Annotated in this window: 108 protein-coding genes, 2 tRNA genes and 1 pseudogene (1 of these 111 only partly in view); 69 read left to right on the forward strand and 42 right to left on the reverse strand. The window is 57.2% G+C overall.

Annotated features, from left to right (window positions below; translation table 11 throughout):
- Nucleotides 1-74: 74 nt before the first annotated feature.
- A complete protein-coding gene (locus ACQZ51_RS02175; RefSeq protein WP_448774879.1) occupies nt 75-1,997 on the reverse strand; it encodes an O-linked N-acetylglucosamine transferase, SPINDLY family protein in 1,923 nt (640 codons plus the stop codon).
- 375 nt (nt 1,998-2,372) lie between these two features.
- On the opposite strand from ACQZ51_RS02175, the gene ACQZ51_RS02180 reads away from it, so the two are divergent.
- The 17 genes from ACQZ51_RS02180 to fliQ all read left to right on the forward strand — a co-directional run bounded on the left by ACQZ51_RS02180 (nt 2,373) and on the right by fliQ (nt 18,832).
- Nucleotides 2,373-3,251: a flagellin N-terminal helical domain-containing protein gene (locus ACQZ51_RS02180; protein WP_448774881.1), complete on the forward strand. Its 879-nt coding sequence runs from the start codon at nt 2,373-2,375 to the stop codon at nt 3,249-3,251.
- A 271-nt stretch (nt 3,252-3,522) separates the two neighbouring features.
- Complete coding sequence (locus tag ACQZ51_RS02185) at nt 3,523-4,398, forward strand: flagellin N-terminal helical domain-containing protein (RefSeq protein WP_448774883.1); 876 nt, start codon at nt 3,523-3,525, stop codon at nt 4,396-4,398.
- A gap of 319 nt (nt 4,399-4,717) precedes the next feature.
- Entirely contained in the window at nt 4,718-5,599 is an 882-nt protein-coding gene (locus ACQZ51_RS02190; RefSeq protein WP_448774885.1) for a flagellin N-terminal helical domain-containing protein, read from the forward strand.
- 257 nt (nt 5,600-5,856) lie between these two features.
- Entirely contained in the window at nt 5,857-6,855 is a 999-nt protein-coding gene (locus ACQZ51_RS02195) for a flagellin N-terminal helical domain-containing protein (RefSeq protein ID WP_448774887.1), read from the forward strand.
- A 187-nt stretch (nt 6,856-7,042) separates the two neighbouring features.
- Nucleotides 7,043-7,693: a hypothetical protein gene (locus tag ACQZ51_RS02200; RefSeq protein WP_448774889.1), complete on the forward strand. Its 651-nt coding sequence runs from the start codon at nt 7,043-7,045 to the stop codon at nt 7,691-7,693.
- Complete coding sequence (locus tag ACQZ51_RS02205) at nt 7,686-8,993, forward strand: MotB family protein (protein WP_448774891.1); 1,308 nt, start codon at nt 7,686-7,688, stop codon at nt 8,991-8,993. The genes ACQZ51_RS02200 and ACQZ51_RS02205 overlap by 8 nt, the downstream gene beginning before the upstream one ends.
- Nucleotides 8,994-9,001: 8 nt before the next feature.
- Nucleotides 9,002-10,240: a chemotaxis protein gene (locus ACQZ51_RS02210; protein ID WP_448774893.1), complete on the forward strand. Its 1,239-nt coding sequence runs from the start codon at nt 9,002-9,004 to the stop codon at nt 10,238-10,240.
- 1 nt (nt 10,241) lies between these two features.
- Nucleotides 10,242-11,702 carry a flagellar hook-length control protein FliK gene (gene fliK / locus ACQZ51_RS02215; protein WP_448774895.1) on the forward strand — a complete coding sequence of 487 codons (1,461 nt, stop codon included), beginning with the start codon at nt 10,242-10,244 and terminating at the stop codon, nt 11,700-11,702.
- Entirely contained in the window at nt 11,650-12,213 is a 564-nt protein-coding gene (locus tag ACQZ51_RS02220; RefSeq protein WP_448775731.1) for a transglycosylase SLT domain-containing protein, read from the forward strand. The genes fliK and ACQZ51_RS02220 overlap by 53 nt, the downstream gene beginning before the upstream one ends.
- 279 nt (nt 12,214-12,492) lie before the next feature.
- Complete coding sequence (gene rem / locus ACQZ51_RS02225; protein ID WP_448774897.1) at nt 12,493-13,164, forward strand: transcriptional activator Rem; 672 nt, start codon at nt 12,493-12,495, stop codon at nt 13,162-13,164.
- A gap of 289 nt (nt 13,165-13,453) precedes the next feature.
- Nucleotides 13,454-14,722 carry a flagellar hook protein FlgE gene (locus ACQZ51_RS02230; RefSeq protein WP_448774900.1) on the forward strand — a complete coding sequence of 423 codons (1,269 nt, stop codon included), beginning with the start codon at nt 13,454-13,456 and terminating at the stop codon, nt 14,720-14,722.
- 19 nt (nt 14,723-14,741) lie between these two features.
- On the forward strand, nt 14,742-16,184 hold the full coding sequence (gene flgK, locus ACQZ51_RS02235) for a flagellar hook-associated protein FlgK (RefSeq protein ID WP_448774902.1): 1,443 nt from the start codon (nt 14,742-14,744) through the stop codon (nt 16,182-16,184).
- 1 nt (nt 16,185) lies between these two features.
- Complete coding sequence (locus tag ACQZ51_RS02240) at nt 16,186-17,199, forward strand: flagellar hook-associated family protein (RefSeq protein ID WP_448774904.1); 1,014 nt, start codon at nt 16,186-16,188, stop codon at nt 17,197-17,199.
- A gap of 55 nt (nt 17,200-17,254) precedes the next feature.
- Nucleotides 17,255-17,602: a flagellar biosynthesis regulator FlaF gene (gene flaF / locus ACQZ51_RS02245; protein ID WP_042618027.1), complete on the forward strand. Its 348-nt coding sequence runs from the start codon at nt 17,255-17,257 to the stop codon at nt 17,600-17,602.
- Nucleotides 17,599-18,045 carry a flagellar biosynthesis repressor FlbT gene (flbT, locus tag ACQZ51_RS02250; RefSeq protein ID WP_042618028.1) on the forward strand — a complete coding sequence of 149 codons (447 nt, stop codon included), beginning with the start codon at nt 17,599-17,601 and terminating at the stop codon, nt 18,043-18,045. The genes flaF and flbT overlap by 4 nt, the downstream gene beginning before the upstream one ends.
- Entirely contained in the window at nt 18,039-18,461 is a 423-nt protein-coding gene (gene flgD / locus ACQZ51_RS02255) for a flagellar hook assembly protein FlgD (protein ID WP_448774906.1), read from the forward strand. The genes flbT and flgD overlap by 7 nt, the downstream gene beginning before the upstream one ends.
- Before the next feature lie 104 nt (nt 18,462-18,565).
- The gene (fliQ, locus tag ACQZ51_RS02260) at nt 18,566-18,832 is read left to right on the forward strand and encodes a flagellar biosynthesis protein FliQ (protein ID WP_042618030.1); all 267 of its coding nucleotides are present in this window, start codon (nt 18,566-18,568) and stop codon (nt 18,830-18,832) included.
- A 258-nt stretch (nt 18,833-19,090) separates the two neighbouring features.
- Here the strand turns inward: fliQ and ACQZ51_RS02265 are convergent.
- Nucleotides 19,091-19,165 (reverse strand) — tRNA-Thr (locus ACQZ51_RS02265).
- Nucleotides 19,166-19,318: 153 nt separating this feature from the next.
- On the opposite strand from ACQZ51_RS02265, the gene ACQZ51_RS02270 reads away from it, so the two are divergent.
- The 9 genes from ACQZ51_RS02270 to yacG all read left to right on the forward strand — a co-directional run bounded on the left by ACQZ51_RS02270 (nt 19,319) and on the right by yacG (nt 25,206).
- Complete coding sequence (locus ACQZ51_RS02270) at nt 19,319-19,543, forward strand: hypothetical protein (RefSeq protein ID WP_042618085.1); 225 nt, start codon at nt 19,319-19,321, stop codon at nt 19,541-19,543.
- A gap of 180 nt (nt 19,544-19,723) precedes the next feature.
- Nucleotides 19,724-21,016 carry a UDP-N-acetylglucosamine 1-carboxyvinyltransferase gene (murA, locus tag ACQZ51_RS02275; protein ID WP_192063421.1) on the forward strand — a complete coding sequence of 431 codons (1,293 nt, stop codon included), beginning with the start codon at nt 19,724-19,726 and terminating at the stop codon, nt 21,014-21,016.
- A gap of 110 nt (nt 21,017-21,126) precedes the next feature.
- Nucleotides 21,127-21,564 (forward strand): DUF2948 family protein, encoded by a 438-nt coding sequence (locus ACQZ51_RS02280; protein WP_448774908.1) that lies wholly within the window; start codon nt 21,127-21,129, stop codon nt 21,562-21,564.
- 170 nt (nt 21,565-21,734) lie between these two features.
- A complete protein-coding gene (gene hisD, locus ACQZ51_RS02285; RefSeq protein WP_448774910.1) occupies nt 21,735-23,033 on the forward strand; it encodes a histidinol dehydrogenase in 1,299 nt (432 codons plus the stop codon).
- Between the two features lie 3 nt (nt 23,034-23,036).
- On the forward strand, nt 23,037-23,510 hold the full coding sequence (locus tag ACQZ51_RS02290; protein ID WP_448774911.1) for a UPF0262 family protein: 474 nt from the start codon (nt 23,037-23,039) through the stop codon (nt 23,508-23,510).
- A 59-nt stretch (nt 23,511-23,569) separates the two neighbouring features.
- Nucleotides 23,570-23,992: an arsenate-mycothiol transferase ArsC gene (locus ACQZ51_RS02295; protein WP_192063843.1), complete on the forward strand. Its 423-nt coding sequence runs from the start codon at nt 23,570-23,572 to the stop codon at nt 23,990-23,992.
- A gap of 105 nt (nt 23,993-24,097) precedes the next feature.
- Nucleotides 24,098-24,316, forward strand: a complete 219-nt coding sequence (gene infA / locus ACQZ51_RS02300) for a translation initiation factor IF-1 (protein ID WP_027673809.1) — start codon at nt 24,098-24,100, stop codon at nt 24,314-24,316.
- A gap of 30 nt (nt 24,317-24,346) precedes the next feature.
- On the forward strand, nt 24,347-24,970 hold the full coding sequence (locus ACQZ51_RS02305; RefSeq protein ID WP_448774913.1) for a Maf-like protein: 624 nt from the start codon (nt 24,347-24,349) through the stop codon (nt 24,968-24,970).
- A 5-nt stretch (nt 24,971-24,975) separates the two neighbouring features.
- Nucleotides 24,976-25,206, forward strand: a complete 231-nt coding sequence (gene yacG / locus ACQZ51_RS02310) for a DNA gyrase inhibitor YacG (RefSeq protein ID WP_042618035.1) — start codon at nt 24,976-24,978, stop codon at nt 25,204-25,206.
- Between the two features lie 85 nt (nt 25,207-25,291).
- On the opposite strand, the gene ACQZ51_RS02315 is transcribed toward yacG, so the two are convergent.
- The gene (locus tag ACQZ51_RS02315; RefSeq protein ID WP_448774914.1) at nt 25,292-27,472 is read right to left on the reverse strand and encodes a DUF1217 domain-containing protein; all 2,181 of its coding nucleotides are present in this window, start codon (nt 27,470-27,472) and stop codon (nt 25,292-25,294) included.
- Nucleotides 27,473-27,757: 285 nt separating this feature from the next.
- Here ACQZ51_RS02315 and flhA point away from each other — a divergent pair, with 285 nt between their 5' ends.
- From flhA to ACQZ51_RS02345, 6 genes are all read left to right on the forward strand, one after another.
- Nucleotides 27,758-29,848 carry a flagellar biosynthesis protein FlhA gene (gene flhA, locus ACQZ51_RS02320; protein ID WP_448774915.1) on the forward strand — a complete coding sequence of 697 codons (2,091 nt, stop codon included), beginning with the start codon at nt 27,758-27,760 and terminating at the stop codon, nt 29,846-29,848.
- The gene (fliR, locus tag ACQZ51_RS02325) at nt 29,845-30,597 is read left to right on the forward strand and encodes a flagellar biosynthetic protein FliR (protein WP_448774916.1); all 753 of its coding nucleotides are present in this window, start codon (nt 29,845-29,847) and stop codon (nt 30,595-30,597) included. The genes flhA and fliR overlap by 4 nt, the downstream gene beginning before the upstream one ends.
- A 9-nt stretch (nt 30,598-30,606) precedes the next feature.
- Complete coding sequence (locus tag ACQZ51_RS02330; protein ID WP_448774918.1) at nt 30,607-31,014, forward strand: hypothetical protein; 408 nt, start codon at nt 30,607-30,609, stop codon at nt 31,012-31,014.
- 32 nt (nt 31,015-31,046) lie between these two features.
- Nucleotides 31,047-31,610 (forward strand): rod-binding protein, encoded by a 564-nt coding sequence (locus ACQZ51_RS02335; protein ID WP_448774919.1) that lies wholly within the window; start codon nt 31,047-31,049, stop codon nt 31,608-31,610.
- A gap of 122 nt (nt 31,611-31,732) precedes the next feature.
- Entirely contained in the window at nt 31,733-32,098 is a 366-nt protein-coding gene (locus ACQZ51_RS02340) for a hypothetical protein (RefSeq protein ID WP_448774920.1), read from the forward strand.
- A complete protein-coding gene (locus tag ACQZ51_RS02345) occupies nt 32,095-32,628 on the forward strand; it encodes a hypothetical protein (protein ID WP_448774921.1) in 534 nt (177 codons plus the stop codon). The genes ACQZ51_RS02340 and ACQZ51_RS02345 overlap by 4 nt, the downstream gene beginning before the upstream one ends.
- Nucleotides 32,629-32,833: 205 nt before the next feature.
- Here the strand turns inward: ACQZ51_RS02345 and fliP are convergent, their stop codons facing one another.
- The 10 genes from fliP to flgB form a co-directional block, all read right to left on the reverse strand.
- The gene (gene fliP, locus ACQZ51_RS02350) at nt 32,834-33,571 is read right to left on the reverse strand and encodes a flagellar type III secretion system pore protein FliP (protein ID WP_448774922.1); all 738 of its coding nucleotides are present in this window, start codon (nt 33,569-33,571) and stop codon (nt 32,834-32,836) included.
- Nucleotides 33,568-34,101, reverse strand: coding sequence for a flagellar basal body-associated FliL family protein (locus tag ACQZ51_RS02355; RefSeq protein WP_448774924.1), 534 nt, complete (start codon nt 34,099-34,101; stop codon nt 33,568-33,570). The genes fliP and ACQZ51_RS02355 overlap by 4 nt, the downstream gene beginning before the upstream one ends.
- An 81-nt stretch (nt 34,102-34,182) precedes the next feature.
- On the reverse strand, nt 34,183-34,908 hold the full coding sequence (gene flgH, locus ACQZ51_RS02360) for a flagellar basal body L-ring protein FlgH (protein ID WP_192063429.1): 726 nt from the start codon (nt 34,906-34,908) through the stop codon (nt 34,183-34,185).
- Nucleotides 34,905-35,435 (reverse strand): MotE family protein, encoded by a 531-nt coding sequence (locus ACQZ51_RS02365; RefSeq protein WP_448774926.1) that lies wholly within the window; start codon nt 35,433-35,435, stop codon nt 34,905-34,907. Before ACQZ51_RS02365 ends, flgH begins: the two co-directional genes overlap by 4 nt.
- A complete protein-coding gene (locus tag ACQZ51_RS02370; RefSeq protein WP_448775733.1) occupies nt 35,432-36,520 on the reverse strand; it encodes a flagellar basal body P-ring protein FlgI in 1,089 nt (362 codons plus the stop codon). The genes ACQZ51_RS02365 and ACQZ51_RS02370 overlap by 4 nt, the downstream gene beginning before the upstream one ends.
- 32 nt (nt 36,521-36,552) lie before the next feature.
- Nucleotides 36,553-37,041, reverse strand: a complete 489-nt coding sequence (flgA, locus tag ACQZ51_RS02375) for a flagellar basal body P-ring formation chaperone FlgA (protein ID WP_448774927.1) — start codon at nt 37,039-37,041, stop codon at nt 36,553-36,555.
- Between the two features lie 17 nt (nt 37,042-37,058).
- Nucleotides 37,059-37,847, reverse strand: coding sequence for a flagellar basal-body rod protein FlgG (gene flgG, locus ACQZ51_RS02380; protein ID WP_448774928.1), 789 nt, complete (start codon nt 37,845-37,847; stop codon nt 37,059-37,061).
- 18 nt (nt 37,848-37,865) lie between these two features.
- Complete coding sequence (locus tag ACQZ51_RS02385; RefSeq protein WP_448774929.1) at nt 37,866-38,213, reverse strand: flagellar hook-basal body complex protein FliE; 348 nt, start codon at nt 38,211-38,213, stop codon at nt 37,866-37,868.
- A gap of 2 nt (nt 38,214-38,215) precedes the next feature.
- Nucleotides 38,216-38,632 carry a flagellar basal body rod protein FlgC gene (flgC, locus tag ACQZ51_RS02390; RefSeq protein WP_448774930.1) on the reverse strand — a complete coding sequence of 139 codons (417 nt, stop codon included), beginning with the start codon at nt 38,630-38,632 and terminating at the stop codon, nt 38,216-38,218.
- A 1-nt stretch (nt 38,633) separates the two neighbouring features.
- The gene (flgB, locus tag ACQZ51_RS02395) at nt 38,634-39,023 is read right to left on the reverse strand and encodes a flagellar basal body rod protein FlgB (protein WP_448774932.1); all 390 of its coding nucleotides are present in this window, start codon (nt 39,021-39,023) and stop codon (nt 38,634-38,636) included.
- Nucleotides 39,024-39,235: 212 nt separating this feature from the next.
- On the opposite strand from flgB, the gene ACQZ51_RS02400 reads away from it, so the two are divergent.
- Both ACQZ51_RS02400 and folD read left to right on the forward strand, forming a co-directional pair.
- Entirely contained in the window at nt 39,236-41,056 is a 1,821-nt protein-coding gene (locus tag ACQZ51_RS02400; RefSeq protein WP_448774934.1) for a hypothetical protein, read from the forward strand.
- Between the two features lie 92 nt (nt 41,057-41,148).
- The gene (gene folD / locus ACQZ51_RS02405) at nt 41,149-42,048 is read left to right on the forward strand and encodes a bifunctional methylenetetrahydrofolate dehydrogenase/methenyltetrahydrofolate cyclohydrolase FolD (protein ID WP_448774936.1); all 900 of its coding nucleotides are present in this window, start codon (nt 41,149-41,151) and stop codon (nt 42,046-42,048) included.
- A gap of 7 nt (nt 42,049-42,055) precedes the next feature.
- On the opposite strand, the gene ACQZ51_RS02410 is transcribed toward folD, so the two are convergent.
- Entirely contained in the window at nt 42,056-43,078 is a 1,023-nt protein-coding gene (locus tag ACQZ51_RS02410) for a LacI family DNA-binding transcriptional regulator (RefSeq protein WP_448774938.1), read from the reverse strand.
- Between the two features lie 245 nt (nt 43,079-43,323).
- Between ACQZ51_RS02410 and ACQZ51_RS02415 the strand changes: the two genes are divergently transcribed.
- The 6 genes from ACQZ51_RS02415 (at nt 43,324) to ACQZ51_RS02440 (ending at nt 50,426) form a co-directional block, all read left to right on the forward strand.
- Entirely contained in the window at nt 43,324-44,685 is a 1,362-nt protein-coding gene (locus ACQZ51_RS02415) for an ABC transporter substrate-binding protein (RefSeq protein WP_448774940.1), read from the forward strand.
- A 117-nt stretch (nt 44,686-44,802) separates the two neighbouring features.
- Nucleotides 44,803-45,816: a carbohydrate ABC transporter permease gene (locus ACQZ51_RS02420; protein ID WP_448774942.1), complete on the forward strand. Its 1,014-nt coding sequence runs from the start codon at nt 44,803-44,805 to the stop codon at nt 45,814-45,816.
- 1 nt (nt 45,817) lies between these two features.
- Nucleotides 45,818-46,975 carry a carbohydrate ABC transporter permease gene (locus ACQZ51_RS02425; RefSeq protein WP_448774944.1) on the forward strand — a complete coding sequence of 386 codons (1,158 nt, stop codon included), beginning with the start codon at nt 45,818-45,820 and terminating at the stop codon, nt 46,973-46,975.
- Between the two features lie 5 nt (nt 46,976-46,980).
- Nucleotides 46,981-48,657, forward strand: a complete 1,677-nt coding sequence (bglA, locus tag ACQZ51_RS02430; protein ID WP_448774945.1) for a beta-galactosidase BglA — start codon at nt 46,981-46,983, stop codon at nt 48,655-48,657.
- Between the two features lie 24 nt (nt 48,658-48,681).
- Nucleotides 48,682-49,770 (forward strand): ABC transporter ATP-binding protein, encoded by a 1,089-nt coding sequence (locus ACQZ51_RS02435; protein ID WP_448774947.1) that lies wholly within the window; start codon nt 48,682-48,684, stop codon nt 49,768-49,770.
- A 299-nt stretch (nt 49,771-50,069) separates the two neighbouring features.
- Nucleotides 50,070-50,426: a hypothetical protein gene (locus ACQZ51_RS02440; RefSeq protein WP_448775735.1), complete on the forward strand. Its 357-nt coding sequence runs from the start codon at nt 50,070-50,072 to the stop codon at nt 50,424-50,426.
- Nucleotides 50,427-50,448: 22 nt separating this feature from the next.
- Here the strand turns inward: ACQZ51_RS02440 and ACQZ51_RS02445 are convergent, their stop codons facing one another.
- The 6 genes from ACQZ51_RS02445 to ACQZ51_RS02470 form a co-directional block, all read right to left on the reverse strand.
- Nucleotides 50,449-50,817: a nuclear transport factor 2 family protein gene (locus tag ACQZ51_RS02445; protein WP_448774948.1), complete on the reverse strand. Its 369-nt coding sequence runs from the start codon at nt 50,815-50,817 to the stop codon at nt 50,449-50,451.
- Nucleotides 50,818-50,819: 2 nt separating this feature from the next.
- Nucleotides 50,820-52,640 (reverse strand): phosphogluconate dehydratase, encoded by a 1,821-nt coding sequence (edd, locus tag ACQZ51_RS02450; protein WP_448774950.1) that lies wholly within the window; start codon nt 52,638-52,640, stop codon nt 50,820-50,822.
- Nucleotides 52,641-52,727: 87 nt separating this feature from the next.
- The gene (gene pgl, locus ACQZ51_RS02455) at nt 52,728-53,426 is read right to left on the reverse strand and encodes a 6-phosphogluconolactonase (RefSeq protein ID WP_448774951.1); all 699 of its coding nucleotides are present in this window, start codon (nt 53,424-53,426) and stop codon (nt 52,728-52,730) included.
- 11 nt (nt 53,427-53,437) lie between these two features.
- Complete coding sequence (gene zwf, locus ACQZ51_RS02460) at nt 53,438-54,913, reverse strand: glucose-6-phosphate dehydrogenase (protein ID WP_448774953.1); 1,476 nt, start codon at nt 54,911-54,913, stop codon at nt 53,438-53,440.
- A gap of 153 nt (nt 54,914-55,066) precedes the next feature.
- Entirely contained in the window at nt 55,067-56,353 is a 1,287-nt protein-coding gene (locus ACQZ51_RS02465; protein ID WP_448774955.1) for an NAD(P)/FAD-dependent oxidoreductase, read from the reverse strand.
- A gap of 10 nt (nt 56,354-56,363) precedes the next feature.
- Nucleotides 56,364-57,800 carry a glutamine synthetase family protein gene (locus tag ACQZ51_RS02470; RefSeq protein WP_042619070.1) on the reverse strand — a complete coding sequence of 479 codons (1,437 nt, stop codon included), beginning with the start codon at nt 57,798-57,800 and terminating at the stop codon, nt 56,364-56,366.
- Nucleotides 57,801-57,929: 129 nt separating this feature from the next.
- Between ACQZ51_RS02470 and ACQZ51_RS02475 the strand changes: the two genes are divergently transcribed.
- A complete protein-coding gene (locus tag ACQZ51_RS02475) occupies nt 57,930-59,114 on the forward strand; it encodes an NAD(P)/FAD-dependent oxidoreductase (RefSeq protein WP_448774956.1) in 1,185 nt (394 codons plus the stop codon).
- Between the two features lie 115 nt (nt 59,115-59,229).
- Here ACQZ51_RS02475 and ACQZ51_RS02480 read toward each other — a convergent pair whose 3' ends face one another.
- A complete protein-coding gene (locus tag ACQZ51_RS02480; protein ID WP_448774957.1) occupies nt 59,230-59,649 on the reverse strand; it encodes a hypothetical protein in 420 nt (139 codons plus the stop codon).
- Between ACQZ51_RS02480 and ACQZ51_RS02485 the strand changes: the two genes are divergently transcribed.
- A complete protein-coding gene (locus ACQZ51_RS02485; protein WP_448774959.1) occupies nt 59,639-60,511 on the forward strand; it encodes a LysR family transcriptional regulator in 873 nt (290 codons plus the stop codon). The two genes, ACQZ51_RS02480 and ACQZ51_RS02485, sit on opposite strands and share 11 nt — an antisense overlap.
- Nucleotides 60,512-60,519: 8 nt before the next feature.
- Here the strand turns inward: ACQZ51_RS02485 and ACQZ51_RS02490 are convergent, their stop codons facing one another.
- Together ACQZ51_RS02490 and aceA are read right to left on the reverse strand one after the other, a co-directional pair.
- The gene (locus ACQZ51_RS02490; RefSeq protein WP_042619072.1) at nt 60,520-60,765 is read right to left on the reverse strand and encodes an SMc00767 family acetate metabolism repressor; all 246 of its coding nucleotides are present in this window, start codon (nt 60,763-60,765) and stop codon (nt 60,520-60,522) included.
- Between the two features lie 38 nt (nt 60,766-60,803).
- Nucleotides 60,804-62,093 (reverse strand): isocitrate lyase, encoded by a 1,290-nt coding sequence (gene aceA, locus ACQZ51_RS02495; RefSeq protein WP_448774961.1) that lies wholly within the window; start codon nt 62,091-62,093, stop codon nt 60,804-60,806.
- A 226-nt stretch (nt 62,094-62,319) separates the two neighbouring features.
- Here aceA and ACQZ51_RS02500 point away from each other — a divergent pair, with 226 nt between their 5' ends.
- The 5 genes from ACQZ51_RS02500 to ACQZ51_RS02520 all read left to right on the forward strand — a co-directional run bounded on the left by ACQZ51_RS02500 (nt 62,320) and on the right by ACQZ51_RS02520 (nt 67,937).
- Nucleotides 62,320-63,738: a helix-turn-helix domain-containing protein gene (locus tag ACQZ51_RS02500; RefSeq protein WP_448774963.1), complete on the forward strand. Its 1,419-nt coding sequence runs from the start codon at nt 62,320-62,322 to the stop codon at nt 63,736-63,738.
- Between the two features lie 133 nt (nt 63,739-63,871).
- The gene (locus ACQZ51_RS02505) at nt 63,872-64,969 is read left to right on the forward strand and encodes a polyamine ABC transporter substrate-binding protein (RefSeq protein ID WP_448774964.1); all 1,098 of its coding nucleotides are present in this window, start codon (nt 63,872-63,874) and stop codon (nt 64,967-64,969) included.
- A gap of 73 nt (nt 64,970-65,042) precedes the next feature.
- The gene (locus ACQZ51_RS02510) at nt 65,043-66,200 is read left to right on the forward strand and encodes an ABC transporter ATP-binding protein (RefSeq protein ID WP_448774965.1); all 1,158 of its coding nucleotides are present in this window, start codon (nt 65,043-65,045) and stop codon (nt 66,198-66,200) included.
- A gap of 12 nt (nt 66,201-66,212) precedes the next feature.
- Nucleotides 66,213-67,121: an ABC transporter permease subunit gene (locus ACQZ51_RS02515; RefSeq protein WP_448774967.1), complete on the forward strand. Its 909-nt coding sequence runs from the start codon at nt 66,213-66,215 to the stop codon at nt 67,119-67,121.
- 3 nt (nt 67,122-67,124) lie between these two features.
- A complete protein-coding gene (locus ACQZ51_RS02520) occupies nt 67,125-67,937 on the forward strand; it encodes an ABC transporter permease (protein WP_448774968.1) in 813 nt (270 codons plus the stop codon).
- 240 nt (nt 67,938-68,177) lie between these two features.
- On the opposite strand, the gene ACQZ51_RS02525 is transcribed toward ACQZ51_RS02520, so the two are convergent.
- On the reverse strand, nt 68,178-69,845 hold the full coding sequence (locus ACQZ51_RS02525; RefSeq protein ID WP_448775737.1) for an ABC transporter permease: 1,668 nt from the start codon (nt 69,843-69,845) through the stop codon (nt 68,178-68,180).
- A 111-nt stretch (nt 69,846-69,956) separates the two neighbouring features.
- On the reverse strand, nt 69,957-73,553 hold the full coding sequence (locus ACQZ51_RS02530) for an ATP-binding protein (RefSeq protein WP_448774969.1): 3,597 nt from the start codon (nt 73,551-73,553) through the stop codon (nt 69,957-69,959).
- 401 nt (nt 73,554-73,954) lie between these two features.
- On the opposite strand from ACQZ51_RS02530, the gene ACQZ51_RS02535 reads away from it, so the two are divergent.
- The 3 genes from ACQZ51_RS02535 (at nt 73,955) to ACQZ51_RS02545 (ending at nt 76,667) form a co-directional block, all read left to right on the forward strand.
- A tRNA-His gene (locus ACQZ51_RS02535) sits at nt 73,955-74,031 on the forward strand.
- Between the two features lie 280 nt (nt 74,032-74,311).
- Nucleotides 74,312-75,871 carry a Ppx/GppA phosphatase family protein gene (locus ACQZ51_RS02540; protein WP_448774970.1) on the forward strand — a complete coding sequence of 520 codons (1,560 nt, stop codon included), beginning with the start codon at nt 74,312-74,314 and terminating at the stop codon, nt 75,869-75,871.
- 1 nt (nt 75,872) lies between these two features.
- Entirely contained in the window at nt 75,873-76,667 is a 795-nt protein-coding gene (locus ACQZ51_RS02545; protein ID WP_448774971.1) for an RlmE family RNA methyltransferase, read from the forward strand.
- A 16-nt stretch (nt 76,668-76,683) separates the two neighbouring features.
- On the opposite strand, the gene ACQZ51_RS02550 is transcribed toward ACQZ51_RS02545, so the two are convergent.
- Nucleotides 76,684-78,081: an MDR family MFS transporter gene (locus tag ACQZ51_RS02550; RefSeq protein WP_448774972.1), complete on the reverse strand. Its 1,398-nt coding sequence runs from the start codon at nt 78,079-78,081 to the stop codon at nt 76,684-76,686.
- 212 nt (nt 78,082-78,293) lie between these two features.
- Here ACQZ51_RS02550 and ACQZ51_RS02555 point away from each other — a divergent pair, with 212 nt between their 5' ends.
- The 4 genes from ACQZ51_RS02555 to ACQZ51_RS02570 all read left to right on the forward strand — a co-directional run bounded on the left by ACQZ51_RS02555 (nt 78,294) and on the right by ACQZ51_RS02570 (nt 82,451).
- A complete protein-coding gene (locus ACQZ51_RS02555) occupies nt 78,294-79,277 on the forward strand; it encodes an MBL fold metallo-hydrolase (protein WP_448775739.1) in 984 nt (327 codons plus the stop codon).
- Between the two features lie 176 nt (nt 79,278-79,453).
- Nucleotides 79,454-80,959 carry an IMP dehydrogenase gene (gene guaB / locus ACQZ51_RS02560; RefSeq protein ID WP_448774973.1) on the forward strand — a complete coding sequence of 502 codons (1,506 nt, stop codon included), beginning with the start codon at nt 79,454-79,456 and terminating at the stop codon, nt 80,957-80,959.
- Between the two features lie 72 nt (nt 80,960-81,031).
- Nucleotides 81,032-81,451, forward strand: a complete 420-nt coding sequence (locus ACQZ51_RS02565) for an MAPEG family protein (protein WP_448774975.1) — start codon at nt 81,032-81,034, stop codon at nt 81,449-81,451.
- 121 nt (nt 81,452-81,572) lie between these two features.
- Nucleotides 81,573-82,451 (forward strand): dienelactone hydrolase family protein, encoded by an 879-nt coding sequence (locus ACQZ51_RS02570; RefSeq protein ID WP_448774976.1) that lies wholly within the window; start codon nt 81,573-81,575, stop codon nt 82,449-82,451.
- A gap of 21 nt (nt 82,452-82,472) precedes the next feature.
- On the opposite strand, the gene ACQZ51_RS02575 is transcribed toward ACQZ51_RS02570, so the two are convergent.
- Entirely contained in the window at nt 82,473-83,426 is a 954-nt protein-coding gene (locus tag ACQZ51_RS02575) for a LysR substrate-binding domain-containing protein (protein WP_042619109.1), read from the reverse strand.
- Between the two features lie 190 nt (nt 83,427-83,616).
- On the opposite strand from ACQZ51_RS02575, the gene ACQZ51_RS02580 reads away from it, so the two are divergent.
- The gene (locus ACQZ51_RS02580; protein WP_448774978.1) at nt 83,617-83,898 is read left to right on the forward strand and encodes a DUF1127 domain-containing protein; all 282 of its coding nucleotides are present in this window, start codon (nt 83,617-83,619) and stop codon (nt 83,896-83,898) included.
- 98 nt (nt 83,899-83,996) lie between these two features.
- On the opposite strand, the gene ACQZ51_RS02585 is transcribed toward ACQZ51_RS02580, so the two are convergent.
- The 6 genes from ACQZ51_RS02585 to ACQZ51_RS02610 form a co-directional block, all read right to left on the reverse strand.
- On the reverse strand, nt 83,997-85,370 hold the full coding sequence (locus ACQZ51_RS02585; RefSeq protein WP_448774980.1) for a glutamate--cysteine ligase: 1,374 nt from the start codon (nt 85,368-85,370) through the stop codon (nt 83,997-83,999).
- Nucleotides 85,371-85,506: 136 nt separating this feature from the next.
- Entirely contained in the window at nt 85,507-86,244 is a 738-nt protein-coding gene (locus ACQZ51_RS02590) for a 16S rRNA (uracil(1498)-N(3))-methyltransferase (RefSeq protein WP_448774982.1), read from the reverse strand.
- Between the two features lie 26 nt (nt 86,245-86,270).
- Nucleotides 86,271-87,764 (reverse strand): inorganic phosphate transporter, encoded by a 1,494-nt coding sequence (locus tag ACQZ51_RS02595; protein WP_448774984.1) that lies wholly within the window; start codon nt 87,762-87,764, stop codon nt 86,271-86,273.
- A 58-nt stretch (nt 87,765-87,822) separates the two neighbouring features.
- Nucleotides 87,823-88,332: an NUDIX hydrolase gene (locus tag ACQZ51_RS02600; RefSeq protein ID WP_448774986.1), complete on the reverse strand. Its 510-nt coding sequence runs from the start codon at nt 88,330-88,332 to the stop codon at nt 87,823-87,825.
- A 203-nt stretch (nt 88,333-88,535) separates the two neighbouring features.
- The gene (locus ACQZ51_RS02605) at nt 88,536-89,273 is read right to left on the reverse strand and encodes an HAD-IIB family hydrolase (RefSeq protein ID WP_448774987.1); all 738 of its coding nucleotides are present in this window, start codon (nt 89,271-89,273) and stop codon (nt 88,536-88,538) included.
- The gene (locus ACQZ51_RS02610; RefSeq protein ID WP_243256612.1) at nt 89,270-90,604 is read right to left on the reverse strand and encodes a glycosyltransferase family 4 protein; all 1,335 of its coding nucleotides are present in this window, start codon (nt 90,602-90,604) and stop codon (nt 89,270-89,272) included. Before ACQZ51_RS02610 ends, ACQZ51_RS02605 begins: the two co-directional genes overlap by 4 nt.
- 272 nt (nt 90,605-90,876) lie before the next feature.
- Here ACQZ51_RS02610 and ACQZ51_RS02615 point away from each other — a divergent pair, with 272 nt between their 5' ends.
- The 3 genes from ACQZ51_RS02615 to glcF are packed head-to-tail and all read left to right on the forward strand — an operon-like array spanning nt 90,877 to nt 94,867.
- Nucleotides 90,877-92,316 (forward strand): FAD-linked oxidase C-terminal domain-containing protein, encoded by a 1,440-nt coding sequence (locus tag ACQZ51_RS02615; RefSeq protein WP_448774989.1) that lies wholly within the window; start codon nt 90,877-90,879, stop codon nt 92,314-92,316.
- Between the two features lie 5 nt (nt 92,317-92,321).
- Nucleotides 92,322-93,545: a glycolate oxidase subunit GlcE gene (gene glcE / locus ACQZ51_RS02620; RefSeq protein ID WP_448775741.1), complete on the forward strand. Its 1,224-nt coding sequence runs from the start codon at nt 92,322-92,324 to the stop codon at nt 93,543-93,545.
- Nucleotides 93,545-94,867, forward strand: a complete 1,323-nt coding sequence (glcF, locus tag ACQZ51_RS02625; RefSeq protein ID WP_448774990.1) for a glycolate oxidase subunit GlcF — start codon at nt 93,545-93,547, stop codon at nt 94,865-94,867. The genes glcE and glcF overlap by 1 nt, the downstream gene beginning before the upstream one ends.
- A gap of 161 nt (nt 94,868-95,028) precedes the next feature.
- On the opposite strand, the gene ACQZ51_RS02630 is transcribed toward glcF, so the two are convergent.
- Nucleotides 95,029-95,751: a L,D-transpeptidase gene (locus tag ACQZ51_RS02630; RefSeq protein ID WP_448774992.1), complete on the reverse strand. Its 723-nt coding sequence runs from the start codon at nt 95,749-95,751 to the stop codon at nt 95,029-95,031.
- Between the two features lie 188 nt (nt 95,752-95,939).
- On the opposite strand from ACQZ51_RS02630, the gene ACQZ51_RS02635 reads away from it, so the two are divergent.
- Together ACQZ51_RS02635 and ACQZ51_RS02640 are read left to right on the forward strand one after the other, a co-directional pair.
- Nucleotides 95,940-96,569 (forward strand): DNA-3-methyladenine glycosylase I, encoded by a 630-nt coding sequence (locus ACQZ51_RS02635; RefSeq protein ID WP_448774994.1) that lies wholly within the window; start codon nt 95,940-95,942, stop codon nt 96,567-96,569.
- Between the two features lie 14 nt (nt 96,570-96,583).
- Nucleotides 96,584-97,009, forward strand: coding sequence for a hypothetical protein (locus tag ACQZ51_RS02640; protein WP_448775743.1), 426 nt, complete (start codon nt 96,584-96,586; stop codon nt 97,007-97,009).
- A gap of 21 nt (nt 97,010-97,030) precedes the next feature.
- Here the strand turns inward: ACQZ51_RS02640 and copM are convergent, their stop codons facing one another.
- The 4 genes and pseudogenes from copM to relB all read right to left on the reverse strand — a co-directional run bounded on the left by copM (nt 97,031) and on the right by relB (nt 99,117).
- Complete coding sequence (gene copM / locus ACQZ51_RS02645) at nt 97,031-97,405, reverse strand: CopM family metallochaperone (RefSeq protein WP_448774996.1); 375 nt, start codon at nt 97,403-97,405, stop codon at nt 97,031-97,033.
- Between the two features lie 455 nt (nt 97,406-97,860).
- The gene (locus ACQZ51_RS02650) at nt 97,861-98,625 is read right to left on the reverse strand and encodes a hypothetical protein (protein ID WP_448774997.1); all 765 of its coding nucleotides are present in this window, start codon (nt 98,623-98,625) and stop codon (nt 97,861-97,863) included.
- 3 nt (nt 98,626-98,628) lie between these two features.
- Nucleotides 98,629-98,900, reverse strand: a pseudogene (locus tag ACQZ51_RS02655) (type II toxin-antitoxin system RelE family toxin).
- Complete coding sequence (relB, locus tag ACQZ51_RS02660; RefSeq protein WP_062586601.1) at nt 98,884-99,117, reverse strand: type II toxin-antitoxin system RelB family antitoxin; 234 nt, start codon at nt 99,115-99,117, stop codon at nt 98,884-98,886. The pseudogene ACQZ51_RS02655 and the gene relB overlap by 17 nt, the downstream one beginning before the upstream one ends.
- A 155-nt stretch (nt 99,118-99,272) precedes the next feature.
- On the opposite strand from relB, the gene hisS reads away from it, so the two are divergent.
- From hisS to ACQZ51_RS02680, 4 genes are read left to right on the forward strand one after another with little or no spacing between them, the layout of a single operon-like run.
- The gene (gene hisS / locus ACQZ51_RS02665; RefSeq protein WP_448774999.1) at nt 99,273-100,787 is read left to right on the forward strand and encodes a histidine--tRNA ligase; all 1,515 of its coding nucleotides are present in this window, start codon (nt 99,273-99,275) and stop codon (nt 100,785-100,787) included.
- Nucleotides 100,788-100,790: 3 nt separating this feature from the next.
- The gene (locus tag ACQZ51_RS02670; RefSeq protein WP_448775001.1) at nt 100,791-101,912 is read left to right on the forward strand and encodes an ATP phosphoribosyltransferase regulatory subunit; all 1,122 of its coding nucleotides are present in this window, start codon (nt 100,791-100,793) and stop codon (nt 101,910-101,912) included.
- Nucleotides 101,909-102,604: an ATP phosphoribosyltransferase gene (gene hisG / locus ACQZ51_RS02675; protein ID WP_448775003.1), complete on the forward strand. Its 696-nt coding sequence runs from the start codon at nt 101,909-101,911 to the stop codon at nt 102,602-102,604. The genes ACQZ51_RS02670 and hisG overlap by 4 nt, the downstream gene beginning before the upstream one ends.
- Nucleotides 102,605-102,661: 57 nt before the next feature.
- A complete protein-coding gene (locus ACQZ51_RS02680; RefSeq protein WP_448775004.1) occupies nt 102,662-103,075 on the forward strand; it encodes a GFA family protein in 414 nt (137 codons plus the stop codon).
- A gap of 51 nt (nt 103,076-103,126) precedes the next feature.
- Here the strand turns inward: ACQZ51_RS02680 and ACQZ51_RS02685 are convergent, their stop codons facing one another.
- The 3 genes from ACQZ51_RS02685 to groES all read right to left on the reverse strand — a co-directional run bounded on the left by ACQZ51_RS02685 (nt 103,127) and on the right by groES (nt 105,766).
- Entirely contained in the window at nt 103,127-103,573 is a 447-nt protein-coding gene (locus ACQZ51_RS02685) for a DoxX family protein (protein ID WP_448775006.1), read from the reverse strand.
- Nucleotides 103,574-103,771: 198 nt separating this feature from the next.
- Entirely contained in the window at nt 103,772-105,406 is a 1,635-nt protein-coding gene (groL, locus tag ACQZ51_RS02690) for a chaperonin GroEL (RefSeq protein ID WP_192063478.1), read from the reverse strand.
- Nucleotides 105,407-105,469: 63 nt separating this feature from the next.
- Nucleotides 105,470-105,766: a co-chaperone GroES gene (gene groES / locus ACQZ51_RS02695; RefSeq protein WP_042618090.1), complete on the reverse strand. Its 297-nt coding sequence runs from the start codon at nt 105,764-105,766 to the stop codon at nt 105,470-105,472.
- A 170-nt stretch (nt 105,767-105,936) separates the two neighbouring features.
- Between groES and chrA the strand changes: the two genes are divergently transcribed.
- From chrA to ACQZ51_RS02720, 5 genes are all read left to right on the forward strand, one after another.
- Nucleotides 105,937-107,265, forward strand: coding sequence for a chromate efflux transporter (gene chrA / locus ACQZ51_RS02700; protein ID WP_448775008.1), 1,329 nt, complete (start codon nt 105,937-105,939; stop codon nt 107,263-107,265).
- Between the two features lie 90 nt (nt 107,266-107,355).
- Nucleotides 107,356-108,204 carry a TIGR01459 family HAD-type hydrolase gene (locus ACQZ51_RS02705; RefSeq protein WP_448775010.1) on the forward strand — a complete coding sequence of 283 codons (849 nt, stop codon included), beginning with the start codon at nt 107,356-107,358 and terminating at the stop codon, nt 108,202-108,204.
- 14 nt (nt 108,205-108,218) lie between these two features.
- Complete coding sequence (locus ACQZ51_RS02710; protein ID WP_448775011.1) at nt 108,219-109,199, forward strand: bifunctional riboflavin kinase/FAD synthetase; 981 nt, start codon at nt 108,219-108,221, stop codon at nt 109,197-109,199.
- A 256-nt stretch (nt 109,200-109,455) separates the two neighbouring features.
- Entirely contained in the window at nt 109,456-112,356 is a 2,901-nt protein-coding gene (ileS, locus tag ACQZ51_RS02715; protein WP_448775013.1) for an isoleucine--tRNA ligase, read from the forward strand.
- A 227-nt stretch (nt 112,357-112,583) separates the two neighbouring features.
- Nucleotides 112,584-113,210 carry a hypothetical protein gene (locus tag ACQZ51_RS02720; RefSeq protein ID WP_448775015.1) on the forward strand — a complete coding sequence of 209 codons (627 nt, stop codon included), beginning with the start codon at nt 112,584-112,586 and terminating at the stop codon, nt 113,208-113,210.
- A gap of 124 nt (nt 113,211-113,334) precedes the next feature.
- Here the strand turns inward: ACQZ51_RS02720 and ACQZ51_RS02725 are convergent, their stop codons facing one another.
- A protein-coding gene (locus ACQZ51_RS02725) for a nucleoside deaminase (RefSeq protein WP_448775016.1) crosses the window boundary here: on the reverse strand, nt 113,335-113,699 show its 3' portion. 91 nt of this gene lie beyond the right edge of the window; only the last 365 of its 456 coding nucleotides appear in the window; the start codon falls outside the window, past its right edge; it ends in the stop codon at nt 113,335-113,337.

Here is a 113,699-nt window from a genome sequence, read left to right on the forward strand (position 1 = left end):
GGCGTGTGTTAACGCGGTGCTCACCATTCTGCTTCATCGGCCTGATGTCCCCGAGACATCAGGCCGATCTTTCATCATCTGTCGTCGAATGGGCCAGTCCGGGGAGGAAGGGCGGGTACGTCGAAATGGTCGGGAGCGTTGCCTGATTTCGCCCTGTCGGCCATCATCTGATAGGCCGTCTCCAGATGGCGGCAATACCGTTCCGCGTCGAAAAGCGGTTTTACAAAACGGTTCGCATCGATGCGGGCTCTGATGTCCTTCAGCGCTTCGGGATCCTGCGCGAAGTCAACGGCCATGTCTGCATAGGCCTCTTCATCTTCTGCGATCAGTTCCGGTGCTCCAATGGCATGCAACAGGCTCTCGCTCACGCGGGAGGCGAAGTTCGTGCCCCTCATCGTCAGCACCGGCAGGCCGGACCAGAGCTGCTCGGACGTTGTCGTATGGCCATTGACGGGGAAGGTGTCGAGGCCGAGATCGGCAACCGTGATACGGTTGAGGTGAAGTTCGAACTCCAGCTTGCCCATGAAGAACACCCGCTTTGCTGGAATGTTCATCTCCAGGAACTTGGCGAGGATATTCTTTTTGCTGTCCTGGCTGTTGTGCAGAATCCAGATGACGCTGTTGGGCGTCCGCTTCAGGATCCTGCCCCAAATATCGATCGTTTTCGGGGTAATTTTTCGGTTCGCATTGAAGGATGCGTAAACGAAGGCATCTTCCGGCAGACCGACATCGGCACGGCTGATCTTCTTTGCCAGCGGACGGTTGACGGGGTCGTTGGGCTGGTAGGTATCCGGCAACCGCACGAATTTCTCGTAGTAATGCGGTTTCGAGCTATCTGGCAAAACGTAGTGGTCACCGATCACGTAATCGAGGTCCACATTGACGGTGGAGCCCGGAAAGCCAATCCACGCAACCTGAACGGGTGCTGCGCCCATGTTGAGAATGGATGTGCGGTTGCCCGCCGTGTGACCCTTGAGGTCGACCAGAATATCGATGTTGCGGGCCTTGATGGCGGCCAGCGACTCTTCATTGGTCATGTCTCTGATGGTCACGACGTCGCCCCACAGACTGCGGTCGGCCACGTTCGTTTGCAAGAGATCCGGGTCTGAGTGGCAAAACAGCGTGACCTCGAAGCGGTCACGGTCGTGCAGTTCCAGCACGCGACGGATGAGCTTCATGGTCGCATGCTTGTCGAAAAGGTCGGAGGAGAGGTAGCCGATTCGGATCTTGTCGCCCCATGTGTGCGGCATCTGGTGCCGCTTGGTGGTCAATTCAGGGCTGAAAGCAGGGGTGTTGCTGCGGGCTATCTGGTTGATGTGCTCGTCACCGCTCCAGTGCAGATTGAAGAACGTGCCATCGAGCGCGATGAAATCGGTCTCTCCGGCGGCCACGGCTGCATCGATGATGGGCTGATGAAGCTCGATTGCGTCGTACTTGCTGTGTTCGCGGCAGAATACGAGGTACATCAGACGCACGGCCTGCTGGCGCGGCAGTTTCGCAAGAAGCAGGCGAGCGGTATCGATATCGCGCGGGTCGAACAAATCCCACGTCGTAATGGCGATGCGCGCGCCCAGCTTGATGTGATCGATCTTGTCGCTCTTCATCAGAATGCTTTTCAGCGCACGGGCAATTCTCGGCTCGCCGCGCTCCAGCAGGATCGTTCCAACGATGTAGGTGATGTCGGGGTACTTGTGGAAGCGGTGGATGATCCTGTTGGACAGGGCAAGCGCCTTTTCCTTCTGGCCCCCGTCGAAGTAGAGCTTGATGGCCTCAACGAGATAGCTCTCGGCATCCATGCCGCCCTGCTCGGACGCAAGCTCATAGGAAGTCGCGGCTTGCTCCGGCATGCCGATTTGCAGACAAGTCTTTGCCAGCAGGGCATAGGTCCGTGCGTCGCGCTTGGTATCGATCAGCCGGTTCAGCGTGGCCAGTGCCTGCGTATACTGCCCTGTCTTGAAGTGCTTGGACGCAGCGGAGTAGCTGATTTCGTTCAACATTTTTCTTGTTCGATCCTCTTGCCATCGTGGCTGCAGGCGTTAGCCCATGGCGGACACAGATGTAGCCGATTCCAAATTTCTAATAGACGATACGCTCTGAAGCTTGCTTGAAACAGGACTTTGCGAGGACGTTGCTCATTCCAAATCGGGCAATCTTGCCCATGGCCGTTTGCCTATAATTAACCATCAGAATCGACAGCTATTGGTCTACCGGCGAAATTAAGGACTTGGAAATGCTTGCCGCGCATTTTCAATCCTGCGTGACGGGTTTGGTGTCCACGAAATGGAACCGAGTGGCATGATGCCGAACCGTTCGCGCCGGTACGTGAAATCCGGCATGTCCCTCTCTTGTACCGCGTTTTTAAGGGGCAACTTATGTCTAGCATCAACTTCAACTCTTCCGCCAGCAACGCACTCCAGACGCTGCGCAGCATCAACAACAACCTCGGCAAGACACAGGACCGTGTTTCGACAGGTCTCAAGATTGGCGACGCTTCCGATGGTGCCGCTTACTGGTCCATCGCGACCACGATGAAGTCTGACAACAAGGCGCTCGGCGCAGCATCGGATGCACTCGGCATCGGTGCAGCCAAGGTCGATACGGCCTATGCCGCCATGGACAGCGCGATTGACGTCGTCAATGAAATCAAGGCAAAGCTGACAACCGCCAGCGAAAGCTCTGTCAACAAGGACCAGGTTCAGCTCGAAATCGCCAAGCTGCAGGAACAGCTGACAGCCATCGGCCAGGCAGCATCCTTCAACGGCGAAAACTGGGCAGTTCAGTCCGCTACCGCTTCGACGACAACGGTCGTGGATGGCTTCATCCGCAATTCCGACGGCACCGTGAAGGTCACGAGCGCCTCGTTCAATTCCGGTTCCTATGCCATGTTCAGCTCGATTGAAGATGGTGCCGGCACTGGTGGCGTACTCGGCGCTGTTATGACAATCGCTCTCACCAGCGTCATGACACAGGGCGACATCGACGAATTCCTGACGACCGTTGAAACAGCGCTCAGCACGCTGACCGATGGCGCAGCGGCTCTCGGTGCTCTGTCATCCCGTATCGATATTCAGGATGCGTATTCCAGCAAACTGAGCGACGCGATGGAAGCCGGTGTGAGCCGTCTTGTCGACGCCGACATGGAAGAAGAGTCTGCACGTCTTTCTGCCCTGCAGACCCAGCAGCAGCTGGCAATTCAGTCGCTCTCGATTGCCAACTCCAGCTCGGACAGCCTGCTTACACTCTTCCGTTAAGACGGGTTTCAGCTCTGAAATACGAAGGTCGGACCGCGAGGTCCGGCCTTTTTCGTTGCTTGGTTAACAAAGTATTACGAAATTATTTTTAAAATTAACTAATTATTTATAGATTATTTGGAAGTCCTTAACCTTAATGGGGTTAGATCGGTCTATCGAAACGGCGGCCGAATGTTAACTATATTGCTCGGCAGGCATGATGCTGATCGTCGTTTACCGGTAAAGGCCGGAATGTCCCTTCAATTTACTTGCCAAAGGGGCAATTAATACTATGACCAGTATCCTGACCAACACTTCTGCTATGTCTGCACTGCAGACTCTCCGCTCAATCAACAGCGACCTTTCCACAACGCAGGACCGCGTTTCGTCTGGTGAAAAGGTCGGCAAGGCTGCCGACAACGTTGCCTACTGGTCGATCTCCACAACCATGAACTCGGACAACAAGGCGCTCGGCGCTGCGACCGACGCTCTGGGTGTTGGTGCTGCAAAAGTCGACACGGCTTATGCCGCCATGGACAGCGCGATCGACGTCGTTAATGAAATCAAGGCAAAGCTGACAACAGCCAGCGAAACTTCGGTTAACAAGGATCAGGTTCAGCTCGAAATCACCAAGCTTCAGGAACAGCTGACAGCCATCGGCCAGGCAGCATCCTTCAACGGTGAGAACTGGGCAATCCAGGGCAATGCTTCTTCCACAACGGTTGTGGATGGCTTCATCCGTAGCGCCGACGGCACCGTCAAGGTAACAACGGCTACGTTCAACGCTGGCTCCTATGCTCTGTTCGACACGATCGCTGATGGCGTGGGCAGCAACGGTATCCTCTCTGCCGTTATGACGATCTCGTTGACGAGCGTAACGACCCAGGGCGATATCGACGCATTCCTGACGACTGTTCAGAGCGCTCTTGATACCCTGACAGATGGTGCCGCTGCACTTGGTGCCTTGTCTTCCCGTATCGACATGCAGGACGACTATTCTGCCAAGCTTAGCGACGCGATCGAAGCAGGTGTGAGCCGCCTGGTTGACGCTGACATGGAAGAAGAATCTGCGCGCCTCTCGGCCCTGCAGACCCAGCAGCAGCTGGCAGTGCAGTCGCTCTCGATTGCCAACTCCAGCTCCGAAAACATCATGACTCTCTTCAGATAGTCGTTTCACCATCTAAAACAGAAAGCCGCGCTCTCAGCGCGGCTTTTTTTTATAAAAAATAATAACTATTCAAAATGAAAATTCTTTATAATTAACAATATCTTATTGATGATTAACCGGCTTTTTCGATCTTAATGCTTTCTTCAATAAGGTAAAAGCTTTCCTACGATTAAATCTTTGTTAACCAAAAACCTGTTTTCTGTGGTCATCGAAACAGCGCACCGAACTCTTAATCGGTAAGCATGAAGCTGCCTGCTGCGTTTCCCGGCTTGACCGGAATGTCCCTTCTTAAAGAATTTGCCAAAGGGGCGACCTGAAGATGACAAGTATTCTGACAAACACCTCTGCAATGTCTGCCCTCCAGACGCTGCGCTCGATCAACATGGACCTCTCCAATACACAAGATCGCGTCTCGTCTGGTTACCGGGTAGGTCAGGCCAAGGACAACGTCGCTTACTGGTCCATCTCCACGACCATGAATTCCGACAATAAGGCGCTCAATGCCGCGTCTGACGCGCTGGGTGTTGGTGCCGCAAAGGTTGATACTGCCTATGCCGCCATGGAAAGCGCCATCAGCGCCGTCGATGAAATCAAGGCCAAGCTTGTTACAGCCAGCGAGCAGTCAACTGACAAGGCGCAGATTCAGCTCGAAATCGGCAAGCTTCAGGAACAGCTCTCGGCAATCGCTCAGGGTGCGTCCTTCTCCGGCGAAAACTGGATGGTCCTGGGCGACTCCACCGAAGCAAGCGTCGTTGACGGTTTCATCCGTACATCCAGCGGCGGTGTGAGCGTGACAACCGCGAAATTCAACATTGCATCCTACGCCATGTTCTCAACCATCAACGCCGACGGCGTTGGCGAAGGTGGTATCCTCGGAAGCGTCATGAGCGTCCAGCTGACCAGCCTTTCTACCCAGGGTGACATCGACGCCTTCATGAACATCGTCGAATCTGCATTGAGCGGCCTCACAGACTCCGCTGCAGCTATCGGCGCTCTTCAGACCCGTATCGATCTGCAGGATGCCTATTCCGCGAAATTGTCTGACGCGATGGAAGCCGGTGTTAGCCGTCTGGTGGATGCGGACATGGAAGAGGAATCGGCCAAGCTCTCGGCATTGCAGACGCAACAGCAGCTCGCGATCCAGTCCCTGTCGATTGCGAACTCCAGCGCACAGAACATCATGTCTCTCTTCCAGCAGTAATTTTCTGCTCCTTCACATCAAAACCGCGCCCTCTGAAAAGGAGGCGCGGTTTTTCGTTTTTGCCGACAAGCAATTCAAAACGCATCATTTTTTGTCGTGCGCCGCCCATTGCGCAAGCTTCGCCATAGCTTCGGCATATACATGACTTGTCACAGGTTTATCCTTTCGTTAATCTTTCAAGCCGTGCGTTGCGCATGTTTTGCTCAACCCAAGCCTCTTCATGATGAGAGTGCGGCTTTGCGCCAGTGGATGCTGGCATGTTCCGTTTCTCCCTGCCTGAAGTAGGTGCCATGACCAAGATTCTCTCTTCCAACACCGTGCAAAGTGCGCTTCAAACGCTTCTGTTCAGCGACGATACGCTCCAGAAGACGCAGCAGCGTGTGACATCGGGACTGAAGATTGCCAGTGCGGCGGATAATTCAGGCTACTGGTCCACAGCCACCAATTTGAGATCAGATCGCGGCGTTCTGTCCAGCGTCAGCGACGCGCTGGATCTCGGTGCGTCCAAGGCTGACACTGCCTATGAGGCTGTGACGTCGATGATTGATGTTGTCGACCAGATCATGACCCAATTGACCACCGCCTATGAAACCGGCACCGACCGAGCCCAGATCAACAATGCGATCGATGCTCTCAAGAACAACCTTTTTTCTGTTGCCCAGGCGGCGACCTTCTCCGGCGACAACTGGCTGTTCAGTACGAGTGAGCTGCTTCCATCGGTCAAATCTGTGCCATTTGCTTTCAACAAGAGCACGACGGGCGCCATTTCGCTGCAATATCTCGATGTTCAAACGTCTCAGACGACGATGGTGGACACGAGCGATGCCCAGCGCGGATTGATGACCAAAGCCATGGACGCGAGCGCGCGCAACCCCGACGTTCCTTCGGCGCCGCGTGAATATTACCTGCTCAACGCCAACTCCACGAATGCGGCGGCTGGAACTGAAATCAAGATTACGAATGAAACGACCAAGGATGAACTCGACGACATGGTCTATGTGGTCAGCGAGATATCAAGCAATCTCAATCGTCTGGGCGCATCTATTGGCACGATGTCGAACCGGATGGACCAGCAGACGGACTTCATCAGCGCATTGAAGGATTCCATGGACAAGAGCGTCAGCCGGCTGGTGGATGCCAACATGGAAGAGGAGTCGACACGATTGACGGCCTACAAGACCCAGCGCGATCTGGCCGTCGAAGTCGTATCCATGGCCAATAATCATGAAAAAAGTCTCGCAGGCCTTCTTGGCTGATGACGCCTGGGGGTTCATCCTCGCACAAGTTTGAACCTCTATTTTAGAAAACTGAATTGCTGCCGGATTTTCTTGGGTGTTGAGCAAACGACCCGATCCTGCTGGCCCTCTCTGAATGCCTTGCGGATGATTTCATGATTTTCTTCTCCATCGAAACGACAAGCACGTTACTGGGCGAGGTGAAGCTGTGAGCGGAGCACTGGCAAAATATCTCAAGGATTTCGGCGAGCCTGCCCCAGCCCCAGCCCCGGCACCGAGTGCATTCGACTTCGAAGCTCCGGCGTCAGACTTTCAAAGCGATTGGGCGGATGAACCCGAAGACGTCGTTGATCTGGACGAGGAGAAGCGCAAGGCTTTTGCCGAAGGCCAGGAGGCAGGCGGACAAGAACAGCGCATGATCCATGAGGCAGACATCGAGGCATTGCGTGTGAGCCACGCCGATGAACTCGAGGCAATGCGGAAAAAATACGAAGACGAAATCGCAACGCATCTCGCCACATCGGTCACAACGATGAAGCAGGCCATTGCCGCAAATGTCGAGTCTGCGTGTTTGCGCCTGTTCTCGGCGGTGATGGAGCGAGACCTCGCTTTGGCAGCAGCCACCGGGATTTCAGCCGAAATTACGCGCGAGATCGAGGGTGGTTTTGCTGGCACGATCAAGATCACCGGACCCGAACGCCTTCTGTCACGCGTGCGCGAGACGCTGGGCGATGTCGACAATCAGGTCGATTACGATGTGTCTGACGATATCGATATTAAAGTTCAAATGGATAATTCAATCTTGATGACAAGACTTTCGGAGTTTTTCCAGAACACAAGAGGTCTAGCCGATGAGTGAAGGCGAAAATCACCATCACGGCAAGAACGAGATCATCATCGTCAAGCGTCACAAGGGCGGTCACGATGGTGCGCATGGTGGCGCCTGGAAAATCGCTTTTGCCGACTTCATGACCGCCATGATGGCCTTCTTTCTGGTCATGTGGCTGGTTAATGCGTCGAACGAGGAAACCAAAGCCTCGGTTGCCAGCTATTTCAACCCCATCAAGCTGACGGATGAAAAGCCGGCTGACCGGGGCATGAAGCAGCCTGCGAAAACCGCCAAGGGCGAGCAGACGCAGCAGACATCCGACACAAAGTCTGAAAAACCTCAGGATGCCGCAGCCGCAGCCAGCGGTGAAGACATGACCTCCTCGTCTGGCGACAAGACTGCCTATTCAGAAGCGGCGCTGTTTGAAAATCCCTATGCCGTTCTGGCCGAGATCGCCCAGGAAGTTGGCCAGCAGGCCAATGTGAGCGTGAAGGGTGAGGGCGGTGCCGGCCAGTCCGGTCCATCCACGGGTGCTTCCGGCGGCGAGGCCTACCGTGATCCTTTCGATCCGGATTTCTGGAGCAAGCAGGTCGAAGTGCGCCCTGATCAGGGCGGCATGACGGTTCAGGACACGGCTCTGCCTGAAAAAGCGCAGAAGAAAACTGATCCGAAACCCGTTGTCGCGGCGCAGGACATGGCAAGTGTCATTGAGGACTCCGGTCTTACCGATCCTCTGAAGCCGGTCGAAGCGAACGCCAAAAAGGTCGATCCCGCTGCGGATGATGAAATCGGCGAAGTCTCCACAGAGCCAAGCCCGCCAAAGGCCAACGCCAAGGCACAGGCAAAGCCAGAACCTGCAACCGCAGCCGAGGCAAAAGCCGCCGACAAACTGCGCGATGAGATTGCAAAGCAGCTTGGTGGTGTTGCGGGCAAACTGGCCGAAGGCATCGTCGTGACGCCAGCCGAAGGTGGCACGCTCATCACGATTTCAGAAAAAGCCGATACGGCCATGTTCAACGTTGGATCAGCGGTTCCGGAAAAGGATCTCGTTCTGGCGATGGAAAAGATCGGCTCGGTCTTGAGCAAGCAGAAGGGCGCCATCGTCATTCGCGGTCATACGGATGCGCGTCCCTACAACAGCGGCGGAAAAGACAACTGGTCACTTTCGATGGACCGCGCCCATGCTGCCTATTTCATGCTGTCGCGCGGTGGCCTGGACGAAACACGCATCAAGCAGCTTTCCGGCTTTGCCGACCGTCGCTTGCAGACCACGCAAGATCCGCTGGATGGTGCAAACCGTCGCATCGAAATTTTGCTAGAGGATAGTTGAGGCAGCGGATGATGAAAGCGACCCGCCTAGCTGTTCTGTTCGTTGGCATTCCGTGGCTGGCCAGTGCCGGTTACGGACATGCGCAGAGCGACTTGCCACCTGCCAAGATCCTGCGTTCCCTACAGTTCGTTCAGGACTCGGTGGTGATGGGTGATCACGCCGCACGTGAGATGCAGAAATATCTTCTCGAGACCATGGACACAACGCTTCGCACCTCCGATGCGTCGGTCTTTGAGGATGAGCACAATGCAGACGCGGCGCTTGCCTATATCATGAGTGGCGGCAACCCGCAGACGCTGGAATATCTGGTGGCGCGAGACGTACAGGGCAACTTCGACTCGCGTGTCATCAACGTGCTTCAGAAGTATTTCAACGGTCGTGGCCAGCAGGCTGAAAAGGTCATCGCCGATATTCTTCCCGAATATCGCAACGGCGTCCTTGGGCCATACCTCATGCTGATTGCCGGCAACATCGCGGTCAACAGAGACCCTGTTGCCTCACTCGCTTTTTTTGACGATGCGCGGTTGACCGCACCCGGTTCGATTATCGAGGAAGCTGCTCTTCGGCGGTCCATCATCGCGACGATGCAAGCCAAGCAGCCGGACAAGACATTCGAATATATCCGTAAATACGCAGTCAGGTTCCTGCATTCGCCCTACGCATCGCAATTTGCGGATCTCTTCGTCAGCTTCGTTGTCGAGAGCAATGGTGGCGTCTCCCATGAGAAGATTGCCGAGATTGCGCAGTTGATGGACCCAGACCGCGCGGAAGAAATTTATCTTCGGATCGCGCGCCAGGCTTCGCTACGGGGCGAGGTGAAACTGGCCAGCTTTGCGACCGGTGAGGCGGCAGCGCTGACATCGCAGACCGGCGAGTCTCGCGCACCACTGTCCAAGCTCTATTCAGGCCTTGCGGGTGTGCCGGGGCAAGACGTTCTCAGCGCAAGTGAAGCTCTGGCCAGCATACCGAATGAAGAATTGTCACCGCGCGATATCGCACTGCGCGACGCTGCAAAGACAATTGCCGAACAGATTGTAAGAGAACCTGCCGTTGGGACACCGCCAGTCAGCGCCGATGGTGCACCAGATTCCCCTGAAAAAGCGGCTGCACCGGCCGCAGGCGGCGCTAGCGTGCCTGCCGAGCCATCGGCGCAGGACGTAGCAGGAGCGCCTTTGAACGAATTTTTCAACAAGAGCAGAGCTCGGCTGTCCGAGATCGACTCTCTGTTGGAGCAGGAGGAGAGATAGCATGAACGTTGCACAGGCTGTTATTCCGGGTATGGCCGACTCCGTTAGCCAGTCTAACCGGCAGAATAAAGAAAGCGCGTCCAAGAGGGGAGGGACGGGTTTTTCCGATACGCTGGGATCGTTTGAAAAAAGCAAATCGCCGCCGCAAAGCTCATCTCCCTCACCTGCAAGAACACCATCCACGGATACAAGTGCTGCCTCGTTAAACGAGGCGCCGGTCCAACCGGCTGGATCCGAAGCGGCACCCGCGCCAGTCGCGGCGCCCGTTTCGGGAGCGCAGGCCCAAGTTTCCAACGCCAATTCTGTCGCGTCAGCTCCAATCGTCATCGAGCAGCCCGTGCTGCCTGTTCAGCAAGACCTAAGCCTGGAGACGGCGCTGGCCGCCACAGAGGCGGGCAAGCAGCCGGATGCTGCCAACGTCATCAAGCCTTTGACCGATGTCGATGTTGCGGCTCTTCCCGAGAGCGACCTTGCAGCGCTGGTGACCGCTTTGACCAATCTTGTCTCATCGCCTGTCTCTGGAAAGACAGATGAAGCGGGCGATAGCGGGGAAGACACGACTGGCGAGGGTGAGGTAGAGGCAGAGCCCCTGGAAGGCGCTGGCGACAACATGGACCTTCTGTCCCTGCTGTCCTCGACAATCATGCCTGTCAACCAGAACACCGCTCCAGAAGCGCAAAATGCGATGGCGCAACAGGCTGGCCTATTGGGCGCGACGACGGCTGATCCGGCACTTCCTGACAGTGAAGCGACAACATCGACCGTGGTCAGGCTGCAAAAGCAGGACACGCCGGGCATCGATTTCCACATTGAAACCAGCGAAGACGGTTCCGCTACGATTGATGTGGCGAAAGCTGCGGGCGATGTTACCGATATTGTGCAGGTCGTGGAAAGCCGGCGTTTTGTCGGGATGGCTGCTGCCTCCAATGCGACAGTCATCAGCAGTGCTATGGCAGCTGATCCCGATTGGGCGGCCTCCATGGCCGGGCAGACCGGCAACTCCCCGATGATCTCCAGCACAGGACAGGTTGTTCACGTGTTGAAGATCCAGATGAGCCCGGTTGAGCTTGGGCACGTGACCGCAGCGATGAAGCTGGTGGGCGACGAGCTCAGCGTGCAGCTGACCGCCCATACGCTCAAGGGCTATAGCGAGCTGCAGAAAGACAGCTCCGAGATCATGGATGCCCTGAAGGCACAGGGTTTCAACGTTGACCAGGTGACGGTGACACTGGCGAGCAATGCAGACCGGCAGGATAGCGCCACCGGCAACCGCCAGCCAAACGATGCAAGCCAGAACGGCGCGCAGCAGGGCCAGCGTGGTGATGGTGACAAATCGCAGGAACAGTTTTACCGGCAGCCAGGGCAAAGCGGCCGCGAGGAGACCACTATCAATGAGAGCATTTTGCAGCCTGAAACTGCTGTTCGCGGCGTCGGCACTCGTCCTGACCACGTCTATCTGTGAGGCCTCCCAGGCAGCCTCTAAAGCAGATTGCGAACGCCAGATACAGGCCGCCGCAGGGCATTATGGGATACCGGAAGGCATCCTCTATTCGGTCGGTTTGACGGAGACAGGCCGCAAGGGGTCTCTCAGCCCCTATGCCATCAACATCGAAGGCAAGGCCTATTTTCCTGCCACCATGCCTGACGCTTACAAGCTTGTGGAGGATGCGAGACGCGGCGGCGCGAAGCTGATCGACATCGGCTGCATGCAGATCAACGTCCATTTTCACGGCAGCGAATTTGCCTCTGTTGCCGAAATGTTCGACCCCGCAAAGAACGTTGCCTATGCCGCGCAGTTCCTGAAAAGGCTTCACGACCGACACGAGACATGGACGATGGCGGTCGCGCGCTACCACGCTGGACCCAATAATGACCCCGCCCAACAGCGGTACGTCTGCCGTGTCATCACCAATCTGATCGCCACCGGCTATGGTCAGTGGACTGCCAATGCGAGAAATTTCTGCCTTAGCTGAGCAATCTTTGGTTGCATAAGCTCCCTTGAGGAGCCCGAAAAACAAATGTGGCAGGATTAACCCAAAAAAAGGCACGCAAGCACTAAGTAGCTTGACTCGCACTTTTCCCCCGAAAAAATATCCCAATTTTTCGTGAGGCCTACTAGATATAGATCAAATCGGGACAATATGGTTAATCAATTATTAATTAATGCCTGTGCTTTTTTGTAGTTGTGAGAGATTCCCACGATTCGTACACCTCAGCTTGTAGATTGGCTACACTGATTCGGAGGCGGACGAATGATCGTGGTAGTTGATGAGCGGAAGCTTGTTAAGGACGGCTATACAGCCCTGTTTGGGCGAGAGGGTATTCCCTCGACCGGGTTTGACCCCGTTGAATTTGGTGAGTGGGTGACCACAGCAGCGGACTCTGACGTCGCTGCAATCGAGGCGTTCCTGATTGGACAGGCCGAGATGACGCAAGAATTGCCACGCGCGATCAGAGATCGCTCGCAGGCACCTGTGATCGCAGTCAGCGATCATCACTCCCTGGACGCAACGCTCGCGCTGTTTGATTGTGGCGTGGACGATGTCGTGCGCAAGCCAGTACATCCCAGAGAAATTCTGGCGCGTGCGGCTGCCATTCGTCGCCGCTTGTCGGTTCTGACGAATTTCACGGATGTAGGTCCGATCAGAGTGTTTTCGGATGGACGCGATCCCGAGGTCAATGGCGAGCTTTTCGCATTGCCGCGTCGCGAGCGCCGTATTCTGGAATACCTAATCGCAAATCGCGGTCGTCGCGTTTCCAAGTCCCAGATTTTCAACGCGATCTATGGCATTTTCGACGAGGAAGTCGAAGAGAACGTCGTCGAGAGCCACATCAGCAAATTGCGTAAAAAGCTTCGGAAGAAGCTCGGTTTCGACCCGATCGATTCCAAGAGATTTCTCGGTTACTGCATCGACTGGAGCTAAGCAGGTTCACCCCCCGGAGATCCTTGAAAAAGGTATTTGGAGAAAACACATGCAAGCCTATCCCTGACACGCCGTGGGTTCATACAGCCCGCGGCGTTTTTTCGTTTCAGCGTTTTTACCGGCCTATATTCGATTTTTGTAACTTATAGATCACATAACGGCGCTCTCGCCAATTAGTTCCGCCTAATATGTTATTTTTTGAATATCTTTTTCAACCAGCGGAAAAAACAGACAGCTTCACGCAAGGCCCGCATCCTAACGTCGAGACAGTTAGAGCAGAGGATTCGAGATGAGCCTTTTTGGAACGATGAAAACCGCCGTATCCGGCATGGGTGCCCAGGCAAACAAGCTCGGCACAGTCGGCGACAACATCGCTAATTCCGGCACCACCGGCTACAAAAGCGCTTCGACAGCCTTTTCTTCGCTTGTCCTTTCCTCGACGGGTGGAAATTACAATTCCGGCGGCGTTATGACGAGCGTCAACTACTCGATTTCACAGCAGGGCGCACTTCAGTCCACGCAGTCATCGACGGACCTTGCGATCGATGGCGACGGGTTCTTCGTCGTGCAAGACCCGGCAGGCAACGTTTTCCTGACGCGTTCGGGTTCATTCACGGCTGACGAGGACGGCTTCCTCGTCAACGACGCAGGCTTCACGCTTCTCGGATACGAATATACCGGCCAGACGCCGACAACGGTCATCAACAGTTATGATGGCCTGGTCCCGGTCAACGTCTCGGCAAACGGCATGACGGCAACGGCTTCCACAACAGGCTCCCTGACGGGTAACCTCAGCGATTCAGCACCGGTTGCGACTGATCTTCCAGGAGACAACACAGCTGATGTGGTTGTTGATCAGATCAGTGTCCTGAAGACCTCTGTCACCGGCTACGATCCTCTCGGCAACGAAATCAAGTATGATTTCTACTTCGCAAAGACGGATGAAGGTGAGTGGGAAGTGACCGTCTACGACGCGAAATTCGCGACGGCTCCTGGTGGTTTCCCATACACGGAAGCACCTGTTGCTGGCCCGGAGTCACTGAGTTACGACGATCTGGGCAAGATGCTCAATGACCCTAAGACGATTCTGATCGACGATGCGAACAACAACACGCAGATCACAGTCGATCTTTCCGGCATGACCCAGCTGGCAGCCGAAAAATCGACCATCTCCAAGGGTGGCGTCAATGGTAACCCGGCCGAAGAGGTGCAGTCGATCTCGATCAACGCCGACGGCACTGTCTACGCGACCTATGCGAAATCCGCAGCACGCGCACTTTTCCAGATCCCTCTGGCTGACGTGGCAAGCCCTGACAATCTCACGGTACTGTCCGGCAATGTGTTCCAGACCAGCTCCGAGTCCGGCGTCGTGACGCTCGGCTTTGCAGGTCAGACCGGATTTGGCTCCATCGCTTCCAAGCAGCTGGAATCGTCCAACGTCGATATCGCGACTGAGCTGACGGAAATGATCCAGGCGCAGCGCAGCTACACGGCCAATTCCAAAGTCTTCCAGACCGGTTCCGATCTGATGGACGTTCTCATCAATCTGGTACGGTAACGCTTTAAAGGACGAGTGAATGTCTCTGGCATCGGCGCTTAATACGACAAAGGCAACTCTGAGCAACACGGCTGTTCAGACGGGTGTCGTTTCGAATAACATTTCGAATGCCAGCACTGCGGATTACAATCGCCGCACGGCGATTACGACAACGAATGCGTCCACCGGCGCAATCACGGTCAAGATCGAGCGTACCGAAGATACCGCTCTTTTGAAGCAGACGCTGGCGGCAACCTCCGACGATGCCGGCAAGCAGACATTCCTCGATGGCATGAATTCGCTGAGCGTCCTGCTTGGCGGCGAAGAATACACGGCAGCACCTTCCACCTATCTCTCCGCAATGCAGGAAGCCATACAGACCTACGCCGCGTCACCCGGTGACGTGACGCTGGCAGCTGCCGCCATCAGCGCAGCAGGCGATGTGTCCAGCTCCCTGAACACCTCGACCCAGGCTGTGCAGCAGTTGCGAGCGGACGCCGATAGCGAGATCGACACGACGATCCAGAAGCTAAACCAGCTTCTGGCCGATTTCGAGCAGGCCAACAATGCGGTCAGCTCCGCAACGGCGGCAGGCGGGGACCCGAACAATTCGCTCGACCAGCGCGAAGGTCTTCTCAAGCAGATTTCGGCCATCGTAGGCATTTCCACCGCCACGCGTTCCAACAACGACATGGTGATCTATACCTCTGACGGCACCACCCTGTTCGAAACGACGGCGCGCAAAGTCTCGTTCGAGCCGCAAGCGGCCTACGATGCCAGCTCCACGGGCGGTAGCATCTATATCGATGGCGTCGCGGTCAAGACGAGCTCTGGCAGCAACACCAACGCTAAGGGCAGCCTTCCGGCGCTTCTGCAATTGCGTGATGAGGTCTACCCGACCTACCAGGCGCAGCTCGATGAAATCGCACGCACGGTCATCGGAGCTTTTGCGGAAACTGATGCTGGCGGCGATGCCGTCGCCGGATTGTTCACCACCAAGGACGGCTCCACCGTCGATTTTGAGACAGCGGAACTGATACCTGGTCTGGCCGGGCTGATCACCATATCTCCTGATGCCCTTGCCTCGCCCATCAAGCTGCGTGATGGCAATATTGCCGGGGATACGCCAAATGTGGACGGCTCGTCCGGTTACTCGGATCTGCTGTATCAATATGCAGCCGCGTTGAACACTCAGGTTGAGTTCGACCCGAATGCAGGCATTTCGACCAAAGTGACGCTGCTCAGCTTCGCCTCGGACTCGGTAGGGTTCGTGGAAGAATATCGTAGCAATGCGACGACGGCTGCGGAAAGCACATCCGCCATGTTGAACAAATCAACAGAGGCCTACTCCAACTCGACAGGCGTCAATCTGGACGAGGAACTCATCCAGATGTTGGATATCGAGCAGTCCTACAAAGCTGCGGCAAAACTCATGTCGACCATTGATGACCTTTTGAAGACGCTGTTGGAGGCCGCAGGCTAACATGAAAACCACACCGATCTCATCCCTCTCCATCACCAATGCCATGCAGCTGACTGTCGCGACCGCGCAGACGGAAATCACCAAGCTGCAAACCGAGGCTGTGACCGGCACCTACGCTGATGTGGGTCTGGAACTTGGAACACGCACATCGACAAGTGTGGACTACACCCGCGAAAGCAGTCGTCTCCAGTCCATCATGGATGCAAATTCCATTGCCGAGCAGCGAATGGACGCCTCTCAGCTGGCCATGGAAAACATGTCCGCTTCGGCCCAGAGCCTGCTGAACTCGACGATCGCACTGAGCGGCAACACGGATGCCAGCAGCTTGAGCGTTGCCCAGACGACGGCCATGTCGACGCTTGAGAATTTCGTCAGCTACTCCAACACGGCTGTCAACGGCGAGTTCCTGTTCTCCGGCATCAATACCGATGTCCAGACGCTGAGCGATACGTTCATCACGGATTTTACGACGGACTTCAAGGATGCCTTCGATCTGGAGTTCCCTGACCCGTCTGCCGTCACGGCTGACGAAATGGAGACATTCCTCACCGACTACCAGGACAATCTCGATTGGTCGGTCTGGACAGGCGCTTCCGAAGCCACAATGAGCAGCCGTATTAGTACTTCGGAAACCGTATCTACATCCACGACGGCCAACTCCGATGGTTTTAAAAACCTTGTTCTTGCAAGTGTGATATCGTCACAACTGGTAAATTCAGGATTGAACGCGAGTGCGCTGGCCGTTGTCAACGACACCACCACCAGCCTAGCCGGGTCGGCAATTTCCGGCATCGATACCCAGCGCTCGAAGATCGGACTTTCCCAGGAACGCGTGGAAAAGGCGAATACTTACATGAGCGCCCAGAAGACCATCATCGATACGCAGCTCACCAACCTTATTGGCGTCGACACGTACGAAGCTTCGACGCGCCTGACGACCCTTCTGAACCAGGTCGAGACATCGTACTCGATCACTTCAAAAATCCAGGGCCTGAGCCTGGTGAACTATCTCTGACGAAAACAGAAAACGCCTATGACGGGTGCCGGTTGAGACCATGAAGGAAAGATGAATGTTCCAGTTTTCATATGCGGAGATAATGGAGGATGACCCCAATATCGCCCGGGATAGGGAAAGACAGGTCCTAGAGAGATCGATCGAACTTCTTACCGTGGCCAAGGGCCAGGATAATTACGGCAAGGACGGCATCGAGGCAATTTTTTACACAAGACGCGTTTGGACAAGGCTCATAGACGATCTTAAGCAATCGGAAAATGAGCTTCCCGTTGAACTGAAAGCCAACCTGATCTCCATCGCTATCTGGATTCTGCGAGAGTGTGAGCTGATACGCAAGCGTACTTCGAAGAATTATCAGGGCATTATCGACGTTACAACCATCATCAAGGATGGATTAAAATGAAAAGTACACTGCGGATCTCTCTGAAGTCTGGGGAAAAGATTTTCATCAACGGCGCTGTTCTGCGTGTTGACCGGAAAGTGTCTCTGGAATTTCTCAACGACGTGACATTCCTTCTGGAAAACCACGTGTTGCAACTTGAAGACACGACAACACCTTTGCGGCAGCTCTACTTCATCGTTCAGATGATGCTGATCAACCCCGAAGGCAAGGATCAGTCGCTTTCACTGTTCCGCAAGTCCATCACCATGCTTCTGACAACCTTCAAGAACGAAGAAATTCGTTCCGAATTGAAGCGGGTTGATGCAACAGTTTCGTCAGGTCGGCCTTTCGATGCCCTCAAGACAATCCGCGGCCTCTATGCCAAGGAAGAAGCCATTCTCAACAGCCACGAGATCACGCCTGCCGTGGTCAGTGAACTGAGACGGGAAATTGCACCATGGTAGACGCAGTCACCTCGTCCACAGCCGCATCCACGGCCACCACCGCAGCGGCGTCCAAACAGGACTCCGCTAAGGCGACGCTCGACTACAACAACTTCCTGCAGCTCCTCATCACGCAGATGAAGAACCAGGATCCGACGGACCCGATGGACGCCACCGAGCAGGTATCGCAGCTTGCGACCTTCTCCCAGGTGGAGCAGCAGATCAAGACCAATACCAATCTTGAAAGCCTGCTGTCGAATTCCACGCTTTCGAATGCGTCTTCCTATATCGGCAAGACAATTACCAGCGCGGATGAAAAGACAAGCGGCGTCGTGGCCTCCATCAAGGTCACAGCAGAGGGCCTTACGGCAACGACCACCTCTGGTGCCACCATTGCCATTACCCAGGGCATCAAAATAGCGCAGACCCCGGCTTAACGGCGGGGCGCGAATCATCTATCGCTCTTGCCTGACGGTAACGGCGTCACAAAATTTCATGTCTCAATTCGGCTTCGTGACGCCGAGTGAATCGAGCCGCCGAGATGAACGAGGCCGACGCTCTTGATATTATGCAGAATGCGATCTGGACTGTCCTGATTGCATCTGGCCCTGCTGTAAGTGCAGCGATGATCGTCGGGATCGTCATTGCGTTGATTCAAGCCCTGACCCAGATTCAGGAAACAACGCTGACCTTCGTTCCCAAGATCATTGCGGTCATGGTGGCAGTTGGCGTGTCCGCACCCTTTGTCGGTGCTCAGATCGGCATGTTCACAAACATGGTCTTCTCCCGCGTGCAATCCGGGTTTTAAACGCAGTTAGAACGATGCGATTTTTAGCAGGTATGTCCGCGCCTGCCTTTAAAAGCCGCGCCTGCGTGTGAGGCGAGCAGGTGGCAGCCACTGTGCGCTGTCGTGCTGGCTTGTTTTTTCAATGCGTCGATCGCGGCCTGCACCAACTTTTCAAAAGAACATCATTCCCAAAGCGGCGGCGTAAGTTCGCGGCCAATAGGCGCGTGCTGACGCAGCTGTGCTAGCGATCTATTTCAAAAATAATGAGAATTTGGGAAATGGTGCTGCGAAAGAGGATTGAACTCTCGACCTCTCCCTTACCAAGGGAGTGCTCTACCACTGAGCTACCGCAGCATCTGACGCCGAAGCAGGTGCTTCACATCAAGTTGGGGCCTATTGCCATAGGTTTATGACGAGCGCAAGCCGCAAATACAGACTTCGTCGTTCAACAGTGCAAAAACCGGTGGGGGCTGTTGAAAAGCCGTGAATTCGGCTATGGGTGCGCCCATGGACGATCATCACGAAAATCTGGCGGATAAGCCTGAGCCTCCTTCGGGGCAAAATGGACCCGGCGACCGGGCCAAGCGGCAGGAGGCCGAGCGCAAGGCGCGTGCGGCGCAGAAGCTGCGGGAAAACCTGGCGCGGCGCAAGCAGCAGGCCCGGGCACGGCGCGCTGGAGAGGCGGACGAAACAAATGGTCTGCCCGCCGCAAAAACGGACGAATCGTGCTGACATAAAATATTCATCGGAAAATTGAATTGGCGCTGAGTTTCCTTTACTGCGTAGCCTGACGAATTATGCGGCAGGCCCGCTCTCAAAACCGATCTTAGACCGGATATCACACCACGGATGGCGCGGCGCCTTTCCGTTGCAAGCACTCAGGAAAGGCGAGCGCATCGCTCGTAGTTACGTATGGATCGCATCAGAATCATCGGCGGCAACGAACTTAACGGCATCATCCCGATTTCCGGCGCAAAGAATGCAGCTTTGCCCTTGATGATCGCTTCCTTGCTGACGAGTGACACTCTGACGCTGGAAAACGTGCCTCATCTGGCCGATGTCGAGCAGCTCGTCCGCATTCTCGGTAACCACGGTGTGGACGTATCGGTCAACGGACGACGTGAAAGCCAGGGCGAGGGCTATTCGCGCACGGTTCATTTCACCTGCCGCACGATTGTCGATACGACGGCACCTTACGAACTGGTGTCCAAGATGCGCGCAAGCTTCTGGGTCATCGGCCCGCTTCTGGCGCGTGATGGTAAGGCCCGTGTGTCCTTGCCCGGCGGCTGCGCCATCGGCACGCGCCCGGTTGACCTGTTCATCGAGGGGCTGGAGGCGCTGGGCGCGAAGATGGAAATCGACAGCGGTTACATCAATGCGACAGCTCCGGCGGGTGGTTTGATCGGCGCGACGTATACCTTCCCCAAGGTTTCTGTGGGCGCTACCCATGTTATGCTCATGGCCGCGTCTCTGGCGCGTGGCACAACAGTCATTCACAATGCGGCGCGTGAGCCTGAAGTGGTCGATCTTGCCGATTGCTTGAAGGCAATGGGTGCGAAGATCGAGGGCGCAGGCACCTCAACCATCACAATCGAAGGCGTCACATCGCTGCACGGTGCTCGCCACCGCGTGCTTCCAGACCGCATTGAAACCGGCACCTATGCCATGGCCGTTGCCATGGCGGGTGGCGATGTTTTGCTGGAAGGCACCAGGGCTTCGTTGCTCGACAACGCACTGGAAACATTGAAGCTTGCCGGCGCGACCATCACCGAAACGGAAACCGGCCTTCGCGTTGTGCGCAATGGCAATGGTATTCACCCCGTGGATGTCGTGACCGAGCCTTTCCCCGGCTTCCCAACGGATCTTCAGGCGCAGTTCATGGCGCTGATGACGCGGGCGCAGGGCGTTTCGCACATCACCGAGACGATCTTCGAAAACCGCTTCATGCACGTGCAGGAACTAGCGCGTCTGGGTGCTAAGATCTCGCTCTCCGGCCAGATGGCCCGCATCGAAGGCGTTTCTCGCCTCAAGGGCGCGCCTGTCATGGCGACCGACCTTCGTGCATCCGTCTCGCTCGTCATTGCCGGTCTGGTTGCTGAAGGCGAGACGATGGTTTCCCGCGTCTATCACCTCGACCGTGGTTTCGAGCGTCTGGAAGAAAAGCTCAACCGCTGCGGTGCGCAGGTTGAGCGCGTCAGCGACTAATACTGCCCCGTCATCGAGGCCCGCCGGTTGCAGATCGGGCCTCGACTGCCTATCTCCGAGTCACAATGGAATTTGAGCGGCTCTGGCCGCACACGGAGGGCATAGATACGATGAGTGGCCTTAAATTGATGGCGCTGGATGGAGAAGACCTCTCCATTATCTCGACACACATGCAGGACAGCGTCTTCAAGCTGAAAGATGCGTCCTTTGATCGAAAGCACGGCCAGTTCGTTCTGTCTGCCAACCGCTTTGTCTGGGAACACACGACCAAAAAAGGCCAGTCACCCGAGCGTTGCCGCAGCGTGCTGGCTTTGAAGCGTGTGGGCAATGTGCGCTCTTACGGTTTCAACCGCGACAACAAGGATCAGGTCCTGTCGCTGCTGGCCGTGCAGTTCACCCAGAATGGCGAAGGCCCCGATGGAACGGTGGAGCTGACACTGTCCGGTGGCGGTGCGATTGCGCTGGATGTCGAATGCATCGAGGCGCAACTGGCCGATGTCAGCGGTGGCTGGGAAACGGCATCGCAACCGCAACATTCGTTAGACTGATCTTATAAAGCCGGGGCAGGGTGAATTGCCTTGCTCGCCTGTTTTAATTTATGCCACATACCCTGGAGCATTTCGCCTTCCGAAAGGAAGGCGCGCTGCGTTGAGTGAAGTGTGCAGGCAAAGCATTCGCCCCGTGGTTTGAGTGATGGGGCATCAAGAGGGTAAGTGACGTGGCAATCTGGCTGGAACAGTCGTCTCAAGATTTCGAACAGGCATTCGCGACATTCCTGACGACGAAGAGAGAAGTCTCCGAGAACGTCAATCTTGTCGTGCGCGATATCATTCATGATGTTCGCACCCGTGGCGATGAGGCGCTCGCCCATTATTCTCTGAAATTCGATGGCCTGGATTTTACCAAGACATCCATGCGCGTGACCGCTGAGGAAATCGATGCAGCGATTGCGCAGGTCGATCCTGCCGTGCTGGACGCGCTGAAGCTTGCGGCCGCGCGAATTGAAAAGCACCATGCCCGGCAAATGCCGAAGGACGATATTTACGAGGACGATATCGGTGTGGGCCTCGGCTCCCGCTGGACGGCCATCGAGGCTGTGGGACTTTACGTTCCAGGCGGCACGGCGAGCTATCCAAGCTCGGTGCTGATGAATGCGGTTCCGGCGCGGGTTGCCGGTGTTGAGCGCGTCGTGATGGTCGTTCCGGCCAATGGCGGTGTCATCAACCCGGCGGTGCTGGCGGCAGCGCGCATCGCTGGCGTTGAGGAAATATACCGCATTGGCGGCGCACAGGCTGTGGCGGCACTCGCCTATGGCACACAGACGATCGCGCCGGTGGCCAAGATCGTCGGCCCGGGCAATGCCTATGTGGCAGCGGCCAAGCGCCATGTCTTCGGCACCGTCGGCATCGACATGATTGCCGGACCTTCTGAAGTGCTCGTGATTGCCGACAAAAACAACAATCCCGAATGGCTGGCTGCCGATCTTCTGGCGCAGGCCGAGCATGACGAGGGGGCGCAATCCATTCTGATCACCGATGATCGGGAATTGGGCAAGGCCGTGGAGCAGTCCGTTGAACGCCAGTTGAAGCTTTTGTCACGCGAAAAGACGGCGACTGCAAGCTGGCGCGATTTCGGCGCGATCATTCTGGTCGATGACCTCGCCGCCTCGGTTCCGCTGGCCAACCGCATCGCGGCAGAGCATCTGGAACTCGCCGTTGATGATCCCGACGCGCTGATGGCGGGCATACGCAATGCCGGTGCGATCTTTGTTGGACGACACACGCCGGAAGTCATCGGCGATTACGTCGGCGGCTCCAACCACGTGCTTCCGACGGCGCGGTCTGCGCGTTTCTCGTCGGGTCTGTCGGTTCTGGATTTCGTCAAGCGCACGTCGATCCTGAGGCTTGGGCCGGATCAGTTGCGGCAACTTGCGCCAGCGGCCATCACACTGGCCCATTCCGAAGGGTTGGACGCCCACGCGCGCTCCGTTGCCATCCGTCTCAATCTAGAGGGTTAAGAGATGGAGACAGGCGCTTTCAGGCTCTGCGATGTGGTACTGGACGAGAGCATCGGCCGGTCCACACCCGACGTGGAGCATGAACGCGCCGTCGCAATTTTCGATCTCATCGAGGAAAACAGTTTTGAGCCGAATGGCCATCCGGGTGGGCCTTACAAGCTCAATATTTCGCTTGTCGATACGAAGCTGGTTTTCACCATCAGGACGCAAGACGAGCAGGCTGTTGCCACCCACATCCTCTCGTTGACGCCATTTCGGCGGATCATCAAAGACTACTTCATGATCTGCGAAAGCTATTACGAAGCGATCCGTTCTTCCACGCCCAGCCAGATCGAGGCCATCGACATGGGGCGGCGCGGCATTCACAATGATGGTTCGCAAACGCTGATGGACCGGTTGTCCGGCAAGATAAAGGTCGATTTCGATACGGCAAGACGTCTGTTTACGCTGGTCTGTGTGCTCTATTGGCGGGGGTAGGCGTGCAGGACCCGGCGAGCATCGACTTGAAAGACAAGCCCCCGCGCGCCATATTGTTCATGTGCGGCATGAACTCCATTCGCTCACCCATGGCCGAAGTCATTGCCAAACAGATCGTTGCTCCCGGCATCTACATTCAATCGGCAGGCGTGCGCGCAGGTGAGCGCGACCCTTTCGTGGATGCGGTGCTGGATGAGGCGGGTCTGACGCTTGGAAAACACAAACCGCGAACGCTTGATGAAATCGAGGATGATTTCTTTGATCTTATCATTACGTTGACGCCGGAAGCGCATCATGCCGCCCTTGAGCTGACCAGATCGAACGCCCTTGATGTCGTCTACTGGCCAACCATGGATCCAACGGTGGCGACAGGCACGCGGGAACAGATTCTGGAAGCCTATCGCGAGGTGCGCGAGCATCTCAAAAAGCTGATTTCGGAGCGCCTGCCGCAGCGGCCGAGGCTGTTTTCCGAGACACTTTAAAACGATTGACAATTTAGGTTCACAAATGTGCGGCGATTGTGTAGTTTCCGCGCAATTTTCCCGGACTGCTTGGTCCGGCATTATCAACAGGAAGAAAAACTCTATATGACCAAAGAAGAAGTCCTCGAATTCCCGGGCGTCGTAACCGAACTTTTGCCGAATGCCACGTTTCGCGTGAAGCTGGAAAACGAACACGAAATCATCGCCCACACAGCCGGCCGCATGCGCAAGAACCGTATCCGCGTTCTGGCGGGCGACAAGGTGCTTGTCGAAATGACACCATATGACCTGACCAAGGGTCGCATCACCTATCGTTTCAAGTAATCGCCCGGCTGACCGGACGACTGGCAGAGCATGACAGACGCAAAACAAAAGCTGATTCTGGCTTCCGGGTCGCCACGCCGTCTTGAGCTGTTGCATCAGGTGGGCATTGAGCCCGCACGTCTGATGCCGATGGATATAGACGAGACGCCAGCCCGGCTCGAACATCCCCGCACGCTATGCCGCCGCCTGTCCTTGCAGAAGGCCGAGGCTGCTTACAAGGCGGTGAAGGGCGAGCTTGCCTGGAAGGGCGCCTACGTGCTGGGCTCCGATACGGTAGTGGCCGTGGGCCGCCGCATTGTCGGCAAGGCTGAGTTTATCGAAGAGGCTTCGGCAGCACTTCACCTTCTGTCTGGCCGCAGCCACTGGGTCTATACGGGCGTCTGCCTTGTGACACCCAGCGGCAAGGTGCGCCAGAAGGTGGTTGAAACCAAGGTGCGCTTCAAGCGCCTGTCGCAGGATGAAATCGAAAGCTACATCGCGTCAGGCCAATGGCGCGGCAAGGCGGGTGCTTACGGCATTCAGGGCATTGCCGGTTGTTTCGTGCAGAAGCTGACCGGATCCTACACCAATGTCGTCGGGCTACCGCTCTATGAAACGGTGTCACTTCTGGCTGGTGAAGGCTTTGAGGTGGCTTCCTCCTGGCAAGAAGGCTGATCCCAGTGACCGATCCATCCAACAAACCGACTGTCACACCGCTGCGAAAGGCGCAGCCTTGCCCGGAGTGCAAACGGCCCTCCACGCGCGAAGACTATCCTTTCTGCTCGGATCGCTGTCGGTCTCTGGACCTTTCGCGCTGGCTGAAAGGCTCCTACGCCATTCCCGTTGCAGATGATGAAAGCAATCCGGATGAAGAAGGTGTCGCACAGCGCCGCAGCGACGAAGAATATTAAGCCAGGAAACATGGCTATCTATGAAAAACGCCGTAAATCCCTCGGATTTACGGCGTTTTCGTTGGTCGAAACGAATTGCGTTCTACTAACCTGATTTCAGCTGCGCCACGGCCAGAAGCGTATCGGCGCTGATGGATGTCGCGCCACTCAGGATCGACAGGGTCGAAGAGCTGTTATTGTTCTGAACATCGTAAAGGGCGGTAAACCGCTTCAGCATCTTTCCGACGTAATCCGGGTCCTGCAATTTGGTGATGTCGATATAGGTGTTCACCAGATCCGCCTGCTTGGTCACATCCATGTTGCCGACAGAGGTTGGCAGGTTATAGGCGGTCTTGAAGAACTGGAACAGCGCGTCATCGCTGAGGAAGCCATAGGCGCTTGAAATGGTGGGCGCCATGCGCTCGAAATACAGCGCAAGCCGAACGCCCGCATTGGATTCGCCCTGGTCTTCTTCCATCGTCTGTCGCACATACTGGTTGGTTGTTTCCAGAATGGCGCCCCGCTGCTGCGCTCCACCAACTGCCTCTGTGGTCAGTTTGCCCTCAGTGTCGAAGTTGAACGATGCGACAATCTCGGCGAATTTGTTGTCATCCAGCGAATTGACGTAGCTTTTCGGGTCCGACAGGTCGGACGTGAACATCTTCTTCAGGTCTGCCGGTTCGACGCTTTTGGGGTCTATGCCATTGGCTTCGAAAATGAAGTTCGTCAGGCGGCTATCGGCAAGCAACTCTTTCACAGAGGTGATCGATTGCATTTGCGATTTGTAATATTCGATCTCGGCGTCCGCTTTCTTGCCAGCCGCCTCTTTTTCTGCCCCGGTTAGCGATCTCAGCTTCGCGCTCTCGTAATCGCCTGCAAATCTCTCCGTCATGCTTTCCGATTGCGCCAGAACAGGAGCCTTCAGCGAGCCATCGGAGGTGAAGTTGAACGCCTTATTCAGCTCAACGAAGCGCTCGTCCTTCAGGGTGTTGACGTAGCTTTTCTTGTCATTGACATCACTTGTCAAAACACGTTTCAGCTCCGACTGGCTGACCTCATCAGGATCGATGCCAAAGGCCCTGAGTGCCACGTCCCAGACTTCGGTAACGCTGTCATTTTTCTTGTCATCGTCTTTCTTGTTCGAGACGAAGAAGTCCTCGATGCTGGTAAAGGCGCCGACCCGTGCTTTATAGTTGGCAATGGCTTCATCCGACGCTTTGGACTGGTCTTCCAAAAACGCGGTCTTGTATTTCTTGTTGATGTCGATGGTCTGGAGAGCGTTCTGTGCCGTGTTGCCGGACGCCAGCGTGCCATCCGTTTCGAAATTGAAACTGTCCAGCAGCTTGGTGTTGCCATAGGTCGTGGCAAAGTTCTCGCTGGACATGAGGCTCGCCACGCTGCTGGCCATGATCGTCGGGTTCAGGTCGAACGCCGTTTTGACGTAATCCAGCATCCGAGGATCGGCAACGAGCTCGGTGGCCGTTGCCACCGTGGCGACGTTCTTTTCCCAGTAACGCTTGTTGGCATCGGCCAGGGTATCGGATGGGAATGTCGACTGGTTGTAGATGTAGTCCAGCTTCAGATCTTCGGTCTGGTCAGCCGTCTGCACGCTGCCATTGATGGTGCCGTCCGTGTTGAAGTTGAATGCTTCGGCAAGCTTTTTCCACGCAGGGTCCTTGGCCTGGTTGGCGACGCTCGCTGGATCATTGAGATTGCTGGTCAAAACCTGCTTCAGATAGGACTTGGACGTATATTTCGAATCAAGGCCGACCGCATCGAGCATATAGGTGCGCAGGCGCTCATTGTTGACGAGGCCGTCGAGACTGGTGACCTTGCCAATCTGCGCAGCGAAATAGGTGGATTCGGCTTTGAGCGATGTTTCCTCGGCTGTGAACGACGCCTTGTAGGCATCCGTCAGGTTGCTGGCCTGTTGGGTGTTCTGAACAGTCTTGGTATCGCCCTTGAAGTTGAAGGCCTCAGCAAATTGCAGGTATCGCTTGTCGGTCATGGAATTGGCGAAGCTGGTGCTATCGCTGAGATCGCTCTCCAGAACCTTGCGCATGAAGGCTTTGCCGTAGGTCATATCCTCCAGACCGTAGGACTTCATGGCATAGGAATAGAGGCGATAATCGCCCAGAAACTCATCGACTGTTGAGACCTTGCCGATGTTTTCTTCGTAATAGGCGGTTTCACGCGCGACCGAAGCCTTGCTGGCAACTGTCTCCAGCGAGGATTTAATATCCCGGTTTACGTTGAGGTAACTGGTATAGGTGGATACAGTCGACATGGATAGCCTTGCAGGGTTTGGCCTTTGAGGGTCATGGCCAGTGTGCACGCTATCATCGCGCGAAGTGCCTGACGAATATATTACAGAAATAGTCTGAACCAAAGCCTAAATATAGCGGGCGATTAAAAAGCAGATCTGCGACCTTACCTCGCGGTTTTGTCCATTCTCGCGCAAGCTTGATCCCATAATGCTGCGACGTCGATCTCTGTCCATTGGGTCGGCAGGCTTTTCCATGAGGGCAAGGCCGGGACACTTCTACAGTTCTCATCAAGAGATGGAGTTAGAATGGCAACGCCTCCAAGCATATTGCCCCTTCCGAAAGTCGCGGCGCGTGGGCGCGATATCGGGTTTGCGGTGGGCATCGTGTCCATTCTGTGCATCCTGTTCCTGCCGATCCCGGTTTTCATGATCGACATGGGTCTGGCATTCTCGATTGCCTTCTCCGTCCTCATCCTGATGGTGTCCCTGTGGATCCAGCGCCCGCTGGATTTCTCGTCTTTCCCGACCATCCTTCTGATCTCGACCATGATCCGTCTGGCGCTGAACATCGCCACGACGCGTGTTATTCTGTCCCATGGCAACCAGGGCCACGAAGCAGCCGGCGGTGTTATCGCTGGCTTCTCCAGCCTTGTGATGTCGGGCGATTTCGTGATCGGTCTGATCGTCTTCCTCATCCTCATCGTGGTGAACTTCATCGTCATCACCAAGGGTGCAACGCGTATCGCGGAAGTCGGCGCGCGCTTCACCCTCGACGCCATTCCCGGCAAGCAGATGTCGATCGATGCCGACTTGTCCGCCGGTATCATCAATGAAAAAGAAGCCCAGCTGCGTCGTCTCGAGCTGGAAGAAGAAAGCGCCTTCTACGGTGCCATGGACGGTGCGTCCAAGTTCGTGCGCGGTGACGCTGTCGCGGGCCTCATGATTACCGGCATTAACATTTGCGGCGGGATCATCATCGGTGTTTTCCGCCACGGCATGGCCATCGGTGAAGCCGCTGACGTTTTCGTCAAGCTCTCCGTGGGTGACGGTATCGTTTCGCAGGTGCCGGCCCTCATCGTTTCGCTGGCTGCCGGCCTTATCATTACCCGTGGCGGTGCCAAGGGCTCCACAGACACCGCGGTTCTCAACCAGCTGAGCGGATACCCGAAGGCTCTTGGCGTTGCTGCCGGGCTGATGATGGTTCTCTCGCTTGTTCCCGGCTTGCCATTCCTGCCGTTCATGTCGCTGGGTGGGATGCTTGCCTTCGGTGCCTGGATCATCCCGCGCCAGCTGGCGCAGGAGAAAGACGCCGAACGCGTGGCCGAAGAACAGCAGACGAGCAAGGCCCAGGACGCCGAAAAGGACACCGTCAAGAATTCTCTGCGCACAACCGAAATCGAGCTTGCGCTTGGCAAGCAGGTTTCGCCAAGATTGCTCGGCGCACACCAGGAGCTTGGCTTCCGCGTCGGAAAGATGCGCAAGAAATTCGCGACCCAGTACGGTTTCGTCGTGCCGGAAATCAAGGTCACGGACGACATCGCCATTCCCGACAAGTCTTACCAGATCCGCATTCACGGCACGACGGTTGCCGCCAGCACCTTGCGCGTTGGCGAAGTTCTCGTCATCACCGGCAAGGGTCGTAGACCGTCTGTTCCGGGCGACGAGGTTCGGGAACCAGCGTTCGGCATGCCGGCCGTTTCCGTGCTTGAAAACTTCGTGGAAGACCTCAAGCGCGAGGGCTTCCACCCGATCGACAACATCTCGGCGCTTCTGACCCATGTCAGCGAAGTCATTCGCAACAATCTGCCGATGCTGCTGTCCTACAAGGACGTCAAGGTGCTGATTGATCGCCTTGACCCAGAATACAAGAAACTGGCGGACGAAATCTGCTCGTCGCACATGTCCTATTCCGGTCTGCAGGCCATTCTCAAGCTGTTGCTGGCAGAGCGCGTTTCCATCCGCAATCTCCACCTCATTCTCGAAGCCGTGGCAGAGCTTGCGCCGCATCTTCGCAGAACAGAGCAGATCGTCGAGCATGTCCGCATTCGTATGGCGCAGCAGATTTGCGGCGATCTTTCGGACAATGGCGTGCTGCGTGTCTTGAGACTTGGCACCAAGTGGGACGTCGTGTTCCAGCAGGCCATCAAGCGCGATCAGAAGGGTGAAGTGATCGAATTCGATATCGATCCGCGTCAGGTGGAAGAGTTCTCGAACGAGGCAAGCAAAGTAATCCGTGAATACATGGATGTCGGGCTGCCTTTCGTACTTGTTACCTTGCCGGAAACCCGGTCTTATGTGCGCATGATTACGGAACGCCTCTTCAGCACACTGCCAGTCCTCTCGCATGTCGAATTGGCCAAGGGCACGGAAATAAAGATACTCGGCTCGATCTCATGATCTCAGACCCGCAGGGAACGGTTGTCGCACTGTTTCTGGCATTTTGCCGGATAGGTGCCTGCTTGATGGTGATGCCGGGATTTTCCTCGGCGCGCCTTCCCATGCAAATCCGACTGCTGACGGCCATGGCTCTCGCCATGGCCATTTTACCTTTGATGTGGAACACGATCTATCCCGTGGTGACGACCGATGCCATCACCCTTCTGAAGTTCATGTTCTTCGAATCACTGATTGGCGCGACCTTTGGAATGATCGCCCATCTCTATGTGCTGGGCATGCAGTTTGCCGCGACCGCCATGGGCATGGCCATCGCCTTCACCGGCCCGCCGGTGCAGGATGTGCTGGAGGACACCTCTGAAAATCAGTTGGCCAGCATGTTGTCCTATGGCGTGTTGTTGTTGCTGTTCATTCTCGATTTTCATCACGTGATTTTCCGCGCCATCGTGGAATCCTACACATCCATTCCGCTCGGCGGTGCCATGAGTGTGCAGCGAATGCTGATATCGCTGACCGACACGCTGGTCGCCTCGATGAACATTGCCCTTCGTGTCGCCAGTCCATTTATTCTCTACGGATTTCTGTTCAACATGGCGATTGGCCTCATCAACAAGATGGCACCGCAGATACCGGTCTATTTCATCTCGACCCCTTACGCGCTTGGCGGGGGCCTGCTGTTGCTGTATTTTGGCATAGCAGCGGTGGTCAACCAGTTCGTCACCGGGTTCTTTCGCGTCTTTGCAAATATGTGAGGGGCAATCATGGACGACAGCAAATCCAAAAAGCTCGGCAGGCTCGTCAAGGTCCAGGGACATTTGAAGCAGATGGCCGAAAACGAGCTGGCGATCACCACGCGCGAGCGCAACGAACTGGCCGAAAAGCTCGACACGCTGACGGGCTATCTGACATCGCTCGACCCGCTGCACCAACACATGCTCAAGCACTACGCAACCCGGCATGGCCGGTTGACCTCGCGTGACGTCAGACTCGAATCCATCGAGAAGGCGCAGGAACAGCAGGTGGTAAAAGAGACGAAGAAGGGCGAACGTCTCGAGGACAAACGCAATGATGCCCGTGCAGACGAGGCGCGCGTGCGCGAGGATAACAGCGTCTATGAGCTCATTGATTTGCAGATGAGCCTGAAAGACACCAGCCTCCAGCAAGGTTAGAGATATAGCGTCATCCGATAAACGTAAAAAGGATGACGACGTTGGCCATTTCTCCTCCAAGCGATCTTGTGCTTGATGTTGTGAACGCAGCTGACCCGACACAGGTCATGGCGGCACGGGAAAAACTGCGCTCGGTGAGCGCAACACGCGAAGCATCGGTGCTGACAGCCAGCAATGCGGGCTTTGAATCTGCCATCAACAGCATCGACACGGCTGCGGGCAAGGCGGGCGTCGGCAACATCCACCACATCAAATCCGATGAAAAAATCCCCGAAACCTACCGCAAGTTCGAGGCAAGCGTTCTGACGACCATGCTCCAGAACATGATGCCGAAGGACAGCGAAGAGGTTTACGGCAAGGGTTCGGCCGGTGAATTCTGGCAAAGCATGATGGCCGAGCAGATGGCGGATGCCGTTTCCAAGCGCGGCGGCATCGGCATTGCCGAACAGGCCTACGGTCAGGCCATGCAGCGGGTGCGCAATTCTGAGACACCCACGAAGATGAATGAGGACGACAAGAGCCTTGCCGTCAGCATGGTAACGGACTTCCAGCGGCGCATATTTTCTGTAGCCGAAACCAACAAGACTGAAAGCTAAAGCAATTCCAGCAAAAGTGGGAACCGGTTTTGAGACCGGAATTGCTTAAAACAAACAGATAGAGCGTTGAAGGTGAACCGTGTTCACCGGAAAAGCTCTAAGCGGCGGAGTGCTGATACATTATGGATATCGTAAACAACGATTATAGAACCCAGGCTATTCTGGGGCGTCTCGAAACCGTTATCGATAACGAAAACCAGCGGATCGGCAAGGATCCCGATTTCGATTTCAAATTGTCGAACGCCCATAAGAGCCGCTGCCTCTATGAGCTCAGCATGTTGCTGCGCGATGTCGATGGCGCCAAGATTGCTGCCGCGCACAAGCGCCAGATCCTGGACATCAAGGCAAAGCTCGCGATCAACCTGCGCCGCGTCGATGCCAATCTCCATGCGGTGAAAGCCGTGGTCGATCTGCTGAAGAACGCAGCCAGACGCGCTGATGATGACGGCACCTACTCGCTGCAACAGTTCGCAAGCGGGGCGCAATGATCAAGCTGATCGCGACCGGGATATGGGTTCTCGTCGTAACGCTCGGCGGCGTCTATGCCGCCGTGACGCTCGGAAAGAAGGACAGCGAGAAGACCGTTGAGGTCGTTCGTCCGCCGCACTTCGTTCAGAGCGAAACCGTGACCCTCCCGGTGGTAACAGATGGCCAGGTGAGCGGGTACTTCCTCGTTCGCGCCAGCCTTCAGATCGATGAAGAGGCAATGAAGGACGTTCATGTCCCCGTGCCGACCTATCTGACGGACGAGCTCTACACGCTGCTGGTGGGTAACAAGCTTGTCGACGTGAAGAACGCTGGCAAATTCGATGTGGCCGCTTTCAAGACGACGATCATGGATGGGTTGAATGCCCGCATGGAAAAGCCGTTTGTGAAGCAGGTTCTGATCGAGCAGATGGATTTCATCTCCAAAGAGGAAATCGAGGCGAGAGACCCCGGTCGCAAACCTCAGAAAATCGTGGTCAATACCGATCCGCCACCGCCAAAGCCAGCCGAGCCTGCCAAGGCCGCACACTGATCTTTCTCCCGCTAAGCCGCCCGGTCTGCTTCGTCAGTCCGGGCGGTTTTGCGTTTGCGCCATGGCATGTTTCAGGGCGCCAAGGCCCCAGACCCGGCAACGCTTTGCGATGTGGCCAAAGGCTCGAAGCTCAGGCAGCGCAGATGAGATGAGAAGGCAATTGTATGAGCATCGCACGCTCATGGCCCCGGTAAGCGCCGATCGCTCAGTAGAAAGATCTGACGAGTGAGCCGACCAGCAGGTTCCAGCCATCAATCAAGACAAAGAACAGGATCTTGAAGGGCAGGGAGATCGAGGTCGGCGGCAGCATCATCATACCCATCGCCATGGTGATGGTGGCCACGACCATGTCGATGACAAGGAAGGGCAGAATGATCAAAAAGCCGATTTCAAAGCCGCGGCGGATTTCCGAGAGCATGAAGGCGGGCACGAGAACGCGATATTGCGGCACGTCGCCGTTCATCGTCTCCTGTCCACGCTCATTGGCCAGATCCACGAAGAGGGCAAGATCCTTGGGGCGGGTATTGCCGATCATGAAAGTGCGAAACGGCTCTGCGCCCCGCTCGATTGCGACGGCTTCCGTGATCTGGTTCTGCAAGAGCGGCTGAATGCCATCCTGCCACGAACGCTCGAATGTCGGAGCCATGACGTAGAAGGTCATGAACATCGCCATGCTGGTCAGGATCATCGTCGATGGGGTTGTACCCAAACCCATGCCGGAGCGCAGGATGGAAAAGGCAATGATGAAGCGCGGAAAGCTCGTCACCATGATGAGGATGCCGGGCGCGATGGACAGAACCGTGAGAAGCCCGAAGGTGCGAATGATCCAAGATGCCGCAGACCCGTCCAGTGGCAGGTTCAGCAGATCAGCCGGTGTTTGCTGGGCAAGCGCAAGCCCTGGGGTCAGGACAAGGGCCAGCAGTAGGACAAGGTTTCGAATCATTCGATCACAAAGGTTCTGAAGAGAACCTTGGATACGCGCCCTTTTGATCTAACGTCAACGATTTCTCTGAGGTCATCCCTAAGATATTGAAAGCCACGAGGGCCCTGGATCTGCTGAAGGGAGACAGTCCTGAGATAGGACATCAATTCCTGATGCAATTCCTGGCTCAACGGCACGTCGCCGGGGCCGTTAAATTGCAGGGCAAGTTCCAGCCTGATCCACTTGTCGTTTGGATAGCCGAGATTGGTCACGATCGGATCGAGGGCGATCAGGCTCGGCCCCGCCGGACCTTTTCCGCCCTCCGCAGCCGGCGCGCCATGCTCGCCCTCTGCCCCTGCCGGCTCCGCTGCATGTTCCTCCGGTGCGGCTGGGGCAGGTGTTGCCTCAACCGGCGCGGCCGGCACAAACAGGGCGTTGCCCACGAACCATCCGCCTCCCAGCCCGAGAAGCGAAAGCACTGCAATGGCACCTGCGGTCACGATGATCGACGGTTTCTTTGGGGCTTCGGGTTCGGTTGTGGTGAGGCTCATGATCGCTTCTTACGTCTGTCTCGGAGAGCAGCCCGTGCGGAATGCAATGGACCGTAGGTTAGTCTTATGCGGTGTTTCGCGTCAGATCGGTGAGAACATATCGGCGATCTGCTGGCCAACCGGTGGCTGCTGGATTTCCGTGATGCGCCCGCGACCGCCGTAGGAAATGCGCGCTTCGGCAATCTTCTCGTAGGAGATGGTGTTTTCGGAATTGACGTCCTGCGGCCGCACGATACCCGCCACGTTGAGGATACGGACCTCGTGGTTGACGCGCACTTCCTGCGATCCGCTGATCAACAGGTTGCCGTTTTCCAATATCCCGGTCACAACGGCGGCCACCAGCAAGGTCAGCTTTTCGGCGCGGCTGATGGAGCCTTTGCCGTTGGATTCGCTGGTATTGTCGAAGCTGAGCGACGAATCGGCCTGCGGCTTCCAGCCGAGAATTTCGGCGTCTGCTTTCCAGCCCGTCTCACGATTGTTCTTCTTGGTGCGGTCGGTCTCGTTGTCGAACGTCGCCTTGTCGTTGATCTGGATGTTGACGGTCAGAATGTCACCAATGTTCAACGCACGCGCATCCTTGAACAGGGCTGCCTTGCTGTCGCTCCACAGCGAGTAACCGCTGGCCGAGCGCAATGGCTGCTTGGGGTAGGATGCCAGTTGCGGTGCCTGACTGAATTGCAGGCCGCTGCCAATCGGGCTCATGGCCGGCGCATTGCCGATTTCCTTCAGTGTCTGGTTCTGGGTAATGCTGGAGCAACCGCTCAGAACACTTGCGGCAGAAAGAACGAGAATGAGCGCTTTGTTCATGACGGATCTCTTGATGTTGTTTTGTCGGTCGCGCTGGACATGATCGATGCAACGATGGCGGCCTTCTTGGCGTCCATTTCAGCAAGGATCAGGCCGGACTGGCGAGGCGGAAGCTTCATGATGATCGCAGCGGCGATGCCGGCATCGATCTCTTCCAATTGCGGTGCCGCAGCATCGGCCTTCATTGTCTTGTAAATGTTGACGAGGTTCGCTTCTGCCTGAGTCAGAAAATCGTTGCGGCGCTTCAACCAGTCTTCATACTCGGCCTTGCGCGCTTCCATGACGGCGATGCGGTTATCGACATCCTGTTGCAGCTTTTCCAGATCCTGCTTTTGCAGCACATAGCGCTGGTCACGCGCCTGATCGATGACATTGGTGCAATATTGCTGGATTTCCTGGCCGCTCGTATCGCCCGTCGTCACCCGCACCTGTTCCTGGGCGCGGGCGGAAGGAAGCGACGCGACCATGAGAAACACGGCAAGGATCGTGCGCTGCGGGGTGAAAATTTCAGAGACTTTCAGCATCATTGCAACACCAGTTCTGCTTGCAGCGCACCCGCTGATTTTATGCCCTGAAGAATGGCGATGATGCCATCAGGCTTGACACCGATATTGTTCAGACCCGCCACCAGCGAGCGCAGATTGGGCCCATTGAGGATGGCGACCGGGCCGCCGGTTGCCTGTGCCGCAATGTCGGTCTGCGGCTGAACGGCGGTCTCTCCGCGTGAAAATGGCTCCGGCTGGATAACCTGTGGCGTTTCGGTCACCTGAACGGTCAGCGTTCCGTAGCTGACGGCGACCTGTGAAATGCGAACATCTGCACCGATCACGATGGTGCCCGTGCGCTCGTTGATCACGACCTTGGCGGGCGTATCGGTTTCCACGGCAAGGTTTTCAATGCTCGCCATCAGGCGGGTCAGATCAGCCGTTCTCGGTTTCTGGATGAAAACCACCTGGCTGTCGCGTGCCTCCGCAATCGGTTCGCCAAACGCTGTGCGGGCGTACCCATTGATGGCGTCGGCAATGCGTGTCGAGGTCGAAAAATCGGGGTTGCGCAGCTGCAGGACCAGATTGACGGAATCCTTGAACTGTGAGGGCAGTTCGCGCTCGATGATCGCGCCGCTTGGAACGCGTCCGGCGGTCGTCACGCCCTGTGTCAGCTGCGCGGCCTGGCCTTCGGCGTTGAAGCCCGAAACAATGACCGAGCCCTGCGCCACAGCGTAGATCTGGCCATCGGCGCCCGACATGGATGTCATGACGAGCGTGCCACCGCGCAAGGACGATGCATCGCCCAACGAGCTGACATTGACGTCTAGCCGGCTTCCGGGGCTTGCAAATGGCGGAAGATTGGCGGTGACCATGACGGCGGCGACGTTTTTCGAGCCGCTCTGGTTGCCCTGCATGGAAATGCCGAGGTTCTGCAACATCGCACGCATCGATTGCTCGGTGAAGGGCGAGGAACGCATGCTGTCGCCGGACCCCTGAAGGCCGACGACAAGACCATAGCCGATCAGCTGGTTTTCACGGCCAGCCTGCAAGGAGGCGATGTCTTTGACACGTGCATTGGTCTGGGAATAAGCAACGGGTGTGGTTGCCAACAATGTGGCGACCATCACAGTGACAGCGATCAGGCCCTTACGAAAACTCATTTTTGGAAAACCTCCACGGTTCCGTCCTGCAGGGCCGTGCCGCTGACTGTGACGCCGGTGTCGCGGTTGCGAACACGCACGACTTCACCCGCCATGCCATCTTCAATGGCGGTGCCGGATGCTGAAAGGTGCATGCCCCCAACACTATAGACGATCCTGATCGTCGCTCCGCGCTGGACGGCGAAAGGATCACGCAGATCGCCCACCTGAATGGTGCGGCCGGCAACGAGAGTGCGCTTGGAAACCTTGCCCACCACAACGTCAGTCGTTTCCGCAAAGCCCGGAGCGATGTTGGGGTTGGTCACGGGAACTTCGGTCACACGCTCATGGGTAATGATATCGCCAGGGAAAATAGTGCCTGTTGGAACAACGGCGTGTCTTTGCTGCGAATGGGCAGCCTGCGGCGCGAGCGCCACAAGACCAACCATGAGCGCCAGCGCCGTTGTGCAGAGACTGCCAGGCACGAATTTCGGGCGAAACTTCATGTTACCCTACCTTTGCGTTACTTCAGGTTTTGACTGACGATTGTCGCCATCTCATCTGCAGTGGTGATGACCTTGGAGTTCATTTCATAGGCGCGCTGCGCAGAAATGAGGTCGGTGATTTCCTTGACGGAATCGACGTTCGAGCTTTCAAGATAGTGCTGCTTGATATAGCCGAAGCCTACAGACTCAGGAGATGCCGTCACCGGATCCCCAGACGCTTCCGTCTGCGAGAAGAGGTTGTCACCAAGCGGCTTGAGGCCCGCTTCGTTGGCAAAGTTGCTCAGGCTGAGCTGACCAAGTTCGGTGAGGTTCGGTTCCGTTCCGATGCGCGCCGAAACGATACCATCCGTGCTGATTGTGACTTCCGTAGCGTCGATTGGAATGGTGATGTTTGGCTGAACGCCGAAGCCGTCGATCGTGACCAGTCGGCCAGCCGAATCCCTGTTGAGAGCGCCAGCTCTTGTATAGAGCGTGGTGCCTTCCGGTCCATCGACCTGAAGCCAGCCCTTGCCGACAATGGCAAGATCCAGATCGTTGCCGGTCTGGGAGATTTCACCCTGAAGGTGGAGTTTTCTGACGGCGGATGTCTGAACACCCAGGCCGATATTGGCGCCTTCTGGAACTACGGACTGGTTGGCACGGTTCATCACGCCCTGTGCCCGCTCTGTCTGGTACAAAAGGTCGGTGAACTCCGCGCGGCCACGCTTGAAGGCGGTCGTGTTGATGTTCGCGATGTTGTTCGCGATGACCTCAAGGTTTGTCTGCTGGGCATCCATGCCCGTCGCTGCGATAGCTAGTGCTCTCATTTTCTATATCCTTAAGCGTCAAATCTGCATTTTCACGATGTCGAGATAGGCCGAGACGATCTTGTCGCGCAGAGCCACGGCGGTCTTGAGCGTCTGGTCCGCCTGCATGACGGCATCAACGACTTCTCGCGTATTGGCCTTGCCCTGAATGCCTGCAAACGACATGGCTTCACCCTTCTTCAGGGACTCGACTGCATCGGTTGCGACGCCGCCCAGAACGCTGGCGAAGGTAGGGCCGGTGGCAGCGGTTGCCGCCGTGGAGATGGCGCTTCCGGCCAGCGAACCGAGGCCGGATGTGACCTCTTTCAGGCTGTCGGTTGCGGAATTGCTCGTCAGTGATTTCAGGCTGCTGATGGCGTCGATCATGATCACTGACCCTTCAATAAGTCGATGGTTGAGCTGATCAGGTCGCGGGTCTGCTTGATGACCTGAAGGTTGGCATCGTAGCTGCGGTTGGCTTCCCGAAGGTCGGCCATCTCAATCAGCATGTTGACGTTCGGCAACTTGACCATGCCTTTTTCATCGGCGGCCGGGCTGTCGGGATCGTATTCCTGGGTAAAGTCTGAACGGTCGACGCCAAGTTTCTTGACCTCAACGAGGTTTGTCTGGCTGGCGCGGTCCATTTCCGTCGCAAAAGTGATGGTCTTGCGGCGATAGGGATCTGCACCAGGGGTATCGCCCGTCGTGCGCGAGTTGGCGATGTTTTCCGAGACGATGCGAAGGCGCGTGGCCTGCGCTTCCATCCCGCTGCCTGCAATTTTCAAGGAAGACGATAGAGAGTCCATTTTACTTGCCCACCGCGGTCAACATCATGTTGTGAAAGGAGCGAACGAGTTGCGTGTTCAGGTCGTACTGCCGCTTGATCTCGCCCGTTTTGGCCATTTCTGTCGAAAGGGAAACGGAGTTGCCGGATTCCTGCATGCCGATTTCGTTGGCAAGCGGTGCATCGGTCATGGCGACCTTGCCGCCACCTGCCACTGCCATCTCCATATGCGCTGAATTTGTGCGTGCCATCTGCATGCCAACGGATTGAAGTTGCGTATCGAAAGGCACGACGTCCTTTGCGCTGAACTTTGGTGTGTTGGCATTCGCGATGTTGCTGGCGACGACTTCTTGACGCACAGAAAGCCATTCGGCCTGCCGGGATGCCAGCGCAAAAAGCTGAATCGGCTGCATGACAATTCTCCGTGTTTAACTTGTCTCCGGTTTAGGCCGACAATCTTGCGCGGGACTTGCGGGCGATGGCTTTGTGTAAGCAATCCCGAAAACAGCCGAGAACGTGCTGTTCCGGCCTCCATTAACCATTTATTTGCCTTGTCGCTTTAGGGTTCGTTTATATTTTTACCAGCTGGGTTCCAGCCGGAATTCTGTAACCCCTTGGGTTTTCGATGGTTTTTGAGAGCGACAGACAGGCATTGCGAAACTGGAACGCGCTTCACCCAAGGCGCGGCGCAGCATCGTTGCGGGATTTTCTCCTTTCAGGCTTTGTCGTCATATCGCTTTCCGCAGGCGGCTTCCTTTTGCCGGGCATGCTTCTGAACCCAGGCCTCAAGGGCTATGTGTCGGATACCAGCGTCAAGATTGCCAATTCCCGTGCGGGCACACAGGGCGTGCAGCGCATGGCCGCGCAACTGCGCGAGACACTCCTGTCTCCGGTTGCCTTGGGTCTGATGGTGTCTGACATGAAGCTCAAGGCCGGGGATCTGACCGGCGTCGAGACATCAGGACATCTGTCTGTTTTGCTGGACCTGCTTGCAGGTGGTGGGCAGGATGGGGTTGCCGTAGTGGGCGCAGCCGAGACAGCTCTGAAGGACGCTGTTGCCATCACTTCAGAGCCAGCGAGCAACGAGATCGATATCCGCGTCACCGCCGCCACGCCCGAGGCATCGCAGCGCATAGCCGATTATCTGGCCAGCCGCGTGGTCCGGGACATAGGGGCCGAGCGGCACGATCCGCAACTTCAGGCCGTCGATACGGCGCGGCTTGCGCTCGATAGTGCCGAGGCGGCTTTGACCGGGTTTCAGATGCGGCATGGAAATGATGCCGTGTCACGCATACAGGATCTGCAACAGAAAATTCGCGAGGATGATGCGCAGACGGAAGAGCTGGTCTCCAGAAACACACAGCTGGCCGACGCCATCGCCTCTGCTGCCTCCATGAAGCTGGACGATGTACTAAGCGCGACCTTGCCGGCAATACCGGCCTTTGCGGCTCTTGATGATATCAGGCAAAATTATACCGCCGCCAAACTCGCATTGGCCGAGGTCAGCGTCGACCACGGACCGAAACATCCGCGCACAATCGCGGCTCAAACGACGCTGGACGCTGCCCGTGCCGCCGCTATGCCGGCTCTTCGCCGTGTGCGTGAGGCTATTGCGAGCGAGCAGGCAAAGATCGCTGCGGCTTTGAGCAGACAGCAAACTGCACGGGCTGAGCTGGACCGGCAGTTGCAGGAGATGGGTGACGCACCGGCCAATCTGGCAAGGCTGGAAACGGCGCTGGAAGAAGCCCGCAGCACCTATATCCGTTCCACCGATACCGCTGGCACATTTTCACCTGCACCTCGTCCAAGCGCCGCCATTGCGCAGACGGCTGCGCCGGGTCTCGCAAATTACGACAGCTTTACCGCCAAGAGCATGGCTCTGGCCGGTGGAGCGGCTGGATTGTTGATGTCTCTTCTGGTCCTGAGCTTCCGGCGCAAACGTGACGATGAGAGTGAGCAGGCCGTGCTTCCAGACGCGGTGGAGCAGGAGTTGGCCGAGACGCCGGAAGAGATTGAGCTTGCCGCCTCTCAAGCGATCGAGATCGAGCCTGGTATTTTCGACGACGTCATGATCACTCGGGATGAACAAGAGCCTGAAATCGATGCACCCATCGCCGCGCATTCTGATGCGAAGCCTGTCAGCCAGGCGGTGGTGCAGGAGGGTGGGGATGATGGTCTGACCGTTCATGATGAGCCCGCCAACGACATGCCCCTGGATCAAAGGGTGCGGCAGGTGTTGATGCGCAATGCTGTTCCGCTTGAGCAGACGCAGCGCGAAGCGCCCGTCTTCAAGCTTCCGCCCTTGCTCGCTGCGGCTTTGGCAGGGGAGGCCGAGCACCCGCAGGCTGAGACCGAGGAACTGCATGCGCTGCGTCAGGAACTCGTTGTCCTGCGCGAGCGCCTCCAAAGGCTAGCGGACGAAGAGCGCGGCAGCCGCCGGGCCTGATTTGCTGCTTTGAGACAGCGATTTTCCTTGCATTCCACGGTACTGCACAGCATTAGGGCTGGAGAGCTATCGCGTTGGCAGGAGGCAGGCATATGGCGACGGTAATCGACGGCAAGGCAAAGGCGGCATCGGTAACGATGGCCGTGCGAGAGGCGGCGGAGCAACTGGAACAGCAGACCGGCGTCAAGCCCGGGCTTGCCGTTGTCATCGTCGGCAATGACCCCGCAAGCCACGCCTATGTCAACTCCAAGAGCAAGACAGCCAAGGAATGCGGGTTCAATTCCGTCCAGCATACGCTGCCGGAAGACACCACGCAGGCGGATCTCGAAGCACTGGTCGCGACCTTGAACGCGGATGCCGCCATTCACGGCATTCTGGTGCAACTGCCCTTGCCGAAGCACCTCAATTCCGATCCCGTCATTCAGTCCATTCTGCCCGAAAAGGATGTTGACGGCTTGAGCGTTCTCAATGCTGGCAAGCTGGCATCCGGCGACCTCGAAACCGGTCTGATTTCCTGCACGCCAGCAGGGGCGCTTTTGCTGGTGCGCAGCATTCACGGCGATGACCTCTCCGGTCTCAACGCCGTCGTTATCGGTCGCTCCAACCTGTTTGGTAAGCCGATGGGGCAATTGCTGCTCAATGCCAATGCGACCGTGACCATGGCCCATTCGCGCACCAAGGATCTGGCTGCCGTCTGCAAGACCGCTGATATTCTCGTTGCTGCCGTTGGTCGCGCGCAGATGGTCAAGGGCGATTGGGTCAAGCCCGGTGCAACTGTCATCGATGTCGGCATCAACCGCGTGCCAGCACCTGAAAAGGGCGAGGGCAAGTCACGGCTGGTGGGCGATGTGGCCTATGATGAGGCAAGCGCCGTTGCTGCCGCCATTACGCCTGTTCCCGGTGGTGTTGGCCCGATGACAATCGCGATGCTGATGGCAAACACTGTCATTGCAGCCCACCGGGCGCTCGGAAAAACCGCACCGAAGTTCTGAGCGCTTTCTAAAGGTGCGCAGGTCCGGTCGATCCGCGCACCACAAGCTCTGCCTTCCAAAGTTCTTCGGATGTATCAGCCTTGCCGGTCTTGATCTGATCGATCAACCGCTCGGCGATGCGCGATCCCGCCTCACGAAGCGATGACCGGGTGGTTGTCAGCGGCACCGAGAAATTCACCGGTTTCAACAGCGGCAGAACATCGTCATGCGCGATGATGGAAATGTCTTTTCCCGGTTTCAGCGCCCGCAGATTGAGCGAGCGCACTGCGCCCAGCGCCAGCGCAGTCGATGCACAGATGACCGCTGTCGGGCGATCAGCCTGAGATAGCAGCCTTTCCATAATCGAAAAACCCGCCTCGTCATTCATGACGCTGTGGCTGACATTGGCCGGGTTCAGCGCATAGCCTTGCGCGGCCAGCGCCGCCTCGACGCCCCGGTGGCGGCGAAAGGTGAAGTCGTAGCCTTCAGGTCCGTTCATCAAGGCAATGTTGCGATGGCCAAGCTGGAGCAGGAGCGATGTTGCATCGTTAAACGCTGTTTCGTTGTCCACATCCAGAAACGGGTAATCCGTCTCCACGCCCCATGAGCGACCGTGAACGATGAAGGGAATGGACAGGCTCTTCATCATCTCGATACGGGGATCGTTCTTTTTCATATAGGCGAGATAGATGCCATCGACGCTGCCGCTGGCGGCAAGCTCCCGCAGGGCTTCCTGCTCATGGGTAGGCGGGCTGGGCATGATGACAAGATGGAAGCCGTTGCGTGCCGACACCTCGCCCAGGCCGTTGAGAAATTCCGCGAAATGCACATCGGACTGATGCTCCGCCCCTGTGGGCATGACCAGCCCGATGGAGCCCATCTTGCCCGTGGCCAGACGTTGTGCCGCAGCGTTTGGTCTATAGCCCGTGGCCTGCGCTGCTTCGATGATCTTGCGTCGTGTCTCGGCTTTCACTTCAGGATAACCGTTCAGCGCACGGCTGATAGTCGTCTGCGAAATGCCGAGCATTTGCGAAAGCTGTTTTAGGTTCATATCATCCAGCCTCCGCTTTCCCAAACCGCTTTGGACCCTACCAACTGTCGCTTCCAGCCACAATTGGAAACTGCGGAAATGCCCAGGTTTTCGCTTATGCTGCAGCGCAAGATGGTTATTGAAACCTAATCGTCGTAGCAGGGACTTGACTCATCTTCCATCTCAGTGAGATGAATGGTTAGCCAAAGCGCTTTGAGTATCTTTTCAGGCTATTGCGCCTGACAATGTGATGGGAGGTAGATCACATGAAAAAGACTTTCTGGACGACCGTGGCCGTGGCCACGTTTCTGTCGGGGGCAGCTTTCGCTGCGGAGCTGAAGTTCCAGCCCGGTGGCGATGCCAAATTCAACTGGAAAAGCTATGAGGATTTCAAGGCCGCCAATGCCAGCCTGAAGGGCGAAACGCTGACGATTTTCGGACCATGGCGCGGCGAGGACGAGGCGCTGTTCCAATCGGTGCTGGCTTATTTCACCGAGGCGACGGGCGTGAATGTACGTTACTCCTCATCGGAAAATTACGAGCAGCAGATCGTTATCGATACGCAAGCCGGTTCCCCTCCTAATGTCGCCATTCTGCCGCAGCCCGGCCTGTTGGCCGACCTTGCCGCGAAGGGCCTGCTGACGCCGCTTGGCGATGAGACAGCCAATTGGGTGAAGGAAAACTACGGCGCGGGCCAGTCCTGGGTGGATCTGGGTATTTATCCCGGCAAGAACGGACAGAAGGCTTATTTCGCATTTCCATTCAAGGCCGACCTGAAATCGCTGGTCTGGTACGTGCCTGAAAACTTTGAAGAAGCAGGCTACGAGGTTCCGAAAAGCGTGGAAGACCTCGTCAAGCTCAGCGACAAGATCGTGGCAGATGGTGGTACGCCATGGTGCATCGGTCTTGGTTCAGGTGGTGCGACCGGCTGGCCAGCCACGGACTGGGTTGAAGACTTCATGCTGCGCACTCAGCCGCTGGATGTCTACCAGAAGTGGACGACCAACGACGTCAAGTTCAACGATCCGCGCGTTGTTGCCGCCATCGAGGAATTCGGCAAATTTGCCAAGAACGACAAATATGTGAGCGGTGGCGCTGCCGCCGTTGCCTCCACCGACTTCCGCGATAGCCCCAAGGGCCTGTTCGACATTCCACCGAAGTGCTACCTGCACCGCCAGGCATCCTTCATTCCATCCTTCTTCCCGGAGGGCACCAAGGTTGGAACGGATGTGGACTTCTTCTACATGCCGACATTTGCCTCCAAGCCTGATCTCGGCACGCCGGTTCTGGGTGCCGGAACGCTGTTCACGATCACCAAGGACTCCAAGGCCTCCCGTGCTTTTGTGGAATTCCTGAAGACGCCGATTGCTCATGAAGTCTGGATGGCGCAGTCCGGCTTCCTCACACCTTACAAGGGTGTGAACCTCGACACCTATGCCAGCGAGCAGACCAAGCGTCAGGGCGAAATCCTGACCACGGCCACCAGCTTCGGCTTTGATGGTTCGGACCTGATGCCCGGCAAGATCGGTGCTGGCGCGTTCTGGACGGGCATGGTCGATTATGTCGGTGGCAAGTCTGCCCAGCAGGTTGCCGACGACATCCAGAAGGCCTGGGACGGCCTCAAGTAATCGAAAACTCCACCCGGCGGCGCTCACCCGCTGCCGGGTCGTTTCTCTCGCATGTCTCTGCCGCTACGGGGTAACGCTGTCTGGCCGGGTATGAAAACGAAATAACGGGGAGGGAATATGATGACCCAGATCGTTTCGGCGCTCGGCGTGATGATTGTCGGCGTTTTTGCCTGTGCGGCCTATTACTGGCTGTCCGACAAGGCGCTACAGTTCATTTTTCCGGTGAAAGACGGCGATGTGATCCATGCGTCGCGCAACCTCAACCGGCGCGCAGCCGTCCGCCCCTGGCTCTTCGTCGGCCCCGCACTTTTGTTGCTCATCGTCTATCTGGTTTACCCCGTGGTCGCCACCTTCATCCTGTCTTTCTATGACCGGACCGGTGACAATTTCGTCGGGCTCAACAACTACCGCTGGGCCATCTATGATGATGGTTTCCGCCAGTCCATTTTCAACAATATCCTGTGGCTGGCTGTCGTGCCCGCCGCCTGCACCTTCTTCGGCCTCGTGATTGCCGTCATGACCGACCGCATCTGGTGGGGCAATATAGCCAAATCCATCGTCTTCATGCCGATGGCCATCTCCTTCGTCGGCGCGTCCGTTATCTGGAAGTTCGTCTATGAATATCGCGGCGAGGGGCAGACGCAGATCGGCTTGCTCAACGCCATTGTCGAATATTTCGGCGGCTCTCCGGAGGTATGGATTTCCATGCCGTTCTGGAACAATTTCTTCCTCATGGTCATCCTCATCTGGATCCAGACCGGCTTTGCCATGGTCATTCTCTCGGCAGCGCTTCGCGGCATTTCCGAAGAGACCGTGGAAGCCGCTGTGATCGATGGGGCCAATGGCTGGCAGATCTTCTGGAAGATTCTCGTTCCGCAGATATGGGGCACCATTGCCGTTGTCTGGACCACCATTACCATCCTTGTTCTCAAGGTCTTCGATATCGTTCTGACGATGACCAACGGCCAATGGAACACCATGGTTCTAGCCAACCTCATGTTCGACTGGATGTTCAGAGGTGGTGGAGACAGCGGGCGCAGTGCCGTCATCGCGCTCATCATCATGGCGGCGGTCACGCCGATCATGATCTGGAACATTCGCCAGGCAAACCGTGAGATGGAGGGTCGCTGAGATGAGCATAGCAACGCGTATTCGCCGCATCGGCCTGCCACGCCTGATCGTTCACATCAGCGTCCTCTTCGTCGTTCTGCTGTGGCTTTTGCCAACGCTCGGCATTCTGGTCAGCTCGCTGCGAGACAAGGACCAGCTTGTTGTATCCGGCTGGTGGACCGCCTTTTCCAGCTCAAGCCAGACGCAGGCCACTCGCCTTGCCGACCCTGCAACGCAAAGGCAGGAGGGTGATCGTTTCATCATCTCCGGCAATGTGTTCGATGGCGCTGGCGGCAAGATTTCCGCGTTCGGTGTCAGAGTGCAAGAGCCCGAAGCCTTTCCGGCAGGGGAGACAGCCGATCTGGGTGAGGGCGAAAGCCTCCTCATCAACGAGGACGGCACCTACGAGTATAGCAAGACTGCGAGCTTTGAGGGCTCGCGCGCCAAGCGCGTCTATCTGGCCGTTTCGACACCGCCCATCTTTACGCTTGATAACTATCGCACCGTGCTTGCCTCTGAGGGCATCGGTCAGGCCTTCGTCAACTCGCTGACGGTTGCCATTCCCGCCACAGTCATCCCCATCCTGATTGCGGCTTTCGCGGCCTATGCGCTGTCATGGATGAAGTTTTCGGGCCGCTCCCTTATCATTGCCATGGTCGTCGGCCTGATCGTCGTGCCGTTGCAGATGTCGCTCATCCCGCTGTTGCAGCTGTATAACTGGATCGGCAACGTCTTCGGCGTGCCATCCAAGACCTATGCGGGCATCTGGCTGGCGCACACGGCCTTTGGTCTGCCGCTCGCCATCTATCTGCTGCGCAACTACATTTCCGGTCTGCCGAAGGAAATCATCGAAAGTGCGCGTGTGGATGGTGCCAGTGATTTTGAAATCTTCGTCAAGATCATCTTGCCGCTGTCCTTCCCGGCGCTTGCATCCTTCTCGATCTTCCAGTTCCTCTGGACATGGAACGACCTTCTGGTTGCCATGGTCTTCCTGGGAACGCAGAAGGACGAGCTGGTGCTGACGGGCGCGCTCAATGCTCTGCTGGGCTCTCGCGGCGGCAACTGGGAAATCCTTACCGCCTCGGCCTTCGTAACCATCGTCGTGCCGCTCTGCGTTTTCTTCGCTCTCCAACGCTACCTTGTGCGCGGGCTGCTTTCCGGCTCGGTCAAGGGAGGCTGATTAACATGACTGCCCATACCAAACAGGATACTGAAATGACGACTTCTACTCTCGTGCGCGACAAGGATTGGTGGCGCGGTGCCGTGATCTACCAGATCTATCCGCGCTCCTATCAGGACAGCAACGGCGATGGCATTGGCGATCTCAAGGGCATCACATCGCGCCTGGAGCACATTTCAAAGCTCGGCGCAGATGCGATCTGGATTTCTCCGTTCTTCACCTCTCCGATGAAGGATTTCGGCTACGACGTGTCCAACTATGTCGATGTCGACCCGATGTTCGGCACGCTGGCGGATTTCGACGGGCTGATCGCCGAGGCGCACCGTCTTGGTATCCGCGTCATGATCGACCTCGTTTTGTCGCACACGTCGGATCAGCATCCGTGGTTCGTGCAAAGCCGTTCCAGCCGCCAGAACCCGAAGGCTGACTGGTATGTCTGGAGCGATGGCAAGCCGGATGGCACGCCGCCCAACAACTGGCTCTCCATTTTCGGGGGCTCCGGCTGGCAGTGGGATCCGACGCGCATGCAATATTACATGCACAACTTCCTCACATCGCAGCCTGATCTCAATCTGCACAATGAAGATGTGCAGCAGGAGTTGCTGAACATCACCCGCTTCTGGCTGGAGCGTGGTGTCGATGGCTTCCGTCTGGATACGATCAACTTCTATTTCCACGACAAGGAACTGCGCAACAATCCGGCGCTCGCACCGGAACGCCGCAATGCCTCGACCGCCCCAGCCGTGAATCCCTATAATTTTCAGGAACACATCTACGACAAGAACCGCCCGGAAAACATCGCATTCCTGAAGCGCTTCCGCGCTGTCCTCGATGAGTTCCCGGATATCGCAGCCGTGGGCGAGGTGGGTGATAGCCAGCGCGGGCTTGAGATCGTCGGTGAATATACGTCCGGCGATGACAAGATGCAGATGTGCTACGCCTTCGAGTTTCTGGCGCCGGATGCGCTGACGCCGCAGCGTGTGGCCGATGTGCAGGCAGATTTTGCCCGCGCCGCGCCAGAGGGCTGGGCTTGCTGGGCCTTTTCCAATCATGACGTCGTGCGCCATGTCAGCCGCTGGGGCGATGTGGTGGAAGACAAGGATGCTTTCGCCAAGGTGCTGGCTGCACTGTTGATGACGCAGCGCGGATCGGTCTGCATTTACGAGGGCGAAGAGCTCGGCCTGACCGAAGCCGATATCGCATTCGACGATCTGCAGGATCCCTACGGCATTCAGTTCTGGCCGGAGTTCAAGGGGCGCGACGGTTGCCGCACGCCGATGGTCTGGGATGCGGGCCATGCGCTGGCAGGTTTCTCGACAGCCGATAAGGGCTGGCTTCCGATTCCCCCTGAGCACAAGCAGCGTGCCGTCAGCGCCCAGCAGGGTGATGAGACATCGGTGCTGGAGCACTACCGCCGCTTCCTTGCCTTCCGCAAACAGCACCCGGCCTTTGCCAAGGGAAGCATTGCGTTTCAGCCGGTTGAGGGAACCGTTTCCAGCTACACGCGCACGCTGGGCAACGAGACCGTGGTCTGCCTGTTCAACCTTTCCGCAGAACCATCCACAGCACAGCTGCCGGATGGCAACTGGGAGGTTCTCGAGGGCCATGGCTTCTCGGCTGAACTTGATGGCAAGACCGTTGCACTACCGGCATGGGGCGCATTCTTCGCCCGTTACGCCTGACATCATACGAGGGAGGAACACCGCATGACTGGTCTCGTTCTCAAGGATATCCGCAAGGCCTATGGCCAGGTCAAAGTCCTGCACGGCATTGATCTGGAGATCAAACAAGGCGAATTCATTGTTTTCGTCGGCCCTTCCGGCTGCGGTAAATCCACGCTGCTGCGCATGATTGCCGGGTTGGAGGAGATCACTGGCGGCGAGATGTATATTGACGGGCAACTGGTCAACGAAATCCCGCCTTCGCGGCGGGGCATCGCCATGGTCTTCCAGTCCTATGCTCTTTATCCGCACATGACGGTTTACGACAACATGGCCTTCGGTATGCGGATCGCTAAGGAGAACAAGCAGGAAATCGACCGTCGCGTCCGTGCTGCGGCCGACATTCTGCAATTGACGCAATATCTGGAGCGTCTGCCCAAAGCCTTGTCCGGTGGCCAGCGCCAGCGCGTTGCCATCGGTCGCGCCATCTGCCGCAACCCCAAGGTCTTCCTGTTCGATGAGCCGCTGTCCAACCTCGATGCGGCCCTGCGTGTGGCCACCCGTATCGAAATCGCCAAGCTTGGCGAGCAGATGGCGGATACGACGATGATCTATGTCACCCATGACCAGGTCGAAGCCATGACGCTGGCCGACCGTATCGTTGTTCTCAACGGCGGCCGTGTGGAGCAGGTGGGCGCACCGCTGGATCTCTATGAAAACCCCGGCAATCTCTTCGTGGCGAAGTTCATCGGATCTCCAGCCATGAACATCATCCCCGCAACCATCAAAAACTCGGGCGCACAGACGGCCATTGAGCTTGTTGGTGGAAAGACGCTTTCGGTCAATATTTCGACCCCGACTGGTGAGGACGGCAAAGCGGCATCCTTCGGCGTGCGACCGGAGGATTTGTCCGTTGTCACGGGTGACGATTACCTGTTTGAGGGCAAGGTTTCCATCGTCGAGGCACTCGGCGAAGTGACCCTGCTTTACCTCGAAGCCCCTGATGGTCAGGAGCCGATTATCGTGAAAATTCCGGGCATTGCCCAGGCCAAAAAAGGTCAGCTTTTGCGCTTCTCGGCACCGCTTGAAAAGTTGCATCTGTTTGATGCGCAAGGCCAGACATATCGCCGCTGAATGGGCTTCTGAAACGCCTTCTTAATCATAGAAAGAGGGCGCTCAATCATACATTTGTATTTTCATGCTTATGAAAATACATTGCTATCAATAGTTTGATATGCTTGAGATCGTCCTTTTAAAGCTTGCCTTGGCTTGTCCACAGCCGCAAACGACATGTGTTTCATATCGAAACGAGGAGATAAATTCTTAAGACCTTCTGGCTAGTCTTTTTTCTCAAATAATGAAAAGGGATGACGAAATTGAACGCCCGGGCAGACATCGGCAAACCGAGCTATCTCAGCAAGGAAGAATCTTTCATGTACGACCGCGAGGGGCGGTTTAAGATGGAAGATACGATGAATGCTGCACGCATCGAATATACCGAAAAAGCCGTGATGAATATGGCCTCACGCCGGTGCGATGTCGTCAAGATTTCCCAGTCCGAAGCCGTGCTGGCGCTTCTAACCCAGTACAATCTGCCCCAGCAATTCTATCTCGATATTCCCGACGCCCGCATCACCAAGATTGGTTGCGTGTTGTTGAAGGTCAATCCCAACAACACGATCCACGTTCGCTTCCTGCATATTCTGAGCAAGAAGGATATGGACCGGATTTTCGTCTTCAGCACGCATCCGCAGCACCGTGACCGCAAGCTCGATATCCGGGCCTGGTAACGCCAGTATCCTAAGGCTGATATCAGCCGTATAGGCGAGGCGTGCCGATTTTGAACCACGCCTTGGCAATCTTGCCTTCCGAAATTTCATAGATACAGATGACGTCAAGCTCTCCGGGACCAACGGGGAAGGTGCGTGTCACTGTTTCATGGTCGATAACCGTGTTGCCGAGCACCATGCGGTGGAGCAACCTGCCATTCAGGTTCGGCTCCTTGAACCGCTCCACATGTCGTTCACGGATCTCGTCAGCCGTTTTGGCCAAAAGCATATCGGGAAACAGGTAGTAGTGGCAATCGTCTGCCCACCACGGCATGAAGGCGTCAATGTCACGCGCATTATACGCCTCCAGCTGCATCTGAACTGGATAGGCGACCTCTGTCGGGTCTACCATTGTCAGCTCGCGAACACGCTAGCACCCTGGTCAGCCGGGCCGACACTGCGACGGAATGGCGCGAACAGCTCGCGGCCCATGCCCCATTCATTCTCGGAGAGATCGGCCGTCGCGGGCTCACGGGCCGAAAGCTCTGCATCCGATACCAGAACCTGAATGGTGCCTGTAATGGCGTCGAGCCGGATGATATCGCCATCCTTGATGCGGGAAATCGGTCCACAATCGACAGCCTCAGGGGTCATGTGAATGGCGGCGGGCACCTTGCCTGACGCGCCGGACATGCGACCGTCTGTGACCAAGGCCACCTTGAAGCCGCGGTCCTGCAACACGCCGAGCGGTGGCGTCAGCTGGTGCAGCTCCGGCATGCCATTGGCCTTCGGGCCCTGGAAGCGCACCACAGCCACGAAATCGCGGTTCAGCTTGCCTTCCTTGAACGCCGTTTGCAGGCTCTGCTGATCATGGAAGATGATCGCCGGTGCTTCGATGATATGCCGTTCCGGCTTGACTGCCGAGATCTTGATGACGGCCTTACCGAGATTGCCGGTCAGCATTTTCAGGCCGCCGCTTGGCTGGAAAGGCGTTTCGACGCTGGCGAGAACCTTTGGGTCATGGCTGACATCAGGTGATGGGCTGCGCGTCACGCCGCCCTTCTCATCCAGCGTCGGCTCGATCGTGTAGGCTTCAAGCCCCTGACCGAAGACGGTGCGGACATCATCATGCACCAAGCCCTGCTTCAGCAGCTGCTTGATGAGGAAGCCCATGCCACCGGCTGCGTGGAAGTGGTTCACATCCGCCAGACCATTGGGGTAAACGCGGGCCAGAAGCGGCACCACGTCTGAGAGGTCGGAAATATCCTGCCATGTCAGCACGATGCCTGCGGCACGCGCCATGGCGATGAGGTGCAGCGTGTGGTTGGTGGAGCCTCCGGTGGCGTGCAGACCGACGACGCCGTTGACCACTGAACGCTCATCGATCATTTCGCCCGCTGGCGTGAACTCGTTGCCCTGCGCAGTGATTGCCAGCGCCCGCTTGGTCGCTTCACGCGTCAGCGCGTCGCGCAGAGGCGTACCCGGATTGATGAAGGACGATCCGGGCATGTGGAAGCCCATGATTTCCATCAGCATCTGGTTGGAATTGGCCGTGCCATAGAAGGTGCAGGTGCCGGGGCCGTGGTAGGATTTGGACTCTGCCTCCAGCAGTTCAGCGCGGCCGACCTTGCCTTCGGCATAAAGCTGGCGAATGCGAGACTTCTCGTCATTCGGCAGACCAGATGTCATCGGTCCAGCTGGAATGAAGATGGAGGGCAGATGACCGAAAGAGAGCGCCGCAATGACGAGGCCTGGGACGATCTTGTCACAGACACCGAGAAACACGGCGGCATCGAACATGTTGTGCGAGAGGCCGATACCCGCCGACATGGCAATCGCATCGCGCGAAAACAGCGACAGCTCCATGCCTGGCTGACCTTGCGTCACGCCATCGCACATGGCTGGCACCGCACCGGCAACCTGCGCAATGCCACCCGCTTCCTTGGCCGCATCGCGGATGATGGACGGGTAGATCTCGAAGGGCTGATGCGCCGACAGCATGTCGTTGTAAGCGGTGATGATGCCCAGATTTCCAACCCGGTCGCCGGCAAGGATATCCTTGTCGGCGGGGGAACAGACTGCAAATCCGTGCGCAAGATTGGCGCAGGACAGAACGGAACGGTGCACACCCTTGGTTAGCTGGAGACGAAGCCTTTCGAGATAGATCTCGCGGTAAGGTTTCGAGCGCTCGACGATACGGGCTGTAATTGCCTGAATACGCGGGTCGGCAGCCATGGGCGTGTATCCTGTCCTTTAGTGGAACATCGGCCAGGCACCTGGGAATGCCAGCCGGTGTTCATGTTGCTGTTTCAAGCGTGGGGCTTATGGCGCCCAGTAGATCTGAACGGGCGATTCCGCGCGGTTGAGCACGGCCCGCACAGGCATGTCTTCCTCGTCCAGATCGGACTTTGCCTTGTCGAGCGTTTCCTTCTTTGCCGCACCTTCGATGTGCAGCACGAGCAAGCGTGCGTCGTGAAGTGCCGAAAGATTGAACGTCAGGCGCTCTTCACCGGCAGTTTCTGCGCTCATTGGCAGAACCGAACGCTCTTCATCGAGATCGAGCGCCTCTTCCAGATTGTCTCCGCCGGGGAAAAACGAAGCCGTGTGGCCATCCGTACCCATGCCGAGGACGACAACGTCGAAGGGATCGCAGATCGCTTCTGTCTTCACCGTTGCAAGCGTTGCAGCGTCTTCCGGCGTGGCGAAGAATTGATAGAGCGGCACGAAATAGGCGTAGGTCGCGGCGTTCTGCAGCAGGTGGTCTGCCACCAGCTTGTGGTTGGAACGGTCGCTTTCCGGTGGCACGAACCGCTCGTCCACCAGCGTTACGCTGATGTTCTTCCAGTCCAGCTCATGCTTGGACAGTTCCTGAAAGAACAGCTTGGGTGTCGAGCCGCCGGAGAGGGCAATACTTGCCGTCCCACGCTCGGAAAGCCCGCGCTCCAGACGCTCGGCCACATCCTTTGCCAGCGTTTGCGCCAGTTCACGGCCGTTTGCGAAGATATGCTCCTGTGCGATCATTGCATATCCCCTTAATCGGCTTCGTGCCATGTGCGGCCGTCACGCTCGATCAGCGCGATGGAACCGCTTGGTCCCCATGTGCCCGACGTGTAGCCCTGTACGCCCTGATTGACGGCTTCCCAGCTTTTGAGAATAGGATCGACCCATTTCCATGCCGCTTCCACTTCATCGCGGCGCATGAACAGCGCCTGATTGGAGCGGATCGTATCCATCAATAGGCGCTCATAAGCGTCTGGGCTGCGCACGTTAAACGCTTGCGCAAAGCTCATATCCAGCGAAACCTGACGCAGGCGCATGCCGCCCGGACCCGGATCCTTGATGAGAAGCGACTGCTTGACGCCTTCATCCGGTTGCAGGCGAATGACCAGCTTGTTGGCTTCGATCTTGCCTGCCGCATCATCGAAAATCGAATGCGGGATCTGCTTGAAGGTGACGACGATTTCAGACACACGCGAGGCCAGACGCTTGCCGGTGCGGATGTAGAAGGGCACGCCCGCCCAGCGCCAATTGGCGATTTCAGCCTTGATGGCAACGAAGGTTTCCGTGTTGGAAACGCCGCCTTCGAGCTCTTCCAGATAGCCCTTCACTGGACCGCCAGCAGACGCACCCGCGCGGTACTGGCCGCGCACGGTCAGCTTCTCGACATTGGACTGGTCGATCAGTTTCAGCGAACGAAGAACTTTCACCTTCTCGTCACGCACGGCTTCCGCATCCATGGAGGAGGGGGGTTCCATTGCAACCAGGCACAGCAATTGTAGAATATGGTTCTGGACCATATCACGCAGCGCACCGGCCTTGTCGTAATATCCAGCGCGGCCTTCAAGCCCGACGGATTCGGCAACAGTGATCTGCACATGATCGATATGGGCGGAGTTCCACAGAGGCTCATAGAGCGCATTGGCAAAGCGCAGCACCATTAGGTTCTGCACGGTTTCCTTGCCGAGATAGTGGTCGATACGGAAGATCTGCTCTTCCTTGAAGACGTTGCCCAGCGTGTCGTTGAGTTCAAGCGCGGAAGCCAGATCGCGGCCAATCGGCTTTTCAACGACGATGCGCGTGGACTTGGTAATCAGCTTGTGGTCACGAATCTTGAAGGCGATATCGCCGAAAATGCCGGGAGCAACGGCCAGATAGAAAGCGCGGATACGGTCCTTGCCTTCGTCCAGAAGCTTTTTCAGCTTGTCCCAGCCACCATCAGACTTGGCATCGACAGGAATATAGAACAGGCGGGCGCAGAATTTCGCGACCTGCTCGTCATCATATTCGCCCTTCTTCAAATGCTCCTTGAGAGCATCCTGAGCGAATTTGCGGTATTCGTCATGGGTCATTACCGAACGGGAAGCACCGATGATGCGTGTTGGCTCTGACAGCTGGTTTTCCACCTGCCGGTGGTAGAGAGCTGGCAAAAGCTTACGCTCGGCCAGGTCGCCAGTGCCGCCAAAAACGACGCAATCGAAGGGCTCTACTGGAATGATTTGACTGCTCATACCGATTCTCTCGATCTCTCATGTGTTGAAGGCATCCATAATCTAATCGATTTAAAAATGCCAGATGTGTTGGAAAAAAATATGGTTTTTGCTTTTAAGACGTTGTTTATGCTGCGTTAACCTTCGCCGCGCCAATATTTCCCGCTTGCTGCATCAGAACCTGTCTCGCAATGCGTACCACGAAAGCGCCAGAAACAGCAGCGGTGCCCGCATTGCCGAGCCGCCCGGAAATGACGGCACGTCGAGCGACGAGAACTGCTCCAGCGCCCGGTCTTTAGAGACGACCATATCCGCATAGAGCTTGCCGCAATAATTCGACAGCATCACACCATGGCCGGAATAACCGCCGATGGACATCACGCCGGGCATGACTTCGCGCACGAAGGGCTGACGATTGAGCGTGATACCAACGGACCCACCCCAGGCATGCGTCATCTCGATAGCATCAAGGGCTGGATAGATTTCCGCGATCTGCTTGCGAATATGCCTGGAGATGTCCCGCGGGGAATCGGCCGTATAGGCCTCCCGTCCGCCAAACAGCAGGCGATTATCCGGCGTCTTGCGGAAATAACGCACCACGAAACGACTGTCCGCGACGGCTTCTTTCCCCGGAATGATATCAGGAAATTCATCCAGCGGCACCGTCGCGCCGATGAAGGAGCGGATGGGCATGACGTGGGCTGCCGTCACCGGCTCCAGATTGCCGATATGGGCATTGGTTGCGATGAGAACCCGGCTTGCGGTGATCGTGCCGGATGGCGTTTCGATCAGCGTCTTGCCGCCCGTCTGCTTGATGGATTTGGCAGGCGTCATCTCGAAAATCTGCGCGCCCGCAGCATGAGCTGCCTTGGCCAGACCCGCGATGAGCTTCAGCGGATGGATGTGGCCAGTGCCGGTGTCGCGAACGCCAAAATGGTAATGATCGGAACCCAGCCTCTGCTCTGTCTCGGCCTTTTCCATGAAGGAAACTTGGGCGTAGCCATAGCGACTGCGCATGGCCTCGACGCTGTCGCGATAGGTCTTTTCATAGCTTTTCTTGTGCAGGACATTCAGCTGTCCCGGTAGAAACTCCATGTCGATGCCATGGTCGCGGGCAAAATCCAGCACGTAATGTTTTGCACCTTCGGCAATGTCGAACAGCGCCTTGGAACGCTCGAAGCCGACCTGCTTTTCCATCTCGTCCGGCCAGGCCCGCTGCCCGCTGCCGAACTGGCCGCCATTGCGCCCGGAAGCGCCATCACCAAAGCGGCACCCTTCCACAAGCACTACGGAAATGCCCGCCTTGGCCAGATTATAGGCGGCTTGCAGTCCGGTGAAACCGCCGCCGATGACGGCACAATCCACCGTGCGGGAACCATCCATGGCTGGATATTGCGGCCTTTCGCCAAGGCTATCCTGATACCAGGACATGCCGGGCGCTATCGGGCTTTGCCATGTCATGCGCAAACCCTCATACGTTCAACAGCAGGAATTCCCGCTCCCAAGGGCTGATCACCTGCATGAAGGTCTCGAACTCGCCACGCTTCAGACCGGCGTAAAGCCCCACGAACTCATGCCCGAAGACCCGCTCCAGCTGTGGCTCGCCTTCCAGCAACGCCACCGCCTCCAACAGGCCGCGCGGCAGTTCGATGGAGCCTTCGTTGGCTGTCTCATAGGTCGGCTCGGTCGGCTCAATATTGTTCATGATGCCAAGCCAGCCGCAGGCAAGCGATGCCGCGATGGCCAGATAGGGGTTGGCATCGGAGCTGGGCAGACGGTTTTCCACGCGCCGCGCCGAAGGGCCTGATATCGGAACGCGAAATGCGGTCGTGCGGTTATCATAGCCCCAGGCATTGTTGACCGGGCAGGCCATGTCTGGCGTCAGGCGGCGGTAGGAGTTCACGTAAGGCGCCAGCATGACCAGCGCGTTTGGCACATAACGCTGCATGCCGCCGACGAAGGAGAAGAATTCCTTGGATGGGCTGCCATCCTTGTTGGAAAACACATTGTCACCAGTCTCGATATCCACCACCGACTGGTGAATGTGCATGGCGGAGCCGGGCATGCCCTGCATGGGCTTTGCCATAAAGGTGGCATAGATGCCGTGTTTCAACGCCGCTTCACGAATGGTGCGCTTGAACAGGAAGACCTGATCCGCAAGCTCGATGGGGTCGCCATGGCGAAGGTTGATTTCCAGCTGCGCCGGACCTTCTTCATGGATCAGCGTATCGATCTCCAGCCCCTGCTTTTCCGAGAAGTGATAGATATCGTCGATCAATTCGTCGAATTCGTTGATGCCGGCAATCGAATAGCTCTGGCCGCCGACGATGGAACGGCCCGAGCGACCCTTTGGCGGATGCAGCGGATAATCGGGGTCGTCATTCATGGCGACCAGATAGAACTCGATTTCTGGGGCAACGACCGGCTTCCAGCCCTTTTCCTTGTAAAGGTCGAGCACGTTTCTCAGCACGTTGCGCGGCGTGTAGGGAACGAAATTGCCTTCCTGATCCACGACATCGCAGATGACCTGCGCGGTGGGGTCACTTTCCCACGGCACGACGCAGAGCGTGGAAAGATCGGGCACCAGCTTCAGGTCGCTATCGCGCGGCTCATAACGGAAGTTTGCCGTTTCGTCAGGATATTCGCCAGAAATCGTGTGACGGTAAAGGGCGGATGGCAGCGCCAGCGATGTATCGCCGGTGAACTTGGATGTCGGCATCATCTTGCCGCGCGGAACGCCTGCAAGGTCGGGCGTGATGCACTCGATGTCCTCGATGCCACGGGCTTTCAGCCATTGCGCAGCTTCCCGCCATGTGGCGCAACCACGTGTGGGCGAGACGTCAACGGGTATCTTCTTTGCCATGGTTGCCGGTTTTTTGGGACGGAGCATGGTTTTCTTGGAAGGCATAAATCACCGGCTTTGTGTTTCGATTGGCACTATCATAGCCAGACTTTGGCAATTGGCAAAAGGGTAAAGCGCCATTGACATCAGGCCTGACTTCGAAAAGAGGAAGTACACCGAAACTAGGGAAACTCCATGACGGAAAAATGTAACGTGCTGATATTGGGTGCGGGGGCAGCTGGCATGATGTGTGCCATCCGTGCCGGTCAGCGTGGTCGCTCCGTCATTCTCATCGATCACGCCAAGGCGCCGGGCGAGAAAATCCGCATTTCTGGCGGCGGGCGCTGCAACTTTACCAATGTGCACACCAGCCCGAAGAACTATCTGTCCAGCAATCCGCATTTCGCCAAATCCGCGCTGGCGCGCTACACGCCGCGCGATTTCATAGGCCTTGTGGAGAAACATCGCATTGCCTTCCATGAAAAGGCGCTAGGCCAATTGTTTTGCGATGACAGTGCCAAGGATATCATCCGCATGCTGCTTGGTGAAATGCAGGCGGTTGGTGCAAAGCTTAGGCTGCAAACCGAGATCTCCTCGGTGGAAGCCATCGGCACCGGGGGCTTCAGGGTTTCAACATCGGCGGGAGTGATCGAAGCGGATAGTCTGGTCATCGCCACCGGCGGAAAATCCATTCCGAAAATGGGCGCGACCGGCTTTGCCTACCGCGTGGCCGAACAGTTCGGATTGCCTATCATTGAAACACGACCTGGCCTTGTGCCGCTAACGCTTGATCCGGCCGCGCTGGAAAAGCTCGCACCACTGTCAGGCATTGCTGTTCCTGCCGAGCTTTCGCATGGAAAGACATCGTTCAAAGAGGCGCTGCTGTTCACGCATCGAGGCCTGAGCGGCCCCGCAATTCTGCAAATCTCATCCTTCTGGCGCGAGGGTGACGAGATTAGCCTCAAGATGGAGCCGGAACTTGACGTCATCGGCCATCTGAAGGCCGCGAAAAAGACGAATGGCCGCCAGTCCGCCCAGACGGCATTGGGAGATATTCTGCCCAAGCGTCTGGCGCAGCATGTTACCGAGCGAGCAGGGGTTACTGGCAATCTGGGAGATATGTCGGACAAGACTTTGGGGGCGCTGGCTGCCGCCGTGCAGGAATGGTCCATAAAACCATCAGGGTCTGAAGGATATCGCACCGCTGAGGTCACATTGGGCGGCGTCGATACCACCCATCTCGATTCCAGGACCATGCAGGCGAAGGCCGTGCCGTGCCTCTATTTCATCGGCGAATGTGTTGACGTTACGGGTTGGCTGGGCGGCTATAATTTCCAGTGGGCATGGGCATCCGGCCACGCGGCTGGAGAATCTGTGTGAAGCTTCGACATCTTAATGCCATATTAAGAGACGCGGAGTCATGCTGATCGAATGCCAGCACAACGCAAGTTGATACATGATGTCCCGCTGGACGCCGGAACCCGGCATCGATCGGTTATGTTTCTCGTTCAGGAAGCCGCTCATGATGACGTCCAGAAAACCTGCCCGCGCTATCGCGATTGCTCGCACCGCCAATGAAAACGCAGTTTATGCCTTCCGCCTCAGCCTGATCTCGGCTGGTGCGATTGCGGCGTTTCTGGTGCTGTTGCACTAGCTTTTTCAAAGCACTGCCGCAACGCATGAGCACGGCTTTGGTCAGTTGCCATCGCTCTGACGCTTTCGCGGCATCTGCGTAAAACTTGTCCTCTTCCTCCCTCGCATTTCGTGGCTTGTCCGGGCGGGTGATTTTCAACAAAGCCAGTGCTGCATAAAGCTCTTGCATAATTTCCTCAATGTTTGAGGTTTGAGCATGAGCGATATTTTTTGATTTATATGCAGCCGAGAATGCCCTATGTTTTTCACTGATGAAAAACATAGGCTGGGCAGCATTTCAGATTTTCCTCGATGTCGCCCGCAGCGGTGGCCTCACTGGCGCGACTTCAACGTCCGGCCTCAGTGCTGCGACCATCGGGCGGCGGATGCTGGAGCTGGAGCAGACGCTCGGCAAATCCCTCTTCATTCGAAGCCAGACCGGCTACGTGCTTACTGCCGATGGGCGGGCGCTGCTCGATCAGCTTCAGACCATGGAAAATGCTGCCCGCAATATCGATGGTTGGCGCAAGTCCGGTGCCGCCACATCACTGGTGCGCATCGCCGCAGGCACGTGGAACGCGCATCTGCTGACCACCAATTTTTCAGCGATTTGCAATGAGCGAGATGAGTTTCGCGTCGATCTCTTCGTGGCGGAACAGCGTGCCAGCCTCTCCCACCGCGAAAACGATATCGGTATCAGAGCTTTCGAACCGGAAGAACGCAATCTTGCCGCCATCAAAACCGGCGACGTTGCCTATGCGGCCTATCGATTGCGCAATGCGGCGGCCTCCATCAGTGATCGATGGGTGGCCGTTTCCACTGACAGCGCGATTTCAGCCTATCTGCGATGGCCGCATGAAAACAGGACCGGGAACATCGTCGTCACGGTCAATCGCCCGATGGCCTTGCTTGATCTGGCGCTGGCTGGCGCGGGCGTTGCAGTGCTGCCCTGTTTCATTGGTGATGCCAATGCGCGGCTGGTGCGCGAGGGCGAGGCCATAGAAGAGCTGCGCCATAAGCAATGGATTGTCATGAACAACGAAGACCGCCACCGTCGCGATATCAGGACGGTGGCGGATCGTATGGTGAAATTGATCAAAGGGCATTCTGATCTTTTTGCCGGAGGGCATTACCGTCCGGCCTAACACTTGCGTCAAGCCGCAGCCTTGCCCTGCGCCACGATGACGGGGATGAGCAGGTCTCCCCAGTTGCCGTCGCCCCCGTGGTGGCGGGCGGAGCGGACGAGCTCTACCGAAACGCCTGCCTCAACGGCATTCATGACCGCCTGATTGAGGCGGTGCAAATCGTTGGCCAGCATGCGAATGGCGCTTTGCTGATCCTGGCTCATGGATGAGGATTGCTCCTCGCTGCGTTCCTTAACTCTCGAAATCGAAGCCATTGTTTGATCCTCCGTTCAATGGGCTTGAAGCTTGTTGCTTATTCCGCAGCAGGGCGGAACTGGTCGTGTTCGGTCGATTCCTTCATCGCCGTTGTGGATGATGTGCCGCCTGAAATGGCGACCGAGACCGCATCGAAATAGCCGGTGCCGACTTCGCGCTGGTGCTTGGTGGCGGTGTAGCCGTTGATTTCGGCGGCGAATTCCGCTTCCTGAAGCTCCGAATAGGCGGCCATCTGCCGGTCCTTGTAACCGCGTGCCAGTTCAAACATGCCGTAATTGAGTTGGTGGAAACCGGCAAGGGTGATGAACTGGAACTTGTAGCCCATCGCCCCCAGCTCGCGCTGGAACTTTGCAATGGTGGCATCATCAAGATGTTTTTTCCAGTTGAAGGACGGCGAGCAATTATAGGCGAGCTTCTTGCCCGGATGCACCTTGTGGACGCCTTCGGCAAAGCGCTTCGCCTGCTCCAGATCCGGCTTGGATGTTTCGCACCAGATCAGATCGCAAAAAGGCGCATAGGCATTGGCGCGGGCGATGCAGGGCTCCAGCCCATTTTTCACCTGATAGAAGCCTTCGACCGTGCGTCCGGCATCATAATCCACGAAGGGCCGGTCACGCTCATCGATATCGGAGGTCAAAAGCTTTGCGGCTTCCGCATCCGTGCGGGCGATGACGAGTGTCGGTGTGCCCATGACGTCTGCTGCCAGCCGCGCCGCCGTCAGGTTGCGAATGTGCGCCGCAGTCGGGATAAGAACCTTGCCACCCAGATGGCCGCACTTCTTTTCCGATGCTAGCTGGTCTTCATAGTGAACACCGGCAGCACCCGCCTCGATGAAGGCCTTCATGATTTCGAACGCATTGAGCGGGCCACCGAACCCTGCCTCGGCATCGGCAACGATGGGCGCAAACCACGTATCGACAGACAGGCCTTTGCCTTCGGCGGTCTCTATCTGGTCGGCGCGCTGCAAGGTCTTGTTGATGCGCTTTGCCAGTTCCGGTGCGGCATTGGCCGGGTATAGCGACTGGTCGGGATACATGGAAGAGGCGGTGTTGGCATCTGCCGCAACCTGCCAGCCGGACAGGTAGATCGCCTTCAGACCGGCGCGAACCATCTGCATGGCCTGATTGCCGGAAAGCGCGCCGAGCGCATTGATGTAGCTCTCCTCATTGATGAGCTGCCAGAGCCGGTTCGCTCCCATTTCCGCCAGCGAATAACGGATCTCGACAGAGCCGCGCAGCTTCTCCACATCCGCTGCCGTATAGGTCCGCTCGATCCCATCAAAACGACCCTGCGGGGCATTCGGTACTAGCTTGTAAAAATCCGTCATGTCTCTCTCCCTTTGTCACAATCTCCTGGCTGATCCACTCCCGATCAGCATTGATCCGATGTGGAAATGTTTACAATTTACTTCGCTTCATTGCCAGTTCGAAAGTAATATCAGTGACTTGAAAGAGGTCACGCTGTAGCAACTTTGACAATGAGTTTTGTAAAATTGTAAATCTTGTAAAAATGACCGGCTGGGTTATTCTGTCTGCATCACTTGCTGGGAGGCGTTGGTGGAAGCAAAGATTTTCGCAGGCGCACGCGTGCGCCGTGTGCGCAACGGACTGGGCTTGACGCAGACGGCGATGGCGGAGGCGCTGTCGATCTCGCCGTCTTATCTCAACCTCATCGAACGCAACCAGCGCCCGCTGACCGTGCAGCTTCTGCTGAAACTCTCATCCGTCTACAAGGTCGATCTGGATGATCTGCAGGGCGAGAGCGGCGGCGTATCCAGCCAGTTGCGGGAAGTGTTCGCCGATCCGCTGCTGGCGGGTGAGGTGCCGTCGGGGCAGGAGCTTGTCGAGGTGGCGGAAGCGGCCCCCAATGTGGCGGCTGGTATCAACAAACTCTACCGTGCCTATCGCGAGCAGGCGCAGCGCCTCAGCGATCTCTCGGATCTTCTGGCGCGGGAAGGGCACCAGACCACACTTTCAGCAACGCGCCTGCCCATTGACGAGGTGCGGGAAATCTTTGAACGGCGCCCTGCCTATTTCGCTGAACTGGACACAGCGGCGGAAGCGTTCCACGCGGCGCTGAAGCCGGGAGACGATCTGGCGCAGGCGCTGAAAGGCTGGCTTCAGAAAAACCACGGCATCGTTGTGCGCACCATGCCGGTGCACGCCATGCCGAACCTGCGAAGACGCTATGACCGCCACTCCATGCGACTTTTCCTGTCCGAGCGCCTGTCTCCGCAGGACCAGTTGCGTGAGATGGCTATGGAAGCCTGTCTTCTGGCGCTGACGCAGGAGATTGGGGTTGAGCTTGCCAGCCTGCCGCTTTCCAGCGAAGAGGCAAAGCGCATCGCCCGTTTCGAGCTTGCGCGTTACGCCGCCCATGCACTGATGATGCCCTATGGTGCCTATCTCGCCGCCGCACAGCGGGCGCGTTACGATATCGACATCCTGCGCGGGCGCTTCAATGTATCATTCGAGCAGGCGGCAAGCCGCCTCGTCACTCTGGTGCGGCCCGGTGCCAGCGGCATTCCGTTCTTTCTCATGGAAATCGACAGTGCCGGAAACCGGTTTCGCAAGGCGGGGGCGCTTGGCTTTCCGCAGGCCCGCTTTGGTGGGCTCTGTCCCAAGCTCAATGTCCACGCCGCATTTTCGCAGCCTGGCCAGGTTCTCGCCGAACAGGTCGAGATGCCGGATGGCGGGGCCTATCTGACCATTGCGCGCACGCTGGAGGGGCCGCAGGCGGGCTTTGGGGAGCGTCTTCGCCGCACCACAGTCATGATCGCCTGTGATGCCGCGCTGGCCCGAGAAACGGTTTATGGCGATGCGGTTGGAAGCGCAGCCTTGAGGGTTGCCATTGGCCCGTCCTGTCGTCTGTGCGAGAGGCAGGGTTGCCTCGCGCGTGCCGAGGCGCCGCTGACGCGGCCTCTGGGGCTGGATGAAATGGTGACAGGCCTCAGCGTTTTCGATTTTCAGTGAAGCATTTGAAGACAATTGTTTGAAAATGCCGCGTTGCACATTTCCCGCTTGCGGCGGCAAGTTTTCCTTTCTAGTCTCTGGCAAAACAAGGGGATCACGCGCTTTCCCATGGCGCGTTCAAACAGGAGTTATCATGAAACATCGTTCGCTTCGTTTCAGCCTTGCTGTCGTGGCCGCGGCACTCGCCGCCGGCACGGCCTACGCGCAGGAAAAGGTCGTCCACGTTTACAACTGGTCCGACTATATCGAGCCCTCACTTCTGGAAGAATTCACCAAGGAAACCGGCATCAAGGTCGTTTACGACGTTTATGATGGCAACGAGGTTCTGGAAACCAAGCTTTTGGCCGGAAACTCCGGTTATGACGTGGTTGCGCCAACGTCACCATTCCTTGCCCGTCAGATCAAGGCCGGCGTTTACCAGAAGTTGGACAAGTCCAAGCTGCCGAACCTCAAGAACATGTGGCCTGAGATCACCACTCGTCTGGCGCAGTACGATCCCGGCAATGAATATGCCGTCAACTACATGTGGGGCACCACCGGCATCGGTTACAACGTGGCCAAGGTCAAGGCTGCACTGGGCGACGTGAAGATCGATAGCTGGGATGTTATCTTCAAGCCTGAAAATGCTGCGAAGCTGAAGTCCTGCGGCATCAACATCCTCGATGCCTCTGACGAAACCTTCGCCATCGCCATGAACTACATCGGCAAAAACCCGGACAGCAAGGCAACTGCCGATCTGGAAGCAGGCGGCGATGTTTACAAGGCCATCCGTCCTTCGGTGAAGACCTTCAATTCCTCGGCTTACATTGATGAGCTGGCCAATGGCGACAGCTGCATCACCATCGGCTGGTCGGGCGATATCCTTCAGGCCAAGGCTCGCGCCGAAGAAGCCAAGAATGGCGTTGAAGTGAACTACGTCATTCCCAAGGAAGGCACCTATATCTGGATGGATTCCTTTGCCATTCCGGCAGACGCCAAAAATGTCGATGCGGCCCACGCATTCATCAACTTCATGATGAAGCCCGATGTCGCTGCCAAGGCATCCGACTACGTGCAATATGCCAACGGCAATCTGGCATCGCAGGCACTGATGGACGAAGCCGTGTCTAAAAATCCCGGTGTTTACCCGGATGCGGAGACGATGAAGAAGCTCTTCACCATCTCGCCCTATGGCCCGAAAGAACAGCGCGTTCTCAACCGCGTCTGGACACAGATAAAAACCGGCAGCTGACCGGTATTGGAAAGAGGGGCGGGCGTATACCTGCCCCTTTCTTGTTCAGGCACATAAACAAGTGGGATAATACATGGCTAAATCTCTTGGTCCGGTGAAGCGCAAATTCTCTCCATGGACAGACCCGGCTTCGGTGCCGTTCATACGGTTTGAGAATGTGACCAAGAGATTTGGTGATTACGTCGCTGTTGATAATCTGACGCTGGATATTTACGAGCGCGAGTTCTTTTCCCTGCTTGGACCATCCGGCTGCGGCAAGACGACGTTGATGCGCATGCTGGCCGGTTTCGAAGAGCCCACCGAGGGCCGTATCCTGCTGCAGGGCAAGGATATTTCAGGTGTGCCGCCCTACAAGCGACCCACCAATATGATGTTCCAGTCCTACGCGCTTTTCCCACATATGTCGGTCGAAAAGAACATCGCTTTCGGACTGGAGCAGGATAATCTTCCAAAAGCCGAGATCGCCACCCGTGTCGAGGAAATGCTGCGCCTCGTCAAGCTCACCGAATTTGCCAAGCGCAAACCGAGCCAGCTTTCTGGCGGCCAACGCCAGCGCGTGGCGCTTGCCCGCTCTCTGGCAAAACGTCCGAAAGTGCTGCTGCTGGATGAGCCCTTGGGTGCGCTGGATCGAAAGCTGCGCGAAGAAACCCAGTTCGAAATCATGGATTTGCAGCAGACGCTTGGCCTGACCTTTCTCATCGTGACGCACGATCAGGAAGAGGCCATGACTGTCTCGGATCGCATTGCCGTGATGGACAAGGGCACCGTCGTGCAGGTGGCAACGCCTGCCGAAATCTACGAAGCGCCCAACAGCCGCTACGTCGCGGATTTCATTGGCGACATCAATATTTTCGAAGCCGAGGTCAAGGAAATCGCCCCGCGTGAGGGAGCCCCGGCCAATATCCGCCTGGACTGCGAAGGTCTGCCCGTGGTGGTGGAGCAGGACTGCGCCGTTTCGGTCGGCAGCAAGGTCGCCTTTGCCATTCGCCCGGAAAAGGTCGGCATTTCGCTTGATCCGCCCGCCGATCGTTCCGTCAATGTGGGCCATGGCGAGGTCTGGGATATTGGCTATCTCGGAGATTTCTCGATCTTCATCGTCAAGCTGGATGACGGTCGTATCATGCGGGCGGCACAGGCCAACGTGTCACGCCTCGTTGACCGGCCCATCACCTTCGAGGATATGGTCTGGTTGACGTGGAAAGCCGATTCCGGTTTGGTTCTCACCCGCTAAAGGAGGTGACATATGGCTATCTCGTCTCCTGAAAACCGGCAAAGCCCCATGCGGTGGCTGATTGTTGCCGTGCCCTATATCTGGCTTGCGCTGTTTTTCACCGCGCCGTTTCTGATCATCGTCAAGATTTCGCTGTCCGATACGGCCATCGCCATGCCGCCCTATGTGCCGGTGTTTGACGGCTTCAGCGCCATTGGCGATTTCCTGTCGCAGCTGGATTTCGAGAATTATCTGTTCCTGACGCAGGACCCGCTTTACGTTGAAGCCTATCTTTCGTCGCTGCGGATCGCGCTGATTTCCACGGCCCTGCTGCTGTTGATCGGTTATCCGATGGCGCTGGCCATGGCGCGTGCGCCAGCGACCATCAGGCCAACTCTGGTCATGCTGGTCATTCTGCCGTTCTGGACGTCGTTTCTCATCCGTGTTTACGCATGGATCGGCATTTTGAAGCCGGAGGGTCTGCTGACGGTTCTCTTCCAGTCCATCGGCATTTTGGGGCCGGACCAGCAGGTCGATATTTTCCGTACGGACACGGCGGTCTTTATCGGTATCGTCTATTCCTACCTGCCCTTCATGGTGCTGCCGCTCTACGCTGCCCTTGAAAAGCTCGATAACACGTTGCTGGAAGCCGCAGCCGATCTGGGTTGCCCACCCTGGAAGGCCTTCTGGAAAATCACCTTCCCGCTGTCTCTGCCCGGCGTTATAGCCGGATCGATGATCTGCTTCATTCCCATTACCGGTGAATTCGTGATTCCAGATCTTCTGGGCGGCGCTGAAACGCTAATGATCGGCAAGACGTTGTGGACGGAATTCTTCAGCAATAGAGACTGGCCGCTAGCCTCGGCCGTTGCCGTGTTGCTGCTGCTCGTGCTTGTCGTTCCCATCGCCATCTTCCAGAACCAGCAGAAGAAGGTGACCTGAGCCATGAAGCGCGGTAAATTCGACACCACCATCCTCACGCTCTGCTTTGCCTTCCTCTATATTCCGATCCTCATTCTGGTGATCTATTCCTTCAATGCTTCCAAGCTCGTCACGGTTTGGGGCGGGTTCTCGCTGCAATGGTATCGGTCCATGTGGAGCAATGAGAGCCTGATGGATGCGGCATGGATCACGCTGCGGGTGGCGCTTTTGAGTGCGACCATCGGCACGATCATGGGAACGCTGGCGGCTCTGTCACTGACCCGCTTCACCCGGTTCCCGGGGCGGATGCTGTTTTCCGGCATGATCTACGCGCCGCTCGTCATGCCCGAGGTTATCACCGGCCTCTCCTTGCTGCTGCTGTTCGTCTCCATCGGGGTGGATCGCGGTTTCTGGACCGTCATCATCGCTCACACGACCTTCACCATGTGTTATGTGGCCATCGTGGTGCAGTCGCGCCTGCTGACCTTTGACCGTAGTCTGGAAGAGGCGGCGCTCGATCTTGGCTGCCCGCCCGTCAAGACCTTCTTCCGTATCACCCTTCCGCTTATTCTGCCGGGTGTCGTTGCGGGCTGGATGCTGGCGTTTACGTTGTCATTGGACGATCTGGTCATTGCAAGCTTTACCACGGGGCCGGGCGCAACAACGCTGCCGATCAAGATCTATTCGCAGGTGCGCTTGGGCGTCACGCCTGAAATCAATGCCATCTGCACGATCCTGATCGCCTTCGTCACCGTTGGCGTCATCTGCGCGTCGCTTGCCACCAAGCGTTCGGAATTGCAGCGGATGCGTGATCAGCACGTTGCGGCGAAAGGCTGACAGGCTGATCTGCCACTTGGCCGTTGAACGCGAAAGAGCCTATTAGGATTTCGTTGTCCCTAAATGGTGTAGTGTGCTTTTAACACTTTGTTAAAGGGCAATGTCTCAAATGGTGATTAACGTGGGTGCACTCAATGAGAGGGTGGCCGGGTCGGTGACCCAAAGACATGATGTTTGTTTATTCCTACTCTCGTTATTAGCACAAACTTTTAAAGGCAGCATTCGCTGCCTTTTTTTTCGCTAATGTATATCCGATCCGTGGTCGAGCGACCGGGAAACGAAAAGTACGGGAATAAGCCCTGCCGCGATGATGATGAGAGCCGGTATGGAGGCATCCTGTACCTTGGAGCGGGACGCATTCTCATAAACCAATGTGGCGAGCGTGTTGAAATTGAACGGTCGCAGCATGATGGTGGCGGGCAGTTCTTTCAGGGATTCGATGAAAACCAGCAGTGCGGCGGTCACGGCGGCCGGGCGGATGTTGGGTAACAGCACGTCGATCAACGTGCGGGAGCGTGTGCGCCCGAGCGTTCTGGCAGCCATATCGACATGCGGCGAAAGTTTCTGAAAGCCCGCATCGATCGTGCCCTCCGAAAGCGTCACGAACCGCACACTATGGGCATAGATGATGGCAAATGCCGTTCCCGAAAGCAGAAGGCCGGTCGAAATGTTGAGGTGAGCCCGCAAGAGGCCATCGAGCGCATTGTCAAAGGCTGAAAGCGGCAACAACACCCCGATGGCCAGCACCGTTCCTGGAATGCCATAGCCAAGTGAGCCTAAGCGACTGGCAAAACGGGCAAAGGGTGATGCGTTGATGCGCTGGACATAGGCAAAGAGAAAGCCAAAGATGAGGGTGATGACAGCGGCGCAGATCGATACTTCCAGACTGTGGGCCAGCGCCTTGATGAGTTTCGGATCGGCAAGTGCACCTAGCCGTTTGAGGGCATAGCCGCCCAGCACCAGAACCGGTATGGCAAATCCGCAGAGCACGGGCAGCAGGCAGAAGGCCGTCGCCGCCCAGCCAGTTGCTGCTGGAAGTGCCTTCAATGCAAAGCGCTGCTTCATGGCCGTGGATTTGGCGGCGGCAAACCGTTGGCGACTGCGCGCCTTTCTTTCGGTGATGATGAGCGCCACGACAATGAGGATGAGCATCGAGGCGATCTGGGTTGCGCCTGCAAGATTTCCCCGGTTGAGCCATGTCTCATAAATGGCGAATGTCAGGGTGCGGACGCCCAGATATTCGACCGCTCCGATATCGTTGAGCGTCTCCATCATCACAAGAGCGAGACCTATAATGATGGCAGGTCTGGCCATGGGCAGTTGCACGGTGAGGAATATTCGCAAAGGGCTTGCGCCGAGCGTTCTGGCGGCCTCCGTGGCCAGCCTGCCTTGCAGACCAAAAGCCGCCCGCACAGACAGATAGACATAGGGGTAAAGCACCGAACTCAGCACCAGCACCGCGCCGCCGAGCGAGCGGATATCCGGGAACCAGTATTCTTTGATGGATTGATAACCCAAGAGCGAGCGCAATGCCGTTTGCACAGGGCCTGTGAAATCCAGGAATTCACCAAATGCATAGGCGGCCAGATAGGAAGGAATGGCAAGTGGCAGGACCAGCGCAAAGGAAACCAGACGGCGCAGCGGAAACTCAAAGCTGCTGACCAGCCATGCGGCGATGATGCCGAAGATGGCGCAGGTAAGCCCGGTTATGACAAGAAGCGCTAGCGTTTGCACACCCACACGCGGCAGAACATTGACCAGCAGATGATGCCAGCCATCTATGCCGCCTGTGGCAGCAATGCAGAAGATGGCGATCAACGGCATGGAGACCATTGCCGCCAGCGTCAACGTGGCGATGGACAGCCCTGAGACGCCCGCTTTTGGCCGAAATATGCGGGAAGAGAACATCCGTGATGACGCCAATTGCTTTATCCCTTCCGACATCGGCTAAAGCCGATGCGTCGATCTAAAAATGTCTGGAGGAAACAGCCTCGCAGACATTGCTAATCCCGGAAGGGTTCAGTTCGCAAGCACGCGCTGCGAAGGAAAGCTGATTTCCACCAGCGTTCCCTCGTTGGGCGCCGATGTGATCGAGAAGTTGGCACGGTTGGCATCCACCATCGCCTTTGTCAGCGGCAGGCCAAGGCCCGTGCCATCGCCACGAACGCGGTTGCTGGATGCGGAAACCTGACGGAATGGTTTCATGGCATGTTCCAGCTCCGTGCGGGTCATGCCGATGCCGGTATCACGAATGCGCAAAACAACGCTGCCATTGGCTTCATAGGCCGTCGACACAACGATCTGACCGCCCGATGGCGTGAACTTGATGGCATTCGACAGGACGTTGAGCATGATCTGCTTGATCGAGCGAAGATCCGCAACGATCTGCGGCACAGATTGCGACAGCGCAGTGCGAATGATGACCCGCTGATTGTTCGCCTGCGGCTGCACGATGGACACGGCCTCGGCGATGGTGTCGTTCAAAGCCACGGCTTTGAAGTCCACATCCATCTGCCCCGCCTCGATCTTGGAAATATCCAGGAGATCGTTGACGATATCGAGCACATGCCTGCCGGAGCGACCAATGTCGTTGGAATATTCCACATAACGCGGGTGGCCAACCGGGCCGAAACGCTCCGTGGCCATCAGCTCTGCAAAGCCGATAATGGCATTCAAGGGCGTGCGAATTTCATGGCTGACGCGGGCTAGGAAATCGGTCTTGTGCGCGTTTGCTGTCTCTGCGGCGCGCTTGGCGTTGCGCAAATCTTCTTCCGTGCGTTTCCACTGCGTAATATCGCGAATAACAGCGCAGTAGCCATTGGATGATTTCAGCCTGCCGATGGTCATGAACAGTGGCAGGAAACCGCCGGATGCCTCGCGACCAATCACTTCGCGGCCATCGTTCAACACGCTGGCAACGCCATTATTGGCAAGGCCCGAGAGATAATCAAGCACCGCACGCTGGCTCTCATGGGCAAACAGCATGACGAAGGGTTTGCCGGAGATTTCATCATTGTCGTAATTGAACAAGGCATTGGCGGAGCGGTTCAGCGACCTGATCGTACCGCCTTCGTCCAGCAGAACGACACCGTCCGTTGCTGTTTCGAGTATCGAATGCAACTCCTCGACCTGGCCTTTCAGCCCGGATACCTCGGCATCCGTTTCATCGGATGCGGGTTGTTGAACGTCATTCTCGTTGGCGGGCAGGGGATTTGCAGCAGGCTCCTGCATCGGGATGAGAGACAGCATCAAAGCGCCGGCCTCGTCCCAGCTCACGGATTGCAGGCGTGCCTTGACCGGGATGAGTTCGTTTTCGGCGCTTACGGCCACCAAACCGCCTGAACGCTGCGACACGGCGTCGAGATCGTCACGCTGCAACAGCGCATCAAGGCCGCCAACCTCGGCCAGTTCCTCGATGGTGCCATAGCCTGTCAGACGCAGAAATTCCGGATTGGCATGGATCAGCCGGTCGCCGCTATGAATCAGAAGCGCGACCGGCATCTGGTCGACCGTGTCGGCATTCAGCGCAGCAATCGTGCGGGGCGCGTTGTGCGCCTCAACGGGGGTATCTGCATCAGAGGTACGGGCCACGCTCTGTGGAGCTATGAAGGTGACATTTTCATCGCCGCGCGTGTAGGCAGCGAAATCGTCGTCATCATCATGAGAGGATACGTCGGGATACTGTTCACTGTCAGCAGTGAACAGCTCCTGCTGTAATGCTTCGTCCGAATTGACGGGTTCGGCATCCGATGTCGCATCATCGATAGGCTCGGGCGAAACCGTTTCGTCGTGCTCGCCCTTCTCATCCGCAACAACCGGCGTAAGGGCGCGGCCGATTTCCTGGAAGGCAGCCTGCTCGCTCGCGCTCAAGCCCTCGCGGTTGTTGGCGCGGTGACTTTCAAACTGAACGACCTTGTCGGAAAAACGACGGTTCGGCGTCTCGGTGATCTCAAGAACAGGGACTTCGGTTTCTGGTGGATCGAAGCTGCGCTGCGCCTGTGGGCGTTCGTCCTCGGCAATATTCTCGTTCACCGCCTGCAAGGTAGCGGGCGCGTCTTCCTTAACGTCTTCAGGCGAAACCGCCGTAACGGCGACATTATCCGCGACTGTTTCGGCCAGTTCGTCATCTGCTGGCTTCTCTTCACATGCAAGGGCGAGGCCTACAGCGTTCGGATCTTCCACCGCATCCGTGATGCGGACAATGCCGAAACCACGGAAGCCATCAAACTCACGCGACCGCGTATAGGTTGGCAGGGCGGCAAGATCGATGGGAACCATCAATGATGTGCCTTCGACAGGCCAATAGATCGTCTTACCGGACCACGTGTCGCGTCGGTTCAAAAGCTCGGTGATCTTGCCATCGGAGTCAAGGTTGAACAGGGCGGCCAGATCGGCAAAGCTCATGCCTTCGACATTGGCAGCCTTCGGCCCTACAGCATCAGCAAATTCATGCGATACGGAGCTGAACCGCCCAGCTGCATCGATCTTCCAGACGAAGCGGGATGCACGCCGACTTGGATCGAATGTGAATCCTGCCTTATCCTCAACAGGCGATGTCACGGCATCTTCCAGCTCGACTGCATCGGCGACCTGATCAGGCTCAAGGTCGGCGATCTCTGTTTCAGCCTTGTCCGAGACAGTCGTTTCTGTCTGGACGGCTTCTACAGGTGTGATTTCCTCTTCGGAGGGCATGACATCGACGTCCGCCTCAGCTTCGACGATGTCCGTTTCCGGGATGGTTGTGTCGGCATCATCAAGCGCTTGCGGCTCTAGCGCTGGCTCAAGGTCGGTCATTTCAGGCGCAACGTCGACAGCTGAGTTGACTGCATCGACGGAGATAGGCTCCTCCACAACGTCTTCCTTCAAGGCAACTGCCGGAAGGCTGCCATTTGGTTGGGTCGCTGGCTCCACCCTGGTCTGGGTGAATTCAGCGGAAGGATCAAGCGTGCCGATGACCGTTTCAACGACGAAAAGGAGGTTGAGCTGCGGGTCTTGTGACAGTTGCCCGGCGGCGGCGGGAAGATAACCCTTACCCGCAGGCACCGGCCTCTTGACCAGCTTGCCGGGTTGACCAGAGGCCATGACCACAAGCGTGCGCGTCGTCACCGGCGTAATGCCTAGCGCAGAAAAGCCTTGCGACGCCGCGAGGACCTTGCTGTCTGCATCCAGCACTGCCAGGTGAATGTCTGGGTCATCGAAACCCTCGATCATCCGGCGCGCCCGCTCCTGAAGCGAAGGGACAACGGCGTCGATTGGCGCGGTAAAGAGAATTGCGGGCTGGCCGGGTTCGGGTTCGATGATCTGGGCCGTTGCCATAACCGAAACGCTTTTGAAGCCGGAATGAATGCGGATATTGAACTGCCCGCTGTCGCCGCTTTTTGCAAGGCGCGCCGCCGTCGCCGAAAATTGCCGGAACGTCACATCCTGCTGCTTTGGCCCGCGTTCCAGAAAATCATAGATCATGGGCGTGCCGAACAAGGCTGCACCACGGCCGTTTGCCCAGAGCGCCGTCTGCAAATTCATCGAGAATAGGGCCATGGCTTCGCCGCGACCGAAATGGTCACGAACGCGCTCATGTACTGCAATGTCTATAAACGGATATTGTACGGCGGGCATGTGGATACCTATTCTGGCATGACCTGACCTCACGCAACCGCAAAACCTCATCATGAGGGGCATACGGCCTGCATCGGCCCGATGTTAACAGAATCTTAAATAACTTGACAGGGTCATTCGGTCCATCATCTGTAAGGGGAATTGCCAATTACAGTTAATGCGCCAAGCTTTTAGGATCAGAACTGCACATCATATTCAATGTGTGTCGGCACAGGTCTAAATGCAATCGCCAATTGGACTTTGCTATCATTCGTCCATAGGCTTTTTTCTGCCTTCACGTCCATCAACCGAAACGCGCTTGCTTTCTCATCCTTTTTTCGTAAAAATCATCGAAGGACTTGCAAAACGGAAAAACTCCCCGTATGTGAGCCCCCGTGGCGCCGAAGCGGCGTCCGTGATGTGCGGTTGTAGCTCAGTTGGTTAGAGCGCAGGTTTGTGGATCCTGAGGTCGCTGGTTCGATTCCAGCCAACCGTACCATTTCTTCCACAGATGCTCCCCGAAATTATAAAGTTCTCGCATCCTGCATGCATCTAAGCTGAAGTCAGTCAGGAATTCCATTTATCCTGGCGGTGCAGTTTTCCGCGTAGGCTCTCAGTCGCGAGGGGACATGACATCGCCGATACGTTCCGGCTGTTCAAATGCTGTTGTCAAAAATCGGTTGGCTAAAATGTCGTGCACTGTTATGATTGCGACAACGTAACTTTATGGACGCCAGCAGCATCGCTTCAAGCTTTCGCGCGGCGGAATGGATAAAACAGTGACTGACCCCGGTAACGGCATAAAGCCGTCGGAATCGGGGGCGTCGGCGGTGGAAAAAGGGAATGCAAAGCGTTCCCGTCGTGGCAAGAGCAGGCGTAGCGGGAAGCCCCGTGACGCCTCTGTTTTGTCGCAGCCTCATATTGCCGATTCCCGCGCGGATTCCCCAAGCAACGGCAATGCGGAGCATGACTCCGAGCCACGCAAGCGCAAGCGCCGCAGACGTTCGCGCGGCCAAGGCGGCGGACAGCCATCGCAAGGAGCCGAGCATGGCGAAACAGCTTCTGCTTCGGCAGGTGATGTTTCGAGCGCCGCCAAGCCGCAATCTCCGCATGAAAAGCGCAGGGCCCGGGGTGGCAAGCACACACATCGTGGACCGCAGGGCAGGCCCTTGGTTCCCACCCATGCGCCCAAGCCCTCCGCCCGTCAGAACGGTGGGGCATCTCCCTCACATGCTCCGTCTCCTTCCGATCATCAGGGGCGCTCACATGGCCGGTCGCAAGGCCATTACCGTGATGCTGGGCATGACGTCGGCGCCGACATGTATGCGGCGCTTGATCTCGGCACCAACAATTGCCGCCTGCTGATTGCGCAACCGACTCGCCCCGGTCAGTTTCGTGTTGTCGATGCATTTTCCCGCATCGTTCGGCTCGGCGAAGGTCTGGTCTCGACGGGACGCCTTTCCGATGACGCGATGGACAGGGCTGTCGAGGCCTTGCGTGTCTGCGCCTCCAAGCTTTCGGGCCGACCTATCCGGCGCATGCGGCTGATCGCGACCGAGGCCTGCCGTGCTGCGGTGAACGGCGAACAGTTTCTTGAGCGTGTAACCCGCGAAACGGGGCTGACGCTGGAGATCATCAGCCGCGAGACCGAGGCCCGGCTCGCCGTTTCAGGCTGCTCGTCGCTTGTCGGTCGTGAAGCGCGCTCTGTCGTGCTGTTCGATATTGGCGGCGGGTCATCCGAAATTGCCGTCATCAAGGTTGGCGAAAACCGCTCCAGCCGCTTGGCAAACCACATCACGCATTGGACCTCGCTGCCGGTGGGTGTCGTGACGCTGTCCGAGCGTCATGGCGGACGCGACGTATCGCCAGAGGTTTTTGCGGCGATGGTGGCGGAAGTCGAAGGCTTGCTGAATGGGTTTGATTGCCCTGCACCCGGCGAAGATATGCCGAATGATGACTTCCACCTGATCGGAACATCGGGAACGGTCACCACGCTGGCGGGCGTGCATCTTGACCTGCCGCGCTATGATCGTAGAAAAGTGGATGGGCTTTGGCTGTCTGACGATGAAGTTACGGCCATGCAGGATAAGTTGCTCGCCTGGGATTTTGCAGGGCGAGCTGCCAATGCCTGCATTGGGCCTGACCGGGCTGATCTCGTTCTGGCTGGCTGTGCCATTCTCGAGGCCATCCGCAAACGTTGGCCTTCCCGGCGCATGCGTGTTGCCGATAGAGGGCTTCGCGAAGGAATATTGACGGATATGATGGCAGACGATGGCGCATGGCGCCGCAACAAGATCCGCCGTGCGGCTACGCAGGGCAAACCGGAACGGAAGGCTTGATATGAGCAAAGCGCCCACGAGTACAAACCGTACCGGACGCAAGATTGGCCAGAAGGTGAAGAAGGCAAAGTTGAAGCCTTCATCACGCGCCTGGATCGAGCGTCACATCAATGATCCATATGTGCAGCGCGCGAAGCTTGAAGGCTACCGCGCCCGCGCGGCATTCAAGCTGCTGGAAATCAACGACAAACATCAGATTTTGAAAGATGCGCGCCGGATCATCGACCTTGGTGCCGCACCGGGAAGCTGGTCGCAGATCGCCGCCAAGGTCACCGATTCGACCGAAGACGATATCCGCGTTGCGGCCATCGACTTTCTGGACGTCGACCCCATTCCGGGTGTGAAGATCCTGCATCTCGACTTTCTGGATCCGAGTGCGCCCGATCTGTTGATCGAGTCTGTGGGCGGAACGCCGGATCTGGTCCTGTCGGATATGGCAGCACCTACGACGGGCCACCAGAAGACAGACCATATACGCACGATGCATCTGTGCGAAGTGGCGGCGGATTTTGCCGTGCAGGTTCTGGCCGAAGGCGGTCACTTCTTGGCCAAGACCTTCCAGGGCGGCACGGAGCGGGCACTGCTGGATATGCTCAAGAAGAACTTCAAGCAGGTCATTCACATCAAGCCTGCATCGTCGCGCTCGGAGTCGGTGGAAATGTTCCTGCTGGCCAAGCACTTCAAGGGAAGAAAGCCCGGCGACCGCACGAGCCGGGAAGAGGATCTCGAACGCGACACGCGGGAACTTGCGTTCGACCCACGAGAAGATGACTACGATGACATGGATATGCGCTGAAACCAGCGCATATCATCTACTCCGCTGGCTGTGACGCCTTGTCCCTATGCCCCGAAACGGCAGAGCCAGCACTCCTGTCCATCGCAATCAGCGGCAGGATGGCAAGCAGCGAGACGACAGCCACGATTGTGAAGGCCGTGTGGAAATCTGCGAGCTGCAGGTGTTCGCCCGATAGATAGCTGCTGGCTTCCAGAATGGTGGCGGCAAAGGCGACGCCGAGCGCCAGGCTGATCTGCTGCAACACCGATGACATCGACGTTGCCTGGCTTGCCTGCGCATCCTCGATATCGGCATAGCCGAGCGCGTTGGTACCGGTGAAGAAGAACGACCGGGCAAAGCCAGCGGTGACAAGACAGATCATGATCAGCGGATAGGGCGTTAACGGCGTGAAGAACGCGTTGGCGGCGGTGGTGAACGCGCCGACGATGCCCGCACCGATCAGGATGGTTCGGAAGCCCGTTGCCGCGAACACGCGCCGTGCCACGAACTTGGTGGTGATGGCACCGATGGCACCTGCAAAGGTGATCATGCCGGATTGAAACGGATTGAGCCCGAAGCCGATTTGCAGCATGAGCGGCATGAGGAATGGAATGGCACCCGTTGAAATGCGGAACAGGGTTCCGCTGACCGAAGCGGCGCGAAACGTGGCATTGCGGAAAATTTTGAAATCGAGGATCGGGGCGGGGTGAGATCTGGCATGCCGGACATACCAGTAGCCACAGATAAAACCGATGATCGTCGTCGCGATGCCGACTGAAGGCGGAAGCGCGGGGAGGCTGACGACCGAGACGCCGAAGACGACGCCCGATGCCGCGATGCCCGAGAGAATAAAGCCCTTGGTATCCATGGGCGGCGGATTGGTGGTTTCGATTTCAGGCAGATAGATCGTCGCCAGCCAGATGCCGATAAGGCCAATCGGCACATTGATCAGAAAGATCCAGTGCCACGAGAAGTAGGTGGTGATGAAGCCGCCAATGGGTGGGCCGGTGAGCGGACCCACAAGGCCGGGGATCGTCAAGAGCGCCATGGCGGAGACGAGATCGGAGCGTTTTGTGGTGCGCAGCAGCACCAGCCGTCCGACCGGCGTCATCATCGCGCCACCCATGCCCTGCAGGAAGCGGGAAACGACGAATTCGACCACCGAGGATGACACCGCGCAGAAGATTGAGCCGATGACGAAGATGGCAATGGCGATGCGGAAGATTTTCTTCGCGCCGAATTTATCCGCCATCCAGCCGCTGATGGGAATGAAGATGGCGAGCGCGACCATGTAGGACGTCAGCGCCAGCTTGAGCGTGATCGGCCCGACATTGAGATCCGCGGCAATCGCGGGCAGGGATGTCGCGATGACTGTGGAATCCATCTGCTCCATGAAAAGAGCGACGGCGAGTATAAGCGGAATGACGCGGTTCATGGGGTGATTGCGGCAAGACCGCATCCTGATAGGGTCGTTGCCTGTTACCTACGCCTGCGCGCATGATTTGCCAACTAAACATTCCTTCATTCGAAAATTCCATCACGTCTGTGTGAGACGGATCTTTCTACTCAATCCTGACGTTGAGCGATGTTAAAGCTATGGCGCTGAGGCGAATATATCTGGAGGATTTCATGAGAAATTTATTGACGATGAACAGACGCAACCTGTTTGCCACCGCAGGGCTCGGAGTGCTCGCAGCTCCCTTCGTTCTGCGTGGCACTGCCTTTGCGCAGGCAACCCAACCGCAAACGTCCATGAAGGTCGATCACGCCATGCCACCTGAAACAAATCGCTTCAAACTTGGAAATTTCGAAGTTCTCGTCGTCAAAGACGGTGCAAGACCATCCGGTAAGCCCGGTGAGACCTTCGGCACCAACCAGAATGCCGAAACCATTGGCGCCCTGCTGCAGGAAAATTTCCTGCCGACGGACCAGTTCGTCAACAGCTTCTCGCCTGCGCTCATCAATACCGGTTCCGACCTCGTTCTGTTCGATACGGGCTTTGGTGAGAGCGGTCGTGGCGCAGGAAATGGTCGCTTGATGGAAGGCCTTGCTGCCGCAGGCTTCAAGCCGGAAGACGTGACTGTCGTGGTTCTCACCCACATGCATGGTGACCATATTGGTGGCCTCATGGAAAAGGGTGCTCCTGCTTTCGCAAATGCCAGATATGTCATGGGCCAGGCTGAATATGACTTCTGGACCGACACCAAGCGCGTGGGGTCACCGGCAGAAGGCGGCCATAAGGCGGTGCTCGCCAACGTCAAGCCACTTGCGGAAAAGGCCACCTTCATCGGTGACGGCGCAACTGTCGTATCCGGCATTACCAGCGCCGCCGCATTCGGCCACTCGCCCGGCCATATGATTTTCCACGTCGAGTCGGAAGGAAAGCACCTCGTTTTGACTGCGGATACGGCCAACCACTTCGTTCTGTCGCTTCAGCGGCCTGAATGGGAAGTGCGCTTCGACATGGACAAGGCAGCCGCTGCCGCCAGCCGCAAGAAGGTGTTCGACATGGTCGCGACCGACAGATTGGCGTTCCTTGGTTACCACATGCCGTTCCCTTCTGTGGGTTATGCAGAGCGCCAGGATGTCGGCTATCGCTTCGTTCCGAAGTCCTACCAGTTCGACATCTGACACCTGCTGCATAGGTGCAACACCAAGACCCGGAACGTGTTTCCGGGTTTTTTCTATTCCCTTCCTGTCATGAACGTGTTACCAGCCCTCGCCAACTTCCAAGCAATCCTTTGCAGGGCGCCGGGGTGAACATTCGTTCCGGGACGGCCATGCATTTTCAAATTAGGAATTTGGCCATGGCTCGCATTATTCAAACCCCCACCGGTCTCGATGCCCTTACATTCGATGACGTGCTGCTTCAGCCGGGGCACTCCGAAGTCATGCCCGGCCAGACGAATATCTCCACGCGTATTGCCCGTGATATCGAACTCAACCTGCCAATCCTGTCTTCTGCCATGGACACCGTCACCGAAGGTCGTCTGGCCATTGCCATGGCACAGGCTGGCGGCATCGGCGTCATTCACCGCAACCTATCCCCGGTCGAACAGGCCGAAGAGGTACGTCAGGTCAAGAAGTTCGAAAGCGGCATGGTGGTGAACCCTGTCACGATCGGCCCGGATGCAACGCTTGCCGAAGCGCAGGCACTGATGAAGACCTACAGCATTTCCGGTATTCCGGTCGTTGAAAACGGTGGCTCCGGCGGCCACAAGACAGGCCGCCTCGTCGGCATTCTGACCAACCGCGATGTGCGCTTTGCGTCTGATCCAAGCCAGAAAATCTATGAGCTGATGACCCGTGAAAACTTGATCACGGTCAAGGAAAGCAGCGTCGATCAGCAGGAAGCGCGCCGCCTTCTGCACAAGCACCGCATTGAGAAGCTGCTGGTGGTTGATAGCGCCGGCAATTGCGTTGGCCTCATCACGGTCAAGGATATCGAAAAGTCGCAGCTGAACCCGAATGCCACCAAAGACGCGCAGGGCCGTCTTCGCGCTGCCGCTGCCATCAGCGTCGGTGCAGATGCCATCGAGCGCGCCGAGCGCCTGATCGCCGCAGGTGTCGACCTTCTGGTTATCGACACGGCCCATGGTCACTCCCAGCGCGTTCTGGATGCGGTGACCGAGGTCAAGAAGATGTCGAACGCGATTCGCATTATCGCTGGCAACGTGGCGACAGCAGATGGCACGAAGGCGCTGATCGATGCGGGTGCGGATGCCGTCAAGGTCGGTATTGGCCCGGGCTCCATTTGCACCACACGCATCGTGGCCGGCGTTGGCGTTCCACAGCTGGCTGCCATCATGTCCGCCGTTGAGGCGGCGCAGGCTGAGGACATTCCTGTGATCGCCGATGGCGGCATCAAGTTCTCCGGCGACTTTGCCAAGGCCATTGCCGCCGGTGCATCTGCGGTCATGATCGGCTCTCTGCTGGCTGGCACGGATGAAAGCCCGGGCGAAGTGTTCCTCTATCAGGGCCGCTCTTTCAAAGCCTATCGCGGCATGGGCTCTGTCGGTGCCATGGCCCGTGGTTCGGCAGACCGTTACTTCCAGGCGGAAGTGCGTGATACGCTGAAGCTGGTGCCGGAAGGCATCGAAGGTCAGGTGCCATACAAGGGTCCGGTCTCAGGCGTGCTGCACCAGCTTGCTGGCGGCCTGAAGGCTGCCATGGGCTATGTCGGCGGCGGCACCATCAAGGACTTCCAGGAGCGCGCAACCTTCGTTCGCATTTCCGGTGCGGGTCTTCGTGAAAGCCACGCCCATGATGTGACGATCACCCGCGAAAGCCCGAACTATCCCGGCGCAGTCTGATCCATCTGACAACGCACGCTCTCCGAACGCACAACGTTCGGGGAGCGTTTTTCTATAAAAGGAAGCCCGACAATGTCACCAACGACTGCCATGTTCTGGCCCATGATTGCGCATGCGGTTCTGGTCTTCGGTCTCTATGTGCTTCTTTTTATTCGTAGAAAAAAATATACATTCTCCAACAAGGAATCGTTCAAGCGCTTTCGGGATGCTGGGGAAGAGGCGGATCAAAGCCGGGTGGTGAACAAGAACCTCGCCAACCAGTTCGAACTGCCGATGCTGTTTCATGCGGCGTGTCTTTTGCTTTACATTACCGATGCCGACAACATCGCCACCATCATCCTCGCCTGGATTTTCATCGCTGCCCGTTACATCCATTCCTACGTGCATGTAACAAGCAACCGCCTGCGTTACCGCGCACCGGCCTTTGCCATCAGTTTTCTCGCGTTGATCCTCATGTGGGGCTGGCTCGGCATCTGGCTTGCGCTGGAATAGGCGTATAAGGCCTGTCTCGCAGATCGCGAAAAGTTGTTTTTCTGACCGCCCTGAGACTGCATCATTCATTGCGTATTTCCGTTAAGTGTCATGCTCCAGCAAAGCTAGATTGGAGCATACGATGACCGATGGCCCGAAGATTTCGCAGGCGATGATCGATGCATACGACGAGTACACGCATCTCAGCCTCGACCGACGCAAGTTCATGGAAAAGCTGACGCTTCTGGCAGGCTCTGGTGCAGCCGCCGCAGCCATAGCGCCCATGCTGGCCGCCTCCGGCGCTCAGGCTGCCATGGTTGCTGAGACGGACGAGCGCATCTTAGCCGAAGACATTACCTATCCCGGTGCTGATGGCGAGATGAAGGGCTACCTGGTCACGCCGAAAGATGTCTCCAAGCCACTCGGCTCGGTCATAGTCATTCACGAAAACCGGGGGCTGAATGCCCATATCCGCGATGTTGCCCGCCGCATGGCGCTAGAAGGGTTTGTTGCTCTCTCGCCAGATTTTCTGTCATCGCAGGGCGGAACGCCCGCGGATGAGGAAAAGGCGCGGGCGCTGTTTTCGGGCATGGATATGAATGCGACTGTCGCCAATGCAGAAGCCACCCGGCTGTGGCTGACGAAGCGTGCGGCATCTAACGGCAAGACGGGTGCCATGGGCTTTTGCTGGGGCGGTGGCCTCGTCAACCGTCTTTCGACCAAGTCCAGCGGTTTGAATGCAGGCGTTGCCTATTATGGTTCGCAGCCGCCGGTGGAAGACGTTCCGGCCATCACCGCGCCGCTGCTTCTGCACTATGCCGGAATGGATGAGCGGATCAATGCCGGGATCGATGCCTACCGCAAGGCGCTGGAAGCCAATGGCAAGACATTCGAGATCTTTGTCTATGACGGCGTCAACCACGCCTTCAACAACGATACGTCCTCAGCGCGCTACGACAAGGCGGCAGCCGATCTTGCCTGGAGCCGCACGGTGTCGTTTTTCACCAAGACGCTGGCTTGATTAAAGTGCCGGCTGGTGACGCTACCAGCCGGGCATAAGCTGCGCGGTGCGCAGGCGTGGCGTAGCGCGGCCAAAGGCCTTGCCATCGCTGTCGAGATCCTCAGCGGCGCTGGCTGGCGAGATGTTGTCCAGGCAGGCCGTGATGTGATCTGTGATGGCATTGATGAGGGAAGGCGAAAGGCCGGGGCGCTTCATCAAGCCGATCTGGACAGGCGGCAGGGGCGGGAAGCCATCGGCAGCTGTCAGTACCTTCATGCCGGTTCTGAGAGTGGATTCCGGCAGCACCGAGACGGCCATGCCCGCCAGAACGGCTGACGCAATGACGGTGGATGACCAGCTCGTAAACAACACCTGATAATCACGGCCATCGGCATCCAGTGCCGAAGCAGCCAATTGCCGCCAATGGCAATCGCGGCGTCCTACGGCAAGCGGCACAGGCACGTCGTCACGCAGAGGGTGGTTGGCGGACGCGACCCAGCACAGCGGCTCGGTGCGCACGATATCAGACGTGCGGGCGCGGGGATTGTGGGTCACCAGCGCTATATCCAACTCACCACGCGCCATCTTTTCTGCAAGGCTGACCGATGGCTCGCAGACAATGTAAAGCTCGACATTGGGATGGGTCTTGGCAAAGCGGCCAATGATTTCCGGCATATACCGGTCTGCATAGTCATCTGGTGTGCCGATGCGCAGCGTGCCTTCGAGCCGGTTGTCGTCAAAGGCAGCGACGGCCTCGTTGTTGAGGCGAATGATACGGCGCGCATAATGCATCAGCTTTTCACCCTCTGCGGTCAGCCGGTTGCCGCGTCCATCCTTGGCAAAAAGCTGCTTGCCCAGCCGCTCCTCCAGGCGCCGCATCTGCATGGAGACAGCCGATTGCGTCTTGAAAACCCGGTCGGCTGCCTTGGTGAAACTACCCGCATCGATGATGGCAATGAATGTGTGCAACTGGTCAATATCGAGGGGTGCGGACATCGCGTGCCATCCATAAGAATGATTGATGTCTGACATTAGAAACATTCGTTGGACTGATCAATAGTCTTGCGACATTTTGACGCCAGAAACATCAATCAACCAAATGGTCATCCAAGGATGATCGAACCGGCGGCCTCCACACATGGGTGTGCAGGCTTTGTCTCATCGTGCCTGAATGAAGGATAGTGTTATGCGCACGGCAGTACGGAAGATGGAACTGGGCTTATTCGCACCTCGGGCTGCGACCCTTGAAGTGGTCGTTGCCAGCGTGGCCAAAGGATTCCGCACGTTTCTGCGCCGCATTGCCAACCGCATCGCCGCTAACAGGCTCAATGAGATGGATGACCATCAACTGGCCGATATCGGCCTGACACGCAGTGATCTGAAAAATGCATTCGACGCGGGTCTCACTTCGGACCCAACCACGCGGCTGGCCCATTGCGCCAGAACGGCTGCCGCAAAAGCCCTCTAGCGGCGGCTCGACAGTTTCCCCGCAGGGTGATTGCCAATAACCCTGCCTTTGCCCGGTGTCTGCGCTTGCGCTGCACCGGGCTTTTTTGTGCGTCACTTTTAGTATTGATATTCGTCGAAGACCGGCAGGACAGACTGGTTCCAGCGACCATTGTAGGCGGCCAGCAGGTCCTCGGCCAGAGTTGCTTTCTTGGCCAAAACCTCTTCCAACGGGTTGAGGAACACGCTCTCGTCCTGGCCCTCTTCATTCAGACGCTTGCGGTTGCGCAGTCCGTCGCGGGAGATGGACACGGTTTCACGCGCCACATCCATCACGGAGCGACCAGCCACGGTGGCTTTGAGGCCTTGGACCGGGACTGTGTCGCGCATGGCGACGACGTCTTCAACTGTCCAGTCCGCCGTCAGCTCATCGGCAGCGGTAAGGGCGCTGTCATCGTAGAGGAGACCGACCCAATAGGCGGGCAGGGCACAGATGCGGCGCCATGGGCCACCGTCTGCACCACGCATTTCCAGGAAGCGCTTCAGGCGCACATCCGGGAACAGGGTCGAGAGGTGGTTAGTCCAGTCACCCAGGTTCGGTTCCCACTCGGCAATCTGGCCCTTCAACGCGCCGTTCATGAACTGGCGGAAGGTGATGTCGGTACAGTCACGGTATCTGCCATGACGCACGATGAAATACATCGGCACATCCAGCGCCCATTCAACATAATGGTGGAAGCCAAAATCAGGCTGGAAGGCGAAGGGCAGCACGCCAGAGCGGCCATTATCGGTGTCGCGCCAGATATCGCCGCGCCAGGACAGAAGGCCATTCGGCTTGCCTTCGGTAAACGGAGAGGAGGCAAACAGCGCCGTTGCCAGCGATTGCAGCTTCATGGAAACGCGCATCTTGCGACGCATATCCTCTTCCGAAGAGAAGTCGAGATTAACCTGGATCGTACAAGTGCGGTACATCATATCCAGACCATGGCTACCGACCTTTGGCATATAGCGTGTCATGATCGCATAGCGGGATTTCGGCATTTGCGGCGTTTCGTCATAGGTCCAGAGCGGGCTGCCGCCTATGCCGAGAAAGCGAATGCCCATAGGCTCGGCAATCTCGCGCAACATTGCCAGATGCCGGTTGGATTCCTTGCAGGTCTCATGCAGGGTTTCGAGTGGCGCGCCCGAGAGTTCGAACTGTCCACCCGGCTCGATGGAAATGGCACCCATGCCGCTCTGCTCGCTGAGGCCAATGATGTTGCCTTCGTCGATGATGGGTTCCCAGCCGAGCTTTTCCTGCATGCCTTTCAGAAGCGCTGAAATGCTGGCATCGCCAAAATAGGGAACAGGCTTGTTGCCATCGCGGAAGAAGGCAAACTTCTCATGCTCGGTGCCGATACGGAATTTTTCAACCGGCTTGCAGCCTTGCGCCAGATAGTCGGTCAATTCCTGCGTCGAGGAAATGGGGGTCTGGTCGGTCGTGTCGCGGGCCATGAAATTACCTTGTGGTCGATGTTGCCAATCTGGCTTTAATTCGCTGATAGGGTGCCGCACCGTGGCGCGCAAATGAATTTCTTTCAAGCATGGATTTACGGCTTATGTTGTGCGCCGTGACCAGCCTGACAAGTCGCTATTTCCAGTCACCCAGCGTTGCCTGAATGACAGCAAGCGCAGCAACCGCTGCCGTATCTGCCCGCAAAATCCGAGGTCCAAGCGGAATGGGTGTCACGGATGGATGGTCGCGCAGAATTTGCTGCTCCTCCTTCGAAAAGCCTCCTTCAGGACCGACCAACAAGGCGAGCTGTTTTTCCTCGATTGCGCTGAGGATCGGCAAAGGGTTCTGGCCTTCGTCGCCCTCATCGCAATAGATGATGCGGCGGGAGGCGGGCCATGTTTCGAGAAGGTCTTTGAGTTTTACCGGCTCCTCGACCTCTGGCACGGCCAGAATGCCGCACTGTTCGGCAGCTTCGATCACATTGGCGCGAAGTTTGTCGAGATTGGTGATCTTGCCCTGAACATGCTGCGTCATGACCGGTTGAAGCACACCAGCGCCCATCTCCACGGCCTTTTGCACCAGATAGTCCATGCGACCTGTCTTGAGCGGCGCAAAGAGATAGTGAAGATCGGGTTTGGACGGCTGCGGTCGTGTCTGCTCGATCGGTGTCAGCAGAATTTTCTTGCGGGTGGGGTAGGTGATTTGCGCCATCCACTCGCCATCCCGGCCGTTGAACAGCAGAATGTCCGCGCCATCCGCCATCCGCAACACATTGGCCAGATAGTTGAACTGATCGCTGTCAGCCTCGATGGCATCAACCGCGCTCAATGGCTGGCTGACGTAAAGACGTTGCATTCTGAAGTTGGCGCGCATGTTTCCGTTCGACCGAATTGAGAGCTCTAAAGCCTGATAAACAGAATATACATGATTCCATAACAGGTTGCCGACAAGGCTGCGCTGACCGGAACGGTGATGATCCAGGCGGCGATAATCGTCATGAAATGCGAGCGGCGGACGAGATAGCGGCGGCTGACCTCGGATGAGTTTTCCGTGTCTTCAACCTGTCTGTCGCTGCCTGTTTCCAGCCGCTGACGTGCTCTTTGCATGTACCATTCACGGAAAAAGCCGACGCCGAACACAGCGCCGATAGCCGTGTGCGTGGTGCTGACAGGCATGCCGAAACGAGAGGCGACGAGAACTGTCAGCGCAGTCGAAACCGATATGCAAAAAGCCCGCATGGGGTTGAGCTTGGTGATCTGTTCACCCACCAGACGGATCAGGCGTGGCCCAAACAGCAGAATACCGCAGGACAAGCCGAAGGCGCCAATCAGCATCACCCATTCGGGTGCCCGATCCGTCTCACTGACAACAACGCCCTGCGTTGCGCGCACGATGGCAACCACGGGGCCGATGGCGTTCGAAACGTCGTTGGCACCGTGCGCAAAAGACATCAGGCCGGCAGCCAGAATGAGGGGCCACTGAAACATCTTGCGCAGCGACTGATTGCGGTTCTCCAGCCCTTCAGACTGCCTGGCGATCAGCGGTATGCACAGACGCCAGCTGATGAAGCCAACCGCAAGCCCCGACAATATTGCCGTTTGGTAGGAGACGGTGACCACATGGTGAAACCCGACCCAGATGAGATAGGCCGTGAACACGCCGCTCATGATGCCGATCAGCACCGGCACCCACGTCCGCGCAGCGGCAATCTTGTCCGTGCGGTAGATGATATATTTGTTGATGAAGGCGAGCAGAAGAATGGCAAAAAAGGCACTGATGAAGGGCGTTGCGACCCAGGTCATGGCAATGCGGCTCAATGAAAACCAGTCCACCGCCGCAAAGCCATAGGCAGCGGTACCCGCGCCCGCCACCCCGCCGACAACGGTGTGCGTGGTTGAAATGGGAGCCTTGAGATAATTGGAAAGATTGACCAGCAAGGCAGCGGTCATGAGTGCCGACAGCATGGCCCATGCAAAGATGGAGCTTTCGGGAATGGACCGGGTATTGATGATCCCGCTCGAAATGGTTTCCACCACGTTGCCGCCGGTGATGACCGCACCCATGACTTCGCAAATGGCACCAATGATGAGCGCTGCCGCCAAGGGTAACGCCTTTGCGCCAACTGCGGGCCCCACATTGTTGGCCACATCCTTCGCGCCAATATTCATGGCCATGTAGGCGCCGATAATGACGGCCGCAAAGACTATCCCCGCGCCGGGCTGGTCCATGACAAACACGCTGGCTACAAGTGCCGAAAGCATGAGAAAAAGCAGGCCCAGACCTACGGACGTCATGCCCCGCGTCAAATGGAAACCGGCCTCCTCGACAAGCGTCAGCTTGTCCAGATCCTTGTCCAGCGTCGGTTTCATGCGATTGTTGGGTGGTTGCGCCATGGGTCTGCTTTCGGCTGCGGCATTCACCGCATATGCAGGCGCAAGCGGTCCGTAGAAATTATAGGTTTACGATTTTTAGCGGCGGTTGCTGTTGCGTTTGCGCCATTTGCTTGTCGAAAGAAAGGAAAAGTTCTTTCAGTTCCGGTTCGTTCACACGCAGCGCGGCTTCCTGCGGGCTGACCCACTCCAGCGTGCGGCTCTCTTTCTCGGGAAAGTTTTTCAACAAGTCGGCAACTTCCAGTAGATGCACCTGCACGCGGCAGAGAACGTTCATTCCATTGCGCATCTTCTTGTCATAGGTGAAAAATCCGAAATGGTCTTTCTCGACACGCCCCCGGACACCGGCTTCCTCATAGGCTTCACGCTCGGCAACGGCATGCGCCTTCTTGCCCTCCATCGGCCAACCCTTGGGGATGACCCAACGGCCCGTGTCGCGGCTGGTCAAAAGAAGAACCTCCACATCGCCGCTCTTCTTGGCACGACGATAGCAAAGCGCCGCATATTGCTGCCGCGGTGGACGGCGCAAAATCAAGCGAACATCATTTGCCAGTCGGTTCAGAAGTTTCAATTCATGTGGTCCTTATGTCGATTTGTCTAGTATAAAATATCCGTCCCCATATAGCCAGTTCCTCATGGCCATATCGAAGCATGGAATGTAAAACGATTCGCTAAATTGTCAGGTTGTTGCAACCTAAGGTCAAGGCTATGAGAGTGAATGCTCAAGCATATTTCATGTTGAGCACATATTTTTTGTGATCAAAATGACGTCCGTCAAGACAACCAGTGCTGCAAGCCGGATATAACGCCGTCGGCTTCATTTTCAAGGGCGCAGAAAATATTATCCTGCCCTACGGCCAATGCTTTCAGTTCCGGTAAGGCATTGGCAACGGCAATACCGCGCACGCCGGTAAGCTCAAACATTGCCCGGTCGTTGCCCGTATCACCAGCGACCAAAACCTCATCAAGACCAATTGCCAGATGGCGGCACAGCCATGTGAGGGCGGCACCCTTGTCCGCTGCTTTCGGCAAGATATCGAGATCCCTCTGGCTGGAATAAACAATGCGTGCGTCTATTCCATTCTCCGCCATGAGCCGCTCGATGCCGGCAATGTCGTCGGCCTTTGCGTCGTGCAGATACCAGCTGGATTTCAAGCCGTGCTGGTAACGTTCCGGCTGGGTGGTGATGCCCGTGAAGCCCGAAACAAGCGATTTGATCTTATCAATATCGAAAGCCTGACCAAGCGATGCCGTGTAAGCCGTTTCCAATGACGGTTCGTCACGGCATGACAGCATCGTTCCAACACCGCCAATGACGTAGTCCGGTGAGGGCAGCGGAACCTGTTTCATCAGGTCGAACTGGTCATCGAGCAGCCGCCCGCTGTTGAAAACAAGCAACGGACGGTTATCTTCCGGCAGTGACTGCCAGAAGTTGCGGAAACGGGCCGTTGCAGCATTGTCGCCCACAACGGTGCCGTCGAGATCTGTCGAGAAAATGCGAAGCTTTTTCAATCGCCATCATTCCATGGTTCAGCCCAGTCCGACTCCTCCAGAACAGGCATCATCGGGCGTCCTTCGACAACGGCCAGCAGCTGCTGTGCAATGCCGGTCCAGGTGAAAAGGCTGCGGGCCTTGTGTGCGCCCATGCGTGACAGGCGGCCATAGAGGCGCTCATGCTTGAGCGGCTTCATCATGGTGATACCCAGATCCTCCTTGTCGAAAGGATCGGCAAACAGCGCATGGCGCCCGTAGCTGACCGCGCGGAACAGGCCGCCATGAATGGTGACCACAGTTGGCGTGCCGCTGGCCATGGCTTCGATGGCGGTCATGCCAAAGGGTTCGTACCGGCTGGAAAGCACGAACATATCGGCGGCACGGTAGATGTCGGGCAGGTCCTCATCGGCAACATAACCGGAAAAAATCACCTTATCCTCGAGGTTTAGCGACTTTACCCGCTCCTTGAGATGATTGAGGATTGTCGTTTCCTGCTCGTCCATATTCTCGCCGCCGACGGCCAGATGCAGCCGGGCGTCCGGTTCGCGTTCGATGAGCACCGAAAACCCGTCGATCAGCAGGTCATAGCCCTTGTTTGTCGCAAGACGCCCCAGCGCCAGAACCGTCTTGCCCTCGAAGCCAAAACGCTGACGCAGCATCTGCCGCGAACCTTCTGACACCGGGAAGAACCGGTTGTCGTCGTAACCCGGCGGGATCATGTGGATGTGCTTGCGCTTCAGGCCGTAATCTTCGATCAGCACGTCCAGCTGCACCGGCGTCGTGGCAATGACCATGTCGCAGCTGCGATAGACGATCAGCTCATGCTGTATGCGTTCCTTGAAATTGAATTCCAGTTCGAACGTATCCGCCTTTTCCGGATAATCGGTCTCCATCTGGCGCTTTTTCCAGATGCCGATGGAGTGTGGCGTGTGAAGGTGTGACACCTTCAAGGCCTCCGAAAGACGCTGACCGGCAACACCTGCGTCCCAGTAATGGCTGTTGATGAAGGTGTAATTCAGGTTGTTTTTTTTGATGAAGCGAAGCGCGTTTTCGCACCATTCCATCATGTGGCGGTGGAGATATTCCTTTGGAATGAAATCCTTGCCGCCGCAGGGAATGCGAACGACGCGAACCCGCTCATCAACTTCGTCGAACTCAGGCTGGTCTTCAAATTGGCGGGTGTAGAGATCGACCGTGTATCCAAGCTGCCCAAGTTTTCGAGCCAGCTCCAAGACATAAACGACCTGTCCTCCGGTATCGGCAGCGCCTAGCGGCGGGTGCGCGGCGACATAGCCATGTGTCGATATGAGTGCTATCCGGGGATAGCGTTCAGTTTCGCTCAAGGTCATCAATAGCGTCCCATCGTAGTAAAAAATTCCATTAACCACATGAAAATGGCTCCTTTCCGAAAAGGTTCCATCAAAAAATGATAAAATCTGTCAATCTCGGTCGCTTCCGCAAGATTTTAAGGCGCTGTTACGGACAGGCTCTCTTCCCCAGAGTGTCGAGATACAAGGCCCATACAGACGCTCCATATGCGGCTAATCCACGGCTTGCTTCTCAACTGTAAAGCCCGATAACATGGGGCATGCATCGCAAGGAGGAGGCCTGTGGAGCAATCATGTCGCAAACCATAGAGTTCCTGAAGCCCAGCGCCTCGGTGTTGGACAACCGAGCCAGAATTGTAGCGGACCTGACCGATCTTCTGCCGCCCGAATGCCTCGTGCATGAGGAGCGGGAGCTTGTCCCGTTCGAGACGGATGCCTTCGTGTCCTATCGCAAGCTTCCGCTGGCGGTCGCCCTGCCCAAGACGACGGCACAGGTTGCTGCGGTGATGAAATATTGCCACCGCTATGGCATTCCCATCGTGCCGCGCGGTGCAGGCACGTCCCTATCAGGCGGCGCTATTCCGCAGGAAGATGCTGTGGTCATCGGCCTGTCGAAAATGTCGCAAATCCTGGAGTTCGATTTTTTCAACCGGGTTGCCACGGTGCAGGCAGGCGTCACAAACCTTTCAATCTCCGATGCCGCCGGGCCGCAGGGATTTTTCTATGCGCCAGACCCAAGTTCGCAGCTGGCGTGCACCATTGGCGGCAATGTCGGCATGAATTCCGGCGGCGCCCACTGCCTGAAATACGGCGTCACCACCAACAATCTGCTGGGCGTCAAGATGGTGATGGTGGATGGCACGGTGCTGGAGCTGGGCGGCAAGCATCTGGATGCCAGCGGTTACGATTTGCTCGGCCTCGTCTGCGGTTCGGAGGGCCAACTCGGCATCGTCACTGAAGCCACGGTGCGGTTGATCGCGAAGCCGGAAGGCGCACGTCCCGTTCTCTTCGGTTTCGATACGTCAGAACAGGCCGGTTCCTGCGTGGCGGATATTATCGGCTCAGGCATCATTCCCGTGGCCATCGAATTCATGGACAAACCGGCCATCGAAATCTGCGAGGCTTTCGCCCATGCGGGATATCCGACGGATGTCGGCGCGCTGCTGATCGTCGAAGTCGAAGGGTCGGAAGCCGAGATGGACGCCATGCTGGCCGATATCGTCGCCATCGCCCGCCAGCATGCGGTCAAGACCGTGCGTGAATGTCAGTCGGCCATGGAGGCCGCTGCCATCTGGAAAGGTCGCAAATCCGCCTTTGGGGCAACGGGACGTATCTCGGACTACATCTGTATGGACGGGACTGTGCCTCTCAGCCAACTGTCCTATGTGCTGCAGAAAACCAGCGAGATTACCGATAGTTTCGGCCTTCGCGTCGCCAATGTCTTCCATGCTGGCGATGGCAACATGCATCCTCTCATTCTGTTCAACGCCAATGACCCCGTTGAGGCCGCCAAGGCGGAAGAGGCGGGAAACCAGATTTTGCGCCTTTGCGTGGATGCCGGTGGGTGCCTCACGGGCGAGCACGGCGTTGGCATTGAAAAGCGCGATCTGATGCGTCATCAATTTTCCGATGCCGATCTGGCGCAGCAGATGGCCGTGCGGTTCGCCTTTGATGATGGTTGGCTTCTCAACCCCTCCAAGGTCTTCCCGCTGGAAGGGCGCCCCGCCTCATGAGTGACATGCTGTTACCCGCTAGTGAAATGGAAGCCGCTGACCTCATTCGTGGCCATGCCGCTGCACGGCAAGTGCTGGCGATCATTGGCGGTAACACCCGATCGGGATTTGGAAACCGGGTGGAAGCAGATGCGTGCCTCTCCTCACGTGCTTTGAGCGGTATCGTTGCCTATAATCCAGCCGAAATGGTCATGACGGTGCGAGCCGGTACGCCGGTCGCCGAGGTTGAGGCTGCACTTTCTGCCGCCAATCAGATGATGGCGTTCGAGCCGGTGGATCATCGTGCTGTGATGGGAACGGTGGGCGAACCCACGATTGGCGGTGTCTTTGCTGCCAATGTTTCCGGCCCCCGACGCTACGTGGCGGGTGCAGCACGAGACAGCCTGCTCGGCATTCGCTTCATCAATGGCAAAGGAGAAGCCATCAAGGCCGGTGGCCGGGTGATGAAGAACGTGACCGGGCTTGATCTGGTCAAGCTGCTGGCCGGGTCCTATGGCACGCTGGGTTTTCTGACAGAGGTCACATTCCGCGTTCTGCCGGTGCCGCCTGCGCAGACGACGCTTGTTCTCTCAGGCCTTGAAGATGAAGCGGCAACCCATGTCATGGCGGCAGCCATGGCGACCAGCATGGAGGTTTCGGGAGCGGCGCATCTGCCCGAAAGCGTCAGGTCGCGTTTTCTGGGCGGGTCTTTGCCCGATGGTGCGGCAACGGTGCTGCGGCTGGAGGGGTTAAAGGCGTCGGTGCAGGTGCGGTCGCAGAATTTGCAAACCGTGCTGGGCAAGGTGGCGCCTTCGATATTGCTGTCCAGGCAAGAGAGCCAATCGCTCTGGCACGACATCCGCGATATCGCGCCCTATGCCGGCAACGCCGCCAAGCCCCTCTGGCGTGTGTCGGTTGCACCTTCGCAAGGCCATAAGCTGGTGGCGGCGTTGCGCCTCGAAACAGGGATCGATGCCTTCTACGACTGGCAAGGCGGTCTGGTCTGGATGCAGATGGAGGCTGACCCCGAGGCGACCTTGCTGCGCAAATACGTAAAAGCGCTGGGCGGCGGCCATGCCACATTGGTGCGGGCGCCTGTGCGCAGCGATGTGGCCGCGTTCGAGCCGCTGTCGCCAGCAGAAATGATGCTTTCAGCCCGCATCAGGGAAAAGCTCGACCCGGCGGGAATTTTCAACCCCGGCAAGATGGGTGCCGTGACCCGAACCCACGCTGAAAAAGGCTCCGCCTGATGCAAACCTCCTTCACGCCACAGCAACTCGCTGATCCCAACGTCGCTCAGTCCGAGAAGATCCTGCGCAAATGTGTGCATTGTGGTTTCTGCACGGCGACATGTCCGACCTATGTGACGCTGGGAAACGAGCTGGATAGCCCGCGCGGTCGCATCTATCTCATCAAGGATATGCTGGAAAACGACCGCCCGGCTGACGCCCAAGTGGTGACGCATATTGACCGATGCCTTTCCTGCCTGTCATGCGTGAGCACCTGTCCGTCGGGCGTCGATTATATGCATCTGATCGATCACGCCCGCGCTCACATCGAAAAGACATATAAGAGACCCTTCTGGGACAGGCTGATGCGCAATGTGCTGACCCGCGTGCTGCCATATCCCAACCGGTTTCGCGCGGCACTCACGCTTGCCCGTCTTGGCCAGCCTTTCGCGCCCATGTTTCGCAAGAGCAAGGCGTTGAAGCCCTTGGCGTCGATGCTCGATCTGGCTCCGAAAGGCGCCCCACCCATATCCGCCTTCGCAAATCCCGGCATTCACCCAGCGCAGGTCGCAAAGCGCGGTCGGGTGGTGATGTTGACCGGTTGCGCCCAGCCGGTGCTGGACCCCGGCATCAACGATGCTGCCATTCGGCTTTTGACCCGGCTCGGCATTGAGATTGTGTTGCCGCAGGGAGAGAGTTGCTGCGGGGCGCTGGTGCACCACATGGGGCGGGAGCAGCAGGCGCTTGCTTCGGCACGCCACAATGTCGATGTCTGGACGCGCGAGATCGAGCAGGGCGGGATCGATGCCATCATCATCACCGCATCCGGCTGCGGCACCACCATCAAGGATTATGGGCACATGCTGCGGCTCGATGCCGCCTATGCTGAAAAAGCGCAGCGCGTATCTGCGCTGGCAAAGGATATCACCGAATATCTCTCAACGCTTGACCTGCCGCCTCTGGAGCGGAACGGCCTGACGGTGGCCTATCATTCGGCATGCTCCATGCAGCATGGCCAGAAGATCACGGCTCAACCGAAACTCTTGCTCAAAGCAGCGGGATTTGTGGTTCGCGACCCTGCCGAAGGGCATCTCTGTTGTGGCTCGGCAGGCACCTACAATATTTTGCAGCCGGAAATTTCCGCGCAGCTGAAGGCCCGCAAGGTTAGGAATATCGAGGCGACGAAGGCTGATATCATCGCCACCGGCAATATTGGCTGCATGACGCAGATTGCCAGCGCGGCTTCAATGCCCATTCTCCACACGGTTGAATTGCTGGACTGGGCCTATGGCGGCAAAAAACCCGGAAAAATCGCCAGAATCAACGAAAAACGGGCGGTTTGACCCGCCCGTTTTCCTCGCCGGCTTGCTGCTTGAAGCGCTTCCGGCCCTCTGCGTCCCCCGCCAGAGTACATATTAAGCAATAACGAATGTTTCGTTTTTTGGCAACGTGTTCTTTGTTAAAATGCAACCTTTTAGCGCACGGTTTGTTGGCGGCGTTGCATTCAGATCACGATCACACGGGTGCCGACATTCACGCGCTCGTAAAGATCGGTCACGTCCTCATTGCGCATGCGAATGCAGCCGGATGAGTTGTTGCTGCCAATCGTCCATGGCTGGTTGGTGCCGTGGATGCGATAAAGCGTAGATCCGAGATACATGGCGCGTGCACCCATGGGGTTTTGCGGCCCGCCTTCCATGAAGGCAGGCAGATAATGACCCTTGGCGGCTTCGCGGGTAATCATTTCCTGTGGTGGCGTCCAAGTTGGCCATTCATTCTTGCGCGTAATTTTGTGCGTACCAGCCCATTCAAAGCCAGGCTTGCCGACGCCAACGCCATAGCGCCGCGCCTTTCCATCGGCCATGACAAGATAGAGAAAGCGGTTTGGCGTATCGATGACGATTGTGCCGGGTGCTTCCTTGCCCTGATACTGCACCATTTGCGGTAAGAACTGCGGCGCTATCTGAAGGCGCGGTGCGTTGGGGCGTGCGGCCACCGCCTGCGGGCGGGGCTGAACGGTCTGGCGCTGAAACAGCGATGGGCGCGCAGGCTGCTGCGGATAAACGACGGGGCGAACCTTTGCGCCACCAAGCTGCATGACCCATGGGGCTGTTAGGTCAGGGCTTACGACCACAGGGGGGCGCTCGCGGTAACGGTCATTGGCAAGGGCTGGCATGGTCATGGCGCAGCTGAGGCTCAGCGCCAAAAGAACGGTATTCATCGACATCGGGTGGACTCTCTACATGGCACCGGAAGATAATCGCCACGTTCGCACTTCGGCGACAGCGAATGGTAAATGGCAGTTGATGAAAAGCCGCGATTTGGTCGAAAGCTTTTAATAAGGTTAGCGGGCGGTTTTGAAACAGAGTGAATCAATGGTAATCACCGGCACACGACAAGAAGGGCAGCAGCGCCATGAGTGAAACCGGGCTTTTGACGGGTGAAGACGGCAAGATCCGCTGCTTCTGGCAGCAGGGATTGCCGGATTACGCGCACTATCATGACGAGGAGTGGGGCCGTCCCGTTAAGGACGATACCAGACTGTTTGAAAAAATATGCCTGGAAGGATTTCAATCAGGGCTTTCCTGGCTGACGGTGTTGCGCAAGCGAGAGGCGTTTCGTGCCGCTTTCTGCGGGTTCGATTTTGAGAAGGTCGCGCAATTTTCAGAGGCCGACATAGAGCGTTGCGTGACAGATAAGGGCATCATCCGGCATCGCGGCAAGATCGTCTCGACCATCAACAATGCCCGCCGCGCCATCGAAATGCGGGATGAATTCGGCTCCCTTGCCCGTTTTTTCTGGAGCTACGAGCCAAAGCCAGACGAGCGGCCGGCTGTTTTCGACTACTCGACCCTGCGCGCCAATCCCACAACGCCTGTTTCCGTCCGATTGTCCAAAGACCTGAAAAAGCGCGGCTGGACATTTGTCGGCCCCACCACCGTTTACGCGTTCATGCAGGCCATGGGCTTGGTCAACGACCATATTGAAGGTTGCCATTGCCGTCCGCGTATAGAAACGCAAAGGCTGGAGTTTTTACGCCCGTGACCAGATTTGCACCTATGTTTCTCGCTGCCGCGCTGGCCGCCACGTCTACAGCTCCCGCCTACGCCGAGCCGCGCAATGTCGACGGCATCTGGCTTGACGATGGCGAGGCCTTGAAAACAGCCACAATGCCCGCAACCGGGCCGCTGGTGCTGAATGGCTGGACACGGCAGGGCAAAGGCGATGTCTATCGCATCAAGGTCAAGGCCGGAGAGACACTCAAGGTCACGCTTTCCAGCCGCAGCGAATATGTTGTCATGGCCATCTTCGATTTTGCCAGCCCCGAGGACGACGCAATCTTCTTCAGCGATGCTGGCAAGAACGAGGCGGTGCTGACGCCTAAGGCGGACACAGACTGGTTGATCCGCCCTATCCTCGTTCTCAGCTCATCGCGCCGTGGTCTTGGCGCAAATTATACGGTTACTGTGGAGAAGCAGCCTTAGGCTGCCTCTCCACCTGCGCGTTTAGTAACCATTGGATGCCAGCCACGCCTTCATGGAGGCAATCTCGGCCTCCTGCGCTTTGATCACCTCTTCGGCCAGCTTGCGGATTTCAGGGTCCTTGCCATACTGCAACTGCACCTTGGCCATATCGATTGCGCCCTGATGATGCGGGATCATCCCCCGCACGAAATCGACATCGGCGTTGCCGGTGTAATTCACCGACATATCCTCATGCATCTTGCCGCTGACCTCCTTGAATGCCTCGGTTGAAGCATTTCCGGATGTCGTTTTCGCGGACATGTCGTGGCCCGCATGGCCACCGGCTTCCTGCGTAAGGGCGGGCAGGGAAAAGGCAGCAATAAGCATTGCGGCCAGCGAAATGGTTCTCATGGACATGGATTATCCTTCCTGTGTCTAACGGAATTATGCGTTGATAGTCATGTGTGTCCGTCAGACGCGGGGAGGGGGTAGTGGCGGCGCGGGAACACAGCCGATGAAGGCCTGCAGCACATGGCTCTTCGGGTTCCCATGCGGCAATCGTTCCATTTGTGCAAAACGGAACTGCGGTATCAACACGATGCAAGCCGCACAAAAAGGCGCATGGTTCATGCTCCCACGGTGCGGACAGGGATCGCCTTTTCCGGCGTGGTAAGCTTCACTTTCCGAAGCAGCGTGGTCTGCATGTTGTGCGTGAGACATCTGCCTGTTTGCGTCGCTCGTCGGGACTGAAAGCCCAAACGCCGCCTGCGCGGGCATCGCCCCGTAGAGCAGCCAGGCCAGAAACATCAGCATGTGAAAGACAGGACGCATGACATAGATGTAGCTATGGAAAAACGTCAGTACAATGGCTGTCAGGTCAGCTCGCTGGCGGCAACCTTGTGAATGATCTGATAATCCCGGCTCTCTTCGCCAAACGGCACCACCGGCCAGTCCCAGCCGCGCATGATTTTGGGAACGGTCACGCCGTGCAGCAAATCCTCCTGCTGACGGATGCTGCCGTTTCTATCGATGACCTCAAACGAGGTGTCGCTAACAAGACATGCCTTGCAGGGAAGGCCCGAAAGACCATCCAGATGGGCTTTTATGAGTTGCGGCAAGGTATCCGCTGGCATTCCATGATCGGGGTGTTTTTCCAGCCGGTTGCGAACGCCGGTGCCGATCTGCGACAGAAGATTGGCAGAGATGACCAGATCGAGATAGGGCACCAGCCGCAGGAACGCCAAAGGTTCTGCCGGGTTTCCCGCTTGCAGATCGGCGTAGCCTGAAAGGTCGCGGTGGTTCAGAACCACAGTGCGGCTGTGGCGCGTGTAAAGCCTGGCGCGGATACTGGCCAGATGCACCAGATCGACCAGAACCACGGTATCGAATGCTGCGGCCAGCTGTTGAAGCGGCACATCCCGCAACAGGCCGGAACCCAGCACGACGGCGGTGCGTCTCTGCTTCAGCTTGGCTGCGGTGGAGAGAATGAAGCGCTTGCTGTTTTCCTCGTGCTCGGCCCATGCCTTTTGGCAGCGGTTGGCCCGCGCCCAGAGATTGACGGAATAACGGATATGAGGCCGGAATTCCGGTGGCGTCTTGCCGTAGGTGGCGGCGTAATTGAGGGCTTCGAGGATCATGGTTCAGCGATAGATTTCTTGGGCAGGTGGCCGATTTCAATGACGAGAACGACCAGATTGTTATCCTGGATGTCGCAGAGAATGCGGTAGTCACCGGTTCGGTAACGCCAGTAATTGCCGAGTTCGGAGCCTTGCAGGGCTTGGCCGGTCCGCCGTGGATTTTCATCCATTGCAAGACGGTCTGTCAGGTAGGAAATGATGCGCGTTGCATTGGGTTTCCCAAGCTTTTCAAGCTGCTTGAGGGGCTTTTCCTGAAACTCAATTGTCCAGGCCAAGGCGGCGCTTCACTTCTTCAAGAGTGTAGGTGCGTTCGTTATCCTCAAGCCGCCGCCGCGTCGCCTCTTCCGCCAGATACAAATCCTCCATATCCTCGATATGCTTTTCAATGGCCTCGCGGATATAATAGGCGGATGTGCGGCCCGTGCGCTCGGATAGAGCCTTGAGGCGCTCATAGGTTTCATCGGGCAGTCGGATGGCGGTTTGTTTGCTCATGGTCTCTCCTCCCGGCGGCAGAGTGGGATGCGTGTATCCCATCTAGCATGATTTCCGTGCCTGCGCCAGTAAAACTGCGCCGCCGCGCCCTTGCCGCACAGGGCTTCATCCTCTAATAGACCGGCTTGATTTCAAGAGACAATTGGACCGGCATCATGAGCGAAAAAGCAAAAAAGCCTCAGAAACTGAAAGCCCGCCTGCCGCGCGGCTTCACGGATCGCTCGGCTGCCGATATCCATGCCACCAACGAGATGATCGAGAAAATTCGTGGGGTCTATGAACTCTACGGCTTCGATCCCATCGAAACGCCTCTGTTTGAATATACGGATGCGCTTGGCAAGTTCTTGCCCGATAGCGACCGCCCCAATGAAGGCGTGTTCTCGCTGACCGATGATGACGATCAGTGGATGAGTCTGCGCTACGATCTCACAGCGCCGCTTGCCCGCCATGTCGCAGAAAACTTCAACGAGATACAGCTGCCGTTCCGTACCTACCGCGCTGGCTACGTTTTCCGCAACGAAAAGCCCGGCCCCGGCCGCTTCCGCCAGTTCATGCAGTTTGATGCCGATACGATCGGTGCCTTCGGCGTTCAGGCCGATGCCGAAATGTGCATGATGATGGCCGACACGCTGGAAGCTTTGGGCATCAAGCGCGGCGATTACGTGATCCGCGTGAACAACCGCAAGGTTCTGGATGGCGTGATGGAAGCCATTGGACTTGGCGGTGAGGAAAATGCAGGCCGTCGTCTGAACGTGCTGCGGGCGATCGATAAGCTCGACAAGTTCGGTGTTGAGGGCGTGAAGTTGCTGCTGGGTCCCGGTCGTAAGGATGAGTCCGGTGATTTCACCAAGGGCGCGGGCTTGGATGAAGCGCAGATCGAAAAGGTTCTGTTCTTTGTCGGTATCAAAGACTACGCGGCAAGCGCTGAGGACCTGGCCAACCTCGTTGCTGGAACATCCAAGGGCACAGAAGGCGTTGAAGAGCTGAACGTTATCGGCGCTCTGGTTTCCGGTGCTGGTTATGATGCGGACCGCATCAAGATAGACCCCTCCGTCGTCCGCGGCCTCGAATACTATACCGGCCCTGTTTACGAAGCCGAACTGACCTTCGACGTGACCAACGAGAAGGGCGAAAAGGTCGTTTTCGGTTCTGTCGGTGGCGGTGGTCGTTACGATGGTCTGGTGTCGCGCTTCATGGGTCAACCTGTTCCGGCAACGGGCTTTTCCATCGGCGTTTCGCGCCTGATGACGGCGCTGAAGAACCTGGGCAAGCTGGGTCAGACGAAGCCGCTGGCCCCCGTTCTCGTCACCGTCATGGATGGCGATGTGGAAAGCCTTGGCCGTTACCAGCGCTTCACGCAGGCGCTGCGCAATGAAGGCATTCGTGCCGAAATGTATCAGGGCAACTGGAAGAAATTCGGCAACCAGCTGAAATATGCCGACCGCATGGACGCACCGCTGGCCATTATTCAGGGCAGTGATGAGCGTGCGGCGGGTATAGTGCAGATCAAGGACCTCATCGAGGGCAAGCGCCTGTCGGGCGAGATCGAGGACAACGCCGCTTGGCGCGAGGCCCGCGTGGCACAGGAAACGGTGCCGGAAACGGAACTGGTTGCCAAGGTGAAGGACATGCTGGCGGCTCAGGCCGAAGACCGGCTTCGGGCGGGCTGAACCATGCCGATGATCGACATGCCGGATTTTTCCGCAGAGCTTCTCGATGAATTCGCAGCCCGCAAGACGGCGCGGGTGAACACGCCTGTCATCCAGCCGGCGGAGCCATTTCTCGATATGGCCGGGGAAGACCTGCGCCGCCGAATTTTCATGACGGAGAGCGAAACGGGTGAGAGCCTGTGCCTGCGCCCGGAATTTACCATTCCTGTCTGCCTGCGCCACATTGAAACCGCAACCGGAACGCCCAAGCGTTACTCCTATCTTGGTGAAGTCTTCCGCCAGCGGCGTGATGGTGCCAACGAGTTTTATCAGGCCGGTATCGAGGATCTGGGCGACAAGGATATCGCATCCGCCGACGCCCGCACGATCAACGATGCCGCAGCCATTTTGAGGCGGCTTTTGCCGGGGCGCTCGCTTGTCGTCACGCTGGGCGATCAGCAGGTGTTCGAGGCCGTCATTGCCGCTCTCGGCCTGCCCACTGGTTGGCAGAAGCGGCTGGTTCAAGCCTTTGGTGATACCGCGCAGCTCCAGGCCTTGCTGGAAAGCCTCGTCAGCCCCAAGCCGATGACGGGGCTTGATGCCCGTGTTGCCGGTCTTCTGGCCACAGGCGATGAAAAGGTGCTGGTGGATTACATCGACACCGTCATGCAGGACACCGGCTATTCCACCAATGCCAGCCGTGCGCCGCAGGAAATCGCCCGCCGTCTGCGCGAAAAGCTGGCGTTGGCCGCCACGCGCCTGCCGGATGAGAGTTTCGAGCTATTGAAGCAGTTCCTGAGCCTTCAGGCACCGCTCTCGCAGGCATCCAAGACCTTGTCCGAGTTTGCCGATAAGGCGAAGCTGAAGCTGGAAGCCGCTCTTTCCGCCTTTGATGCGCGTGTCGCAGCACTTGCCAATGGCGGCATCGATCTGGATACGATCACCTATGGCGCCGCCTTCGGTCGTCCGCTCGATTACTATACCGGCCTTGTGTTTGAGGTGAGCGTGAGGGGCGAAACAGCCGTGCTGGCGGGTGGTGGCCGGTTTGACCGGTTGATGACGCTTCTCGGCGCAAAAGACAAAATTCCAGCGGTCGGCTTCTCGCTCTGGCTGGACCGTATCGAAGCCGTGAGGGCCAGACCATGACCATCACCATCGCATTGCCCTCCAAGGGCCGCATGAAGGACGATTCCTCGGCCATTCTGGAACGCGCGGGCTTGAAAATCGTCGCCATCGGCAATGACCGCTCCTATCGCGGCCGCGTCGAAGGGCGGGATGATATCGAGATCGCCTATCTCTCAGCATCGGAAATCGCCCGCGAGATTGGCAGCGGCACGGTGGATTTCGGCGTGACCGGCGAAGACCTCGTGCGCGAAGATTTGAGCGACGTTGAAAAGCGTGTGGAATTTTGCGGCCGCCTCGGCTTCGGCCATGCCGATGTTGTCGTCGCCGTGCCAGAGATCTGGCTTGATGTGGACAGCATGGCCGATCTGGGCGACGTCGCCTCGGAATTCCGCGCCCGCCATGGCCGCCGCCTTGCCATCGCCACCAAATACTGGCGGCTGACGCAGCAGTTCTTCTCCCGCCAGCACGGCATCCAGCTTTACCGCATCGTGGAAAGCCTGGGCGCGACAGAAGGTGCACCGGCGGCAGGGCAGGCGGATATCATCGTCGATATCACCTCGACGGGCTCGACGCTGAAGGCGAACCATCTGAAAATTCTCACCGACGGTATTATCCTGCGCTCGGAGGCTTGCTTCGTGCGGGCACGTAAAGCCGAGCATGAGGGCGATGCTGTCGTTGCGGATATTATCGCGCGCGTCCAATCTGCGCTTTGAACCTTGGCTTCGTAAGTGATTGCTTTATGATGATGCGCTTTAATTTGGAGCGTTATCATGCAGATTACAGGTCAGTGCCAGTGCGGTCATATCCGGTTTGAAGCGGATGCTGACCCGTCTCACGTCGGCATTTGCCACTGCACGGATTGCCAGCGCCTGACCGGCTCTCCCTTTCGCGTCACGCTGTCGGTAGAGCGGTCTTGCCTCAAGATTGGCGACAACAAGCCGAGCGTGTACCGCAAAATCGCCGAGAATGGTCTTCCACGAAACCAGCATTTCTGTCCGCAATGCGGATCACCGCTCTTTACCAGCGGCGAGGGCGATGACGCCGAAATCTGGGGAGTTCGGTGGGGCAGCATCAATGAGCGCGATGCTCTGGTTCCCAAAGGTCAGATATGGACCCGCTCCGCCGTGGGTTGGTTATCCGATATTGACGGTCTGCCAGCCTATGAGAAGGATCGTGCGGAATAAAAAAAGGCCGCTGGATCGCTCCAGCGGCCTTTTGATTTACACCTGATTCAATCAGGCGTGTGCAACCGCTACGCCACGGCGAGCATCCAGAGAATAGGCGCCAGCACCGAATGCTGCGAGCAGGATGTAAGCGCCAGCCAGTGTGATGTTCTTCATCAGCATGATGCCGTTGAGTGTGTTGATCCAGCCGAGAGCCGCATCAGGCCAGCCGGGAACGGCAACTGTACCGCTGTGGAAAACGAGACCGGTGAATACGCAGAATACAGCAAGCGCCCATGCGGCGGCCTTCGTCTGGAAACCAACCAGAATGGCGAGGCCTGCGAGAAGCTCAAAAGCAGCTGCGAGATAGGCCAACGCCGTTGCAGCGGGCAGACCTGCGCCAGAAATCATGCCTACGGCGCTGGCAGGATCAGTCAGCTTGCTGAAGCCTGCATAGATGAAAATGAAGGAAAGAAGAATGCGTGCGACAAGCACGAGTGCGTTCTGGGTATTGGACATGAAAGTCTCCAAAAATGGTGCCGGGTGGCAGGAATGTATGCCCACCATATGCGCCAAATTGTCGCTACCGAATAGATGAACAACTGGAGACTAATTGTTCACTATTTGAAGACAATGGACCGAGAGCGTGCGCAAGCCACAAACGAAAAAAGGCGGCCCGTGAGGACCGCCTTTCCGTATTCCGAAGGGTCAGACTTCTTAGAAGTCCATACCGCCCATTCCGCCGCCTGGCATCTGTGGCATTGCCGATTCCTTCTTAGGAAGTTCAGCAATCATTGCTTCTGTCGTGATCAGCAGGGAAGCAACCGAAGCTGCGTTCTGCAGAGCTGTGCGAACAACCTTGACAGGGTCAACGATACCCATGGCAATCATGTCGCCATATTCAGAGGTCTGGGCGTTGTAGCCGTAGTTCTCTTCGTTCTTGTCGAGGATCTTGCCAACAACGATGGAAGCTTCGTCACCAGCGTTTTCAGCAATCTGGCGAACCAGCGACTGAAGAGCGCGGCGAACGATGTTGATGCCAGCTTCCTGGTCGTCGTTTGCACCCTTAACGGTGATCTTCGTGGAAGAGCGCAGAAGAGCAGTACCGCCGCCTGGGACGATGCCTTCCTGAACAGCAGCGCGTGTCGCGTTCAGAGCGTCATCGATGCGGTCCTTGCGTTCCTTGACTTCGATTTCCGTGGAGCCGCCAACGCGGATAACGGCAACACCGCCAGCGAGCTTGGCAAGACGTTCCTGCAGCTTTTCGCGGTCGTAATCGGAAGAAGTTTCTTCGATCTGAGCCTTGATCTGCGCAACGCGGCCTTCGATGTCGGACTTCTGGCCCGAACCGTCAACGATCGTTGTGTTTTCCTTGGTGATCGAAACTTTCTTCGCCTTGCCGAGCATGTCGAGCGTGACGTTTTCAAGCTTGATGCCGATATCTTCGGAGATAACGGTACCGCCGGTCAGGATCGCGATGTCTTCGAGCATTGCCTTGCGGCGATCGCCGAAGCCAGGAGCCTTGACAGCAGCAATCTTCAGGCCGCCACGCAGCTTGTTGACGACGAGCGTAGCAAGAGCTTCGCCTTCAACGTCTTCAGCGATGATGACGAGTGGCTTGCCAGTCTGAACGACAGCTTCGAGAACAGGCAGCATGGCCTGAAGGTTCGAAAGCTTCTTTTCGTGCAGCAGGATGTAAGCGTCTTCCAGGTCAGCAACCATCTTTTCAGGGTTGGTGACGAAGTAAGGCGACAGGTAGCCGCGGTCGAACTGCATGCCTTCAACGACTTCAAGTTCGGTCTCGGCAGTCTTGGCTTCTTCGACGGTGATAACACCTTCGTTGCCAACGCGCTGCATGGCTTCAGCAATGTCTTTGCCAACCTGCGTGTCGCCGTTTGCAGAGATCGTGCCGACCTGTGCAACTTCTTCAGATGTGGAGATCTTCTTGGCCTTGGCCTGGAGATCCTTCACAACTTCGGAAACAGCGAGATCGATACCGCGCTTCAGGTCCATTGGGTTCATGCCGGCTGCAACAGCCTTGTTGCCTTCGCGAACGATGGCCTGTGCAAGAACGGTCGCAGTCGTGGTGCCGTCACCAGCGATGTCGTTGGTCTTCGAAGCAACTTCGCGGACCATCTGTGCGCCCATGTTCTCGAACTTGTCTTCAAGTTCGATTTCCTTGGCGACAGAAACGCCGTCCTTGGTGATGCGTGGTGCGCCGAAAGACTTGTCGATGATGACGTTACGGCCCTTAGGACCAAGCGTTACCTTCACTGCGTCTGCGAGAATGTCGACGCCCTTGAGCATCTTTTCGCGCGCTGTGCGGCCGAATTTAATTTCTTTAGCTGCCATTGTAGAAAACTCCCGGGCTCATTGCCCATTGGTTGTCATGGAAAAGTGAGAAGAACCGGCTGATCAGCCGATAACGCCCATGATGTCGGATTCCTTCATGATCAGAAGGTCTTCGCCGTTGAGCTTGACTTCGGTGCCGGACCACTTGCCGAACAGAACGCGATCGCCAGCCTTGACGTCCAAAGGTACGAGCTTGCCGCTTTCGTCGCGGGCGCCGGTGCCAACAGCAACGATTTCGCCTTCCTGTGGCTTTTCCTTGGCGGTATCAGGAATGATAATGCCGCCCTTGGTCTTTGCTTCAGACTCAACGCGACGAACGACGACGCGGTCATGCAGCGGACGGAAATTGGTGCTTGTCATTGTCTAATCCCTCGATCAAATGACCTGAGCGGACCTAACAACAGGTCCGCGTGATGATTGTTAGCACTCCCTAGTGTAGAGTGCCAGCAACACGGAGATAAGCAGCCCATGTTGCCGAGTCAAGGACGGCCTGTCGGAAAATTTTCATGTAAAATGGTTACTACCAGCGCATGACAGAATTTTTACGCAGCGATATCGCACCCGCCCGCCCTTCCTTTCTAGAGATGACTGCCGCCTTTGCGCGCATCGGCCTTTTGAGTTTCGGCGGACCCGCCGGACAGATCGGCCTGATGCACCGCGTGCTGGTGGACGAGAAGGGTTGGCTGAGTGAAGAACGGTTCCTGCATGCACTGAATTACTGCATGCTGTTGCCGGGTCCGGAAGCGCAGCAACTGGCCACCTATTCCGGTTGGCTGCTGCATGGCAGGCGCGGCGGCATTGTCGCCGGTCTGCTCTTCATTCTGCCGGGCTTTCTGGTCATCGTCGCGCTGGCATCGGCCTATGCGCTTTATCAGGATACGCATTGGCTGCCCGCACTTCTATCGGGCCTGAAAGCAGGTGTGCTGGCCATCGTGCTTGAGGCATTGCTGCGGGTGGCGCGGAGGGCGTTGACCAGCCGCTTTCAGGTTGCCATTGCGGCGGCGGCATTTGTTGCCCTGTTCTTCTTTTCCATTCCGTTCCCGCTCGTCATTCTTGCCGCCGGGCTCATTGGTTTTCTCAAAGCCCGAGGAGATGCGCTGCCGGTGGTGGGTGTGGACGATGACAGCGCGGCCAATCCGTCATGGCAAAAACTGCTGCGTGGGCTTTTGATCGGTCTTGTCATATGGCAATTGCCGCTGCTGCTTTTATGGATCACCTCCGGCCCCGGCACCCTTGTTGATTTGCAGATATTCTTTTCCAAAATGGCGGTAGTCACCTTCGGCGGGGCCTATGCGGTGCTGGCCTATGTCGCGCAGGTGGCTGTGGAAACGAAGGGCTGGATGCTGGCGGGCGAAATGCTGGATGGCTTGGCATTGGCTGAGGCGACCCCCGGGCCGCTGGTGCTGGTTCTGTCCTATGTCGGTTTTCTTGCGGCCTTTCGCCAGCCTGGCTGGTTCGATCCGCTAACAGCGGGCATTCTGGGCGCCAGCATCGCCGCTTGGGCCACCTTCGTGCCGAGCTTCATGTTCATATTCGCAGGCGCGCCCTATATGGAAAAGCTGCGCCACAACCGCTTCCTGTCGTCAGCGCTTTCAGCCATTACGGCGGCCGTCGTCGGTGTCATTCTCAACCTGTCCGTCTGGTTTGGTCTGCATGTGCTGTTTGGTCAGGTGGAGCGCGTGGCGCTGGTGCCCGCCATCAATTTCGGCTTTTCATGGCCCGTCCCTGCGACGCTCGATCCCATGCTTCTCGGCCTCTTTATCGTATCCTCCTTCATGCTTTTCCGGCTGAAGCTGGGCATGGTGCCGGTTCTGGCCATGTGTATTGCAGCGGGTTTTCTGAGACTCTGGCTGATGTGATCCACATGCAAAAATGCTTTTTTGCTTGCCTTCGCCATCCCGCTTTGCAATGTCACAGCGTGAATTCACGGAACGCTTGGAATCTTTTACATGGCCCATCGCATTGCCACGCTTGGCGACATTACCCCGGACTTTGACGTTGTTCTGTCTGATGTGTGGGGTGTATTGCACAATGGCGTCACCGTTTTTGCCGATGCGGCGATTGCATTGGAAGCGGCGCGCAAGGCGGGCAAGACCGTGGTGCTCATCACCAATTCGCCCCGCCCGGGACCTGGCGTTATAGCTCAATTGCGGGCCTTTGGCATCTCTGACAACGTCTATGACCGCATCGTCACTTCTGGTGATGTTACCCGCAAACTGATTGCCGAAGGCCCGAACAAGGTCTTCCTTCTGGGGCCGGAGCGCGACATGCCGCTGATGGACGGTCTCGCCGTTGAGGTCGTGCCGGAAGCAGAGGCAACAGCCGTTGTCTGCACCGGCTTTTTCGATGACGAAACCGAAACGCCGGAAGACTACACCGATATGTTGAAGGGCTTCATCGCCCGATCCGTGCCGATGATCTGCGCAAACCCTGATCTGGTGGTGGAGCGTGGCGAGCGTATCGTTCCCTGCGCAGGCGCGATGGCGGCCTATTACGAACAGCTTGGCGGCGAAGTGCGCATTGCGGGCAAGCCCCACTCGCCGATCTATGAAGCGTGTCTTGCAGCGGCAAAAGAGGTGCGCGGCGAGTTTTCCAAGTCGCGTGTGCTGGCCATTGGCGATGGCATGCCGACAGACGTGAAGGGTGCGATCTCTGCCGGGCTCCAGCTTCTCTATATCAGCGGGGGAATTCACGCTGCGGAATATATGTTGAATGGCGAAACGGATGAGGCCCTGATGAATGCCTATCTGGAAAGCCAGAACGCCGCTCCCGGCTGGTGGATGCCACGCCTGGCCTGAAAGCAGATGCGCCTATGACCGTATTTCATCGCAATGAGCAGAAAGAACCGCTTCCGGATAATCTGAAGGGCGGCGTTGTTGCTATTGGAAATTTTGACGGTGTTCATCGCGGCCACCGAGCCGTGCTGGACCGTGCGCTGGAACTAGCGCGCGCGCGCGGCATTCCGGTGCTGGCGCTGACATTCGAGCCCCACCCGAGGACGGTCTTTCGTCCGGATAAACCGGTTTTTCGCCTGACACCCGGCCCGGCTAGAGCCCGGTTGCTGGCTGCCGAAGGGTTTCAGTCGGTCATAGAATATCCCTTCGACCGGGAGTTTGCGCAACGCTCAGCTGAGGATTTTGTGAAGTCGGTTCTGGTTGACTGGCTGGGCGCAAGCGCTGTCGTCACCGGCTTCGATTTCCATTTCGGCAAGGGCCGCGAAGGCGGCCCCGCATTCCTTATGGAGGCCGGTCACCGCTACGGTTTCGATGTGACGCTGGTCGATGCCTTTCGCGATGAAAGTGCCGAAGTCGTTTCCTCCAGCCGTATCCGGGAATTGCTGGGCCAAGGCGATGTTGTCGCGGCTGCCGGTCTTCTGGGTTATCGTTACACCGTCGAGGCGGAAGTCATTGGCGGGCAGAAGCTTGGTCGCACGCTGGGCTACCCCACCGCCAACATGGCACTGCCGCCGGAAACCGAACTGAAGCCCGGTATCTATGCCGTGCGCTTTCGCAGGCCCGATGGCACGCTGCATGATGGCGTCGCAAGCTTCGGCTATCGCCCAACCGTAACGGAAGATGGCGCAGCCCTTCTGGAAACCTTCCTGTTTGATTTCTCAGGCGATCTCTATGGCGAAGTCTGTTCCGTGTCCTTCTTCGGAAATCTGCGGGATGAGCTGAAATTTGACGGGCTGGAGGCGCTGGTGGCGCAGATCAAACGCGACGAGGAAGAGGCGAGGGCGCTGCTATCAGGCGTGAAACCTCTGGGCGAACTAGATGCTCTGATCGCTTTTTGAGCGCGATAGGCCTTTGTGCGGCATCTATTCCCTTTTCAAACGCTGCAAAAACACATAAGCAGACCCCTATGCACCAATTTCGGTTGACGTTCATATCCCGAATTATTGGCCCGGCCTTTCGTGCGCAATAAGCAGCCGAAAGGTCCGGGATTTCGGCGCTTGCCAAAAGCGCCTTCCGCCTTTGCCCTTTTTGCACTCAAGACGGCGCGACCCCGCATTTCCTCTCATTCTGGGGCCGCCGCATAACGGTATGATCATGAACGACACCGCACAGACATTAGACTATTCCAAAACCCTTTACCTGCCGCAGACGGATTTTCCGATGCGCGCTGGCCTGCCGCAGAAAGAGCCTGAAACGGTTGCCCGCTGGCAGCAGATGGGTCTTTACAAAAAGCTGCGCGCTTCCGCCGCTGGCCGCGAAAAATTCGTGCTGCATGATGGCCCTCCCTATGCCAACGGCAACATCCACATCGGCCACGCGCTGAACAAGATCCTCAAAGACGTCATCACCCGCTCGTTCCAGATGCGTGGCTTTGACAGCAACTACGTTCCCGGCTGGGATTGCCACGGCCTTCCCATCGAGTGGAAGATCGAGGAAGCCTACCGCGCCAGGGGCAAGAACAAGGACGAAGTTCCGATCAACGAATTCCGTCAGGAATGCCGCGAATTCGCCGCTGGCTGGATCGAGAAGCAATCGGCTGAATTCAAGCGTCTGGGCATCGAAGGCGATTTCGAAAATCCCTACACGACCATGAACTTCCATGCGGAAGCGCGCATCGCTGGCGAGTTGCTGAAGATCGCCAAGAGCGGCCAGCTCTATCGCGGCTCTAAGCCGGTCATGTGGTCGGTTGTCGAGCGCACGGCTCTGGCTGAGGCCGAGGTCGAGTATGCGGATGTCGAGAGCGACATGATCTGGGTGAAGTTCCCGGTGGTGGAAGGTGCGGCTGACCTGAAGGGCAACACTGTCGTCATCTGGACCACAACCCCGTGGACCATCCCCGGCAACCGCGCCATCTCCTTCTCGTCGCGCTTCCCTTACGGTCTGTTCGAAGTCGAAACGGCTGAGAACGATTTCGGTCCACAGCCGGGCGAAAAGCTGATCTTCGCAACGAAGCTGGCTGACGAAGCCGCCAAGAAGGCGAAGCTGACATTCAAGCTGGTTCGCTCCGTCACGGCGGAAGAACTCGGTGCGATCACTTGCGCCCATCCTTTGGCTCACCTCGGCTATGACTTCGCGGTCCCGCTTCTCGATGGCGATCACGTCACCGATGATGCCGGTACGGGCTTCGTGCACACCGCACCAAGCCACGGTCGTGAAGACTTTGACGCTTGGACATCCAAGGCTCGCGACATCGAAGCGCGTGGCGTCTCGTCGAAGATCCCGTTCCCGGTTGGCGATGACGGCTTCTACACTGAAGACGCGCCCGGCTTCGGCCCATCGGCTGAAGGTGGTGCTGCCCGCGTCATGGACGATAACGGCAAGAAGGGTGATGCCAATGAGCGCGTCATCAAGGCGCTGATCGGCGCCAACAACCTGTTTGCCCGTGGCCGTCTGAAGCACAGCTATCCGCATAGCTGGCGCTCCAAGAAGCCGGTCATCTTCCGCAACACGCCGCAATGGTTCGTCTATATGGACAAGGAACTGGGCGATGGCACCACGCTGCGCTCACGTTCGCTATCTGCCATTGACGATACCCGTTTCGTGCCAGCCGGTGGCCAGAACCGTTTGCGCGCCATGATCGAGAACCGCCCGGACTGGGTGCTGTCGCGCCAGCGCGCCTGGGGCGTTCCCATCGCTGTCTTTGCCGATGAACATGGCGAAGTGCTGATCGATGATGCCGTCAATGCCCGCATCCTTGAGGCGTTTGAGGTTGAAGGCGCGGATGCATGGTTTGCCGAAGGTGCGCGCGAGCGTTTCCTGGGCGAGCGCGCAGGCGAACCTTGGGTACAGGTCCGCGACATCCTCGACGTCTGGTTCGATAGCGGCTGCACGCACACTTTCACGCTGGAAGATCGGCCTGATCTGAAATGGCCTGCCGATGTCTATCTGGAAGGCTCCGACCAGCATCGCGGCTGGTTCCACTCGTCGCTGCTGGAAAGCTGCGCGACGCGTGGACGTGCGCCTTACAAGGCCGTTGTCACCCATGGTTTCACCATGGACGAGCAGGGCCGCAAGCAGTCCAAGTCTCTCGGCAATGTCGTGGCACCACAGGATGTCATGAAGGAATCGGGTGCGGATATTCTGCGCCTCTGGGTCATGACCACGGATTATTGGGATGACCAGCGTCTGGGCAAGGCCATCATCCAGACCAATATCGATGCCTATCGCAAGCTGCGCAACACCATCCGCTGGATGCTGGGTACGCTGGCGCATGACACGGGTGAAGAGGTTGCCTATGCCGACCTGCCGGAGCTGGAAAAGCTGGTGCTGCACCGCCTGTCCGAGCTGGATCAGGTCGTGCGCGAAGGTTACGACGCGTTCGATTTCAAGAAGATCACCCGTGCGCTGATCGATTTTGCCAATGTCGAGCTTTCGGCGTTCTATTTCGATATCCGCAAGGACACGCTTTATTGCGACGCTCCATCGTCGCTCAAGCGTCGTGCATCGCTCTCGGTCATATCAAAGTTGTTCGATTGCCTTGTCACTTGGCTTGCCCCCATGCTGCCCTTCACAACTGAAGAAGCATGGCTGTCACGCTACCCAGATGCGGAATCCGTGCACCTCGTCCAGTTCCCCGACGTTCCGGCGGAATGGAAAAACGAGGCGCTGGAAGCCAAGTGGGATAAGATCCGCAAGGTGCGCACGGTGGTAACCGGTGCACTGGAAGTCGAGCGCCGTGAAAAGCGCATCGGCTCCTCGCTGGAAGCTGCTCCTGTGGTGCATGTTGCGGAAGCTGAACTGCTGGCCGCCCTTGAAGGCCAGGATTTCGCGGAAATCTGCATCACCTCGGCCATCTCGGTTGTGTCGGGCGAAGGTCCTTCAGATGCGTTCCGTCTGGGCGAAGTCCAGAACGTGTCCGTCGAGCAGAAGCTTGCCGAAGGTCAGAAATGTGCGCGTTCGTGGCGCATCACCACCGATGTCGGCTCCGATCCTGCCTTCCCGGATGTCTCGGCCCGTGACGCCGCAGCCCTGCGTGAGCTAGGCGTTGCCGTTTAAGAAAAGTACCGGGTGAATTGCACTTTGGGCGTTCATCCGGTAAACCTGCCTGAAATTGGCCGGATTTTTGCAGCACTGCGGGCTGCCGGTCTGTGTACGGCGACAGCATCAGGCCGAAAATTGGAAACGATTTTTGGAATGCGCAATGCCTGTAATTAATATAAGAGCGCTTTGTGAGCGCCCGTGAGGGCGAACGGCGCGCTGGGGGCGGAAGGGTTTCGATGAGCATGACGCAGAGATTTCGCATCTACGGCACCATTCTTGGCGCGGTATCTGTCAGCCTCGCACTGAGCGCCTGCACCAGCCCGACCTATGGGACGGGCAAGACATCCGCCGAGCAGTTGGTCGATGACCTTGGCAATGCTACCTCCATCACCGGAGATCAGGACAAGCGCAACCTGAAATACAATCCGCGTCCCGGCCTCGTCGTGCCTGCGCAGGCCCGTGCCGGACAGTTGGCTCAGCCGCAGCAAAACCTTGCCAATCGCGAGACCAACCCGCAATGGCCGGAAACACCTGAAGAAGCGCGTGAGCGCCTGCGTGAAGAAGCGGACGCCAACCGCGACAATCCAAGATACCGATCGCCATTGCTGGCCGGTAATGGCACCAACGGCCAGATGACCGAGACACAGAAGTGGGAAGCCTTCCGCAAGGCCAAGGCCGATGCGCAGGGTGGCACGATCGTCAACAGCAACCAGCGCAAGTTCCTCACAGACCCGCCGCTCGAATATCGCAGCGTTCCGCAGGACCAACTCGCAGATCTCGGTACGCCGGAAGCCAAAAAAGAAAAAGAACGCAAGAAAAATGCCGCCATGGCTGGCACTGGCAAGAGCTGGTGGAACCCGTTCCAGTAAGGGTGAGTGGGGCAGAAACGTCATCCTCGGGCTTGACCCGAGGATCTAACGAACCCCAAAATTCAACTTGGCAAATCCTTGGGGCAAGCCCTGCTGTGACGTCTTATCAGCGCGTCGCAAGTCCTCACTCGCCGCGTTTGCCCTGAAAGAACCCCCGCAAAATCTCCGCGCTGTCGACCTCCGCCATTCCCGAATAGACCTCAGGCGCATGGTGGCAGGTGGGCTGGTTAAAGAAGCGAACGCCGCTCTCGACCGCTCCGCCCTTGGGATCATTCGCGCCGTAATAAAGCCTGCGGATGCGGGCAAAGGATATTGCCGCAGCGCACATGGTGCAGGGCTCCAGCGTGACATAGAGGTCGGCTCCCACCAACCGTTCCTGGCCCAATTCTTCGCACGCCATGCGGATCACTGCGATCTCGGCATGGGCCGTAACGTCGTTCAGTTCCCGTGTTCGGTTGCCGGACCGGGCTACCACGCGGCCCTCCAGCA

This window comes from Agrobacterium sp. CG674 (assembly GCF_053521645.1).

Excerpts from the sequence above, each read along its gene's own strand:
- ACQZ51_RS02175 (WP_448774879.1), bottom strand. The coding sequence starts at position 1,997 with ATGTTGAACGAAATCAGCTACTCCGCTGCGTCCAAGCACTTCAAGACA.
- ACQZ51_RS02180 (WP_448774881.1), top strand. The coding sequence starts at position 2,373 with ATGTCTAGCATCAACTTCAACTCTTCCGCCAGCAACGCACTCCAGACG.
- ACQZ51_RS02185 (WP_448774883.1), top strand. The coding sequence starts at position 3,523 with ATGACCAGTATCCTGACCAACACTTCTGCTATGTCTGCACTGCAGACT.
- ACQZ51_RS02190 (WP_448774885.1), top strand. The coding sequence starts at position 4,718 with ATGACAAGTATTCTGACAAACACCTCTGCAATGTCTGCCCTCCAGACG.
- ACQZ51_RS02195 (WP_448774887.1), top strand. The coding sequence starts at position 5,857 with ATGTTCCGTTTCTCCCTGCCTGAAGTAGGTGCCATGACCAAGATTCTC.
- ACQZ51_RS02205 (WP_448774891.1), top strand. The coding sequence starts at position 7,686 with ATGAGTGAAGGCGAAAATCACCATCACGGCAAGAACGAGATCATCATC.
- ACQZ51_RS02210 (WP_448774893.1), top strand. The coding sequence starts at position 9,002 with ATGATGAAAGCGACCCGCCTAGCTGTTCTGTTCGTTGGCATTCCGTGG.
- fliK (WP_448774895.1), top strand. The coding sequence starts at position 10,242 with ATGAACGTTGCACAGGCTGTTATTCCGGGTATGGCCGACTCCGTTAGC.
- rem (WP_448774897.1), top strand. The coding sequence starts at position 12,493 with ATGATCGTGGTAGTTGATGAGCGGAAGCTTGTTAAGGACGGCTATACA.
- ACQZ51_RS02230 (WP_448774900.1), top strand. The coding sequence starts at position 13,454 with ATGAGCCTTTTTGGAACGATGAAAACCGCCGTATCCGGCATGGGTGCC.
- flgK (WP_448774902.1), top strand. The coding sequence starts at position 14,742 with ATGTCTCTGGCATCGGCGCTTAATACGACAAAGGCAACTCTGAGCAAC.
- ACQZ51_RS02240 (WP_448774904.1), top strand. The coding sequence starts at position 16,186 with ATGAAAACCACACCGATCTCATCCCTCTCCATCACCAATGCCATGCAG.
- flaF (WP_042618027.1), top strand. The coding sequence starts at position 17,255 with ATGTTCCAGTTTTCATATGCGGAGATAATGGAGGATGACCCCAATATC.
- flbT (WP_042618028.1), top strand. The coding sequence starts at position 17,599 with ATGAAAAGTACACTGCGGATCTCTCTGAAGTCTGGGGAAAAGATTTTC.
- flgD (WP_448774906.1), top strand. The coding sequence starts at position 18,039 with ATGGTAGACGCAGTCACCTCGTCCACAGCCGCATCCACGGCCACCACC.
- fliQ (WP_042618030.1), top strand. The coding sequence starts at position 18,566 with ATGAACGAGGCCGACGCTCTTGATATTATGCAGAATGCGATCTGGACT.
- ACQZ51_RS02270 (WP_042618085.1), top strand. The coding sequence starts at position 19,319 with ATGGACGATCATCACGAAAATCTGGCGGATAAGCCTGAGCCTCCTTCG.
- murA (WP_192063421.1), top strand. The coding sequence starts at position 19,724 with ATGGATCGCATCAGAATCATCGGCGGCAACGAACTTAACGGCATCATC.
- ACQZ51_RS02280 (WP_448774908.1), top strand. The coding sequence starts at position 21,127 with ATGAGTGGCCTTAAATTGATGGCGCTGGATGGAGAAGACCTCTCCATT.
- ACQZ51_RS02290 (WP_448774911.1), top strand. The coding sequence starts at position 23,037 with ATGGAGACAGGCGCTTTCAGGCTCTGCGATGTGGTACTGGACGAGAGC.
- ACQZ51_RS02295 (WP_192063843.1), top strand. The coding sequence starts at position 23,570 with ATGTGCGGCATGAACTCCATTCGCTCACCCATGGCCGAAGTCATTGCC.
- infA (WP_027673809.1), top strand. The coding sequence starts at position 24,098 with ATGACCAAAGAAGAAGTCCTCGAATTCCCGGGCGTCGTAACCGAACTT.
- ACQZ51_RS02305 (WP_448774913.1), top strand. The coding sequence starts at position 24,347 with ATGACAGACGCAAAACAAAAGCTGATTCTGGCTTCCGGGTCGCCACGC.
- ACQZ51_RS02315 (WP_448774914.1), bottom strand. The coding sequence starts at position 27,472 with ATGTCGACTGTATCCACCTATACCAGTTACCTCAACGTAAACCGGGAT.
- flhA (WP_448774915.1), top strand. The coding sequence starts at position 27,758 with ATGGCAACGCCTCCAAGCATATTGCCCCTTCCGAAAGTCGCGGCGCGT.
- fliR (WP_448774916.1), top strand. The coding sequence starts at position 29,845 with ATGATCTCAGACCCGCAGGGAACGGTTGTCGCACTGTTTCTGGCATTT.
- ACQZ51_RS02330 (WP_448774918.1), top strand. The coding sequence starts at position 30,607 with ATGGACGACAGCAAATCCAAAAAGCTCGGCAGGCTCGTCAAGGTCCAG.
- ACQZ51_RS02335 (WP_448774919.1), top strand. The coding sequence starts at position 31,047 with ATGACGACGTTGGCCATTTCTCCTCCAAGCGATCTTGTGCTTGATGTT.
- ACQZ51_RS02340 (WP_448774920.1), top strand. The coding sequence starts at position 31,733 with ATGGATATCGTAAACAACGATTATAGAACCCAGGCTATTCTGGGGCGT.
- ACQZ51_RS02345 (WP_448774921.1), top strand. The coding sequence starts at position 32,095 with ATGATCAAGCTGATCGCGACCGGGATATGGGTTCTCGTCGTAACGCTC.
- fliP (WP_448774922.1), bottom strand. The coding sequence starts at position 33,571 with ATGATTCGAAACCTTGTCCTACTGCTGGCCCTTGTCCTGACCCCAGGG.
- ACQZ51_RS02355 (WP_448774924.1), bottom strand. The coding sequence starts at position 34,101 with ATGAGCCTCACCACAACCGAACCCGAAGCCCCAAAGAAACCGTCGATC.
- flgH (WP_192063429.1), bottom strand. The coding sequence starts at position 34,908 with ATGAACAAAGCGCTCATTCTCGTTCTTTCTGCCGCAAGTGTTCTGAGC.
- ACQZ51_RS02365 (WP_448774926.1), bottom strand. The coding sequence starts at position 35,435 with ATGATGCTGAAAGTCTCTGAAATTTTCACCCCGCAGCGCACGATCCTT.
- ACQZ51_RS02370 (WP_448775733.1), bottom strand. The coding sequence starts at position 36,520 with ATGGTCGCCACATTGTTGGCAACCACACCCGTTGCTTATTCCCAGACC.
- flgA (WP_448774927.1), bottom strand. The coding sequence starts at position 37,041 with ATGAAGTTTCGCCCGAAATTCGTGCCTGGCAGTCTCTGCACAACGGCG.
- flgG (WP_448774928.1), bottom strand. The coding sequence starts at position 37,847 with ATGAGAGCACTAGCTATCGCAGCGACGGGCATGGATGCCCAGCAGACA.
- ACQZ51_RS02385 (WP_448774929.1), bottom strand. The coding sequence starts at position 38,213 with ATGATCGACGCCATCAGCAGCCTGAAATCACTGACGAGCAATTCCGCA.
- flgC (WP_448774930.1), bottom strand. The coding sequence starts at position 38,632 with ATGGACTCTCTATCGTCTTCCTTGAAAATTGCAGGCAGCGGGATGGAA.
- flgB (WP_448774932.1), bottom strand. The coding sequence starts at position 39,023 with ATGCAGCCGATTCAGCTTTTTGCGCTGGCATCCCGGCAGGCCGAATGG.
- ACQZ51_RS02400 (WP_448774934.1), top strand. The coding sequence starts at position 39,236 with ATGGTTTTTGAGAGCGACAGACAGGCATTGCGAAACTGGAACGCGCTT.
- folD (WP_448774936.1), top strand. The coding sequence starts at position 41,149 with ATGGCGACGGTAATCGACGGCAAGGCAAAGGCGGCATCGGTAACGATG.
- ACQZ51_RS02410 (WP_448774938.1), bottom strand. The coding sequence starts at position 43,078 with ATGAACCTAAAACAGCTTTCGCAAATGCTCGGCATTTCGCAGACGACT.
- ACQZ51_RS02415 (WP_448774940.1), top strand. The coding sequence starts at position 43,324 with ATGAAAAAGACTTTCTGGACGACCGTGGCCGTGGCCACGTTTCTGTCG.
- ACQZ51_RS02420 (WP_448774942.1), top strand. The coding sequence starts at position 44,803 with ATGATGACCCAGATCGTTTCGGCGCTCGGCGTGATGATTGTCGGCGTT.
- ACQZ51_RS02425 (WP_448774944.1), top strand. The coding sequence starts at position 45,818 with ATGAGCATAGCAACGCGTATTCGCCGCATCGGCCTGCCACGCCTGATC.
- bglA (WP_448774945.1), top strand. The coding sequence starts at position 46,981 with ATGACTGCCCATACCAAACAGGATACTGAAATGACGACTTCTACTCTC.
- ACQZ51_RS02435 (WP_448774947.1), top strand. The coding sequence starts at position 48,682 with ATGACTGGTCTCGTTCTCAAGGATATCCGCAAGGCCTATGGCCAGGTC.
- ACQZ51_RS02440 (WP_448775735.1), top strand. The coding sequence starts at position 50,070 with ATGTACGACCGCGAGGGGCGGTTTAAGATGGAAGATACGATGAATGCT.
- ACQZ51_RS02445 (WP_448774948.1), bottom strand. The coding sequence starts at position 50,817 with ATGGTAGACCCGACAGAGGTCGCCTATCCAGTTCAGATGCAGCTGGAG.
- edd (WP_448774950.1), bottom strand. The coding sequence starts at position 52,640 with ATGGCTGCCGACCCGCGTATTCAGGCAATTACAGCCCGTATCGTCGAG.
- pgl (WP_448774951.1), bottom strand. The coding sequence starts at position 53,426 with ATGATCGCACAGGAGCATATCTTCGCAAACGGCCGTGAACTGGCGCAA.
- zwf (WP_448774953.1), bottom strand. The coding sequence starts at position 54,913 with ATGAGCAGTCAAATCATTCCAGTAGAGCCCTTCGATTGCGTCGTTTTT.
- ACQZ51_RS02465 (WP_448774955.1), bottom strand. The coding sequence starts at position 56,353 with ATGACATGGCAAAGCCCGATAGCGCCCGGCATGTCCTGGTATCAGGAT.
- ACQZ51_RS02470 (WP_042619070.1), bottom strand. The coding sequence starts at position 57,800 with ATGCCTTCCAAGAAAACCATGCTCCGTCCCAAAAAACCGGCAACCATG.
- ACQZ51_RS02475 (WP_448774956.1), top strand. The coding sequence starts at position 57,930 with ATGACGGAAAAATGTAACGTGCTGATATTGGGTGCGGGGGCAGCTGGC.
- ACQZ51_RS02485 (WP_448774959.1), top strand. The coding sequence starts at position 59,639 with ATGAAAAACATAGGCTGGGCAGCATTTCAGATTTTCCTCGATGTCGCC.
- ACQZ51_RS02480 (WP_448774957.1), bottom strand. The coding sequence starts at position 59,649 with ATGTTTTTCATCAGTGAAAAACATAGGGCATTCTCGGCTGCATATAAA.
- ACQZ51_RS02490 (WP_042619072.1), bottom strand. The coding sequence starts at position 60,765 with ATGGCTTCGATTTCGAGAGTTAAGGAACGCAGCGAGGAGCAATCCTCA.
- aceA (WP_448774961.1), bottom strand. The coding sequence starts at position 62,093 with ATGACGGATTTTTACAAGCTAGTACCGAATGCCCCGCAGGGTCGTTTT.
- ACQZ51_RS02505 (WP_448774964.1), top strand. The coding sequence starts at position 63,872 with ATGAAACATCGTTCGCTTCGTTTCAGCCTTGCTGTCGTGGCCGCGGCA.
- ACQZ51_RS02510 (WP_448774965.1), top strand. The coding sequence starts at position 65,043 with ATGGCTAAATCTCTTGGTCCGGTGAAGCGCAAATTCTCTCCATGGACA.
- ACQZ51_RS02515 (WP_448774967.1), top strand. The coding sequence starts at position 66,213 with ATGGCTATCTCGTCTCCTGAAAACCGGCAAAGCCCCATGCGGTGGCTG.
- ACQZ51_RS02520 (WP_448774968.1), top strand. The coding sequence starts at position 67,125 with ATGAAGCGCGGTAAATTCGACACCACCATCCTCACGCTCTGCTTTGCC.
- ACQZ51_RS02525 (WP_448775737.1), bottom strand. The coding sequence starts at position 69,845 with ATGTTCTCTTCCCGCATATTTCGGCCAAAAGCGGGCGTCTCAGGGCTG.
- ACQZ51_RS02530 (WP_448774969.1), bottom strand. The coding sequence starts at position 73,553 with ATGCCCGCCGTACAATATCCGTTTATAGACATTGCAGTACATGAGCGC.
- ACQZ51_RS02545 (WP_448774971.1), top strand. The coding sequence starts at position 75,873 with ATGAGCAAAGCGCCCACGAGTACAAACCGTACCGGACGCAAGATTGGC.
- ACQZ51_RS02550 (WP_448774972.1), bottom strand. The coding sequence starts at position 78,081 with ATGAACCGCGTCATTCCGCTTATACTCGCCGTCGCTCTTTTCATGGAG.
- ACQZ51_RS02555 (WP_448775739.1), top strand. The coding sequence starts at position 78,294 with ATGAACAGACGCAACCTGTTTGCCACCGCAGGGCTCGGAGTGCTCGCA.
- guaB (WP_448774973.1), top strand. The coding sequence starts at position 79,454 with ATGGCTCGCATTATTCAAACCCCCACCGGTCTCGATGCCCTTACATTC.
- ACQZ51_RS02565 (WP_448774975.1), top strand. The coding sequence starts at position 81,032 with ATGTCACCAACGACTGCCATGTTCTGGCCCATGATTGCGCATGCGGTT.
- ACQZ51_RS02570 (WP_448774976.1), top strand. The coding sequence starts at position 81,573 with ATGACCGATGGCCCGAAGATTTCGCAGGCGATGATCGATGCATACGAC.
- ACQZ51_RS02575 (WP_042619109.1), bottom strand. The coding sequence starts at position 83,426 with ATGTCCGCACCCCTCGATATTGACCAGTTGCACACATTCATTGCCATC.
- ACQZ51_RS02580 (WP_448774978.1), top strand. The coding sequence starts at position 83,617 with ATGCGCACGGCAGTACGGAAGATGGAACTGGGCTTATTCGCACCTCGG.
- ACQZ51_RS02585 (WP_448774980.1), bottom strand. The coding sequence starts at position 85,370 with ATGGCCCGCGACACGACCGACCAGACCCCCATTTCCTCGACGCAGGAA.
- ACQZ51_RS02590 (WP_448774982.1), bottom strand. The coding sequence starts at position 86,244 with ATGCGCGCCAACTTCAGAATGCAACGTCTTTACGTCAGCCAGCCATTG.
- ACQZ51_RS02595 (WP_448774984.1), bottom strand. The coding sequence starts at position 87,764 with ATGGCGCAACCACCCAACAATCGCATGAAACCGACGCTGGACAAGGAT.
- ACQZ51_RS02610 (WP_243256612.1), bottom strand. The coding sequence starts at position 90,604 with ATGACCTTGAGCGAAACTGAACGCTATCCCCGGATAGCACTCATATCG.
- ACQZ51_RS02615 (WP_448774989.1), top strand. The coding sequence starts at position 90,877 with ATGTCGCAAACCATAGAGTTCCTGAAGCCCAGCGCCTCGGTGTTGGAC.
- glcE (WP_448775741.1), top strand. The coding sequence starts at position 92,322 with ATGCTGTTACCCGCTAGTGAAATGGAAGCCGCTGACCTCATTCGTGGC.
- glcF (WP_448774990.1), top strand. The coding sequence starts at position 93,545 with ATGCAAACCTCCTTCACGCCACAGCAACTCGCTGATCCCAACGTCGCT.
- ACQZ51_RS02630 (WP_448774992.1), bottom strand. The coding sequence starts at position 95,751 with ATGTCGATGAATACCGTTCTTTTGGCGCTGAGCCTCAGCTGCGCCATG.
- ACQZ51_RS02635 (WP_448774994.1), top strand. The coding sequence starts at position 95,940 with ATGAGTGAAACCGGGCTTTTGACGGGTGAAGACGGCAAGATCCGCTGC.
- ACQZ51_RS02640 (WP_448775743.1), top strand. The coding sequence starts at position 96,584 with ATGTTTCTCGCTGCCGCGCTGGCCGCCACGTCTACAGCTCCCGCCTAC.
- copM (WP_448774996.1), bottom strand. The coding sequence starts at position 97,405 with ATGTCCATGAGAACCATTTCGCTGGCCGCAATGCTTATTGCTGCCTTT.
- ACQZ51_RS02650 (WP_448774997.1), bottom strand. The coding sequence starts at position 98,625 with ATGATCCTCGAAGCCCTCAATTACGCCGCCACCTACGGCAAGACGCCA.
- relB (WP_062586601.1), bottom strand. The coding sequence starts at position 99,117 with ATGAGCAAACAAACCGCCATCCGACTGCCCGATGAAACCTATGAGCGC.
- hisS (WP_448774999.1), top strand. The coding sequence starts at position 99,273 with ATGAGCGAAAAAGCAAAAAAGCCTCAGAAACTGAAAGCCCGCCTGCCG.
- ACQZ51_RS02670 (WP_448775001.1), top strand. The coding sequence starts at position 100,791 with ATGCCGATGATCGACATGCCGGATTTTTCCGCAGAGCTTCTCGATGAA.
- hisG (WP_448775003.1), top strand. The coding sequence starts at position 101,909 with ATGACCATCACCATCGCATTGCCCTCCAAGGGCCGCATGAAGGACGAT.
- ACQZ51_RS02680 (WP_448775004.1), top strand. The coding sequence starts at position 102,662 with ATGCAGATTACAGGTCAGTGCCAGTGCGGTCATATCCGGTTTGAAGCG.
- ACQZ51_RS02685 (WP_448775006.1), bottom strand. The coding sequence starts at position 103,573 with ATGTCCAATACCCAGAACGCACTCGTGCTTGTCGCACGCATTCTTCTT.
- groL (WP_192063478.1), bottom strand. The coding sequence starts at position 105,406 with ATGGCAGCTAAAGAAATTAAATTCGGCCGCACAGCGCGCGAAAAGATG.
- groES (WP_042618090.1), bottom strand. The coding sequence starts at position 105,766 with ATGACAAGCACCAATTTCCGTCCGCTGCATGACCGCGTCGTCGTTCGT.
- chrA (WP_448775008.1), top strand. The coding sequence starts at position 105,937 with ATGACAGAATTTTTACGCAGCGATATCGCACCCGCCCGCCCTTCCTTT.
- ACQZ51_RS02705 (WP_448775010.1), top strand. The coding sequence starts at position 107,356 with ATGGCCCATCGCATTGCCACGCTTGGCGACATTACCCCGGACTTTGAC.
- ACQZ51_RS02710 (WP_448775011.1), top strand. The coding sequence starts at position 108,219 with ATGACCGTATTTCATCGCAATGAGCAGAAAGAACCGCTTCCGGATAAT.
- ileS (WP_448775013.1), top strand. The coding sequence starts at position 109,456 with ATGAACGACACCGCACAGACATTAGACTATTCCAAAACCCTTTACCTG.
- ACQZ51_RS02720 (WP_448775015.1), top strand. The coding sequence starts at position 112,584 with ATGACGCAGAGATTTCGCATCTACGGCACCATTCTTGGCGCGGTATCT.